Source organism: Bradyrhizobium diversitatis (assembly GCF_016031635.1).
GTDB classification, from domain to species: domain Bacteria; phylum Pseudomonadota; class Alphaproteobacteria; order Rhizobiales; family Xanthobacteraceae; genus Bradyrhizobium; species Bradyrhizobium diversitatis.
On sequence record NZ_JACEGD010000030.1, the window covers coordinates 57,672 to 170,130 of the forward strand.

Consider the following 112,459-nt stretch of genomic DNA (forward strand, 5'->3'; position numbering starts at 1 on the left):
GGCATGATCATGGCGGTGGCGGCGCTGCTGAACGAGAAGCCGAAGCCGACCGACGCCGACATCGACGAAGCCATCACCAACATCTGCCGCTGCGGCACCTTCCAGCAGGTGCGCGAGGCGATCCACACGATCGCAAGCGCGTAAGGAGCCGCCCCATGAACAAGCACCTCTCTCCCAAGATGAACCGTCGTGCCTTCGTCATCGGCAGCGCTGCCGTCGGCGCGGGGCTTGCAATCGGCCTCGACATTCCCTTCGGCGGCCCCGCCGTGGTGCGCGCCGCCGACGGCTCGCCCGAGATCGGCGCCTGGGTCGTGATCAGGCCCGACGACACCGTGGTGATCCGCATCGCCCGCTCCGAGATGGGCCAGGGCTCGCTCACCGGTCTCGCCCAGCTCGTCGCCGAGGAGCTCGAATGCGACTGGACCAAGGTCACGACCGAATATCCGACCCCGGGCCAGAGCGTCGCGCGCAAGCGCGTCTGGGGCGATTTCTCGACCGGCGGCAGCCGCGGCATCCGTTCTTCGCAGGACTATGTCCGCAAGGGTGGCGCCACCGCGCGCGTGATGCTGATCCAGGCGGCCGCCGATGCGTGGAAAGTGCCGGCCTCCGAGTGCACGGCCGCGAACAGCGTCATCACCCATACACGTTCGGGCCGGACCACGACCTACGGCAAGGTCGCCGAGGCTGCGGCGAAGCTGACGCCGCCAGCGGACGTCAAGCTGAAGGATCCGAAGGACTGGAAGCTGATCGGCAAGGGCGTAAAGCGGCTCGACACCGTCGACAAGACTACCGGCGCCATGATCTACGGCGTCGACGTCAAGCTGCCGGGCATGCTGAACGCCGCGATCAAGGACTGCCCCGTGTTCGGCGGCAAGCTGAAGAGCTTCGACGAAGCCAAGATCGCCGGCATGAAGGGCGTCAAGAAGGTGGTCAAGGTCGGCGATACCGCGGTCGCCGTCGTTGCCGACACCTGGTGGCACGCCAAGACCGCACTGGAGGCGCTGCCGATCGTCTGGGACGAGGGTGACAACGCCAAGGTTTCCAGCGCGTCGATTGCGAAATGGCTGGCCGAGGGACTCGACGACGCGCAGCCGGCCTATGTCGGCAACAAGAACGGTGATGCGAAGGCGGCGATTGCCAGCGCCGCCAAGAAGGTCGAGGCCGTCTACAGCTATCCCTACCAGAACCACGCCACGATGGAACCGATGAACGCCACCGCGATCTACACGGCGGACAAATGCGAGGTCTGGTGCGGCACGCAGAATGGCGAGGCGGCCTTCGCTGCCGTGCTGGAGGCTTCCGGCCTGCCGGCCGAGAAATGCGACGTGCACAAGGTGATGCCAGGCGGCGGCTTCGGCCGGCGCGGTCAGACCGACTATGTGCGCCAGGCGGTCATGATCGCCAGGCAGATGCCGGGCACACCGATCAAGCTGTTGTGGTCGCGCGAAGAGGACATGGCGCAGGGCAGGTATCACCCGATCACCCAGTGCAAGATGACCGGCGCGTTCGACGCCAACAACAATCTGATCGCGCTGCACTACCGCCTGTCCGGCCAGTCGATCCTGTTCTCGCTACGTCCCGAAGCGCTGCAGAACGGCATGGATCCCGTCGCGTTCCAGGGCGTCGCCCAGTCCGGAGACGCCGCGTTCGGCTATTCGGTGCCGAACCTGTTGATCGAGCATGCGATGCGCAACCCGCACGTTCCGCCGGGCTTCTGGCGCGGCGTCAACGTCAATCACAATGCGATCTACATGGAATGCTTCATGGATGAGCTGGCTCAGGCCGCAGGCCAGGACCCGCTCGAATTCCGTCGCAAGCTGATGGGCAATCATCCCAAGCACCTCGCGGTGCTCAATGCCGTGGCCGAGAAGATCGGCTGGGACACGCCGGCGCCACAGGGCGTCTATCGCGGCATCGCGCAGGTCATGGGCTACGGCAGCTATGTCGCCGGCGCCGCCGAGATTTCGGTGACCGACGGCAGCAAGATCAAGGTGCATCGCATCGTCGCCTCCACCGATCCCGGCTACATCGTCAATCCGGCGCAGGTGGAACGGCAGATCGCCGGCTCCTTTGTCTATGGCCTCTCCGCGCTGTTCTATGGCGGCTGCACCGTCAAGGACGGCAAGATCGAGCAGACCAACTTCGACACCTACAACTCGATGCGCATCAACGAGATGCCGAAGGTGGAATCGGTGATGGTGCCGAGCGGCGGGTTCTGGGGCGGCGTCGGCGAGCCGACCATCGGCGTCGCAGCGCCGGCCGTACTCAATGCGTACTTCGCCGCGACCGGCAAGCGCATCCGTTCGGTGCCGCTGCGGGACCAGAACATCACGTTCGCGTAAGGCATGATTCGGACCCGAAGGGCCGCGTTAGCGCAAAGTGCGAAGCGGTTTTCCGAAAAAGATCATGCTCAAACAACGACTCGCGGCGGCCATGCCGGCCGCCGCAGCATTTTCCGGACAAGCCTCATGAATGCGCCGGTGACACGGCGGAATGCCATCCTCGGCATCGCCGTCGCGGCCACATCGCTCGTCGCACCTTCGATGCTGCGCGCGCAATCGGCGGGCCGCGTCGTCGTGGTCGGCGGCGGCTTTGGCGGCACGGCTTGCGCCCGGGCGCTCAAGCGCGCCGACGCCAGATTGCAGGTCACCCTGATCGAGCCGAACAAGACCTACGTCTCCTGCCCCTTTAGTAACGAGGTGATCGCGGGCCTGCGCGAGATCGAGGCGCAGCAGTTCGGCTATGACAGGCTCGCCGCCGCCGGCATCACCGTCGTCGCCCAGGCCGCAACGGCCATCGACGCGCAAAAGCGTCGTGTGACCACGAGCGATGGCACCGCATTTGGCTATGACCGGCTCGTGCTCTCGCCCGGCATCGACTTCCATCCCGAAGCCCTGCCCGGCTACGACGAGGTCGCATCGGAGACGATGCCGCACGCCTGGAAGGCCGGTGCGCAAACGCTTTTGCTGCGCAGGCAACTCGAAGCGATGCCGGATGGCGGCACCGTCGCCATTGCAATCCCGGCCAATCCCTCTCGTTGCCCGCCCGCGCCTTACGAGCGCGCCGGCTTGATCGCGCATTACCTGAAGACGAAGAAGCCGCGCTCGAAAGTTCTGATCCTCGATGCCAAGGACACTTTCTCCCAGCAGCGGCTGTTCGAACAGGCATGGAAGGAGCTCTACGGCGACATGATCGAACGCGTCGCCCTCTCGCAAGGCGGCCGCGTCACCTCAATCGATGCCGCGACCAAGACCATCGTCACCGAATTCGGCAACTACACCCCTGATGTCGCCAACGTCATCCCACCGCAGCGCGCCGGCCGCATTGCCGGGGTCGCGGGCGTTGCTGATGCGACCGGCTGGTGCCCGATCGATCCTGTCACGTTCGAATCGAAACTCGTCCCGAACGTCCACGTCATCGGCGACGCCAGCCTTGGCGGCGGCATCCCAAAATCGGCCTCCGCTGCTAGCGCGCAGGGCAAGGCCGGCGCGGCCGCGATCGTCAACCTGCTCGCGGGTCGCACACCGGAGGCGCCACGACTCACAGGGGTCTGCTACAGCACCGTCGCGCCCGGCTACGGTTTCTCGCTCGCCGGCAACTACCAGCCCAGAGGCGACATCTTTGCCGAGGTCGAGGGCGGCGCGACCAGCCCAGTCGACGCGCCACGCGAATTGCGGGCGCGCGAGGCGACTGAAGCCGAGCGCTGGTTTCAGGCCATCACGGCGGATTGTTTTGGCTAGAGCAATGATGGAACGGGCCTGCCGCCACGACCCCAGTGTGCCCCCTCCCCCGCCTGCGGGGGAGGGTTGGGGAGAGGATGTCTCAACAGCGAAGACTCCCCCAGAGGAAAGAACCCTCACCCGGCGCTGCGCGCCGACCTCTCCCGCAAGCGGGAGAGGCAAGTGGAGGCCGCGGCTTGATCTCTCGTCTCACATTCCTTCGATTGTCGCTGCGGTGATCGCGCTAAGCCTTGCACTTGCCGCCGGCGCGAGAGCCGAAGAGCTCCTGTCCTACACAATCGTCAGCGACAGCATTCCCGCCTCGCTCACAGGTTTCCCCGGCGATGCCGCGCGCGGGCGCGCGCTGGTGCTGGCGCGCACGACGACCTGCATTCTCTGCCATTCCGGGCCATTTCCGGAAACCCGGTTCCAGGGCGATCTCGCGCCTGATCTCACCGGCGCCGGGAACCGGTGGTCGGTGAGCCAGTTGCGGCTTCGACTGGTCGATGCCTCGCGTTTCAACCCGCAGACCATCATGCCGTCCTACTATCGCGCCGACGGCCTCGTCCGCGTCGGACGCAACTTCGCCGGCAAGCCGATCTTGTCGGCTGCGGAGATCGAGGACATCGTGGCTTTTCTTGCAACGCTTCGGGACTAGGTTCATGCCAACCACGCGACGACAATTCCTGGGCCTCGCCGGCGGCGTGACGGTCGCCGGCACCATCCCGATCGTCACGCTGCGGCCGATCGAAGCAACGCCGGCAATGCTCAACACCGCGATCCGCAACGTCGTCGGCGAAGCCCAGATTCGCAACGGCAGGGTGAAGCTCGACATTCCGCCGCTGGTCGAGAACGGCAACACGGTGCCGATGACGGTGAGCGTTGCAAGCCCGATGACGGCCGATGACCACGTCAAGAGCATCCACGTCTTCAACGAAAAGAACCCGCAGCCGAACATCGGCAATTTCTATTTCGGCCCCTCCTCCGGCCGAGCCCAGGTCTCGACCCGGATCCGGCTCGCCGATACCCAGAAGGTCGTCGCGATCGCGCATCTCTCCGACGACACGTTCTGGCAGGTTGCCGCGGACGTCGTCGTGACGTTGGCCGCCTGCACCGAGGAGACGAACTGATGGCCGCCCTCATCAACGTTCCCTCGAAGGCCAAACGCGGCGACATCATCGAGATCCGCACGCTGACCTCGCACATCATGGAGACCGGCTTCCGCCACACCGCCGACGGCAAGCTGGTGCCGCGCGACATCATCACGAGCTTTGCATGTCGCTACAACGGCACGGAGATTTTTCGCGCCGATCTGTTTCCGGCGATCGCGGCGAACCCATATTTGTCGTTCTTCACGGTCGCGAAGGACAGCGGCAAATTCGAGTTCGAATGGATCGGAGATAACGGCTATTCGACAACCGCGTCGGCATCGATCACGGTCGAATGATCTCCTGGCGCGCGATAGCGGTGGCAACCTTGTTCACCGCAGCTCCTGCCCTGCTCGCCGGTGAAATCCCACCCGATGCACGCCGCTCCGGCTACACCTTCATGGGCCCAGACACGCGCGCCATGCAGGACGACGACACCACCAATCCCGGCATGCTGTTCGTGCTCGACGGCGAAGCGCTCTGGGCGAAGAAGACCGGCAGCGCCAGCAGAGCCTGCGCGGATTGTCATGGCGATGCGCGCAGCAGCATGAAGGGCGTCGCGGCGCGCTACCCCTCCTTCGACAAGTCCCTCGGCCGTCCCGTCGCGCTCGATCAGCGGATCAATCTTTGCCGCGCCGATCATCAGCAGGCGGCGCCGCTGCCCTACGAGAGCCGCGACCTGCTCGCATTATCCGCTTTCGTCGCCCACCAGTCGCGCGGCATCCCGATCACGGCCGGTGACGATCCGCAAGCCAAACCGTTTGTCGCGCAGGGCCGCGCGCTCTTCATGCAGCGCGAGGGCCAGCTCAACCTCGCTTGCACCAACTGCCATGACGACAATTTCGACAAGCGCCTTGCGGGCGCGCCGATCACGCAGGGACAGCCGACCGGCTATCCGCTCTACCGCCTGGAATGGCAGACCCTGGGATCGCTCGCGCGGCGGCTGCGCAGCTGCATGACGGGCGTCCGGGCCCAAGCCTATGACTACGGCTCGCCCGAGCTAGTCGCGCTCGAGCTCTATCTGATGTCGCGGGCGCGTGGCCTGGCGATGGAGACGCCGGCGGTGCGTCCCTGAAAGGAACCGGCCGGGACACCGCCCGGCCGTTCCGCGAGACTTGAGGCAACGCCTACTCCGCCGGCGCGGCCGACATCTCCGGATGCGCGGCGTAGGGCTCGCTGGCGCCGAGCTTGGCGGCGGCGAACAGGCCGGCGGCCATCACGGCGTAGGCCAGCGCGACCGCGGGCGTCACGCCAAAGCCGCCGCCGATGCCGACGGCCTCGCCGTGCATGAAGCCGAAATAAGTCAGCACTGCCCCGACCAGCGCAAAGGCGGACGCCTTCTCGAAGTCGCGCTCGATGATGAAGACACCGATGGCGCCGAGGATGAGGCCGCCGAGGATGGAGCCGCCGCCCATCACCTCAAGGCCGTGATAGAACACGCCCTGCTGCGGCAGCGCGGCAATCGCGGCGGCCTTGACCGCATCGGCTTTGTCGGCCGCCATTCCGCCGACGGTTGCCGCCGCGTTCATGGTGGAGCCGAGCATCGTATCGATCTGGAGCTTGGCCCAGGCGGCCAGATGCGGCGTCAGCGCCAGTACGATCGCGGGCGCGTGCTTGACCGGCGTGGTCTGGAACGCCTGCGCGCCGATCAGCATGCCGATATAGAGCAGGATCGGAGAGATCGCGACTACGGGCACCAGCGCCAGCAACACCGAGATGATGCCGAACCAGGCCAGCACCACGACCATGATGCCGGTCGCCGCGGAGTAGCCGATCCGGCCGCCCATCGCCTTCCAGCCGGGGTGGCCTATATAGACGGCGTTGATGAAGGGATTGCCCATCAGGCAGCCGATCAGGCTGACGACGCCGTCAGCGGTGAGCACGCGCGTGGTCGGATAGTCGTCGCCGGCCGCTTCCGCGCTCTCGACATTGTCCATAGCCTCGACGAGGTCGTAGATGCCGAACGGAATGGCGGTGACCAGGATGATGCCGAGGAATTCGAAGCCGGAGAAGACATAGCCTATTGCCGGGATCGGCACCGAGAAGCCGAAGTTGGCGAAGGCAGCGCCAACGCCTTTGAGGCTCAAGCCGCCAAGGCCGAGCCCGAACAGGTTCGAGCCCCAGGCGATGACCATACCGACGGCAATGGCGACGAGACCGGCGGGAATGCCGCGCCAATACTTCACACCGCCGAACCAGCTCACCAGGATGATGGCGAAGCAGACCAGACCAATCTGCGGCGTCATGTACATCTCCAGCGCCGGCCGCATCGAGATGAAGGTGACGGAGACCCCGGCAAGCGTGCCGAGCAGCGCTGCGCGCGGCGTGATCTTGCGGATGAACGGCGCAATGAAGCCGCCGATCATGAGAATGAAGCTCTGAAAGAACACCCAGACGAGGCCCGCCGACCAGCCCTTGAGCGGGTCGCCGGTCTTCAGCGTGATCGGCAGCATGATGACGAAGGTGACGATGAACATGTGCGGCACGCTGACGCCTGAGGGCAGCGCGCAGACGTCGTTGCGGCCGGTCCTCTGCGCCAGCCGGTACGCGAGATACGCATAATAGAAGGTGGACAGGCACATCATCAGCCCGAGCGCGGGCAGGATGCGGCCGAACACGAGACTGTCGGGCATCTTCAGCACGAAGCGCAACAGGCCCGTGAGCACCAGCATGTTGACGAGGATGTTGGTGCCGAAGCCGAAAAACGCGTTCCAGTCGCCCGATGTCCATAGCGCCGGCTTGAACTCGGACTTGTTCAGATCAGAACTGCCGGCCGACCCCGTCAATGTGCTCATGATAATACCCCTATGTGGTCGAAACCTTCATTGCCTCCAGAACTGCGGCTGAATCCGCGACCCAGCCGAAGATGCCGCCCTGGGCCTTGATCATCTTCAGGCCCATCTCGTGAAACTCGGGGAAGTAGGATGCGCAGCCGTCGGCGATGACGACGCAGCGATAGCCGCGATCATTGGCCTCGCGCACGGTGGTGTTGACGCACACTTCTGTCGTGACGCCGCACACCAGCAAATTCTCGATGCCGTATTTCCCAAGGACGTCGCCGAGCTCGGTCGCGTAGAACGCCCCCTTGCCGGGCTTGTCGATCACGATTTCGCTGTCGAGCGGATAGAGCTCGGGAATGATGTCGTGGCCGGCCTCGCCGCGAATGAGGATGCGCCCCATCGGACCGGGATCGCCGATGCGAAGGCTCGGCGCGCCGCGCTCGACCTTCGCCGGCGGGGCGTCGGAGAGATCAGGCAGATGTCCCTCGCGGGTGTGGATGACCAGCATGCCGGTGTCGCGCGCGGCCGTCAGCACCGTACCGATCGGCTTCACCGCGCGTGCAAGCTGGCTGACGTCGTTGCCCAGCGTTTCACCGAAGCCACCGGGCTCCATGAAGTCGCGCTGCATGTCGATGATGAGAAGCGCGGTGGCGGGCCAGTCGAGCGTGATCGGCTCGGGCTCGGCGCTGATGACGCCCTTTGTCGGCTTGGCTGAGTTCAACATGACGCAGGCCCCGCGAGAACTCTCTTGGCCAGGAGTTCTGCAAGCGCCGTGCCATTGTGTACAATTCCGATTGGAAGGAGAGCTTCGAGAAATTATCTGCTCTGTCAAAATGTTACGAGCTTAAGTGCGCGTGTGCTCATTCGCTGCGCGGCGCTTTTACGGCGTGCATTTGCTCAATGCTTAAGCGGTGGCGGGACTTTCACCAGCCGTCATTCCGGGGCGCGACGCAGTCGCGAGCCCGGAATCCATCGGGCCGCAGTACCTGAGGTGAAATGGATTCCGGGCTCGACGCTACGCGTCACCCCGGAATGACGACGCAGGTGTGTGGCGACGCCTTGCCCCTACCGCCCCGCCCCATACAGCTGCCGGTACTCGCTCTCATACGGCGCATACGAGTCCTTCAGTGTCGCCATGTTCAGCAGCATGGTCGCCACCATCGCGCCCGCACTGTCGAACACGCGCGTCTTTACCCAGGCGCTTTCGGTGCGGCGGCTGCCGGAGAGCGCGACCACCTCGCGCTCGACTTCGTACTCTTCGCCAACGAAGAGCGGGCCCTTCACGAGGCGGATCTCCTGGTCGGCGAACAGGCCGACAGCCGGGCCCCTGGCCGGCAACGGATCGTCCTTGGAGCGGTACTGAAACAGCACGCTCAGCATCTCCATCGGGATGATGGGCCTGCCCCAGGGACTATCCGCGCTCGAGTAGTAGGGCGAGTTCTCGGTGATGACGGCGAGCTTCCGTCGGAGTGAGAACGGATAGAGGTCGCCCATGTTCTGATCGAAAGCCATGCGCACAGGTTGCCGCTTGCCGGTCTGCGCCACCTTCACATCGCGCAGGATCACGGGATCGGTCAGCGGCTTGAGCTCGCCGAGGCGCGTCTCGAGCGCGGTCGCAACCGGCGCACCGCCGGCCGAGGCCGTACCGCGCAGCACCTCGGTGCCGTCGCGCTTGACCATCTGAATCTGGCACTGGCTCGTGCCGGGCAATGGCTTCGACAGGATCGCCTGCACCTCCTCACCTTCGTAGCAGACGCTGCGATAATGCGCGGACAGGCAGCCTGTCTCGAACCAGGCACGACCCCAGAGCCGTTCGCCGAGCGGTGCGAATTGGCTGAAATGCGTGGGGCCTTCGATGGTGCCGCCCTTGAAGCCCAGCTTCTGGGCGGTGGCATCGTCATGGATCGAGGCGTGCGCATCGTAGACCTGCGCCTGCAGCATCTGCCGCGGCCTGCGCCACGGGCCGATCAGCGCCTCCGTGGTCTCGGTGATCTCGGTCTCGAACGCGTTTGCAGTCATGGCTTTTCCTCCACAGGCAGCCATGACTAACAGGACCGCCACGGATGCGGCCAGCGATATTGACTTCGCTGTGACATGCTTTTGACTGTCACAATTCGCGACGCGCAGCCGCAATCCCTCCCGCAGCGCAAACCCCGAGAGCCAAGGACTTCCGAAATGACGCTGATGCAGGTCGAGCTGGACGACAAATACCGGCTCGAATCGAAGCGGATCTTTCTGTCCGGCACCCAGGCTCTGGTTCGACTGCCGATGTTGCAGCGCGAACGCGACCGGCTTCAGGGGCTCAACACCGGCGGCTTCATCTCGGGCTATCGCGGTTCCCCGCTCGGCATGTACGACCACGCGCTGTGGCGGGCGAAGTCGCACCTCCAGCAGCACGACATTGCCTTCGTCCCCGGACTGAACGAGGACCTGGCCGCGACCGCGGTCTGGGGCAGCCAGCAGGTCGGCCTGTTTCCCGGCGCCAAGGTCGATGGCGTGTTCGGCATCTGGTACGGCAAGGGCCCCGGCGTCGACCGCTCGGTCGATGCGCTCAAGCATGCCAATGCAGCGGGCACCTCGCTGAACGGCGGCGTGCTCGCGCTTGCCGGCGACGACCACGGCTGCCAGTCCTCGACGCTGGCGCATCAGAGCGAGCAGGTGTTCGCGGCGGCGCTGATCCCGGTGATCAACCCGGCGACGCTGCAGGACTATCTCGATCTCGGCCTCTACGGCTTCGCGCTGTCGCGCTTCTCCGGCTGCTGGGTCGGCTTCAAGGCGATCAGCGAGACCGTCGAGAGCTCCGCGTCGATCTACAGCGATCCCGAACGTATCCAGATCAGGCTGCCCGACGATTTCGAGATGCCGCCCGGCGGCCTCAACATCCGTTGGCCCGATCCGCCACTGGAAGCCGAGAAGCGGCTGTTCGGCCCGAAGATGGCCGCCGTGCAGGCCTTCGCCCGCGCCAACCAGCTCGACCGCATCGTGCTCGATTCAAAGCCGGCGCGGCTCGGCATCGTCGCGACCGGCAAGGCCTATCTCGACCTGCGCCAGGCGCTCGCCGATCTGGGCATTACGGACAAGGACGCGCAGGATCTGGGTTTGCGCATCTACAAGGTCGCGCTGACCTGGCCGCTCGAGGAAAGCGGCGCCAAACGTTTCGCCGAAGGTCTTCAGGACGTGCTGGTGGTCGAGGAGAAGCGCGGCTTCATCGAAGACCAGCTGATGCGCATCCTCTACAACATCGACGCGTCGAAGCGCCCGACCGTCACGGGCAAGCGCGACGAGCGCGGCGCACCGCTGCTGCCGAGCGAGGGCGAACTGACACCGACCATCGTCGCGGCCGCACTGGTGGCGCGTTTGCGCAAGCTCGGCCATCACAGCCCAGTGCTGGAACAGCGCCTCGCCCGACTCGAGGCCTTCGACAATCCCGTCACCACGAGCACGCAAATCAAGCTCGCGCGCACGCCGTTCTTCTGCTCGGGCTGCCCACACAACACCTCCACGCGCGTGCCGGAGGGCAGCCGCGCCATGGCCGGCATCGGCTGCCACGGCATGGCCCTGAGCATGCCGACCCGCCGCACGGATTTGATCTCGCATATGGGCGCCGAGGGCGTGAACTGGATCGGCCAGTCGCCCTTCACGACCGAGAATCACATCTTCCAGAATCTCGGCGACGGCACCTACACCCATTCCGGTCTTCTGGCGCTCCGCGCCGCGTCCGCCGCCGGCATCAACATCACCTACAAGATCCTCTACAACGATGCCGTCGCCATGACCGGCGGCCAGCCGGCCGAAGGTGCCTTCAACGTCGCCCAAATCGCGCATCAGGTCTGGGCCGAAGGCGTCAAGCGGCTTGCGATCGTCTCGGACGATCCCGCCAAGTACCCGCAAGGCAATTACTTCCCGCAAGGCGCGACGATCCATCACCGCCGCGAGCTCGATGCCGTGCAGCGCGAGCTGCGCGACATCAAGGGCCTCACCGTCATCGTCTACGACCAGACCTGTGCCGCCGAAAAGCGCCGCCGCCGCAAGCGCGGGCTGTATCCCGATCCCGCCAAGCGCGCCTTCATCAACGAGCTCGTCTGCGAAGGCTGCGGCGACTGCTCGCAGGCCTCCAATTGCGTCTCGGTGCAGCCGTTGGAGACCGAGTTCGGCCGCAAGCGTCAGATCGACCAGTCGAACTGCAACAAGGACTTTTCCTGTGTCGAGGGCTTTTGCCCGAGCTTTGTCACGGTGCACGGTGGCACGCTCAAGCGTATGAAGACCTCGGCGGTCGATTCCGGGCAATTGTTCGCCGATCTGCCGCTGCCGCCGGCGCGTGAGCTCGACGGTCCCTACAACATCCTCGTCACCGGCATCGGCGGCACGGGCGTCATCACCATCGGCGCCCTGCTCGGCATGGCCGCCCATGTCGACGGCCGCGGCTGCTCGGCACTGGATTTCACCGGCCTCTCGCAGAAGAACGGCGCGGTGATGAGCCATGTCCGCATCGCGCCGAAGCCGGAGGAGATCTCCGCGGTCCGCATCACCACCGGCGGTGCCGACGTCATCCTCGGCTGCGACATGATCGTTTCGGCCGGCCCGACCGCACTCAGCCGCGCCGAGCGCGGCGTGACCAAGGCCTACATCAACGCCGACCTGCAGCCGACCGCCAGCTTCGTGCAGAACCCCGATCTCGATTTCGAGATGGGAACGATGCGGACCGTGCTGCGCGACGCCGTCGGCGACAACAACCTCGACATCATCGACGCCACGGGCATTGCTTCGGCACTGATGGGCGATAGCATCGCGACCAATCCGTTCATGCTCGGCTTCGCCTTCCAGAAGGGCGCGATCCCGCTGTCGCTGGACGCCCTGCTGCGCGCCATCGAGATCAACGGCGCCGCGACCGAGATGAACAAGCTCGCCTTCACCTGGGGCCGCCTCGCCGCCCACGACATGTCGCGCGTGCGCAGCGTGCTCCAGTTCAAAGCGAGAGCGTCCGCGCCGGCGAAATCGCTCGACGACATCATCGCGACCCGCGCCGAATTCCTGACCTTCTATCAGGACAAGGCCTATGCCGACCGCTACCTCGCAGCCGTCGCCAAGGTGCGCAAGGCGGAGAGCGCGGCTTCGCCCGGGTCAACCGAGCTCACCGAAGCGGTCGCAAAGAACCTGTTCAAGCTGATGTCCTACAAGGACGAATATGAAGTCGCCCGTCTCTACACTGACGGCAGCTTTGCCAAGAAAGTGTCGGAGAAGTTCGACGGCGATTTCACGCTGAAGTATCACCTGGCACCGCCGATCTTCGCCAAGCGCGACAAGACGACCGGACATCTGCAGAAACAGGAGTTCGACAGCTGGATGATCCACGCCTTCCGCCTGCTCGCCAGGCTCAAGTTCCTGCGCGGCGGCCTGCTCGATCCGTTCGGCCGCACCGAGGAGCGCCGGACCGAGCGGAAGCTGATCGCCAATTATCTGGCGATGATCGATCAGCGGATCACAGGGCTGAAGCCGGAGCAGATCCCGCTGCTGGCAAGGCTTGCGCGCGTGCCGCAGACCATCCGCGGCTTCGGCCATGTCAAGGAAGCCAACATCAAGCTGGCGGCGGCCGAGACGGCGCGGCTGGAAGCAGAGCTCGAGAACAGCCGCTTTGCGGCAGCTGCGGAGTAGCGGTTAGAGCTCAAGCCCTCTCCACGCGTCATTGCGAGGAGCCCTTGCGACGAAGCAATCCAGACTGTCGCCGCGGAACGATTCTGGATTGCTTCGCTCCGCTCGCAATGACGAGATTGTGGAGACGTGTTCGCCACTGCTCCGCGCTAGCGCCCCGGCTTGCGCTCGATCGGATCGATGTCGATCGCCCGCAGGCGGCCGAGCCGCAGCACGTCCATGGCGAGCCGCCGGCCGATCCGGTCGCGGTCGAGCACGCGGATCAGATCATCGACGCCGTTGATCTCGACGCCGTCGAGCCTGATCACGACGTCGCCGGGCAACAGGCCCGCCTTGGCCGCGGGTCCATCCGGCTCGATCTGCATCAAGAGCGCGCCCATCTTGTTCTCGACGCCGGCCAGCACCGCATGCCGCCGCGGGACCGGTGCCGTCTGCCCGGCAACGCCTATATAGGCGCGACGGACGTAGCCGTGGCGAATGATCTCCGACAGCACGAATTGCGCGGTGTTGCTAGCGACCGCAAAACAGATCCCTTGCGCGCCGTTGATGATGGCGGTGTTGATGCCGATCACCTCGGCATTCGACGACACCAGCGGCCCGCCCGAATTGCCGGGATTGAGCGCGGCATCGGTCTGGATCACGTCCTCGATGGTGCGCCCGCTGACCGAGCGGATCGAGCGCCCGAGCGCCGAGACGACGCCGGCGGTCACGGTCGATTCGAAGCCGAGCGGATTGCCGATTGCGATCACGAGCTGGCCGCGGCGCAACGTCTTGGAATTTCCGAGCGCGGCATAAGGCAGATGGCGAACGCCGTTGGCGCGCAGCAGCGCAAGGTCCGTGTCGGGATCGACGCCGAGCACCTGGGCCTCGCCGACATGACCCTCGACGTCGCGCAGCCGTATCTCCTTCGACGTGCCGACCACATGGCTGTTGGTGAGGACGAGTCCATCCGGCGAGATCACGATGCCGGAGCCGAGCCCGCCGCGCTCGCGGCCGTTCGGCACCTTGGGACCGGTCTCGACACGCACGACCGCAGGGCCGACGCGGTCGGTCACATCGATCACGGCATTGGAATAGGCGTCCAGCAGGGCCCCGTCGCCGACAGGGGCAGACGTCGTCGTTCGCGATGACGGCGCGTCATCGGCGATATCTGAGGTGAAGTCCAACATGGCAAGAGTCCTTGAGGCTCACACAGATGGTGGCCTGTTTCCTGCCGCGCAAGATGCGCGCCTGGAGCGCAGGGCTGGACTGCCCAGATGGCTAGGGCGCTCGCCTCAGCGAGCCGCCTCTTGCCTTGACCGGGTCGAGCAGCGTCCAGTCGCCATCGGGAAGCACATGGCCCTTGGGGAACGGCGCGCGGAGCTCGAGCCCCAGCGAACCGAGCACGCGGTCGTCGCGGTAGTAGCATTGCAGCACCACGCGGACGAGCGTTGCGGCGGCGACGCCGCCGGAGATGCGGAACTGCTGGGCGACGCCGTCGCGCGCGGCGGGCTCGAGATCGGCCAGCGGCATGCCGGCGAGCCGAGCCAGGTGATCCAGCGCCGTCACGACCTGTTTGGTGTCGCGGCCGAGCGTTGCGATTATGTCGGCCTGAATGATGTCGTCATCGGCGCCCGGAACGCGATATTCCTCGCTCGGAGGAATGATCATCGCGGCGATGGCGCGCAAGTCCTGGCGCTGCCGCGGCGTGAGGGTCAGTTGCTCGGACATGGCAATCCTCTATTCGAACAAATTGGCCAGGCGCTGCTTCATCTGGTCGGCGATGTACAGCGCGAGGGCCTGGATGGTCGACGTCGGGTTCACGCCGCCCGAGGTGACGAAGATGCTGCCGTCGACGATGAAGAGGTTCTTCACGTCGTGCGCGCGGCCCCATTCGTTGACCACGGAGCGTTCAGGGTCGGTGCCCATCCGCGCGGTGCCGAGCAGATGCCAGCCGCCCCAGGGGATCGGATTGTTGATGCAGATGTCGGTCGCGCCGGCGGTCTCGAGAATCTCCCTGCCGCGCGCCAGCCCGTGCTCCATCATTTTCCGGCTGTTCTCGCTGATCATATAGTCAACCTTCGGCGCGGGGATGCCGTGACTGTCCTTCAGCACGGGATCGAGCGTGACGCGGTTGTGCTCCTCGGGCAGATCCTCGCAGATCGCCGACACCGCGAGCCGATGACCGTTGAGCTTGCGGAATACGCGATGATGGTCAGCGCCCCATGGCAGAATGCCCTTTTGCTCGCTCGCGACCGCCTCGAACACCGGCCCCGCGCCGCGGCCGAACTGGATGCCGTAGCCGCGCACGAAGCCGCGCGACAGGTCGGTGTCGTAAAACTCCTTGCTCCACAGGCAGGTCGGCGGCGCGCGATTGCTGTCGGTCGGCTCCTTCACAAATCCGTAGATTTGAGCATAGGGATGGAACATCAGGTTCTTGCCGACGAGGCCGGACGAATTGGCAAGCCCGTTCGGAAAGCGCCCCGAGGCCGAGTTCAAAAGCAGGCGCGGCGTGCCCACGCCGTTGCAGGCGATGATGACGACATGCGCGGGCTGAAACTGCTCGACGCCGTCCTTGTCGTAATAGACCACGCCCGAAGCCATGCCGTTCTCATCGGTGGTGATCTCCCGCACCCGGCAATGGGTGCGCAGCTCGACGCCGGCGCGGATCGCATGCGGCCAATAGGTGATGTCGGTGGATGACTTCGCGCCCTGCGCGCAGGCCGGCGTGCAATGGCCGAGATTGATGCAGCGTGCCCGGCCCTCATAGTCGATGGTCGCGACCGTCGTATCCGACGGCCACCAGTGCCAGCCGAGCTTGTTCATGGCCTTGCCGATGATGGCGCCGGACAGTCCGAGCGGCTGCTGCGGCATCGGCGGATGCGTCAGCGGCGAGCGTGGATCGCCTGACAGGCCGGACGTCCCCATCATCCGGTCGTTCTCCTCGAAGAACGGGGTCAGCGCGTCGTAATCGATCGGCCAGTCGTCGGCGACGCCGTCCAGCGTCTTCACCTTGAAATCGGAGGGGTGCAGCCGCGGCCAATGCGCGGTGTACATCACCGTCGAGCCGCCGACCGCATTGTAATTGACGACCTTGATCGGGGAGTTGTCGTCGTTGATCGGGTAGTCCTCGGGCCGGCCGCGGACGTTGGGGCTCGACGACCATTCGCCGTAGAATTTGGCCTCCCAATCCCGGCCGGTGCTGGGATATTCCGCCGGATTCATCCAGCCGCCCTGCTCCAGGCAGAGGATGTGCATCTTGGTCTCGGCCAGCGACCACGCCACCGCCGCGCCTGAAGCGCCGGCGCCGATGATCAGGACGTCCACGGGGTCTTTCATCGCAAGCTTTCCTCCCCCTCGCCGCTTCCCGGGCGATTCGGCCTATCGCGGCTAGCGAGGCCGGCGAACGATAAGGTCAGAGCGACGGCCGAGTAAAGCCGCGAGGCCGGAATGTCGCGCTTCGCGGGGTGCAGACCATTGGTATCGCCACATCCCGATGCTAGGAACGGGACGCACGAGCCCATCGATAGCGAGACCGTATGTCCTTCCGAAATTTCTTTGCCAGCGCCCGCGTTTTTGCGCTCATTTCGTTTTTCGCCTTGTCCGGATTTCTGGGCGCCCCCTCCCCTGCCTCGGCGCTGACCGGCGCCGCGACGGCCCGCGACGGCAACTCCATCCAGCTTGGCGACGTGACGTATCGGCTGGACGGCGTCGATGCGCCCGAGCTGGACCAGGTCTGCATCGACGATCACGCCGATGCCTGGACCTGCGGCATCGAGGCCCGCGATCAGCTCACGAAGCTGATCAAGGGACGCGTGGTGCGCTGCGACGACGTCGGGCCGGAAAAGAGCTTCGGCAAGCGACACCGGGCGATCTGCACGGCCGAGGGCGACAAGTCGACCTTGAACGAACAGCTGGTCAGGCTCGGCTTTGCCGTCGCCCGGGAGCCGATCAAGGCCAACGTCAAGCCCGCCGCGGCCGAAGCCAAGACAGCCGCCACCGGGATCTGGAAGGGCTGTTTTGTTGCACCGCAAGATTTTCGCGCCGGCAAGAAGGACGGCACACTCCTGGGCGCCGCCTGCCGGCCCGACCGCGACAAGGAGATTCGCGCCGTGCTGTTCCCAGAGGAACTGACGATGCCGCCCAGCTGCAGCATCAAGGGCAAGCTTGCGGTGCGCGCCCGCGTCACCGGCAATATCGGCATCTACCATCTGCGGGGATGCCCGAGCTATCCCGCGACCACCAGACCCGACCGCTGGTTCTGCTCGGAGGACGACGCCCAGGCTGCCGGCTTCCGCAAGGCCTATAATTGCCGCCGGCCAAAGTGAATGGGCGAGTTCCACACCTGTGAGTAGTATTCCGGCTCCGTATTGATCCGGGATTGAACTTCATCCGCAATTGCTGCATTTGTATGCGTACGCGAGCGCCTAGCGCGAGCGTTTCCTTGGCAACAATCCGGCTCCGGCCCGATTGTCTTTGCTCGGGCGTTTCCTCCCTAGACTTGGCCGCTTGTCACGAGCAAGCGGCCGTTCTTTTCTGTGCACCGCTGTGTAAGCCGAGGCGTGGTGCCCGGGACGAGCCATGACGCCGCGGCAACGTCAGCGCTCCGGATGCCCCGTGACGCCTTCTTGCGATCGTTGCGCGTGATCACTGCATCCGCATGATCTGGTCCATCGGCGGCATGTTCGCGTTGAGATGCGCCATGATCCAGACCGTCCCGCCCACCACCAGGAAGACGACAAGCAGCCCGAAGGCGAGCGCCAGCACGTTGTTGGTGTTGTCGGGCCCCGTGGTGATGTGCAGGAAAAACACGAGATGCACACCCATCTGTGCGATCGCAAGCACGATCAGCGCGACCGGAATCGAGGGCTGCCAGACCAGATCGGTGCCGGCGATGAAGAACGAGGTCGCCGTAAGCAGCAGCGCGAGCACGAGGCCGACCACGTATCCGACGACCCGCGTGCCGACACTATGCTGCTCTTCCTCACCCGGTGCGAGGTCGTGCTTGACCATTCCATGCGTCTGCTCACTCATGGCGCACCCCCGAGCAGGTAGACGACCGAGAACACTGCGACCCAGATGATGTCGAGCGCATGCCAGAACAGCGCAAAGCACATCATCCGGCGCAGAATGTCGGCGCGAAAGCCCTTTGCGAACACCTGGGCCATCATGGTGAGGAGCCACAGCACGCCGGCGGAGACATGCAGGCCGTGGCAGCCGACCAGGGAGAAGAACGCGGTCAGGAACGCACTGCGCGACGGACCGTACCCGCGCGCAATGAGATCGGCAAATTCGCGGAACTCGAGCACGAGGAATATGAGCCCGAGCACGCAGGTGACGGTCATGCCGAGATAGAACCAGAACCGGTTGCGCACGTCGGCGGCGATGCTGGCCATCCCGCAGGTGAAGCTCGAGAGCAGCAGGCAGACCGTCTCGATCGCGACATTCCTTTGATCGAAGATCTCCGCGCCCTTCGGGCCACCGGCAGTCTGGCCGGACAGCACCGCATAGGCCGCGAAGAAGCAGGAGAACATCACGATGTCGGAGAGCAGGAAGACCCAGAAGCCGTAGGCGGTCACGATCCGCTTCGGCGCGGGGCCGGGATGCTCGATGACGAGGCCGATGTGATGGGGATCGGCACGGGCGTGGTCGGCCGTCGTGGTCATCGCCATCAGACTGCTCCCGCCATGCTGACGAGGTTGCGTCGTTCCTGGATGTTGCTGCGGTCGATGCGGGCGACCTCCTCGGCCGGGATGACGTATTCGTCATGGTCGCGCCAAGCGAACACGACGAAGGTGGCGAAGGCGCCGAGGCCGCCCAGGATCACCATCCACCAGATGTGCCAGATCAGCGCGAACCCCATGATGGTGGCGAAGAAGGCGCAGACGAATCCGGTCGGGGAATTCCGAGGCATCTCGATATCCTGATATTCCGGCGGCTCATGCTCGAGCGATTGCTGCTTCGCGTGCGCCTTCATGTCCCAATAGGCGTCCTCGCCGCGCACATCGGGATTGAAGGCGAAGTTGAACACCGGCGGCGGCGACGAGGTCGCCCATTCCAGCGAGCGCCCGTCCCAGGGATCGCCGGTGCGATCGCGCAACGCCTCGCGATTGCGGATGCTGACCACGAGCTGCACGATCTGGCAGATCACGCCGATCGTCAGCACGGCCATGCCGAACGCCGCAACGATCATCCAGGGCCGCCAGGCCGCGACGTCGTAGTGCTGCAGGCGACGAGTCATGCCGAGCATGCCGGCGATGTAGAGCGGCATGAAGGTGACGTAGAAGCCGAGGAAGGTGAACCAGAACGCGGCCTTGCCCCAGCGCTCGTCGAGGCGGAAACCGAACGCCTTCGGAAACCAGTATTCCAGGCCGGCGAAGGCGCCAAACAGCACGCCACCGATGATGACGTTGTGGAAGTGCGCAACCAGGAACATGCTGTTGTGGAGCATGAAGTCGGCCGGCGGCACCGCGACGAGGACGCCCGTCAATCCGCCGATGATGAAGGTGACCATGAAGCCGACCGACCACAACATCGGCGTCGCAAAACGGATGCGGCCGCCATACATCGTGAACAGCCAGTTGTAGATCTTCACGCCGGTCGGTATCGCAATGATCATGCTGGCGATGCCGAAGATGGCATTGACGTCGGGCCCCGCCCCCATCGTGAAGAAGTGGTGCAGCCAGACCATGAACGAGACGACGCAGATTGCCATGGTCGCCAGCACCATGGAGCGATAGCCGAACAGCGCCTTGCCGGAGAAGGTCGACACCACCTCCGAGAAGATGCCGAAGGCTGGCAGCACCAGGATGTAGACCTCGGGATGGCCCCAGGCCCAGATCAGGTTCATGAACATCATGACGTTGCCGCCGGCCTCGTTGGTGAAGAAGTGGAAGCCGAGGTAGCGGTCGAGCAAGAGCATCGCGAGCGTGGCGGTGAGGATCGGGAGGGCCGCGACGATGAGAAGGTTCGAGGCCAGCGTGGTCCAGCAGAACATCGGCATGCGCAGATAGTTCATGCCCTTCGTGCGCAGCTTCAGCACGGTCGTGACGAGATTGATGCCGGCGACCAGCGTCCCGACGCCGGAGATCTGCAATGACCAGGCGTAATAGTCGACGCCGACACCGGGCGAGTAGACCAGCCCCGACAGCGGCGGAAAGGCGAGCCAGCCGGTGCGCGCGAACTCCCCGACCACGAGCGAGACGTTGACCAGCAGCGCCCCGGTCGCGGTCAGCCAGAAGCCGACCGAATTGAGCGTCGGAAACGCGACGTCGCGCACGCCGAGCTGGAGCGGCACGACGAGGTTCATCAGCCCGATCACGAAGGGCATCGCCACGAAGAAGATCATGATGGTGCCGTGCGCGGAGAAGATCTGGTTGTAGTGCTCCGGCGGCAGATAGCCCTGCGACTGATAGGCGATCGCCTGCTGGATCCGCATCATGATGGCGTCGCTGCCGCCGCGCAGCAGCATCACGGAGGCGAGCAGGATGTACATGACGCCGATGCGCTTGTGATCGACGCTGGTGATCCATTCGCTCCAGAGATAGGACAGATGTCCCTTCACCACGACCCACGCCAGGACGCCGAGGATGGCGACCAGCACCACCGCGCCGGCGACGAGCGGAATCGGCTGATCGAACGGAATGGCCGACCAATCGAGCTTACCGAGCATCATGGCCTCCACTGTGCGCCCGGCCTGCTTCGGATGCGAGCTCCGGCCCTGGTCCCGGCGGAATGTGCTGGGTCGCGATCAGGTCGAACAGCCGTGGATCGTCCAGGCGATAGACAGGTCGGCCCTTCTCGATGCCCTGCTGCATCAGCTTCTTGTAGCTGTCCGCATTCAACACCGCGTCCGTCTTCGCGGTATTCGCCACCCATTCCGGAAAGGCGAGCGGCGAGACGACGTTGACGTCGAACATCATGTCGGGAAACCCGTCGCCGGAGAAATGCGCGGACAGGCCCTGGAGCTTGCCTTCATTGTCGGCACGCAGGTTGAGCCTCGTCACCATGCCGTTCATGGTGTAGATCATGCTGCCAAGCTGCGGGATGAAGAACGTGTTCATGACGCTCGACGATGTCAGCTGGAAATTCAGCTCGGCGCCCGCAGGCACCGTCAACGTGTTGATGGTGGCGATGCGCTGGTCCGGATAGATGAACAGCCATTTCCAGTCGAGCGACACGGCCTGGATCCGCACCGGACTTCCGGTGCCCGGCACGGGCGCGGCCGGATCGAGCTGGTGCGAACCGATCCAGGCGACACCGCCGAGCAGGATGACCGTGAGTGCAGGGATTGACCACACCACCATTTCGACGCGGCCGGAATAGACGAAGCCAGGCTGGTAGCGCGCTCTCGGATTCGAGGCGCGAAACCAGAAAGCGAAGCCGAGGATCGTAAAAATGGTCGGCACCACGATCACGAGCATGATGAAGACGGAATCGACCAGGATGGTGCTGTTGCCCGCAGCCACGGGCCCTTGCGGATCGAGCAGATTCATCGGCAAGCCACTGGCGGTTGGGAGCCCCCGGGGCAGAGCCTAGCGCGGGAAAGGCTCCGGCAGCAAACGCTGCGGGCTCAGAACGGTTCCTGCACGGCACGGCTCAGTCATGCGCGACAGGCCGGCCGCAATATGCAATTCCATGTGATGTCAATGACATGCACGCAGGAGCCACGCCCTTCTCTCCGGTCGGGGCGATTGCTAATCTGCACGAAAATAATGGGGCGAATGGTGCCCGTGCCGGGGAGTGAACTGAGATGCGGTTGAAGGACAAGGTCGCGATCGTCGTCGGGGCCGGGCAAAGTCCCGGCGAAGGCATGGGCAACGGCCGCGCTACCGCGCTCACCTTCGCGCGCGAAGGCGCGAAGGTCTTATGCGTCGACCATCATCTGGGGTCGGCGCAGGAAACGGTGGCGATGATCGCCGCGAAGCTTGGCACCGCCGCGGCCTTCAAGGCCGACGTGATTAAGTCTGCCGACATCAAGGCGATGGTGGCCGACGCGCAATCGCGCTGGGGCCGGATCGACGTGCTGCATAACAATGTCGGCGTCAGCCTGTCCGGCGGCGACGCCGAGCTGCTCCAACTGACCGAAGAGGCGTTCGACCGCGTCGTCGCGATCAATCTGAAGAGCTGCATACTCGCCGCGAAGGAAGTGATCCCGATCATGCGCGCTCAACGCAGCGGCGCCGTCATCAACATCTCCTCGATGGCCGCGATCACAACGTATCCTTACGTCGCCTACAAGGCGACGAAATCGGCGATGATCGCCTTCACCGAACAGCTGGCGTATCAGAACGCCGAGTACGGCATCCGCGCCAACGTCATCCTGCCCGGCCTGATGAACACGCCGATGGCCGTCGACACCCGCGCCCGCGAATGGCACAAGACCCGCGCCGAGGTCGAAGCCGAGCGCGACAGCAAGGTGTCGCTGCGCAGGAAGATGGGCACCGGATGGGACGTCGCCAACGCCGCGCTGTTTCTGGCGTCCGACGAGGCGAACTTCATCACCGGCGTGACGCTGCCGGTGGACGGCGGCGCAAGCGTGCGGCGGGGGTAGGTCGTTCTTCTGCCTCTCCCCGCACGCGGCAGGGCTATCGCATATGAGATGTGGCTATGGGCACCGACTGTCTCCACATCGTCATGGCCGGGCTTGCCCCGGCCATCCACGCCTTGCCACGCAGCACAAAGAACGTGGATGCCCGGGACAAGCCCGGGCATGACGACCTCTGCAAAACTCACATGCGATTGCCCCTGCCCGCAAGCGGGAGAGGGAGCCCAGTCCCGACGCCGAAGCATCATTCACACCATATGCGATAGCCCTGCCGCACGCGGGGAGAGGCGAAGAGAAGTCGCTCACCGCGAATGCGTCACCCGCCAGATCGTGCCATTCCCATCCTCCGACACCAGCAGCGATCCATCCTTCGCCACGGCGACGCCGACCGGACGGCCCCACACCTCGGTGTCGCTCACGACAAACCCCGTAACGAAATCCTCGTATTCGCCGGTCGGCTTGCCGTCCTTCATCCGGATGCGGATCACCTTGTACCCGGTGCGCTTCGAGCGATTCCAGGAACCGTGCTCGGCGGCGAAGGCGTCGCCCTGGTATTCGGACGGAAACTGCGTGCCCTGGTAGAAGGTCATGCCGAGCGAGGCCGAATGTGGCTGGATGAGCACGTCGGGCACCGTCACCTTGTCCTTCAGGTCCGGCCGCGCGCCGGCATGGCGCGGGTCTTCATTGCTGCCGATGTAGAACCAGGGCCAGCCGTAGAACGCGCCCTCCTTCACGCTGGTCACGTAATCGGGGACGAGGTCGTCGCCCAGGCCGTCACGCTCGTTGGTCGAGCACCAGGGCAGACCGGTCTGCGGCTGGATTGCAAGGCCAACGCAGTTGCGGAGGCCGGTGGCGTAGATCTTCCGCTCCTTGCCGTCAGGATTGAAGGCCAGCACGGTGGCGCGCTCGGTCTCGCTCGCCCAGGCCGCGCCAAGCGGCTGCGCCCTCGACCACGCCTCCAATCCGCCCGGCGGCGTTCCCATGCCTTCGGCGACGTTGCTGAGCGAACCGACCGAGACCAGCATGCGCCTGTTATCAGGCGTGAAGGCGATGTCGCGCGTGGAATGGCCGCCGTCATGCGGCAGGCTTGCCACGATCGTCTCCGCCTTGCCGCGCGCCTTGAGATCGCCGGCCTGATAGGGGAAGCGGACGACGCCGTCGGTGTTGGCGACATAGACCCATTGCGGATTGTCGCCGTTCGGAAAGAAGGCGATGCCGAACGGCTGCCGCAGTCCGCTGGCGAACACCTCGTTGGTCGCGACCTTGCCGCCCTCCCCGGCGCGCAACACGCGGATGTTACCTGCCCGTGTCTCCGCGACGAAGATGTCGCCGTTCGGCGCCACGCGGATGATGCGCGGCGCGCGCAGGCCTTCGGCGAACAGCTCGATCTTGAAGCCTGCCGGCACCTGGGGCGAGGCTTCTTGCGGACGCGGCACGACGCGCGCGGAACTCGCAACCGAGCGCGTGGCGCCGGGCCTGACCAGATCCTGCGGCTGGATCAACCTGACGGTGCCGGGCTTGTCGGCCCGCCAGTCGCCATAGGCATCCTTGCCCTGCAACACCGGCTCGGCCTGCGCGCCGGCTGCAACTGCAGCCAGCAGCCCCGCGGATATCGCCGCGTACGGAGTCCTGTTCTTCACGTCGCCTTCTCCCCACCTGTACGTACAGGTCGTCAACGCCATTCTTCCGCAAACGTTCTGCGGCAAGTCAAACACCCGCCGCATTCGACGCCGGCTCATGCCCGCACGATGTGCATCAGGTGTACCATCGTACTGGAAAACATCGCAGATAGATGCGACACATTGTAAGGGTGCGGCTGCGGTCATCAAAGCTGCGACATCGCTGTCGCGACTGATGGGAAGATCATGTGGGGATCGGTCATATCGGAATGGGCGAGCCTGCTGCTGCGCTGGCTGCACGTGGTGGCGGCGATCGCCTGGATCGGCAGTTCCTTCTATTTCATCGCCCTCGATCTCAGCCTCAGGCCTGGACGCGACCTGCCTGATGGCGTGCAGGGCGAGGCCTGGCAGGTTCATGGCGGCGGCTTCTACCGGATCATGAAGTATCTGGTGGCCCCAAGCCGGATGCCGGACGAGCTGACCTGGTTCAAATGGGAGGCTTACACCACTTGGCTGTCGGGCTTCGCGCTGATGGTGGTGGTGTATTATCTCGAGGCCGACCTGTTCCTGGTCGACAAGGCGATTCTCGACATCACGCCATTCCAGGCCGGGCTGTTCAGCTTCTGCAGCCTCGCGCTGGCGTGGCTGCTTTATGAAGCCGCCTGTCGCAGCGGGCTTGCGCAGCACGAATTGCCCTTCGCCATCGGCGGCTATCTGTTCCTGGTCGCGCTGACTTACGCCTTCACCCACGTGCTGAGCGGCCGCGGCGCCTTCAACCAGATCGGGGCGATCATCGGCAGCATCATGGTCGCCAACGTCTTCGCGCTGATCATCCCGAACCAGAAGAAGATCGTGGCCAGCCTGATCGCAGGCGAGGCGCCCGATCCGAAGCTCGGCAAGGCCAGCAAGGAGCGTTCGGTCCACAACAATTATCTGACGCTTCCCGTCGTCGTGCTGATGATCAGCAACCACTATCCACTGCTCTACGCCACGCGCTTCAACTGGATCATCGTCGCGATCATCCTGGCGCTCGGCCCGGTGATCCGCCACTTCTTCAACGAGCGACACGCGGGACGCAAATCGCCGTGGTGGGCGTGGGGCGTGGCGGCAGTCGGTGTGGTCGCGATCTTGTTCCTCTCCGCGGCCGGCCCGCGCGATGTCAAGACCGGCGCGCTGCCGGCGCAGCCGACGCTCGCCAATGTCGAGGAGATCGTGATGTCCCGCTGCAGCATGTGCCACGCAGCCGAGCCGGTCTGGGCCGGCGTCGTGACCGCCCCGAAGGGCATCCTGCTCGACGCGCCCGAGCACATTCATCGCAACATCCGCCTGATCGGCCGTGTCGCGGCCTGGTCGAATGCCATGCCGCCGGGCAACATCACGGAGATGACCAGCGAGGAGCGCGCCGTCCTCGCGGCCTATCTCGCGCAGGCGCGCTGACGCGCCGTCTTGCGCGGCCAGACCATTCGGCGGAATGAATTTCCGCTTTGCCCTGCTGAATTGAAAATGACTTGACCGCCCAACCGGCGTAGACAGGAGCCGTGGCCGCCGGCGCGGCGCAGGATCAGTTTGCAATCGGGGAAAGAACAGTGGCCCTCAAGAACGTCATCGGTATCGACCACGCCGTGGTCATGGTGAAGGACCTCGACAAGGCCGCCGAGAACTACCGGCAGCTCGGCTTCACGGTGTCGCCGCGCGGCACCCACAGCGCGCATATGGGCACCGGCAACTACACCATCATGTTCGATCCCGACTACATGGAGCTGCTGGGCGTGCTCGCCGCGACCGAGCAGAACGCGCCGGCGCGCGCGTTCCTCGACAGGCAGGGAGAGGGCATCGAGCGCATCGCGTTCACTGCGGTCGATTCCGCCGCCGGCGCGGAGGAGATCCGCGCACGGGGCCTGGCGCCGATCGGCCCGACCGATTTCGAGCGGCCGGTCACGCTGCCTGACGGCGCGGTCTCGGCGGCGAAATTCCGCACCTTCATGTGGCCGACCGCGGAAGCGCCCGGCGGCGTGCGCATCTTCGCGTGCCAGCACAAGACGCGCGAGACCGTGTGGATTCCCGAACTGATGCAGCACGCCAATGCGGCGAGGCGGATCAAGCAGACGCTGATCGCAACGCCCGAGCCGGCGCAGGAAGCCGCGCATCTCGGCCGGCTCATCGACCGCGCGCCGAAAACCGAGGCGGACGGCGCGGTCACCGTACCTTCCGGCGGCGATCGCGCCGACTTCGTCTATCTGATGCTGGACCAGCTCGGCAAACGCTATCCCGGCGTGCCGCTGACCGGTCTCTCCGAGCGCGGCGGTGCCGCGCTGGTGCTGGTCAGCGGCGATCTGGCGGCAACCGGGAAGGCGCTGGGTTCAGCCGCCGTCCGCAGCGGCGATGCGATCTGTGTGCCGCCGGCCAAGGCCAACGGCACCCTGCTCGCCTTCGTTGCCGGCTGATTTGAACTAATTCTTTAACGGGTGCTTACCCCTGGCGGCTCTAGGATTCCCGGCGATCCAAGTCGCCGGGACCATACGCATGTTCAAAGAGGAATCGCCGATCGCCTATGACGCGCCGGCCGAATTGAAGAAGTGGCCGTCGCTGAAGGGCGAGAGGCTGAAGGACCGGGGCCCGCCCTATCTCGTCTACAACGGCACGCTCGCCGAATGCGTCCGCGAGCTCATGGGCAAGCCGATCAAAGGCATCTCGCTCTACGATATCATGACGAGGCCACAACCGGCCTTCGACCAGACCGTGCTGTCGCCCGGCGATGCCGCCGAGATCGCGATGCGCAAGGATTTCCCCAAAGACTAGTTCGAGGCACGTTTCGCCGCGGGCCCGCCCTGCTGCTTCGAGGAGGTATCCGTCGGCGCATCGAGGAAGACAACGGGCGCGCCGCGCTTGACGTTCTCGCCGAGCGCACGAGCGTCCCAATTGGTCAGCCTGACGCAGCCGTGAGACGCCGACTTGCCGACCTTGTCGGGCTCTGCCGTTCCATGGATGCCATAGCCCTGCGCCGACAAGCCGATCCAGTAAGCTCCGACGGGATTGTTCGGACCCGGCTCGATGTCGAACGGCCGTTTGGATTTGACGCTCTTGAACTTGTAGTCGGGATTGTAGCGATAGGTCGGATTCTCGTGTGCGCTGGTCACCTTGAGCGTGCCGCTCGGCGTCGGACGATCCGGACTGCCGACTGACGCCGGATAGAACGCCAGCAGAGCGCCGCTTGCGTCGAACGCCTTCAACGTCCCGCTCTTCTTGTCGACCTCGAGCCGGGCCAGGCGCGGCAGCTCTCTCCGTGCCGGAACGTTGGCGACGACGATCGTCTCTCCCACCTTGTCGAAGGCCTTGCCCGGGTTGAGCGCCCTGAGCAGATCCGCGCTCATGTGGAATTTCTCGGCAAGTCCTTCGAGAGGGCTGGTGTAGCTCAGCGCCTTCAGCGATTTCATGTCCTCGAGCTTGCCCGGCAGCTCCTTCAGGAACGGGCCTCTTACGTCGGCGTCGGCAATCCTGTAGTCGGCGACGATGGGACCCTCGCTCGCCGCTGTCAGCTTGTCCCAGAGCTCCGGCGCTATGGCCTTGTCGGATGCGATGCCGTTCTGCGCCGCGAATGCCTTGAGTGCCTTCTGCGCGTTTTCGCCGAGCTTGCCGTCAATCTCGCCGGGCGAGAACTGCGCACGATCGAGCAGGACCTGGAGCTTCACCACCGCTGGATTGAGCTTGTCGGTGGCCGGCGGTTTCGGAGGACGCGCAGCGTCATTCACCGCAGCCGGATCGAGATTGCCTGCGAGCGCCGGGCCGATGAGCCACAGCGAAATCACCGCGCCAAGCATCGCTCGTATCATCATCGCGCATCCTACTCGCAAGCGGCCCGCGAGGCCGCGGAGAGTTTCTCTTCGGGAACACCGTAGTAACACCGAAGGAACGACGAGATCGCAGCTTTGCCGCAATCGGACGGTTAAGAACTCCCTGTCGCCGGCGCATCACCGACCATTCATCCCGCAGTTCGAGGTTGTCTCCGCAAATGCGATTTGTCGTCGCGGCTTGCGCCGCATTCCTGATTCTGATGTGCGACCTCGATCCGTCGTCGTCCCGGCGAGCATCACCGTTCCACACCACCATTCCTCAGAACAATCATGCCTCGCGACTTGTTCCGATGGTCGAATTCTTCGTCGCCAGCGTGCAGGCCATCGAGCTCGCGAATGCGCACGCTGCCCATGAGCAGGTGATCGAGCAGGTGATCGAGCCGCCGCGCGCCGTCGAGCCGGCGGTACAGGCGCCGGATTCACCAACCGAGCAATTCTGTCACGCGCTTCGTGAAGCCGCCGAGTCCAGCGGCATTCCGGCGCCCTTCTTCGCCCGCCTGCTCTGGCAGGAGAGCCGCTTCAAGTCCAACGAGGTGAGCCATGCCGGCGCGCAGGGCGTCGCGCAGTTCATGCCGGAGACGGCCGCGGAGGTCGGACTCGACGATCCCTTCGATCCCATGAAGGCGCTGCCGGCGTCGGCAAAATTCCTGCGCAAGCTTCGCGACGATTTCGGCAATCTCGGCCTTGCTGCCGCCGCTTACAACGCAGGTCCCGGCCGCATCCAGAAATGGCTGGCCCGAGAGAGCGGGCTGCCGCGCGAGACGCGCGACTATGTCCGCATCATCACCGGCACCAAGGCCGAGGACTGGATCGAACGCTCCGAAGCACTCGCGATCCGGATCGACCTGCCGCGCGAAGCGCCGTGCGAAGGCATCGGCAGTCTCTCCAAGGCCAAGGACGTCGCCTGGGTTCCGGTCAACCTGACGCCCTCGGTCGCGAGCATCATTCGCAAGGCCGAGCAGATCGCCGCCCGGGCGACGACGAACCGCGCGCACAAGCGGTTTGCAGCCCAGCTGCGGAACAATGCCGCGGCCCACCGCAAGGGACGCAGCATGATCGCGGCACGCGCCGCCGGAAAGGGCGCAAAGGCGCGCGCCATTCGCTTCGCATCGCGCGAACGTCCGTCCGGCTAGTGTTCGCTGCTGGAATATGCGACTCCCCTTCTCCGGAGAGCCGGATCGCTGCTGCACGGAACCTGCCATGCCATCGAACAGTGCGGGGATCATCGCCTATCGGAAGCGCGAAGAGATCGAGGTTCTGCTCGTTCATCCCGGCGGTCCGTTCTGGCGCAGCAAGGATCTCGGTGCGTGGTCGATTCCGAAGGGCGAGTATGCGGACGCGGGAGATGCGGAAGCCGCCGCGCGACGGGAGTTTGCCGAGGAGCTCGGCGTCGAGGTGACGGTGCCGCTGACCGCGCTGGGTCAGGTCAAGCAACGCGGCGGAAAGGTCGTCACCGCGTTCGCGGCCAAGCTCGACATCGACACGGCCAGCATTCGCAGCAACACGTTCGAGATGGAATGGCCGCCGCGCAGCGGCAAGCGGCAGACGTTCCCGGAGGTCGACCGCGCCGCATGGTTCACGCTCGAAGCGGCGCAGGCGAGGATCAACTCAGGACAACGTCCGTTGCTTGACCGGCTGGCGCAGCTGATCAGTGGCGAGCGCCTCGCGCCTACTCCGCCTTGATGTTCGCGGCCGCGACGACCTCGGCGAGTTCCTTCGTCTCCTTCGCGATCTTCGCGGCGTAGTCGGCCGGGCCGAGCACGCTGACGACGCCCTGCGAGCCGAGCTTCTCCGCGACCGCGGGATCCTTGGCGGCAGTGACGATCTCCCGGTGCAGCGTCTCCAGGATCGGCGCGGGCGTCGCCTTCGGCATGAAGAAGCCGACCCAGAACGAGATGTCGAAGCCAGGATAGCCGGCTTCCGCGACGGTGGGCACGTCGGGCAGCGCTGGAAGCCGCTCGGCCGACGACACCGCCAGCGCGCGCAGCTTGCCGGCCTTCACCAGCGGCACGGCGGAGAGCGGATCGAACACCGCCAGCACCTCTTGCGCGAGGATGCCGACCTCGGCGGCCGAACCGCCGCGATAGGGCACGTGGATCATCTTGATGCCGGCCTTCTGGCCGAGCAGCTCCATGGCGAGATGGGCGAGATTGCCGTTGCCGCCCGAGCCGTAGGCAAGCGCCCCGGGCGCAGCCTTTGCCGCGGCGACGAGATCGGCGACGGTCTTGATGTCGGCCGTCTTGGGATTCTCGGGATTGACGACGAGCACGAGCGGCGCCGAGACGACGGTGGTCAGCGGCGCGAAGTCTCCCTGCGGGTCATAGCGGACGTCCTTGAACAGCGTCTTGTTGAGCGTGATCGTGGACGAGTTGCAAGCGAGCATGGTGTAGCCGTCCGCGTCCGCACGCGCGACGCCTTCGGCGGCGATCATGCCGTTGGCGCCGGCGCGGTTCTCGACCACGAAGGGTTGTCCGAGCTTGTTACTCAGGCGATCGCCGATGATGCGCGCGACTACATCGACCGGGCCGCCCGCGCTGAAGCCGACCATGACCTTGACCGGCCGCACCGGGTATTTCTGAGCGAGGGCCTGCGTCGACAGCGCAGAAGCGCACAATCCGGCGATGACTGCCAGCAGGCGGGCCGTTCGTTGCATTCGTCTTCTCCCCAGACCTCTTGGCGCCGCTTGTGCATGTTTGTTCGTGCGACGCATTCGAGGATCATGAATAGCGGCCACGCCGGATTCCGCAATCAGGTTCGGACGTTGGCATTCCGTCGCACGGCACGTACGCGCCGATTCCAAAACAAAAGCGCGAAAACAACCCCATGCACAGTAGGCGACCCCTTTCAGAACAAAGGCTTGCGCAGGGCCGTGGAAGTTTTTCGGATTTGCAAAATAAATTCTGTCGCGTCGGGCAAAACAGTGGCATAATGGCATCATCGCAACACGCGTGAGCATCACGGCCTGCCCATCGCAGCCGTCCCGACGCGGTTGCGCCCAAACCCTTCATCGACATCCCGAAATCCGCATTCGCGCGCAGCAGCGAAGACCGTTCGCGCCTGCCCGCTGGAAGGACCACAGCACATGACGAGAGCTCTCTCGCGTCCCATCACTTCGCCGCTCGCGGCATCCGATCGCAGCGCCCCCGCCGTGACCCCGCGCGTAAAACTCTACAAGCGGCGTATCGCGATCAGCCATCCCGACCCGCAGGCCGGCGAGCGGCTGCTGGCCGAGGCGCTCGGCGCCGCCGACCGCGATGCGATGCACGGCATCTTGAGGCAATTGGTCAAGGCCAGCGTGGTCGGGCAGAAGCCGGATGAGGCCAATCTCGCCTTCATGATCTCGACGATCAGGAGCATCGCGCCGAAGGATTCCATCGAGGCCCTGCTGGTGGCACAGATGGTGTCGGTGCACATGGCCGCGATGCGCTGCGCCTGCCGGCTCGCCTGCACCGACGATCTTGCGCAGCAGGAGGGCATCGCCCGCGCGTTGACCCGGCTCTCCCGCACCTTCGCCGCCCAGGTCGAGGCGCTGAACCGCCACCGCAACACCGACGAGCGCGCGATAACGGTGCAGAACCTGTCGGTGCAGGACGGCGGACGAGCGATCGTCGGCAACGTCACGCAGCATGCGAGCGTACTTGTCTCGGACGCAAACTCGGACGCAATGCAAGCAGCGAACCGATGACCGGCGACCACGCCCGCAACACGGCGTCGATGCAGTCAAGCCTTCGCTGCGGCGCGATGACCCGCAATGGGACTAGCTGCCGCGCACCGGCCATCAAGGGTAAGCAGCGATGTCGCATGCACGGCGGAGCGCGGCGATCGGGAGCGCCAGGAGGAAACCGGAACGCATGGAAGCACGGGCTGTTTACCAGGGATGCGATTCAGGAACGAAAACGTATCGATTCTCTGCTGGATGAGGCGCAGCAATTGCTGAAAGAGATGACCTGATCTCCGAAGTCGCGTCCTGCTGCGGCCGCGGCAGCACATCAAGTCCGGCCCGCCGCCCGGCAACACGGCAGCCCTCACCCGTCGCGCCGACCGGCAGCTCCCCCCAAGAATAATTTCCATGCCTTTTCGAAATACACCTTCCGCTCCCTGGGCGAGGCGAGCGGCTTGTATCCGAACATCGCCAGCGTGGTCGGGCCCACGATGATGCTGTTGATGAGAAAATTGGTCAGGAAATTGACATCGCCCGGAACGATGTGCCGATCCGCCTGGGCCTTCGCCACCGATGTTCGCAGCAGAGACATGATGGCATCCGGCTCCGGCTCGGCATGACTGCCGGCGGCAACCAGGCTTTCGCTGGCGGCGATCCTCTTGAAGGCAACCAGCTCCGCATCGAGATTGATGTCGAGGAGGAGGTTCGTCAACTCCTTGAGCTGCGCGAGGCTGTCCTGGCTCGACTGCCTCACCTGAAGGTCGCCGAGGCGCGCCATGATGCGCCGACGGCTTCGGTCGAGGACTGCATCGAAAATTGCGCGCTTCGACGGATAGCGCCGGTAGATGGTGTCCTTGCCGGCGCCGCACTCCGAGACGACTCGCTCCATGGATGTCGCGGCATAGCCATCCCGGGCGAATAGATCCGCGGCCACCGCAAGGATCCGGTCCTCGATCGCCTGCGCCTCTGCCTTGGTCGGTCGCCCGCCGCGACCTTCACCGATGCGCCTCTTCGTGCGCTTGCCGGACTTGACTGCCTGCTTCATGCCTTCCCCTGCGCGATCCGGAATCGCTTCTGGACTTTTAATAGTTCTAAATACTCGAAAAAGCCAACCTCATAACTGGACACTATCGTCCCGTTTTGTTTTAACCCTGCCCGCCGGATTTGGGGTGGGGTTTTGACGATGGGAATGACGGGGGGATCGCAGCGGGTTCTGCGAGGTGCGGCGCTGCTGCTTGGCTCGACTGCTTTTCTTGCGCCGGACGGGCCGACATTTGCGCAGAACACCGCGCTGCCGCCGGTGACGGTGGACGCGCCGCAGGCGCAGCGGTCGGCCCGCAACGTGACATCGCAGCGACAGCAGAGCGCGACACGGCGCAGCAACCGGTCGAGGACGAACTCCGACGCGCCGGCGAGGGCCACGCCCGCCGCGGCTGCATCGGCGACGGCCCGGCAAGACACGCGCGACCAGATGGTTGCAACCAACCAGTCGACGGCGACGAAGACGTCCACGCCCGTGCTGGAAACGCCGCAATCCGTCACCACGGTGACCCGCCGGCAGATCGACGCGCAAAACCCGCAGACCGTCGGCAATGCCCTGCAATACACGGCAGGCGTCCTCTCCGAACGCGACGCAACCACCCGCTATGACAGCGTGTTCCTGCGCGGCATCGGCGGCTTCGGCACCTCCACCAATTTCGTCAGCTTCCTGGACGGATTGAAGCTGCCGCGCGGCCAGGCTTTTGCGGTCACGTCGATCGACGCGTTCCTGCTCGATCGCATCGAGGTCATCAAGGGCCCCTCGGCCGTCCTGTACGGGCAGATCAGCCCCGGCGGTCTCGTCAATCTGGTCAGCCGCCAGCCGAGCGACATTTCCTACAACGAAGCGCGCATCGAAGGCGGCAGCCACGGCCGCGTCCAGGGCGGCATCACCAGCCAGGGCGCTTTGGATGCCGCGCATCAATGGCTCTACAGCATCAGCGCGATCGGCCGAATGTCCGGCACGCGTTACGACGACGTGGACGAACAGCGCTTCGGCGTAGCGCCGGCGATTACGTGGCGCCCGGATGCCGATACGCAGCTGACGGTGTCCGGCTTCTACCAGCGCGATCCGAAGGGCGGCTATTTCAACTCGCTCTATCCGCAGTCGCTGGCGCCGGCAGCGTACCGGCCGTATCTCAATCGCAACCTGAACATCGGAGATCCCGGCTTCGATCGTTTCGAGCGCGAGCAATCGGGCGTCGGATATGTGTTCGACCGCCGCCTGAACGACGTCGTGAGCTTCCACTCGGCCCTGCGATACTCCAAGGTCGACACCGATTTCCAGTCGCTGCAGATGGCGGGCGCGCTGACCGCCGCCGGCACGATTCCGCGCGCGGCGATCCGGTCGATCGAGAGCGCCGACGGCATCGCCGCCGACAACCGCCTGCGCTTCGACTTCCGGACATCGGCTGTCGAACACACCGTGCTCGCCGGCTGGGACCAGCAGAATTCGCACAGCTCGTGGCTCTACCAATTCGGCGGTGCGACGTCGCTCGATGTCGTGAACCCCGCCTACTATCAGCCGGTGGGAACGCTGTTCCCGTTCATCAACAACGACCAGTCGCTGTCGCAGACCGGACTCTACGTCCAGGACCAGATGAAGTTCGGCGGCTTCCGCCTGACGCTCGGCACAAGGCACGACTGGACCGAGCAGAGCAACGACAACCGTATCTCCGCGACGAAAACGTCGCAGGAGAGCGACAAGCAAACCTATCGCGCCGGCCTGCTCTATCTGTTCGACAACGGCCTTGCTCCCTATGTCAGTTATTCGACGTCGTTCGAGCCGACCATCGGCGTCGGTGCCGACGGCCTGCCCTTCGTTCCCACGACGGGGGAGCAGTATGAGGGCGGCCTGAAGTACAAGCCGGCCTTCGCCGACATGCTGTTCACGGCGGCAGTGTTCGACCTGCGCCAGCAGAACACGCTGACGCCGTCCGCCATACCGGGCTTCAGCGTGCAGCAGGGCGAGATCCGCTCGCGCGGTGTCGAGTTGGAGGCGCGCGGCAAGCTGACCGAGAACATCGAGATCATCGCGGCCTCGACCTTCCTCGACACCAAGGTGACGAAATCGACCGATCTCACAGCGATCGGCAAGCGACCGCAAGCCGTGCCGACGCATTTCGAATCGCTCTGGGCCAATTACAGCTTTCTCACCGGTGGCCTTGCCGGCCTGACCATCGGCGGCGGCGTGCGCTCGGTCGGTCCCAGCTATGGCGACGACATCAACAGCCTGGTGTCGCCGGGATACGTCGTGTTCGATGCCGCCGTGCGATACGATCTTGCCAATCTCGTGCGAGCCTGGAAGGGCGCGGAGGTCACGCTCAACGTCACCAACCTCTTCGACAAGAGCTACTACACCAGCTGCAGCTCCAATTTCTACTGCCAGTTCGGAAATGGCCGCCTCGTGCTGGCGGGCCTGCGCTACAGGTGGTGATCGCATGATGTTGTGCCGGCCATGACGGCGAGACAGCTGCGATGGTGGTCCTGGATTCACAAGTGGAGCAGCCTGATCTGCACCATCTTTGCGCTGCTGCTGTGTCTCACCGGGCTGCCCCTCATCTTTCACGAGGAGCTGGGACCGAATCCGGCGATCGACGAGGTCGCCGAACCCGGCGTCCGCGCGTCGGTCGACACGATGATCGCCGAGGCGCTCGCCGAGCGGCCGGGTGAGGTCGTGCCGTATCTATTCTACGACCGCGAGAAACCGATCGTGAAGATACCGACGGCCGCCAGCATGACGTCTGCTCCGGACACCTTCTTCTACAAGGTGTTCGACGTCAGGACCGGCAAGGCACTCAGCGCCGATCAGCCCAACGAGGGCTTCATCTATGTCATGCTGCGGCTCCATGCCGATTTGTTTGCCGGCATCAAGGGCACGCTGTTCCTCGGCAGCATGGGGCTGTTGCTGACCGTTTCGATCCTCTCGGGCATGGTGCTGTACGGGCCGTTCGCGCGGCGCCTCAAGTTCGGCGAGATACGCAAGCGGCACAGCAACCGGCTGCGCTGGCTCGACCTGCACAATCTGCTCGGCATCATCACGCTGGCCTGGTTCGGCATCGTCACGCTGACCGGCGTGATCAACACGCTGGCCGCGCCAATCGAGCTGATGTGGCAGTCGAACCAGTTGCTCGACATGGCCGCGCAAAACAGGGGACAGGCGCAAGGCGATCGCAAAGCTCCGGTTGACCTGGTGCTCGCCAATGTCCGCGCGGCCGTACCGGGAATGACTGTCACGACGCTCGCCTTTCCCGGCAGCCCGTTTTCAACGCCAACCCACTACGCGGCGTTCCTCACCGGCGATACGCCGCTGACGAGCCGCATTCTCAAGCCAGCCATCATCGATGCAGCCAGCGGCGAGGTCGTCGCGGTGCGCGACATGCCATGGTATGCGACCGCGTTGTTCGTGTCGCAGCCGCTGCATTTCGGCGATTACGGCGGGCTGCCGCTGAAAATCATCTGGGCCGTGCTCGATATCGTCACCATCGTCATCCTGGCCAGCGGCCTCTATCTCTGGCTCGCGAGATGGCGGACAAGCCGCACGGCCGCGGCCGACATGCGAGCGGCCGCGACGGAGTTTGCCCGATGACGTCGAGGCGAACACTGTGGCTGATCCCCGCGTTGCTGGCGCTCGTGACGCTGCTCGGCCTGCTGGCCGCCTTGATCGGCGAAAGCGGCATCTGGTGGCCGCTTTCGTGGGCGACGCTGGCTGTTCCCTGCGTCTGCAGTCTCTATTACCTCGTTCGGGGCTTGATGCCGCCGCCTCAATAGCCCTGACATCAGGTCAGGCGGCCCCCACGCTGACGCTACACCTTTCGCCATTGGCAGCCTCCCGCAAAATCGTGTAACCCGGCCAAAACCCTTGCCGGGACGAAACGCTCATGACCAAAGCCGCCAACGACGCGGGCACCGCCACCCGCGCGCTGATCTTCGCGCTGGTGGCGCTTGCCTGCGGCCACATGCTCTCGACCTTGCTGCGCACCATTCCGGCTATGAGCCTCGATCTGATGGCGGCGGATTTCCATATCGAGCCGCAGGCGCTGGCGAGCCTCACGTCGATCTATCCTTTCGCCTTTGCGGCGGCGCAGATTCCGGTCGGGGCGGCGATGGACCGCTTCGGCGTGCGGCCGGTGTCGCTGAGCCTGCTCGCGGGGACCGTGTTCGGCGCGGTCGCGTCAGGGTTTGCGACGGGGCCGGAAAGCTTTGCCGTCGGACAGCTGATGCTGGGCGTTGCCACCTCGGGCATGCTGATGTGCCCGATGACGCTGGCGGCCAAGCAATTGTCGGCGGCCCGCTTCGGGCTGTGGTCGGGCGCGATCCTCTCGATCGGCAATATCGGCATGCTGCTGTCGTCGAGCCCGCTCGCTTTCGTGGTGGACGCCTACGGCTGGCGCGCCGGATTCTGGATGTCGGCGATCGGCGGAATCGCGGTGGCGCTTGCGGTGTTCGCGCTGGTCCCACACCAGCCGGCCGAGCACAAGGACGAGTCCTCGCCGCTGACGCAGATGATCGAAGTGCTCAGGCTCGGCCTCTCGCGCCCGCTGCGCGGCCTGATCGCGCTGGCGCTGGTGTCGCTGGCGACTTCGCTGGTGCTGCGCGGCCTGTGGGGCGGGCCGTGGCTGATGGACATCAAGGGACTCTCGCGGGTCGAGGCCGGCAACCAGCTCGGCGCGTTCACGCTGGCGATGATCGCGGGTCCCCTGTGCATCGGCATGATCGACCGCAGGCTCGGTCGCCGCCGCGCGCTGGTGGCGGGCTCGCATATGGCCGGGGCGGTGCTGCTGGCGCTGATGGCGTTCGGCGCGCCGCATCATGCGGTCTCCACGCTGTTCGGCCTGCCCATGATGCCGCCGCAATACGACCTCGTGCTGTTCGTGCTGATCGGGCTTGCGACCTCCGCCCAGCCGCTGCTGTTCGGCATGTCCAGGCAGCTGGTCGACGCGCAAGTCGCGGGCAAGGCGCTCGCGGCCGTCAACCTCGCCTTCTTCCTCGGCGCTGCGTTGATGCAGTCGGTCACGGGCGCGGTGGCGGCGCTCGCGGGCTTGCCGGCGGTGCTGCTGTTCATGGCTGCCATGCTGGCGCTCGGTGTGTTGATCTTCTTGGCTTACACCTCGCCAAGCCCATAGGATGACGCGCCCAGCTCGCCAGAGGAATCACTCATGCCCGTCGACACCAAGGCCGCCACCGACCGCCTCATGCGCTTCCTCGCCGTCGAGGGCGTGACCGGACAGGAGGCGGCGATCGGGCGCGAGCTTGCCGCCGCGCTCAAGGAGGCCGGCGTGCCGGCGAAGGCGATCCGGCTCGACGATGCCAATACCCGCATTCCCGTGCCGACCGAGACCGGCAATCTCATCGTCGACCTGCCCGGCCGCGGCGCGCTGCACAATCAGCCGCGCATCATGTTCATGACCCACATGGACACCGTGCCGCTCTGCGCCGGTGCGAAGCCGAAGAAGTCGGGACGCAAGATCGTCAACGAAGCCAGGACCGCGCTCGGCGGCGACAACCGCTGCGGCTGCGGCGTGCTGGTGACGCTGGCCGCCGAGCTCGCCAGGCAGAAGCTCGATCACCCGCCGATCACGCTGCTGTTCTGCGTACGCGAGGAGAGCGGGCTCTATGGCGCGCGCCACGTCAAGCTGGACGAACTCGGCTCGCCCGTGATGGCGTTCAACTATGACGGCGGCGCCGCCTCGAACGTCGTCATCGGCGCGGTCGGCGCCGACCGCTGGAGCGTCGAGATCTTCGGCCGCGCTTCGCACGCCGGCGTCGCGCCGGAGCGCGGCATCTCCTCGACCATGATCATGGCGCTCGCGCTTGCGGATGTGAAGGCCGGCGGCTGGTTCGGCAAGGTGGTGAAGGGCAAGCGGCAGGGCACCAGCAATGTCGGCCCGGTCACCGGCGGCGAGGGCCGCCCGGCGGGCGATGCCACCAATGTCGTCACCGATTACGTGCATGTGCGCGGCGAAAGCCGCAGCCATGACGGCAAGTTCTTCAAGGAGATCACCAAGGCCTACAAGGCCGCGTTCGAGAAGGCGGCCAAGAAGGTCACGAATGCACAAGGCAAGTCCGGCAAGGTCAAGTTCAAGGCGGAGACCGACTATTATCCGTTCCGCATGAAGGACAGCCAGCCCGTGATCAAGCGCGCGGTCGAGGCCGTGTCCGCGGTCGGCGGCACGCCGAACGTCCGCACGGCCAATGGCGGCCTGGATGCCAACTGGATGGTCCGCCACGGCATTCCGACCGCGACCTTCGGTGCGGGGCAGAACGAGGCGCACACGGTCGACGAATGGATCAATCTCGACGAATATGACCGCGCCTGCGCACTGGCGGTGCAACTCGCGACGATGCGGTGAGTTGGGTTGTAGGGTGGGTTAGCGCTGGGCTGCGCAAAGCGCAGTCACGGGGCGTAACCCACCTCTTCTGCTTCCGCGGATATGAAGAATGGCGGGTTACGCCTTCGGCTAACCCACCCTACGAAACAAGAACAAAAGGGAGGCACCATGCCGCGCATCGCAAACATCGAGACCGGGCTCTACCGGATCCGCCTCCCCGTCACCCTCTCCGACTCCACACATGGCGAGATCGCGGCGTTCGAGCTGATCACCTGCCGGATTCGCGATGCAGACGGCGCCGAAGGCGTCGGCTACACCTACACGGTCGGGCGCAATGGCGGCGCGACCGCGGATATCCTCACACGCGAGATTGCGCCGCTGGTCGAGGGACGCGAGGCCGATGACGCCGAAGCGATCTGGCATCATGTCTGGTGGGCGCTGCATTATGGCGGCCGCGGCGGACCGGCCGTGCTGGCGCTCTCTGCGCTCGACATCGCGCTGTGGGATCTGAAGGCGCGGCGCGCCAAGCTGCCGCTGTTCCGCCTGCTCGGCGGCTTCGATGCGGGCGTGCCATGCTATGCCGGCGGCATCGACCTCGACCTCTCCGTCGATGCGCTGCTCGCGCAGACCGACGGCAATCTCGCCAAGGGCTTTCGCGCCATCAAGATGAAGGTCGGCCGGCCCGACCTGAAATCCGACGTCGCGAAGGTCTCCGCGATGCGGCAGCATCTCGGCGACGGTTTTCCGCTGATGGTGGACGCTAACATGAAATGGACGGTCGAGGAGGCGATCCGCGCCGCCCGCGCCTTCGTTCCCTATGACCTCACCTGGCTCGAGGAGCCGATCATTCCCGACGACGTCGCGGGACATTTGCGTATCATGCAGGCCGGCGGCGTGCCGATCGCGGCGGGCGAGAATCTGCGCTCACTGTGGGAGTTCAAGAACTACATCGCCTCAGGCGCGGTGTCCTATCCCGAGCCCGACGTCACCAATTGCGGCGGCGTCAGCACCTTCATGAAGATCGCGCGGCTGGCGGAAGCGTTCAACCTGCCCGTCACCAGCCACGGCGCGCACGACATCACCGTGCATCTGCTCGCGGCCTGTCCGAACCGGTCGTATCTGGAGGCGCATGGCTTCGGGCTCGACAAATATATCGAGCATCCGCTGGTGCTGCAGGACGGGCTGGCGCTCGCGCCTGATAGGCCGGGGCACGGCATCAACTTCGACTGGAAGGGGCTGGCGAAGCTGGCGCCTTAGGGCTCCGTCATGCCCGGGCTTGTCCCGGGCATCCACGTTCTTTTCAACTACGAAGCAAGACGTGGATGGCCGGGTCAAGCCCGGCCATGACGATGTGGCTGCACGCGAGGCATTCCAAGGCGCGGGGTGCATGACGGTGATAATCCTTTATGGTGACGGCAACCGACACCTTGCGAAAGATTCCCTGCCTTGCACCCCGAACTGCACCAGAAACTGACCACGTGGCGCCGGCACCTTCATGCGCACCCGGAGCTGTCGCTCCAGGAAAAAGCCACCTCCGCCTTCGTGCAGGACAGGCTCACCGAGCTCGGTATTCCGTTCGAGGCAGGGATCGGCGGGCACGGCATCGTCGCGACGTTGACGCGTGGCCACGCACGAAGCCGGGTCGGCCTGCGCGCCGACATGGATGCGCTGCCGATCACCGAGGACACCGGCCTGCCCTATGCTTCAAAGACTCCCGGCGTGATGCATGCCTGCGGCCATGACGGGCACACCGCCGCGCTGCTGGGCGCGGCCGCGCTGCTCGTCGCCGACACCGACTGGAGCGGCACGGTCGATTTCATCTTCCAGCCGGCGGAGGAGGGCTTTGGCGGCTCGCGCGCGATGGTCGCGGCCGGGCTGTTCGACCGCTTTCCGATGGAACGGATCTTCGGCTTCCACAACTGGCCGGGCCTTGCCGCCGGCACCATCGCGGTCCACGACGGCGTCGTCATGGCCTCCGGCGGGCGCATCACCATCACCATCGAGGGCCATGCCGGCCACGCCGGCATGCCGCATCTGACGCGCGATCCGGTGGTGGCGGCCGGCCATCTCATCGTCGCGCTGCAATCGATCGCCTCGCGCGGGGTCGATCCGCTCGACACTGCCGTGCTGTCGCTGTGCACGATCGAAGGCGGCACCGCGCCGAACCAGATCGCCGGGCGCGTCACCATCCGCGGCACGCTGCGCTACCATCGCGAGGCGGTCAAGGACGTCATCCTCGATGGTATCGAGCGCAGCTGCGCCGGCATTGCGACCAGCTTCGGCGTCAAGGTCACGCCCGAGATCGTCTGGGGCGTGGGTGTCGTGATCAACTCGCCTGATGAGGCCGACCTCGCGCGCATCGCTGCCGAGAAGCTGCACGCGCCGGTGCGGCGCGACCTCGCGCCGAGCATGGCCGGCGAAGATTTTGCCCATTACCTGCAGCAGCGGCCGGGCGCCTTCGTCTGGATCGGCAATGGCGCGTTGCGCGACGGCGCGGAGCTGCACGGCCCGCGCTATGATTTCAACGACGCGATCCTGCCCGTCGCGTCCGGCTGGATGGCCGAAGTGGCCAAGGCGGCGCTGGCCTCGAACTAACTCTGTTCCGGTCCTGCGTAGATCAATCCGACGAGCAACGTATCGGCGGCACGGGCGTTCCCTCCCGGCACATGGCAAGGGATGGCACGTAAGACATGGCGCGCGTTCTGATCGGAACTTCCGGCTGGCATTACGCCTCCTGGCGCGGCCCGTTCTTCCCGGAGGGCGTGACGCTGAAGCAGCAGCTCAGCTACTACGCCGGGCAGTTCGACACCACGGAGCTGAACGGGGTGTTCTACCGGACGCCGACGCCGGAGGCGGTGAAGGGCTGGCGCGAGCAGACCGGCCGCGACTTCGTGTTCGCCTGGAAGGCGTCCAAATTCATCACGCACTGGAAGCGGCTGTCGGACCGCTCCGTCAACAGCCTCGAGCTCCTGGAGGACCGCATCTCGCGGCTCGGCGGCAAGGCCGGCCCGGTCCTGTTCCAGCTGCCGCCGCAATTCGAGGCGGACGCGGACCGGCTGGCCTCGTTCTTCAAGCTGTTGTCGCGGAAGCACCGCTACAGCTTCGAATTCCGACATCCGAGCTGGTATCAGCCGCGCATCCTGCGGATGCTGACTGAAGAGAACATCTCGCTGTGCCTGTCCGATCATCACGATGCGCCGGCGCCGTGGAAGCGCACGGCGGATTTCGTCTATGTGCGCGGACACGGGCCAAGCGGGCGCTATCACGGGCATTATACGAAGGCCACGCTGACGCAATGGGCCAAGCGCATCAAGTCGTGGAAGCGGCAGGGCTGCGACGTCTACGTCTATTTCGACAACGACCAAAAGAGCGCGGCGCCGGCCGATGCCAAGGCATTGAAGCAGTTGCTGTGATGCTGAGCGGGATGCGTTTTGGCGCAGTCGAGGCTGCGGCTCGCTTCACCTCTCCCGCTTGCGGGAGAGGTCGGCGCGTTCGGGCGATGCAAAGCATCGTCCCGCGCGCCGGGTGAGGGCTTTCTCCTCTTGGAGATTGTCCCGTTGCGGAAACACCCTCTCCCCGACCCTCTCCCGCAAGCGGGAGAGGGTGTGCACCTCCGCCGCTGCTGCGATCGTGCCTCATAATGCGCTAGATGATGCCGCCTTGCCGGAGCGCTGCGATCGCCGCGGCATCATAGCCGAGTTCGGCGAGAACGAGATCGGTGTGCTCGCCGAGCGTCGGCGGGCGGCTCACGATTTCGCCCGGCGTTTCCGACAGCCGCACCGCGGCGCGGGCGACCGGTGCGTGCTTCGGCAGGCCCGGATAGTCGACGTCCTGCATGAAGCCGGCGGCGCGGATGTGCGGATGATCCAGCGCCTGTTGCGGTGAGAGCACGGGGCCGGTCGGAATCATCGCCTGGCCCAGCGCATCGACGGCCTCCTGCGTGGTGCGCTCGGCGCACCAGCGCGCCATCCGCTCGCTGATGATGCGGCCGTTGTTGCCGCGGCTGATGTCGTCGGCAAAGCGCGGATCGTTCAGCCAAACCTCCTCCTCGCCCATCAGCCGCGCCCAGCGCTTGAACAGCGGATGGCCGGTGACCTGGCACAGCACCCAGCCGTCCCTGGTGCGGTAGATGTCGGCGGGAGCCGCGGTCTGGCCGAGATTGCCCGTCGGCACGCGGTTGACGCCGATGACGGCCTGCTCGATCAGCGTCGCGTTGGTGAAGGATAGCGCGGTTGCAAGCAGCGCGCCCTCGACGATCTGCCCGCGTCCGGATTTGCCGCGCTCGATCAGGGCGGCGAGCGTGCCGAACGCGCAGTGCAAGGCGGTGCCGAAATCGACCCAGTTCACCGCGGCCCGGTACGGCGGATCGCCGGCACCCGTCATGTACACCGCGCCCGACATCACCTGCCCGACGCCGTCAAAGCCGACGCGGTCGGACCAGGGACCCGGCCCGCCGAACGCGGTGGCCGTGGTCAGGATGATGTCCGGCTTGATCGCCTTCAAGGATTCGTAGTCGAGCTTCATCGCACGCAGGGTCTGCGGCGGCAGATTGGCGACCACGACGTCCGCGGTCGCGACGCGCTTCTCGACCCGGATGACCTCGGCCCCGAACTCGGCCAGCAAGGTCGCGCAATAGGGCCCGGCGATATAGCGCCCGAAATCGAGCACGCGCACGCCCTCCAGAACTCCTCCCATCGGCTTCTTCCCCAGTGTTTTGCTCAGATTACAGGGAATGATTGCCGCGGCAAGATGGCGCCGGCGCTCAGGCCTCGCGGTAGTCCAGCAGGACGAGCCCGACCAGGATGAAGGCGACCGGCCATATCCACGCCGCGACGCCGCGGACGCGGCCGTCGAGCCGCAATTCGAGCCAGCGCGCCCAGCCCGCGGCGATCCCGCACAGCGCAAGCGGCGTGTGGCTCATCTCGATCAGGAGCTGGTCCTTGATGTTGGCGATGGCATGGGAATGCGTGAGCAGGAGCGCGCCGCCGAGCGCGGTCGTCAGGGGAAACACCAGGGCCGCGCGTCCGGCCTCGTCGCCGCGCAGCCGCACGCGCCATTCGAACAGTCCGAATACTGCGATCAGCAGCACGAAGATGCGGTGCTGCGCCACCTCGGGATCGCGCAGCGATTCGAAGAATCCGGCCGGCCCGAGCGGCCAGGCCTGCTCGTCGGCGCGGAGGAACAGGAAGGCCGCCATGCCGAGAAACAGCAGCGGCCAATGCCTCGCCCAGCGGCCCCAGCGAAACCGCTCGATCAAGGCGAGCAGGCCGATCAGCACCACGAAGACGCCGGCCCAGTGATGATTGTACTCGGACCAGGCGATGTCCTCGGCGTTGCGCGGCAGGATCGTGCCTTCGCCGGGAACGTAGGCGGCCGGTGCGCTGCTGCGCCCGGCATCGGCCAGGGTGATCCTGGCCTGGAGCTGCGCGATGGTCAGCTTGTCGTAGTCCGGGCTGGTCAGGCGCGGCGGCCATTGCGGCGTGGCGCGCTCGACGATCTCCTGCCAGCTCAGTCGGTCGCGCGACAGATCGACGCCGGGCGGCAGCGACGTCAGCGACGCAGCCGCGAGCAGAACGGTGAGACCGATGCCGACCTCGACCTCGGCGAAGCGCTTGAGGCGGAGGATCGGCGTTGCGGGATCGCGCCGCAGCCGTTCGACCAAGAGATAATTGCCCGCGCCAAGCGCGAGCAGCATCAACAGCAACCCGATCTTGGCGAGGATCATGACGCCATAGGCGGTGCCGTAGATCGCCTCGATCGAGCCGATGTAATCGATGGCCATGACGAGACCGCCGCCGACGATGGCCGCGACTGCGGCCATGGACATCAGCGAGTAGCGCCGGGCGATGAGGCGCCAGTCGGAGGGCACCTTGCAGCCGTTCAGCGCGATCAGGAAATAGGGGAGCCCGCCGATCCAGATCGCGGCGCCCAGCATGTGGCCGGCATCGGACAGGAGCAGCGGCCAGCTGAGGACCGGCCGGCTCGCCGCGTGGGTCAGCCGGGTCTGCATCGCGAGCGCGAGCAGCGCAAGCGCGAGGAGTGCCAGGGATCGCAGGCCCTGCGCGCGTCCATTTGCCAGCACGGCGAGGCCGAATGCGCTCGCCGCAATGACGAGGCCGGCCCGGGCGAAATCGGCACTGATCGCCTCGCGCCACGACACCTGAAGCGTCCCGACCAGCGCGGCGGCATTGAGACCCAGCGAAGCGATGGTGAGGAGCGCCCAGGCGAAGGCGCTGACCTTCAGCACCGTCAGGCATTTCTCCTCGATCGTGAGACCGAACACCGACAGCTGCGGCTGCAACGGCCACCACAACAGCATCTGAAAGGCAAGACCGCCGAGCGTGAAGGCTTGGGCGATCAGGATCAGGCCGCGCAGAACGACCGACAGATAGCCGAAGATGTCGAGAAACAGGTACAAGGCGAGGTCAATGAACGATGAACGGAATGTCGCCGCGCGTGATGTGTCCGTCGACGCTCAGCACCTGCCAGCGCAGGCGCCATGCGCCGCCGGAAAGCCGCGTCGCCTCGGCCTTGAGCTCGTCGGCCGGAGCATTGGCCGCGGGCGTCAGCGCCTGCGTGGCGCCGTTCGGCGCCAGCAGCGTCAGCTTGGAACGGGCGCGATCGATCCGGCTGTTGAAATGCAGGCTGATCGCGACGGCGTCCCCCGAGACGGTCGCACCGGCCGCCGGCGATGACGATACGATGATGGCGTGTGCCGAGGCTGCATTCGGGTCGGCAAGACACCAGATGGCGGATAGAAGGATCGCGATTCGAACGAATACGCGCATGGTTGGTCACTCGCTGTCGGCAGCCGCCACCGCACCGCCCCCCGGCGCGTGGTCCGTGCCTATGTTGGAACCGCGGCGCACTTCGCCAAGGGCGCGCGAGCGCCAGGCCGGTTACAATCGACGGAAAAGGATCGGCTGTTGCCGCCGCGACACACCGGCCGCGGCAAAATGCCGATGCGGAAGGCACGCGTCGAGCCAAGCACGGAGGCTTGAAGTCGACGCGACCAATTCTAAGTCAAACACAGCCGAACCCGCGGGTCCGGCGATATCAACACTGATGCTGAGGTTAGGAAAAGCCCGTCGCTTGCGCGGGCATATGTTCGAGGGAAGGCACATGAGAAAGCTTGCTCTTGCAATCGCCGCGGCAGCAACGCTCCTCATTGGAACGGTTGCGCCGGCCTCGGCCCACTGGCGGGGCCATCATCACTGGGGTGGTCCAGGGATAGGTCCGGCCGTGGCGCTCGGCCTGTTCACCGGAGCACTGGCGGCGGCGACCGCACCTCCGATCTACTATGCGCCGGTCTATGGTCCACCGGCATATTACTACGGACCCCGATACTATCGGACCGTCCGCTATTATCCGGCGGCATACCCCTATTGGTATCCCTGGTAAGCCGAGAATAAGGCCCGGCCTGCAGCCGGGCCTTATCGCTGCCTCACATCCCGATCGCCTGAACACGGCCCTTGCGAATGCGAGTGCCTCCAACCCGAGCCCGATGGTCTGCCCGGAACAGAAGGCAGCGGGAGAAGTTCTGTGGATAGGATGCAGGTCCGGACGCGTGCCGGGCCCGAACGGGCGCGCAACAATGCGCTTCGACGCAGCCCGGCCGCGTAACACGATCGGATCTGGTTCTCGCATGAACAAGAATGTCCGTTTCAATCTCGGATATGCTGTCGCGGCGATCTTCGCGGTCTTCTTGATTCAGTATCTGATCTCCGCGGCGCACCAAATCGCGGTGATCCCCTACAGTGAATACCAACAATTGTTGCGCCAGGGGAAAGTCGATACCGTCGGCATCTCCGACCGCACCCTGCAGGGCACACTGAAGGAGCCGCTGCCTGGCGGCCAGAAGCAATTCGTCACCACGCGCGTCGACCAGGACGTCGCGCAGGAACTGGAGAAATACAACGTCCGCTTCACCGGGCAGATCGAGAGCACGTTTCTGCGCGACCTGTTGTCGTGGGTCATGCCCGTGCTGCTGTTCTTCGGCATCTGGTGGTACATCGGCCGCCGCATGGCCGAGGGCGGCGGGATCGGCGGCGGGCTGATGGCGATCGGCAAGAGCAAGGCCAAGGTGTATGTCGAATCCGATACCGGCGTCACCTTTGCCGATGTCGCCGGGGTCGACGAAGCCAAGGACGAGCTTCGCGAGGTCGTCGATTTCCTGAAGAATCCGACCGATTATGGCCGGCTCGGCGGCCGTATGCCGAAAGGCGTGCTGCTGGTGGGACCTCCGGGCACAGGCAAAACCCTCCTTGCCAAGGCCGTCGCCGGCGAGGCCAGAGTGCCGTTCTTCTCGATCTCGGGCTCGGAGTTCGTCGAGATGTTCGTCGGCGTCGGCGCCGCGCGTGTGCGGGACCTGTTTCAGCAGGCCCACCAAAAGGCGCCGGCCATCATTTTCATCGATGAGCTCGATGCGCTTGGCCGCGCCCGCGGCATCGGCCCTTTCGCCGGCGGCCACGATGAGAAGGAGCAAACGCTCAACCAGCTGCTGGTCGAGCTCGACGGTTTCGATTCGCGCTCCGGGCTCGTCATCCTCGCCGCCACCAACCGGCCGGAAATCCTTGACCCTGCCCTGCTCCGTGCCGGCCGCTTCGACCGGCAGGTGCTGGTCGACCGACCCGACAAGAGGGGCCGCATCGAGATCCTCAAGGTGCACATGAAGAAGGTGCGGCTGGCGGACGGTGTCGATGCGGACGCCGTTGCCGCACTCACCCCGGGTTTTACCGGCGCGGATCTTGCCAATCTCGTCAACGAAGCGGCACTTCTGGCGACACGTCGCGCTGCCGAGGCGGTGAGCATGAGTGACTTCAACAATGCAGTCGAGCGCATGGTCGCGGGCCTCGAAAAGCGCAACCGCCTGCTCAACGCCAAGGAACGCGAGATCGTCGCCTATCACGAGATGGGGCACGCCCTCGTCGCGCTCTCACTGCCGGGGACCGATCCAGTGCACAAGGTCTCGATCATCCCGCGCGGCGTGGGCGCGCTCGGCTACACCATCCAGCGACCGATCGAAGACCGGTTCCTGATGACGAAGGAAGAGCTGGAGAACAAGATGGCGGTGCTGCTCGGCGGCCGCGCCGCGGAGCTGATCGTGTTCGGGCACTTGTCGACCGGCGCAGCCGACGATCTGCGCCGCGTGACCGACATCGCCCGCAGCATGGTGACGCGCTACGGCATGTCCGAGAGACTGGGCAGCGTCGCCTATGAGCGTGATCCCGGCAATTTCCTTGCCGGCGCCGACCGCCCCTATCCGGTTCGCGAGCGCGACTATGCGGAAGAGACTGCGGCCGCAGTCGACCGCGAGGTGAAAGCCATCGTCGACCAGGTCTTCCAGCGCACTCAGGGCATCCTGAGCACACGGCGGCCGATCCTGGACCGCGCCGCGAAGAAGCTCTTGGAGAGGGAGACACTCGAGCAGAGCGATATCGATGTGCTGATCCGCGAGATGCCCAAGGAAGCGCTGCGCGCCATCTAGGGTTCGCGCCGGCGTTCAACACGCGCCGTGGCACAAGGCGGCTTCACGCAGCGCGCTTCCGCCTGATCCCGGCCGGGAGCTCGATCATCCTCCGGTCTGGCGGCGAACCGTTCGAGATGAGCGGCGATGGCGTGCCTTCGCTCCTGGGCGCCACGATCCCTATGCCGGGATCGGCATGCCTGGCGCGCCATTCGAGCAAGATATGGCCGGCCACCAACATCAGGCCGGCACATAGCAGCGCAAGAGCCGCGCCGACAAGGTCACGATAGTCATTCATTCCAAAAGCCAAGCATGCGTGCAGCCAAATCGGAACGTGCGTGGACCAAATTGGAATGGAAGCTGCGCGTTTCAAGAGCCTGTCGGCAGCGGAGAAGAAGCTGGTAGTCTCCTTCGCCGCTGCGCGATGCTGGGGAGGGTCAGGCGGATCGTACAGAGCATGCGCCGGGTGAGCGCGGTGGACGGCGCCGCGACGGGGACGCGGAACGGCTGCTCCGGCGGGTGGAGTGATCGCGGTATCCCGGCGCATCGGAGCGCGGGCGCGCCTCTCACCGCGTCAAGCATGTGAGGGATCAGGCTGGGCGGCGAGACCGGCTGGAGCCGTAGTCGTTCGACGCCGGATGATTCCCTTCGCTCAACATCTTGCCAGTGGCGATGTTGACGAAGTGCAGCGAGCCGCAAGCGGGACATCGGACGGAGACGTGCGTGTCCGCGGCTCCCGACATTGGGCCGGGAAGCCAGTGCTGCACGTTCATGCCCGTGCGCGGGCACTTGAAGATGATGTTGCGCTCCATGTTGACGATATGCGCCCGCCGCTCCGGCATTGAAATTGCGGGCCAATACTTAGGCAACTGTCCTGAACGGATCCACGCGCGCACTGTCCGAGCTGCACAGCGGAGGCATTCTCGGCTTTTCCGGTGCCAGGCAGATCGTGCTGCGCAATCGTCAGCACCTCAGGGACATGAACGCCTGATCGCGCCTTTGAGCTGGATCAAGACATGTTGGCGACCCCGATTGTAGCGTCACGACGGCATCGGGATGCGCTTGCTGAGGTACCGTTGCCGAAGGAAGCGAAGTTCGGATTTTCAGGCCTTCCGGGCGGCGCTTTCATAGACAGGTGCAGAAAACCGCGAGCATGGAGCAGGCCGGAGCGCGGCTCCGCCGGAGAGTTCGATGGAACGAATGTCGGCAACGCGGGTTTGTTGGACGAGCTCGGACCCTGAATGGAAGAACCAAGCGAACAATCGGCCTCAGCGCTCCCATGGAGCCCGGGGCCGATTTTCGTCGAACCCTTGGGATCGTCTGGGCAAAGGAGTACGCTGATCAGGAGAGCCGACATGCTTACCGACACTCACACCGACGATCTCACCGCGGTCGTGCGCTACGCACTGGAGACGACCCGCGCGACGACAGTTTGTCCCTTCCACCGCGACGTGATCGTCCGCATCGGAGATGACGCTGCCGAGAGCCACGCCTTCGAACGCGTGAAGCGAATGGCCCGAAGTGACGGCACGAAATGGGAGAAGGAAACTCTCAGGATGGAGATTGGCCGCCAGCTCGGAGTAGCCGCCGACGGATGCTGCCCCAAATGCGATCCGACGGCCCCGGGGCGTTGAGCCCGGCCGAGTGGAAGGGATCGGGCGGATGGAACTGGTTCTTATCCTGAACGGAGCGCGCAGCTCTATCCAGAGGCCAGAAATCCCGTGAAACCAACAAAGCCCACCGCCTCCATCATCCGCGGGGGATCCCGGACGGATACTCCGTCAGCGGACGAAGGCGATGATCGTCGGCTTTCGCCATCGGCCGAGAGGCGCCAGGTCATCGACGAGTACGCCGACAATTTGAGGAAGATCATCCGCAGACTTCTTGGAAGGCTGAATTGATCCCGCTCGGGCGCTTCGCGCCGAGGCACCAAATTCGAATTGACCGTCCGCCGCTTCTCTCGCCCTGTTCGCCGCGCCTCTTCCTGACGAGATCCGGCGGCGGGAACGCGAAAGCTTGATTCAGCGCAAAGGCCTGGAACAGGAGCCTGATAGTAAAGGGCGAAACTGACAGGGAATGCTCGGATGACGCTAAGACATTGGGGTGTGATTCTCGCGATTTCGGCAGGTGCGGTCACATCCGCGATTGCTCAGTCCGACTTTCCGCCGTCCGCGAGCGCGAAACAGGAGGTGCCTCGTCTCGTCGAGGTCATGGGCATGGCGCAGCTCGAGCATCTCAAGCTGTGGTATGCAGGCAAGGCGAAGAACTGGGACCTGGCCGCGTATGAGCTCAGGCAGCTGACGAATAGCCTGGCCGAAGCAGCGGTCTTCTATCCGGCGTGCAGTTCGGTTGAGATCGTCATGCTGACAGAAGGAGCCGCCGAGATGCGGGGCAATGAACCTCGGCGGCCACTGGGGGACGTAACGTGGGGTCGCGTTACGCAAGTTAAATGATAACGCGCCCGCGGATCCCAGGCTTGATCCGGATCAAGCCCGTGCTGCCCCGACATGTCCTGCACGGCTCGGATCGCCCTTCAGGAGGATCACATACATTTTAAACGCTCATCCGTGCCGCAATCACGCGGCGACCGGCTTGCTCTCCTCGCTGCGCTGGCCGAGCAGCGGCGCGAACTGCTCGGACGTCACCGTTTCGTTGGCGATCAACAGCTCCACGCCGGCGTCCAGGTCACCACGCCGCCGCTGGAGGATATCCCTGGCGCGGCGGTCGCCCTCCGCGATCAGGTTGCGGACGGCGAGATCGATCTCGCGGCCCGTTGCCTCGGCAGCCCCGACGATCTTGTCCTGGGCCGCCCCGAGAAACGCCTGCGGCTTGGGCGCATAGGTGCGCTGCCCCACCGTCTCGTCCATGCCGTACTTGGTCACCATTTCGATCGCGACTTCGGTCGCACGCTGAAGATCGTCGGCGGCGCCGGTGGAGATCGCACCGTCGAAGATCAGACGCTCCGATGCGCGTCCCCCCATCAGCACCGCGATGCGGTTCTTGAGTTCCTCGATCGTCAGCAGGAACCTGTCCTCGGTCGGACGCTGGATGGTGTATCCCAGCGCGCCGATCCCGCGCGGAATGATCGAGACCTTCTGCACCGGGTCGACGCCGGGCAGGCTGGCCGCGACGAGGGCATGGCCCATCTCGTGATAGGCGACCCTGCGCCGTTCGTCCTTGCTGAGCACCCTGCTCTTCTTCTCGATGCCGGCCACGATCCGCTCGATCGCCGTGACGAAATCGTCGAACGTGACCTCCTCACCGCTCCGTCTGGTCGCGGCGATCGCGGCTTCGTTGATGAGGTTTGCGAGGTCGGCGCCGGTGAAGCCGGTCGTGAGTCCCGCCACCTTGTCGAGGTCGACGCCTTTGCCCATACGGATCTTGCGGACGTGGACCTTGAGGATGGCAACGCGCCCGTTCTTGTCCGGCCGGTCAACCAGAACCTGGCGGTCGAAGCGACCCGCGCGCAACAGTGCGGGGTCCAGGATCTCGGGGCGATTGGTGGCCGCCAGCAGGATGACGCCGGCGCTCGGGTCGAAGCCGTCAAGCTCGGACAGCAGCTGGTTGAGGGTCTGCTCCTTCTCGTCGTAGCCTCCGAACGACAGCGGCCCGCGGCTGCGTCCCAGCGCGTCGAGTTCGTCGACGAAGATAATGCACGGTGCCGCCTTTCGGGCCTGCTCGAACAGATCCCGGACGCGGGCTGCGCCGACACCGACGAACATCTCAACGAACTCCGAGCCCGAGATCGAGAAGAACGGAACGCCGGCCTCTCCCGCCACGGCGCGGGCCAGCAGCGTCTTTCCCGTTCCCGGCGGTCCGACCAGCAATATTCCCTTGGGTACATGCGCCCCCAATCGGCCATAGCTCGCGGGGTCCTTGAGGAATGAAACGACCTCCTGGAGCTCGAACTTCGCCTCGTCCACTCCGGCTACATCCGCGAAGGTGACCTTGATGTCCTTTTCGACGTAGACCTTTGCACGGGACTTGCCGATCGCCATCAACCCGCCCAGGCCCTGTCCGCCGCCCATGCGGCGGCCGATCCAGAACCAGATCACGAAGAAGGCGATGACCGGAAAGATCCAGGACAGCAAGCTCTGCAGCAGACCGCCACTGGGAACGCCGGTCACATTCACGCCTTTTGCCGCGAGCTTTTCGGCCAAAGCCATATCGACCCGCGCCGTGATGAATGCGGCCTTTCCACTCGGAAGCGGTTCTTTCAATTTCCCCTGAATCATGTCCGAGCCGACGGACACCTCGGCGATCTTGTCCTGCGCCAGCAGCTGCTCGAATTGGCTGTAGGGAATGGTTTCGATTGAACTGTACGTCGCGAGCCCGAACTGCAGCATGACGAGCAGCAGGCCGCCTGCCAAGACAGCGGCCATGACCATGCTCTGCTTCCGTGAACCTTGATCGGACTCCACTCTGCTTCTCCCATCGCCGTCGGCTGCGCCGTGAATGGTAATGAGGGAACGGCGACCTCTGCTTGATTCAGGTCAACAGCGCGGTCCCACACGACCGGGCCGATGAACTCAACAGGGCTGACAGCACATGACGCTCGCGCCGGAGTCCCTGCGTTCAATGCTGCGCAATCCGGCCGTCGACCACCTCGATGATGCGGTCGCAGCGGCGCGCGAGGTCCAGATTATGGGTGACGAGCAGGAAGCTCGTGCCGCTCTCCCGATTGACCCGTCGCATCAGTTCGAAGACGGCATCGGCCGACTTCGAATCGAGATTTCCGGTCGGCTCGTCCGCCAGTACGAGATCCGGATTCATCGCGAGTGCCCTGGCCACCGCCACCCGCTGCTGCTGGCCGCCCGACATGTTGTTGGCGAGATTGTTTCCGAATCTCCCGAGACCGACCTCGGCGAGGAGATGATCGGCCCGGGCCGCGATCTCCGCGCTCGGAAATCCGCGATCCGCGAGCATCGGCATCATGATGTTTTCGCGCGCGGTGAAGGCGGAGATCAGCAAATGATGCTGAAACACGAAGCCGATGGTGTGACCTCTGAGATGCGTGAGCTCGTTGTCGTGCAGCAGCCCGGTGTCGCGCCCCTTGATGAGGAGCCGGCCGGACGTCGGCCGATCGAGCAGACCGACGATGTTGAGCAGCGTGCTCTTGCCGGAGCCTGAAGGACCCATCAAAGCCAGAAACTCGCCATGGTCGAGCTCGAGATCGATGTCGTGCAGTACCTCGGCCTCCGATGGCAGGCCCACATTGTAGGTCTTGCAGACGCGCTCGAGCCTCAGGATTTCCTCAGCCACGGATCGCTACCACCGGATCGAGTTTCGCCGCGCGCACCGCCGGCGCTGTCGCAGCCAACAGGCCGGTAACCGTGGCGAGCAGCGCCGTATAGATGAAGAGGTTTCGCTCCAGGATCAACGGAAAGAACTCGCTTCCATCCGCCTGGCGGGCGACAGCGTGCCAATAGATCAGCGCAAGGGCGCCCATCGTCGCGCCGAACAGCGAGCCGACAAAGCCGAGCAGACCACCCTGGAGCAGGAACACCCGCAGAATCTGGCCGCGCGAGGTGCCCATTGCCCTTAGGATGCCGATCTCCTTGGAGCGCTGGATCACCGAGACGATGAGCACCGCGGCAATGCCAAAGGCCACAGACAGGCCCACGAACACACGGATCAAGGTGTTCGTGTAGATCTGCGCCTGGACGGCGGTGTAGAACTGCGCGTTGGTGGCGATCCAGCTATCGGCTTCGACGGCCGTCGCGGCCTGGATCCGCTTGGCGATGGTTTCCGCCGCGTAGATGTCCTTGATCGTCATGTCGATGGTGGTGACGCCGCCGATCATGCCGAGCAGAGACTGTCCCGTCCGCAGCGCGATGAAGGCCACCCGCTGATTGGCGCCCTTGTTGCCGAAATCGACCAGGCCGGAGATCGTCAGCACCCGGTTGGCGGAGCTTGCCGCCTGGAGGTTCAGCTTGTCGCCCACGCTGGCGCCGAGATTCTTGGCGAGCTCGGTGCCGATGATGATGTCTTCGCTGGTCAGGCGCGCGCTGCCGGCGACGATGTAGTCCGGCACCTTGACGATGTTGAAATAGGTGTCCGGCTCGATTCCGGTCAGCGTCACCGCCCGGCTGGCGTCGCCGCGGATCGCCAGCGCGGATCCTGTGATGGTGGGCGAGACTGCGGTGACTTCGGGCATCGCCAGCATCTGGGCCCTGATCTTCGGCCACTGGTCGATCGAGATCACCCGCTGGCTCGGCCGCTGCACCACCGCGTCCTCGATCTCGCCGGCGGCGTTGCGCAGGGGACGCGCGACCTGATCAGGCGTGAGGAGCTGGATCTGCGGCTGCGACGTCAGCACGCGCCTGATGAAATTTGCCTCCATGCCCGCGAGCATCGCCGACATGAAGACAATGACGCCAACGCCGATCGAAATGCCGCCGATGATGAAGATGGTCTGCAATTTCCCTTCGCGCAGGAAGCGCACGGCAGCGATCCACTCGAATGGGAGCCAGCGATTCATCGCAGGACGGGCCGCACGCGCTGCCCGGTCACGACGCCGGAGCTCTGTGGAATCGCGACATCACCGGCTTCGAGCCCCTCGACGACCTCGATGTTGCTGCTGCCGCGCAGGCCGAGCTTCACCGGACGCTTGACCGCACGACCGCCCTCGACGGTCAGGACCCAGGGCTGTCCGGAGAGGATGTCATGGACCGAGCGGACGGGGAGTACCTTCGCATTGTCTTTCGCGGCAACCTCGATGTCGACCGAGACGGTCATGTCCTGGCGCAGGTCGTCGGATGGCTCCGCCACCGTCAGCTTCACCTGGACGGTCGCGCGGGAAATGTCGATGCCCGGATTGATGTAGGAGACCTTGGCGGCGAAACGCCGGTCCGGGTAGGCATCTGCGGAGGCCAGCGCGCTCTGTCCGAGCGCGAGCTTGCCGAGATTGCGCTCGTCGATCTGCAAGACCAGCTGCAGGTCACCTGACGGCGCCAGCACCAGGAGCGCTTTCCCCGCCTGCACCACGGTGCCTCGCTCGACGTTCCGGGTGATGAGAACGCCGTCGCGAGGGGCCACGATCGTGGCATAGCCCAGGCGGGAGTCCGCCGTGTCCAGATTGGCGCGTGCCTGGTTGAGCTGCGTCTGCGCCATGACATAGTCGCTGCCGCCCGGGCTTGCGGTATAGACCTGGAACTCCGCCGCGCGCTTCACGGCGCGCGCGACGTCGAGCGTCTTCTGCGCGTCATCCAAGGCCGCCCTGGTCGCGTAGCCATTGCGTTCGAGCTGCGCCGTGCGGTCATAGGTCTGCTGGGCGTTCAGAAGCGTCGCTTGCGCTTGCGTCAGAGCCTCCTTCGCGGATGGCAGCGTCAGCTCTTCGAGCTGCCTGATCCGGGCTTCGGCCTGGGCTACCGCCCCCTGCGCCTGGATCACGCTCGCTTTGAGTTCCCGTGCCTCCAGCGAGATCAGCGGCTGCCCTTTGCTGACCTTCTCGCCTTCCTGCACCAGCACGTCCGCAACCGTGCCGGTGATCTGGCTGCCGATCTCGACGCGGTACGGTGTCTCGACATGTCCGCTCGCCACCACGGTCTCGATCAATCGCCCGCGCGCGACCTGGTCGACCACGACGGCAGGTCCGAACAGGATGCGGACGCCCTGCCAGGCACCAAGGGCGAGCAGAACGAGGACCGCGAGCACGAACCATTTGTGGACGAGGACTCCCGACCACGCCGACGCGGCGGAGAGCCGGGTCATGTGCTCCTGCTTCGAAACCGATAGTGTTTGCTCGACCATGACTCTGCGCTGATGCGAATTCCGCCAAACTGAATACCGCATCACCCCTGTTCCAGATTGCGCCAAGTCAACGCGCTGCCCGCAAAATGCGCGCTGTCTCAAAATATTGTCGAGTTTGCATCGATCGACGGCCTGTCGAGAACTCCTGGGGCTTCGACGCCGGCATGCTCACGTTGACGAAGATCAATCCGGCTGCAGCTCACTCGTCCAAACTGACCCGCAAATCGCCTCGGCCATGAAGCAAGATGGAGGACGTGAAAAATGGCGCACAAGCAGGTCCTGTTTCACTCGGCGGCTCGTGAAAAAGTCTTGCGCGGCGCGTCCCTTCTCGCCGATGCCGTGCGCGTCACGCTCGGGCCGAAGTCGAAATCCGTCCTGATCCAGAAATCCTGGGGCGCACCCATCGTGTGCAACGACGGGGTCACCATTGCCAAGGAATTCGATCTCAAGGACGCAGAAGAGAACCTGGGCGCCCAGGTGCTGCGGCAGGCCGCCGAGAAGACCGGCGATGTCGTCGGCGACGGCACCAGCACATCGACCATCCTGGCCCATGCCATCCTTGCGGACGGCGTCCGGAACGTCGTCGCCGGCGCGAGCGCGATCGACCTCAAACGCGGCCTCGATCGCGGGACACAGGCCGCCATCGCCGCCCTGCATGCCATGGCGAAACCGGTGAAGACCAGGGCGGAAAAGGTCCAGGTCGCTACGATCTCGGCGCACAATGACATCTCCATCGGCGAACTGGTGGCGGATGCGATCGAGAAGGTCGGCGGTGACGGCGTGATCTCGGTGGAGGAGTCCAGGACCACCGAGACCCTGCTGGACGTCGTGGAAGGCATGAAGTTCGACCGCGGTTTCCTGTCGCCCTACTTCGTCACGGATGCGGACCGCATGGAAGCCGTGCTGCAGGATCCCTACGTGCTGCTTTGTGATCACAAGATCGGCGCCCTGCGCGATCTGGTTCCCCTGCTCGAGCAGGTCGCCAAGAGCGGCCGTCCGCTTCTGATCGTCGCCGAGGACATCGAAGGCGAAGCGCTGGCGACGCTCATCGTCAATCAGCTTCGCGGCGTGCTCAAGGCTTGCGCGGTCAAGGCACCCGGCTTCGGCGACCGGCGCAAGGCCATGCTGGAAGATATTGCCATCCTCACCGGCGCGCAGGTGATCTCGGAGGAGATCGGGCTCAAGCTCGAAAGTGCCTCCCTCCAGCAACTCGGTCGCGCCGCACGGGTGGTCGCCGACAAAGAGAATACCACCCTGATCGGGAGTGGCGGCGATCGCGCCCGTATCGACGCGCGGCTTGCGCAAATCCGCGTCGAGATCGAGAAGACGACCAGCGACTACGACCGCGAGAAGCTCGAGGAGCGCCTCGCCAAGCTCTCGGGTGGCGTCGCCGTCATTCGGGTGGGAGCACCGACCGAAGCCGAGATGAAGGCGAAGAAGGAGGCGCTCGATGATGCGATCAGCTCGACCAAAGCTGCGGTGGCCGAGGGCATCGTGCCGGGCGGCGGGCTTGCCCTGCTCCGCACGATCGCAGCGGTGGCCAAGGAGGAGGCCACCTGCGAGGGCGACGAAAGAACGGGCGTGCAGATCCTGAAGCGCGCGCTCGAAGCTCCCGCGCGCCAGATCGCCGAAAATTCCGCAACCGATGGCGGCGTCGTCGTTGCCAGGATGCTGGCCAGCGAAGGCAATTCCGGCTTTGACGCCGCCCGGAAGGTCTATGTCGACCTCGTGGAGGCCGGCATCGTCGATCCCGTGAAGGTCGTACGGATCGCGCTCGAAAATGCGGTGTCCGTCGCAAGCGTGCTTCTTCTGACGGAGGCGACGATGACGGAGATTCCGGAGCCGAAGCGCGAGCGGCTGCCCGAGTCCGACATGGCGATGTAGCAGCCGCAGGCCTTGCGGCGAACGCAAAGGCATTGGCCGTCGGCGCAAGGCGGGCGAAGATTCCGTACAGGATGCAACGATGCCCTATCGCTCGAACAAGGACCTTCCCCCTGGCGTGCGGCACCATCTGCCGCCTCATGCCCTGGACATCTACCGGGAGGCATTCAACCATTCCTTTGCCTCGCATGCCGGGGACCTCCGGCAGGAAGAGATCGCTCACCGCACGGCCTGGGCTGCGGTGAAGCGCTCCTACGTGAAACTCGGTGACCAATGGTTGCCAAAGCGACCGGATTCATGAGGGCCCATCGCTCTCGACTGCCCGGCCATCGAGAAACGTCGATGTATCCACCCGTATTGCGGGACGTCGGATGTGGAACGACGAGTTCCACACCCGCATTGGGCATGATCATCCCATGACCTGCCGACACCGCCTGATCTCGCATGCGATGCTCTCGAGTTTGAGCGAAATCAACCGGTGCACGAGGGCCATGGCTATTCTTTTCGATGACCGGAATGGTCAAGCTCGAAGGAGACAATGATCATGGCAACCGAAACCAAACTTCCTGTCACCAAACCGTCCGCCGCGCCTGCAGCCGCCGGCGAGGCATGGCAACCGTTCCAGGCGCTGAGAAACGAAATCGACCAGATCTTCGACGATTTCGGCAACGGCTTCTGGAAACGGCCGCTCCGCTCGCTTGCCCGGCTGGAGCGCGACCTGTCCAAGAACTTCAATGCGCCGGCCGTCGACGTCGCCGAAAGCGACAAGGCCTACGAGATCACGGCTGAGCTTCCCGGCCTCGACGAGAAGAACATCGACGTCAAGCTCGTCAACGGAGGTCTCACCATCAGGGGCGAGAAGAAGGAAGAGACCGAAGAGAAGAAGAAGGATTACTACGTCTCCGAGCGCCGCTACGGCTCGTTCGAGCGCTACTTCGCGCTCCCGGACGGCGTCAACGCCGACAAGATCGAGGCGACGTTCAAGAACGGCGTGCTCAAGGTCGTCCTTCCCAAGACCGAAGAAGCCCAGAAGCCGGCCAAGACCATCAGCGTGAAGGCCGCCTGACGGCCGCCGACGCGAGGCTGTGACAGCCGCAGCCTCGCCTCACCCAGGACATTCGCCAGCGAACTCGAGGACACACCATGCGCGCGCATCATATCATGACGAAGGACCTCGTTGCCGTAACGCCGCACACGACGATCGAGGAGGCGGCCAGGATCATGCTCCGAATGCACATCAGCGGTCTGCCCGTCATCGACGATGCCGGTAACCTCGTCGGCGTGGTCTCGGAAAGCGACTTCCTCCGCCGTAGCGAGATCGGAACCGGTCGCAGGCACGCCGCCTGGCTGAAGTTCTTCATGGGACCAGGACGCGCGGCTGCCGAATTCGTTCACGAGCGCGGCCGCAAGGTGGAGGACGTGATGACGAAGCAGGTCGTCTCGGTGCAGGAGGACACGGATCTGGCCGAGCTGGTCGACCTGATGGAGAAGAACGACATCAAGCGCGTCCCCGTATTGCAGGGCAAGGCGCCCGTCGGGATCGTCACGAGGTCGAACCTGCTGCAGGCCGTGGCGAGCCTCCTGCACGAAATTCCGGATCCGACTGCCGATGACGAGCACATTCGCGAGCGCATCACGCGCGCGGTCAACGCCACGGACTGGCGTCCGATCGGCTTCGAGGTGAATGTCCGCAAAGGCATCGTGCATTTGCACGGCCTCGTCACCACCGACGAGGCGCGTCGGGCCGCGATCGTTGCCGCCGAGAGCACCGCTGGCGTCAAGGACGTTCACGACCATCTCTGCTTCGTCGACACCTATAGCGGGTTCTACGTGGAAGCGCCCGAAGACATGAGGGCCGCCGGCTGAACTCCCCGCGGATCGAGGTCACCATGCTCGGATGGTTCGTTCGGATTCTCTTCGCCATAGCAGCGCCGATCACGGCGCTGTTCGTGGCACGTGACGCACTGAACTTCGGCTTGATCCAGACCATCGTGACCATGTTGCTCGTGACTGTCCTGGTCGGGCTGATTGCCGCCTATACCGGGCGGGACCGACAGGCCCCGCGCTAACTGCCGACGCGACACGGTGGCCGGCGCCTGCCGCCGACCGGCTCGCCCGCTCCTGCCGAACCGGTGCGCGAAGCCGCCCGATGGCATCGACAAGGCACAGCAAAGGTATGGCGGTGAGCCGGTACTCCAGGAGTGCAGGTGTTCGCCGTGTGGCTCCGGACATCACCTTAGGTGAAGCTCCCAAATTTCGGACGGGCAATTTATCCGCTAGTATGGGTTTGTCAGCACGCACCGGCGAGGCGCCTGCAAATGAACCACTCGATCTACACTGCAGACAGGACAACGCATCTGAAAGTGGCCGTTACCGGATTGCTGGCTGGCATCGCCGTCGTAGCGACCACGCTGACCGTGCACTTGGCGCAGCCTGAATTGAGCTTGCAGAAGGCGAAGACTCTGGCCGTTCACCAGGCACGTCCGATGCACGCACTGACCGAAATGGCCCAACGCTAATCGAGATCGGGCTGTTGGAGGATATTCAGATGACCAACGAAGCAATCAAGGCGCTAATGATATTCGCGATGTACGGCATCCTCGAACTCGCGCTCTATTTTTCGTCGATCGCCAGATCTGCCAAGCAATCGGTGCGTTCGACACCCGGCCAGACTGCGAATCCCGATTTCACCCGTCCCGTGGCGGAGGACTAGGTCGATCGGCGCGGTCGCCCGTCGCGAGACCGCGGCGTCAGGGACGATCGTTACAATGGTTCGTCATCGAGGATGGTTCTGCCTGCAGCGAGACGAAGTCACCGCCGCCGTAATCGAACAGGGGCTTGATCGAGATCAACCGCCCGGCCGCGATCGAGGGCCCCGCGCTAGATCCCCGCTCGCCTCCCCTCGCCCGTTGCTTGCCTGGCGGTTGATCTCGGTCAAACGTCGATCGGCAAAGAGCAGCATTGTGTACCGAACATGATCTGAACTGCGCCATCTCAAGGCAGGCACATGACAACGACAGACGGAGCCGCTCCCTCACCTCAAACGCGCGTGCCGGCACCAGAACCATTTCTGTGGGGCGTCTCGACCTCGAGCTTCCAGATCGAGGGCGCGTCCCATGTGGATGGGCGCGGCGACAGCATATGGGACAGCTATTGCCGGCAGAAGGGCCGCATCAAGAATGGCGATACCGGCGATATCGCCTGCGATCACTATCATCGCTACCGTGAAGACATCGCGACGATGCGCGATATCGGCGTCGGCGCCTACCGCTTCTCGATCTCGTGGCCGCGCATCCTGCCTCGCGGTCGCGGGGCCGCGAACGAGGCGGGCCTCGATTTCTACGACAGGCTCGTCGATGCACTCCTGGCTGCCGGCATAGAACCCTGGGTCTGTCTCTATCACTGGGATCTGCCGCAGGCGCTGCAGGACCTCGGCGGCTGGCAGAACCGGGACATCGCGGGATGGTTCGCCGATTATGCCGCGCTGGCGGCCCACCGCTTCGGCGACCGCGTCAAGCGGTTCGCCACCTTCAACGAGCCATGCGTATTCACGCTATTCGGATACGGTCTCGGCTGGAACGCGCCCGGCATTGCCGACAGGAGCGCTGTGCACCGGGCCATTCACCACGTGAACCTCAGTCATGGCCGCGCCATCGACGTGCTCCGGCAATCGGTGACGGATGCATCGCTCGGTGCCATTCACAACCGCCAGCCCTGTTATCCCGTTACCACGCGGGAGGAGGATGTTGCGGCGACGCGGCGCTTTGCGCCGTACTGGAATGACGCATTCCCGTATCCGCAGCACTTTGCCCACTATCCCCTCGAGCTTGCCGAGGCCATCGAGCCTTACGTCAAGCCCGGCGACATAGCGCAGATCGCGCGGCCGGTCGACTGGTTCGGGCTCAACCATTATTCGCCGCACTACGTCAAGGCCGACAGCAATCCGATCGGCGCCGGCTTCGGTGCACCGCCGGATGGCGTGCACCGGACTGTTATCGGCTGGCCCATCATTCCCGACGCGTTCCGCGATACGCTGCTCGACATCCACCGGCGCTTCCGGTTGCCGATCTACGTGCTGGAGAACGGAACCGCCGCGGACGACAAGCCGGACGATACAGGCCGCGTTCAGGACACCGCACGAATTGCCTATCTCGACGCCTATACAAGGGCAATGCAGGAAGCGATGCGAGCCGGAGCCGACGTCAAGGGCTATTTCGTGTGGTCGCTGCTCGACAATTTCGAGTGGGCATCGGGCTACTCGCAGCGCTTCGGTCTCGCTCATGTCGATTTTGCCACGCAGAAGCGAACCCCGAAAGCGTCGGCGAACTGGTATTCCGATCTCATCCGGTCGGCACGACGGTCGCAGATTGCCGCAGACCGTGCGGGGCTCGACAACGTGACGGCAATGCCCGGCGCGATGGCCGCCTCCACGGTCTCCAGCTAGGCCGATGAGCGCGATCCTCACGATCACGCCCAATCCGGCGGTCGACGTGTCGACAACAGTGGACAGGATCGTTCCTGTCGCCAAGCTGCGCGGCATCGGGCAGCGCCGCGATCCCGGCGGCGGCGGCATCAACGTTGCGCGCGTGGTCAAGCGCCTCGGCGGCAATGCCACCGCGCTCTATCCAGTGGGCGGCCTCACGGGAGACCTGCTGCGTCAATTGCTGGACAAGGAGGGCGTCGAAAGCCTGACCTTTCCGATCGCGGGCGAGACCCGACAAGACTTCTTCGTCCGCGAGATCGGCACGGGCCAGCCCTATCGATTCATCCTACCAGGGCCGCCTCTTGCAGAGCACGAATGGCAGAGATGCCTTGCCCTGCTGTCGGCGCTGCAGCCGTTTCCCAGCTTCGTGGTTGCCAGCGGAAGCCTGCCGGCAGGCGTGCCCGACGACTTCTATGCAAGGGTCGCAAGGATCGTCAAGCAGCGCGGCGCCAAGATGATCCCTGATCTCCGGTCAGGCCCTTGTTGCTGCGGTGGCGGAAGGAGTCGAACTGGTCAAGCCGAACCTGCGGGAGATGCGCGAGCTGGTCGGCCACGAGCCGTCCGATTCCGCCGAATGGGAAGCCGCCGCCGGAACGCTGGTACGCAGCGGCAAAGCGGCGATGGTCGCCCTCACGATGGGACATCTCGGCGCCGCGCTGGTGACGAGCGACCGCGTGTGGCGCGCCAAACCTCTGGCGATCGTGCCCGTCGGCGGCGTCGGCGCAGGTGACAGTTTTCTCGGCGCGCTGGTTTACGGTTTGGCATCCGGAGCCAGCCTCGAACACTGCTTTCGACAGGCGGTCGCTGCCGGCGCCGCCGCCCTGCTCAATCCCGGCACAGAACTCAGCCGGCCCGACGACGTCAAACGCCTCGCCGAGCAGGTCATTCTCTCTACGGCAATCTGACCGAGCCGGTCGGAAGCGCCGGGGGCTCTGCCTGCTGCGGCGGCGTTTCCCGGTTGAGGCGGTCGAGCGACAGCAGAAGACCGCCGACCCGTTCCAGCGACGACCTCCAATCGGCGATACGCGCGTAATTGTCGACAACCCAGTTGAACGAGGCCTGCACCAGAGTGAAGGCCGCGGCGGCTTGCGTGAGCTCGCCCAGCGTCATGGCTCCGGAAAGAAATTTCGGCGCGCAAAGCACCAGGCCGATGATCGGCGCCAGAAGCGTGTTTCCATGTGACACGATCGTCGTCCGCATCAGTTGCCAGCACAGGCGGCGCCATTGATCGATGGTGGCCCCGAGCGCACCGCGAACGTCACGGCAGACTTCCGACCGTCGGTCTCGCGGCGCGGCACCCTCCCCGATATCGCGGAGCTCATGAGCCGCCGTGATCAACTCCGCCTCGGCCTGGTTCTTGATCTGAACCAGCCGGGTCAGGGGCGCCCCGACCAGCGTCATCGCGGTCGTCACGATGCCGGAATAGAGCGCGACACCGATGACCAGGTAGCCCGGGATCCGGATGGAATGACTTCCCACAGGGAGCGCGATGTCGCCACCGACGGTCCAGAGAATCTGGATGAAAATGACCGCGCTGAGCAGCGCGGATACGAGCCCGAGCGCAAGGTCGATTGGAGCATCCGTAGCGATCCTGACGTCCTCGGCGATCCGGTATTCGGGAATCTGCTGCTCGCTCTGCACCGCCGCGAGGCGGGCATAACGGTCATCCTCGACCCAATAGTCGATCACTTTCCCGGTCAGCCATTCCCGCCACTTTCTTTGCACGGTCATGCGGCCCCAGACCGACGTGACGGCGAGCGTGACGCTGCCGAGGCACAGAGGGACGAGCAGGAACGCCTGCCCTCTCAGCCGCGCAGGATCGCGGCTCTCCAGCGCATCGAAGAAGTCGCGATTCCAGTAGTTGAAGCGAAATTGCACGTAGAGCTGAAGGACGACGACGGTCACCAACAGCACGCATAGCATCCATACGCGCCAGGCCGATGCTCCCCGCCAGAAGCCGGAGGCGCTCTGCCAAAATCGCGACTTCGCCCGCGAAGAGCCGTTCTGGGCCGGTTCGATCATCATCGACGTTCACAGCTAAAGCGGGCATGAGCTGCGCACTTGATCTTTCGCAAACCGACGGCGCGGAGATGCGCCAAAGTCGTCGCCATTCAGACCCATTTTGCAGCGCGGGAGAATGCGCGATGGACGCATCGAGCTACATTCGCTGGTTCGGGGACATATGTCTCGCCGACGTGCCGCTGGTCGGAGGCAAGACCGCATCCCTGGGCGAATTGTATTCGGCGCTGACGCCCGAGGGCGTCAAAGTCCCGAACGGCTTTGCGCTGACCGCGGCCGCATATCGGGACGCCCTGACCGAGGCGGGCGCATGGGACAAGCTCGGCCGGCTCCTCGCCGGCGTCGACAAGCGGCGGATCGCCGATCTTGCCCGCCGCGCCGCCGCCGCGCGCGCGATCGTCTACGCGGCGACCGACCGGGAGGATCTGCGCGATCAGGTCAGGCAGGCGTATCGTCAGCTGGAGCAGGAATACGGACGCAACGTCGCGGTCGCGGTCCGCAGTTCGGCCACGGCCGAGGACCTTCCGACCGCAAGCTTTGCCGGTCAGCACGACAGCTTTCTCAACATCCGGGGCGCGGACGGACTGATGGAGGCCTGCCGCCGCTGCTTTGCTTCACTGTTCACGGACCGTGCGATCTCCTATCGGATCGACAATGGCTTCGATCACTTCAAGTCGCGCTGTCGGTTGCCGTGATGAAGATGGTCCGCTCGGATCTTGCGGCAAGCGGCGTCACCTTCACGCTCGATACCGAGACCGGCTTTCGCGACGTCGTATTCGTGACCGGGGTCTACGGGCTCGGCGAGAATATCGTGCAGGGCGTCGTCGACCCCGATGAATTCTACGTTCACAAGCCGACCTTCAACGCCGGCTTCCGCGCGGTTCTGTCGCGCCGCCTGGGATCCAAGGCAAAGCGGATGGTCTACGGCCGCGGGCACAACACGACCCGGAACGAGGCAACGCCGGCAAATGCGCGCCGGCAATTCTGCATCAATGACGACGAAGTCCTGACGCTGGCCGAATGCGCGATGCTCGTCGAGAAGCATTACTCGCAAAAGTCAGGCAAGCCGACCCCGATGGACGTGGAATGGGCCAAGGACGGCAAGGACGGCGCGCTCTACATCATCCAGGCCCGGCCCGAGACGGTCGCCTCGCGGCGGAAGCCGGAGGCACTCGAGAGCTATGTCCTGAAATCGTCCGGGACGGCGCTGGCCGAAGGCCGTGCCGTCGGGGAAAAGATCGCGGCCGGGCGCATCCGACTGATCAGGAACGAGCGGGATCTCCAAAAATTCCGTCCGGGCGAGGTGCTTGTCGCGACGGCCACGCGCCCGGACTGGGAGCCCGTCATGAAGCTCGCCGCCGCGATCGTGACCGATCATGGCGGCCGCACCTGCCATGCCGCCATCATCGCACGCGAACTCGGGGTGCCCGCGGTGGTCGGAACGGGCGGTTTCAGCAAGAGGGCGAAGACCGGCACGGCTGTGACGGTGTCCTGCGCGGAAGGTGACATCGGTCACGTCTTCGAGGGCACCCTGCCCTACGACGTCGAACGGACCGCGACCGAAAGCGTGCAGAAGCCGCGCACCGAAATCATGGTGAACCTCGGCAATCCCGAGGTCGCGTTCAAGACCGCATCCCTGCCGAGCGATGGCGTTGGCCTCGCCCGGATGGAATTCATCATCAACCAGCATATCGGAATCCATCCGATGGCGCTCGCCTGCCCCGACAAGGTGACCTCAGGGCGGGACCGGCGCAAGATCAAGCTGCTGACCGCACGCCACAAGCAGCCGTCGGAGTTCTTTGTCGAGCGGCTTTCGGAGGGCGTCGGCACCATCGCTGCGGCGTTCTATCCCCGGCCGGTGATCGTGCGCCTGTCCGATTTCAAGACCAATGAATATGCGAACCTTCTCGGCGGCGCCGATTTCGAGCCTCGCGAGGAGAACCCGATGCTCGGCTTTCGGGGCGCAGCGCGCTACGCGCACCCCGCCTATGCGCAAGGATTTGCGCTGGAATGCGCTGCATTGAAGCGGGTGCGCGAGGCGATGGGCCTCACCAATCTCAAAATCATGGTTCCGTTCTGCCGGCGTGTCGAGGAAGCGCGCAAGGTCATTGCAGCCATGGCAACTCATGGCCTCAAGCGGGGTGAGAACGGCCTGGAGATATTCATGATGTGCGAGATCCCGAACAACGTCATCCTGATCGACCAGTTCGCGCAATTATTCGACGGTTTCTCCATCGGCTCCAATGATCTCACCCAGCTGACGCTCGGCGTCGACCGCGACTCCGAGATCGTCGCCTTCGACTTCGACGAGCGCGATCCCGGCATGCTGCAAATGCTGTCGATGGCCGTGCTTGGCGCCAAGCGTAACCGGCGCCACGTCGGCATCTGCGACGAGGCTCCCGCCAACTATCCGGAGATCGCGAAATACCTGGCTGAGCTCGGGATCGATTCGATCAGCGTGAATCCGTCGAGTGTGTTGCGGACCATCAAGATCGTCCGCACTGCGGAGCGCGACAGTGGGGAAGGCCGGCGGGCTGCGGGCTAGAGTGCGATGAGTTTAGGACGAGCCGTCACTCCTGCGATGTACGCCAAGCGCCTGACGCACCTCATCGTCCTCGAGGGCATCCCTGATCGCGCGGTCGGCCGGCCTGGTCTCCAGGACCGGTGCGTCGCGCTCAGGTGCGGGCACCTCCGCCTTTCGCTTCGCCCCGCTCTTCTGGCCATCCTTGTCCATTGCACACTCTCCTGGGACGTGGACGTCAGAGCCTTTTCCGTTCCGATGGAATCGGAACGGGGCTCTAGACTCTTGTTTTGACGCGTTTTCCTGACGCGAACCGGTATCCACTTCGCTCGAAAACGCTCTAGTGCGACATCAGCAGGCAGACCGGAGCGTGCCGCAGAAGGCTCTGCGTCATGCCGCCGAAGACCCACTCGCCCAACCGGCTGTGCCCGTAGCCTCCGGTCACGATGAGGTCGGCGCCGACGTCGGCGGCCAGCCGAACGAGGTAGCCCGCGTCAGGCTCCGCCGTATGCACGCGCACCTCGTGCTGGCAGCTCACGCCGTGACGCTGAAGATATCTGGTCACGTCCCGCACCCGGTCTCGCGCCGCATCCTGTTCGCTCGACGTGCAGATTTCGGCGACCGTGACCTGCGAAGCGCGGGTCAGAAACGGCAGCGCGTCCCGAACGGCCAGGCGCGACTCCCGGGCATCCTTCCAGCCGACCACGATCCGATCGCCCGAAAATCGGGTGACGCCGTCCGGCACCGACAGGATCGGACGGCCCAGCCGCAACATCGCTCCCGCCGCATCGAGGTGGCGGGAGTAATTCGGCTTCAGCTGGCTGCGCCGCACCACGACGACGTCCGCCGCCCTGGACTGCTCGACCAGGAACTCGGTCGGAAAGCCGATCGTCCAGCGCCATTCCACCTTTTCATTCGGCAGGCGAACGATGCGCCTGAACCACGCCTCCTTGTCCGACAGCGTTGCGCGTATGCGCTCGAGATCCTCCGCACTCGTCTGTTCGATGATCACGCCTTCGGCTACGAACGGTGGATCGATTGCGATGGCCGAGACGCCGAGCAAGGCGGCTTCAAAGCCGTTCGCGACCGCCTCGGCGACGGCGATCTGGCCTTCGTCCTGCTGCTCGGAATCGACGTAGACCATGACGCTGGCAAGAGAGCTGGCAAGAGACATGTCATTGCTCCATTACTCGAATGGGACTCTTATCTCGCGTTTCCCGATCGTCCCGTTGACGCAAATCAAGCGGTTCGGTCGCGCTCCTTGATCCCGAACAATCCCGCTGGCCCGGCGGCAAGATGCCGAGAACCGGCTCCCGCTCGAGGAGCGTCAGATCAAGCGTGTGCCGATCATCGCGTGCTCCGGCTCCGCGGCGACCCTTGATGGCGATCAAGAGGCGCGCACCCGCCACAGCGTCGCGGCAAGCAGGAGATAGGCGGCGCAAGTCCATATCGCCTGCCAGTTCGCCGGCCCTTCGTTGAATCCTACGTAGACCGCCGCTCCGACAAACACGCCCGCAAACAACGTCTCCGCCACAGGACGGCTTCCCTTCCCGGGCGGATTGAGCAGCGTCACGGCCGCGAGAGGTAGCGCCGCCATGGTGAGAGCCGCAAAAGGAAAGTCGATAAAGCGCGGGTCGAACACAAGCCCGAGCGCAGTGGCCGTACCGATCACGGCCGTTCCGATCAGGGCCAACCCGTGCATGGTCACGAGCATCGACTCCGTCCGATAGCCTTTGGGGCCGAGCAATTCCTGACAACTGGGCAGTGGACGCCCCGATATCAGGGCGTTGGCGCCGAGCACCGGCGAAACCGTGGCGGCCACCAGCAGAGAGCTCCACAGGAGCCAGCCACCCATTCCGATACTTTCAAAGAACACCTTCTGGGCGGCCACGCCAAACAGGATTCCGGCTGTCGTCGCCGATATTGCGACCCCAAACCATGAAGCCAGGCCAGCGCGCCCGGGCTTGCGACGCGAGGTCAACCACGCCGCGCCGAAGACCAGCGTCGCCAGCGCAATTCCACTGCACATTTGCAGCTTCCAGAGCGGAAAGTTGCTGACGGGGATGCCGGCAGGATATTTGAGCACGCGCTCCTCGCCTCCGAACAGTCCCCATGATCCGCCGACCGTGCCCTCGATCTCCCGCTTCCAGGATTCGTCATAGGCCTCGAACAGGTTGACGCGGAAATGCTCGCGTCGGGCAAGGTCGAGGACCTCCGAGACCACCCGAGCCTGATTGACAGGGGACGGCAACGCCGATTCCCGCATCCGTCCCTGGCTCGGCCAACCTATCTCTCCGATCAGGATTTCCTTGCCCGGAAAAGCCGCCGCGACCTGTCGGCGTATTGCGTCGGCGTGCGCAACAGCGGATTCCGCCGGGATCGGCACGTTCTCCCAATAGGGCAGGATATGAATCGTGACGAAATCGACGACGTCATAGAGCTCACGATTGCTCAGCCAGAATTCCCAGACGTCGGCATAGGTCACGGGGACACTGACCTGCGCCTTGACCGAGCGGATCGTGTCGGCGAGATCGGATACAGTTATGTCCTTGCGCAGCAGCGTCTCGTTTCCGACCACGAGCGCGATCACGGTCTCGGGATATTCCCTGGCGAGGCGTATCGCCGTCGAAATCTGCGTTTGGTTCTTCTGCTTGTCCTTGTCGAGGAAAATGCCCTGGATGACCTTCAGCCCCGCTCTGGCCGCAAGTTCGGGGATCTGGTCGAGACCAAGATCGTTCGCATAGGTACGGATGCAGTCGGTTATCTCCGCCAGCTGAGCAAGATCCTCCGCGATCTGCTCACGCGATACCTGCGTCGCAGGCGAAAGCGACGTCTGATGGTTGCGGAATGGAGCGTATGAGATGCACTGGACCTTGTCGTTCGGATCGATGGGCGCGCGCACCAGATGGACTGGAGTCCCCAACCACCACCACACGACGGCGATGGCGCCCAGCGATATCAGGAAGAGCGCGAGCGAAACGCGCACAGCATCCCGCGGTCTTCCGGCAGGCGCGACGTGACTGGCTTCCCCGCTTGGCGAGAGCAACAGCCTGGAGAACCAGCTTGCTTTTCGAGGATAGACCAACTGATCACACGTGCAGTGCCGCTTTTCACCTGCCGCGATGTCGCGGACGCGCCACATTGTTTCAGTTGCGCGCCTGCAATCGCGACTGCATGAGAAGCAAGGGGATCATGCAATTGAACTTGTTCGACGGTCGCTTCTGAAGGAATTATAGGATCGCTCGCGTTTCCACAAGCCGGTTGGTTCAGGCCAATTCCGGTGCGGCGAGCGTACGGCCTGTAATGGATGGGCCCGTACGGTGCATGGTAAGGTCCCGCAGGATAGAAGACCGGGGCCGGATAATATGGATATGGGCCCCAATAAGGCGCGCCCGTCATCTCAGCGAGATCGTGATGTGGCTGAGATTGGCGGCGAATTCCACCCCAGCCTTGGGTCCCTGCAGCACCATCGTGACGCCCTTGTCGTTCCGGAGATGGACGCCATTGACGCCGCCGACCAGAGCGGCGCCGCCACCGACAGAACTGTAAGTGCCGGCGAAGTCGCCGATGTGGCGAATTCCTGACGCCCGGCCATCGAGCCGACCGACCGTCGCGCCAGCGGTGATGCCCAGGCTGACGCCAGTGATGCGGAACGGATAGTTGCGGCCACGATAGGTCAGAACGCCGCTGCCGGCACCACCCCCGACCAGCAGGCCCGCTTTCACGATCTTGACCCGCACCTCGCCGGATGCCTGGGCAAGCGACGGCGTCACCGGCACTGCAACTGCCAGCAGCGCCAGCGCCGCCAGGCGAATGACGAACGCCTGCCGTGCAGGACGCATGTGGTCAAGGCTTGGCAGCATCGACTTTCTTCCAGGTCTGGTCGGGATCGAACAGCGTGGTGCGCTGCGCGACGAACTCCGTCCGCCTGCCGAGGTCCTTCTGGTAGACGGCGCCGGCGTGATTGACCAGGAAGGTCATGACGCCGGAATTTCCATACTCCGCGGGCCAGGCGATCAACGCGAAGCCACCGATCATCTTGCCCTTGACCACGTAGTTGAGCGCGCCGCCCGGCGCATCAGATCCCTGCCCTTTGAGGATACGGAAGTAATAGCCGTGATACGGAGCTGGCCTGTCACCAGCCTTGTAGCCTTCGGCCGAGGCCTGTGCCGCCAGCGCGCCGAGCGGGCTTGGGTCGCTGTCGTCCCACCAGAACAAACCATCCTTCTTGCCGGCCGTGGAGACAATGCGTTGCGCGTAGATGCCTGCGCCCTCGCCGCGATCCTTGTCGGCATATTCGTTCTGGGCATCGACATAGGCGAGACAAGTCTGGATCGCATCGAGCTCGTTGCGGCCGATACGGCGACGAAGCACCTCGATGCGCCCCTCGTCGGTGTCGAACTCCCAGCCCGTTCTGGTGTTGACGAGCGGAATCGGGAACGGGAAGTCCTCGGATCCGAGCATCAGCGTGGCCTTCTTGTTGCCCTCCGCCTTGATCGCATGCTTGGAGTCATACATGGAGACGAAGCGTGCACGGATATCGGCATCGGCGACCTCGTCTCCGGACGAGACGATGTCGGCCGCCGATCTGCCGAGGACGTTCAGGATCTCACGCGGTCCGCTCTTGACCGCGGCAGCGAGCGCGGACCCCGCCTCCTCAGGCGTCCGGTAGGACTGCTGTGCCAGGCTCGCGGTGCACATCAGCGCGAGCGCCATGACGCTCGGCAAAGCGGCGCGACGACATGATTTCAGACCGATCATGGCGTCACCTCCGCCGGGATCGTCGCGCCGGCGGCGAGCCAGTCGCGGTAGGTGCGGAATTTCAGGCCGAGCCTCTTGTAATGGACCCGCAGATACCCGTCGCTGCCGCGCATGACGGCGTTCGGCATGATTTGCGCGACCTCCTGCGCCATGACGCCGACATAGGCCTTGTCGCTGCCGATATAGCTGAAGCGATAGTAGCCGAGCCCATTGCCGAGATGGCCGAGCAGGACGACATCATGCTTCAGCGCGACATCGGAGCGCCGGCCGCCGCCACCGCGGCCTCCGCCTCCGCCGCGGAAGCCGCCGCCACCTCCCATCGACATTCCGCCGCCACCGCGGCCGGCCATGCTCGGTCCGCCTCCGCCGCGTGGCATGCTCGCCATGCTGGATCGACCGCGCGCCGACGCCGCGGCCGCCGATCGCCCGGACGAGACGTTCATCGCGCCGCCACGATTGCCACCACCGCCGCGGCTTGCCGCACCGCCACCGGCGCGGTTCGCCGCCTTGGCGCGATCGCCGCCACCCTTGGCACGATCGCCGGCACCTTTGGCACGATCGCTTGCGCCCACGCGATCGCCGCCGCCCGGACGATCGCGCGTACCGGCCCCCGCGCGATCCCCTGCTCCCTGACGATCGCCGCGATCGCCCGCACGGTCACCCGCGCGATCTCCAGCACCCTGACTGGGACGCAGCACCTGATTGCCATCGCGGCCGCGGAAATCCATCCGGTCCGACGCGCCGGCCTTGATATTGTTGTTGCCAAAACGCTGCGACACGTTGGCATTGTTGTAGCGCACGCCCTGACGATGTGTCGGATTGTGCTGCCAGCCGGCGTTGATGTTGGTGGCCCGGTGATTGACGTAGACGTTGCGGTTGCCCCAATTGCAGCCGCCGCCCCAATAATTGCCCCAGCGTCCGATCGCCCAGGCCGTACCGAACGCGAGACCCGTGGCGATCACGCCGGCGCCGATATACGACGGATATCCGAAGTAATAGGGAGGATATTCTGCGTAAGGCCACGATCCGTAGACCGTTGCCGGATCATAATAGGGAACATAGATCGCTTCCGGATCCGCCGACTGAATCACGACGACCTGCTTGTTGTCCTGGGTCTGAACGCTGACCTTCTGCTGCTTCGTCGTAACAAGCTTCTTGTTGTCATAGGCCTTGGTGCGCAGGCGCTGGATCGCGTCCATCACGTCCGGCTGCTGGGCAAGAAACGCATCGCCCAGATTCTTGGTCCAATCGATCTTGTCGCTCATCATGGCGAGAACATCCGCCGTACTCGCGAGCGCCTTGACACTGTCGTCCCAGGACTGCTTGTCGACCTCAATCTTCAATGCATCGCCCTTCAGTGACTTGCGCTCCTTGAGCCATCGGTCTGCCTGCACCACCTCCAGTGGGTAGGTGGAGGCGGCCAGCACGTTTGCGAGCAGATCGTCCGGGTAAAGAGCGATCGGTGCCACGAGCGCCTCGAGCTGCTCAGGCTTCAGCAGTTCCGCAGACGGCGCGGCCGGGCTCGCCGGCTGCATCGCCGGGGCCGCTGGCTTGTCGGACGTCTGCGCGAACGTTGCGACGGGTGTCGCCATGAACAGCATGAGCGCAATCAGGGTCTTGCCGCTACGAAACATCGCATCCTCCATCGTCGAGGCAAGTGTCAGCATCGGTGCGCCAAGCCGACCTTCGTTGACAAAGATCAAAGAAACCTCGCGCATGCGATTTGCTGCGATGCGCCCGTCGACAGTTCAGCGACAGACGGTCAATGCGCGATGGGCAGCAGGATCGTGAACAGCGCACCGCGCGATGGCTGGTTCTCGGCAGCGATCTTGCCGCCGTGGGCTTCAACGATGGTCCTGACGATGGCAAGGCCCATGCCCATGCCTTGCGGCTTGGTGCTGAAGAACGGGTTGAAGATATCCTTCACGTCTGCGGGAGCAATTCCCGGCCCGCTGTCGCTGATCCGGATCTCCGCAAACGCATCGGACTGGGCCGTTGCCACATTGATCTCCCGCTCCGTCGCACCGGCCTGCGAGATCGCGTCGATCGCGTTGATGATCAGGTTGAGAATGACCTGCTGAAGCTGAATGGGATCGCCCTTGACCCGCAGCACGCTAGTGGATGGCGCAAATTTCAGGGCAATTCGGCGCCCATCGCTGACAGCGGACAACAGCCTGATTGCCTCCCCCACCGTGTCGTTGAGGTCGATATTGGCGATCTCGAATGGCGTCTTCTTCAGGATGCTGCGCAGCCTGCGGATCACCTCGCTGGCCCGCTGGTCGTCGCGCCGGATATCGGCGAGAATTTCTCCGATTTCCACCAGATTGGGCGACTCGCTCTTCAGCATCAGCTCCGCCGTCTCGGTGTTCGTCAGGATCGACCCCAACGGCTGATTCAGCTCGTGGGCAATCGACGTGGTCAGCTCGCCTGCCGCCGCGTACCGGTTGACGTGGGCCAGCTCCGCAAGACGCTGCCGGGACTCAACCTCGGCCACGAGCCGCCGGCGCCGCTCGTAAAGCAGGCCGCCGATCAGGCCCGCCTGGATCAGGATGACGGCGGCGAGCATTGCGATCTGCCAGCGGTACGTCTCCCAAAGGCCCGCCTGCCGAAACAGAACTTCGCTTCCGACGGGCAGATCGCTCTCGTTGATGCCCCAGCGCTGCATCTCACGCCAATCATACTTCGGAGGTCCAAACTGGAGGGGCTCGAACCTCATCGTGCTGGGTCTCTCGCCGGCCAGGATGCGAATCACAGCTTCGACCGTCTTCTTGCTCGTGTCCCCGATCGAATGCATCGGGCCGCCGACCGTATAGCCGTTGAAGAACGGCTCCTGGTAGGAAAATATCGGAGCATTGGCGACGGCGCGAAGACTGCGCAGGGCAAGATCGCTTTCATGGACAATGCCGGCCCCGTCGACCGACATCAAGCCCCAGAACAGAACCGTGTGCGGCGGAAGCACCGATGCTCTCTTCAGAATCTCGTCGAACGACAGTTCATTGTACCAGACGAAGGCCAGGCGCCCCTCGAAGGGGGCCGTCTCGCGCTTGATCTCGTCGAGCCAGAACTTTTCCAGGCGAGAGGCGCCGATCACGACAGCGATCGTCTTCGTCTCCGGCAGGACCTTGAGGATACCGTAGAAGGCAGCCGTGAAGTTGTTCTGGACGGAGACCACGGTGTCGTTGTCGGTCAAGTCCGCGCGGTTCACCAGCCGCTCTTCGACCACGGTCAGGACCATCGGCGTATCGGGAAAAAGCTGATCGCGATATTTCTGGGCAAACCGTGCGGCCGGCGCCCCGATGCTAACAACGACATCAGGGGGTACGCCCGCGTAGAGGGAGCGGAGATAGTTGACGAACGGCTCTTCCGGCCCGGGATTGTTGAACCGTGCCGTCAGCAGGGTATGCTCCTGGACGTCGAGCGGCCACTGCGCCTGCTGCTCCAGCACGGCCTTGATGCTCAGCGCATACTCGCTCCATGGGCGAAAGTCTCGCCCGAAGGAATGCAGCAACAAGATCCGTTTGGGCGCGCTGCGATCGGCACCCATCGCCGGCGCGGCGACGACGACCAGAAAGGCGACCAGGCAAGCGGCAAGACACGCGGCCCGGCCGGACGAGGCGCCTGCAGCACTGGGGACACGTCCGCTCATGCTCTCTTTCGGCGGCCACAATGATCGAACGGCTCTCATCAAAGCACAATCCGAGCACGGCCGCACGGAAGAAGCGTCTCGCCCTGGCGGGTCTTGTCAGCAGCGCGTCACGACCCGGCCATAGGCATCGACGACCTGCACGCAGGATGAGCCGTAGTAGGCACCGGCAGCTCCCGCCGCTCCTACGGCGACCGCGCGGCGTGTGGTTCTCCGGGCAACTCCGGCATAGCTCATGGGAGTCAAGGGGCGTCCGACCCTCGCCTGGGCCTCGGCAAAGAACCTTCCTTCGATGAGGCCATTTGTTTCATTCGAGGACAAGCCGATGCTGAAGGCGGTTACCCCTGCGGCAAACAGGATGACTTTTCGAAACGCGATCATTTCTTTGCTCCTGTCGGCGTACCAGGGGGAAGCTCGTCGAACTCTGCGATTGCGGCACCCTCAAGATCGACCTTGGTGGCGCCCGCCGGCGCAACGAAAGCGAAGACATCGGCGTTCAGAGCGTCAGTCTTCCAATCCTTGATCCGGAGCGTGTATTGCGGCGCCCCGGCGAGTGTTTTGCTCGTGATGACGTATTTGTGCGGCACGGGCTTGGCGCCGGCCTCGATCCAGATCTGCCAGTCCGTGTCCGGCGTGCGGAACGCAAGATGCTCGCACTCGACGCCATCGACGACACCCTGCCCGATATGCTTGCCCTCGATGACGGTGGCCATCAATTCGTCGAACGCATTGGAGAGCAGCAGGTCGGCGCCCGGCATCCCGGTGCCGGAACGCGCCTGAAGCGCGTCGATCATCTTGTCGATGGTCCCGGGCGCGTCCGCCTGGACATAGCTCTTGGCATTGTTGCCATAGATCGAAATCAGCTTGCCGTCATAGACCAGCTCAACATCGGCATAGCCGCCGGTGCGTCTGACCCGGAGCTTGTCCGGGCGACTCATCTTGATCTCGCCGGAGCTCGCGAACTGGATCTTCTGCAGTTCGGGCGTGATGATCTCGATGTCGCTATCGAAGGACGCGGACATTGTCTTCTGGCCGGCCAGATAGTCCGTCATCGATTTCAGGATCTTGGCTGGATCATCGGCATGCGCGGACGAGGTCGCCGCCAGCAGCAGAGCCGTGCCCATGCCAGGCAATATCTTACGAAGGGTTGTTGATCTCATCGCGTATCCTCCTCGGATGAAGGCCATTGAGATGCGCCGCCCGCTTGCTTGCTTGACATGAGTCAATGCTCCCGAAACTTGTCGTCAGGGCGCCGGGCACCTGTGATAGCGGATCTCCATGTCCTCAATACCCGGGAACAGCCGGATGAGGCTGTTTGCATCCAGCTCCTTCAGGCTGAACTGGACGCTGGAGAGCATCATGTCGGTCGCGCAGGCCGCAACCAGATTGACGGTGGGACCTGCGTCTTTCCTCGCCCTGATCCGGCAGCGCGCGAATTTTCCGATGATCTGATCTCCGTCGATGATGAAGCCGCCGCCATAGACGTCAGACATGTCGGTGAAACCGAGCTGGGCCCCCTTGCGCACGAACACCTTGTCGCAATTGTCGGCATCGCTGACCCAGGCGCCGTTGAGATCGAGCGCGTTGGCGCCGACGGCCGTAACGACAAGCGAAATCAGTGCCGCACCTGGCCCGACCATTCTCCGCAAACCCATCTGCTCCCTCCTCCTCTGTCGTTCAATGCCCGCCACTCAGCACGAGCGTCTGGATCGGCAGCAACAGCGCCTGGATCCGCAGCAGCAGCGCATGCACGAGGCCGACGCCATCCACGACATGCAGCGCGATCTTCCGGCTGGTCGGGGTGTCCTTGGCCGAGATCTCTTCGTGGTTGCTGGTGTAGGCGTTGACGATGCAGCTCGAGCCCGGTGTGACACCGTCGAGGCCCCCCTTGTAGAGCGGCTCCAGGTACACCAGGATCGTGCCGGGGCGGACGGCATTCTGCGGATCGATGAGCTGCTCGCCGGAGCGAAACTGTCCGGCGGCGATATAGTCCTGCACCGTCGTGATCACCATCGGAATGATCACCCATGGCTTGGATATGCAGGTCGCTTCCGCGACCATGCCCTCCTTCATGACCTGCGCCTCGATCTGGCCGAAACCGGCCTGGAGCGCCTTGCGGCCCGCACCCTCCGGAACGAGAACGCCGGCCGGACGCATCAGCTGGTTGACGACGTCGCCGGGGCGAACCAGGAACTGCTCGACGCGCCCGTCGACGCCGGCGCGTACGAGGGTCTTGTCGAGATCGACCTGAGCCTGGTCGAGCGCGGCTTCGGCGCTGGCCTTTTGGGCCGGCAGCAGAGCCGAGACCTGCAAGGACGCCGACTGCTTCGCCGCGGTCGCGGCGTCGATGCCGGACTGTCGCTGATCGACCAGCACCTGGAGCTTGTCGATGTCACGCTGCGGAACGATGCCGGGATTGCGGCGCTGGAGCTCGGTCTTGACCTCGAGCTCGTCCTTGGCCTGCTGATAGTTGGCTCTCGCCTCGCCGATCTGCGCCTCGGCCTTGACCACATCGGCCTGCGCCGTCTGCATGGCGGCATCGACCTCTGCCACCTTCCGCCTGGCGGTCTCGACCGCTGCTTTCTGCTTCGAGCTGTCGAGGGTGAACAGCACATCGCCCTTCCTCACGGGCGCGCTGAAGCCGACGTTCACTTCGGCAACACGGCCCGAGCCTTCGGGCAGAATCGGCACGGTGCGGAAGTACAGCGCCGCCGACGACGTCGCCGGATGGAAATAGAAGATCATGGTGATCAGCGACACCGTCAGCATCAGGCAGGCGGTGATGCCCCAGCGCAGCTCGTACCAGACCGAGAAGAAGGTGATTTCCTTGCCGAAGCGCTTGCCCTGGGCGTAGCGCCGGTAGAGATAGTCCGGCAGGATCGTCACGAGCGAGCAGATCAGCAGCTCAAGCATGGCTGTGCTCCTTCTCCTTGGCGGGTCCCTGCCTGTCCGCCGGAGGCGGCGCGACGGCCGGCTCGGCCTGAACTTCCCCCGCATCAGAGGCCGGCGTCGCGTCGGCGATCTTCTCGACGGACCCTGCAATGCTGCGCAGCGGCGTGCCGAAATCCGGAAGATCGACCATCGCGAGGAGCAGGCCGGCGATCCAGAAGATGTGCATGTGCGTGAACAGGGAGATCAGGCCGAGCACCGCAACGAACTCGAACTGCAGTTTTTGCGATTTGTGCGCCATCCGCTCGGGCAGGCTGTGCAGTTTCCAATAGAGCGTACCGACCCAGAGCACGACCCCGATCAGGAACACGCCCATCACCACCATCAGCGTGTCGGTACCGCTGCCCGGCGCCAGATAGAACGGCAGATGATGCGGTGCCATCGGATGAAGCTGATCGCTCAAACGTCTCTCCCGGTCAAAAACTTGCAGGTGCGGTACTGTGTTCGGGTACGCCCTCGTTTGCTTGATTTGAATCAAGGGAACGCTTTCCGTCCGCCCTAGCGTTTCCGGCATGCTGATTGGACAACCATCAGGAGCCGCCAGCCATGCCCGGCCTAGACGACCTCATCCCCAACGCCGCCCAAATTCGAAAGGAAGCCGCCCTCAAGGAGGCTGAAAAGGCAGAGGAATATGTCCGCCTCGCCGCAGCCGCCGAGGCCGAGAAGCGCGCGCTGATCGAGCGCTTGAGCAAACCCTCCGGCAAGAGCGAGGAGGAGAAGATCAAGCTCGCCTCGACCGTCATCCAGCGTGCGGTGCGAAACGGCCTCACCGAAGTGCAGGTCTACCGCTTTCCCAACACGCTGTGCACGGACAAGGGACGCGCCATCAACCAGATGGAAAAAGGGTGGGAGAACACCCTGACCGGAATCCCCAAGGAGATCTTCCAGCTCTGGACCGATTATCTGAAGCCGCGCGGCTACCGCATCTCCTATCAGATCATCGATTTTCCCGGCGGCATGCCCGGCGACATCGGCGTGACCATTTCCTGGGACGATTAGCAACGGGACGGATGGGCATGGCCAAGGACGCAGCTGCGGAGCGGATGAAGCGGAAGGATTACGAGAAGGAGCTCGAAAAGCTCCAGGTCGAGCTGTGCCACCTCCAGGACTATGTGCGGGAAAACAAGCTCCGTGTCATCATCCTGTTCGAGGGCCGGGACGCCGCCGGCAAGGGCGGCACGATCAAGGCCATGACCGAGAAGGTCAGCCCGCGCGTGTTCCGGGTCGTCGCCCTGCCCGCGCCATCCGACCGCGAGAAGACGCAGCTGTTCTTCCAGCGCTACATGGAGCGGTTTCCGGCCGGCGGCGAGATCGTGATCTTCGACCGGAGCTGGTACAACCGCGCCGGCGTCGAATACGTCATGGGCTTCTGCACTCCCGCGGATCACCAGCGCTTCCTCACGCTATGCCCCCAGATGGAGAAGTACGTCATCGACGGCGGCATCATCCTGGTCAAGATCTGGCTCGAGGTCGGCATGGACGAGCAGGAGCGGCGCTTCAAGGCCCGCATCGACGACCCGGTCCGGCAATGGAAGCTCAGTCCGATGGATCTGGAATCCTTTCGGCGGTGGTACGACTATTCGCGGGCGCGGGACCTGATGCTGAACAAGACCAGCACGAAGGAGGCGCCCTGGTACATCGTCCGCTCCGACGACAAACGTAGGGCGCGGTTGAACTGCATCGCCCACATTCTTGGCGCCATCCCCCACAAACGCATCAAGAAGGACAAGATCAAGCTGCCGAAGCGCACCGACAAGGGACGCTACAACGACCAGGCCAGCCTGAAGGGAATGAATTTCGTCGCCGAACGATATTGAAGGCGAGCGGGCTGCGGTGACGCAGCCCGTCGCCTGTTCCGATCACTTCAGACGGATCGTGACCCCGCCAACGGCAGCCGACACTTCCGCGCCGACCCTGGGGCCGCTGAGCTGAAGGATCACGCCATTGGCGTTCTGCAACTGCACGGCGCCGGCTCCTGCAGCAATGGCGCCGCCCGCTCCGCCGACTGCGTAGGAGCCTTCGATGGACGCCGGCCCCTTCAGATTGAGCGCCCGGCCGGTGAACTTCGTGGTCGATGCCCCGATGGTGAGGCCCACGCTCATGCCCGACACCGTGAATGGATATTTCTTGCCCCGGTAGAGCAGAACGCCCTCGCCGCCACCGGCGCCTACGATGAAGCCACCCTTGGTGAAGACGACCGCAACCTGGCCGGTATCGGCACGCGCCGACGTGCTGAATCCGACGATACCGGTGAGGGAGAGGGACGCGATCAGGGCCGCATAGACAACAGGCTTTCTCATGGTTTTCGTTTCCTCTTGGAGTTTGACGCCGGACTATTGGGCGAGCAGCATCGCGAAGTAGCCGGGCCCGCGCGTCGTATGCGCACCGAAGGTCGGTGGGACCAGCTCGGGCGCATCGCCGTCGCCCTCGTCCTTCGCATTCCAGTCGCCAGAATGCTGGCGGAAGGATCGCGTCGCCAGGGTGATCCGTGTCGCAAGGGCAAGCGATGTTGCCCCGTCGCCGGCCGCCGCTGCTTCGCGTAGCGCCCCCATCAGTTGCAGGCCGGGATAGCCGTGAAACTCCTCCGTGACCGAGAGATCGGCCAGCGCCGCATCGCATTTCGCGCGGTCGCCGCCGCGGGCCCACGCCTTTGCAGCATCCACCAGATCACGCCAATCGTCAGCTCCCGAAAAGAACTGATCGATGCGCTGCTGCGTGGGCTTGGCGTCCTTCGACATATGTATCTCTCGATTCTTATCGGCTCGCGTGGAAGGTGATGATGGACCGTGGACGGCGGGGGGCCCGCTCCTTTGATCCAAGTCAACGGTCGCGAGATATCGGAGACGCACTGGTGACTTCTTGCTCCGACGCTTCGCGCTGCAGCAGAGGCTATTTGACTTGCGAGTCACCGAGGACGCTGTCGAGCGATCGCAGCCACTGCGAGCTGTCGGTCTTCTCCGCAAGCCCCTCCGCCTGCAGCAGGTCGCGCAATTGCGCATGAGCGCCAACAATGCAGAAGGCGATGCGACGAGAGGCGAGCTCGTCATGGAGATCTCGCAGCATACGCGCGCCAGCCAGATCGATGTAGGGCGATGCGGAGAGGTCGCAGGCCACCAGCCTGATGTCGGACGACTTCCGCAGCGCTTCGAGGACCACCGCCAGGATGGTTTCGGCATTGATGTAGAGGAGCGAGGCCTCAGGACGGAACGCAATGACGCCAACGAGCGGCTCGACGCCGTCGTGCCTGGCGTTGTCGGAATAGCGGCCGGTTCCCGGGAGCCGGCCAAGGAATGCAATGTTCGGCTGCGATGCGCGGGCCAGCAGGAGGAAGATCGATGCAATCGACGCAAGCAGGACACCCTGCAGGATGCCGAGCAGCAGCACGGCCACGAGCGCAATCGCCGCAGCATAGAAGTCGAGCCTGCTGACCTTCCACATCCGCAGCAGGGCCTGAACGTCCACCAGCCGATACACTGCGGCAAAGACGATGGCGGCCAGGACGGCCTTCGGCAGATTCTTCAGAAGTCCGGTGAAGAACAGCAGGCACAGCGCCAGCGCGATCGAGCAGATCAGCAGCGCCAGTGGCGTGCGCGCGCCCGCACTGTCGTTCACAGCGGATTGCGACAGCCCGCCCGCGACGGGATAGCCGTGACCACAAGCCGCAGCGAGATTCGCGGCCCCTAACCCCAGGAATTCCTGCCGCACGTCCAGTGCGTAGCCATGTTTGGCCGCGAAGCTGCGCGCAGCGGAGACGCCCTCGATGTAGGCTAGGAGCACGCAGCCTGCGGCGAGCGGAAATAGATCGTCAAACTGCAGGAGACCAAACGTCGGCAGAGCCAGTGTCGGCAATCCCTCGGGGATCTTTCCGGTAACCGGTACGCCGGCGGCCGGAAGGGAGAGCAGCGTGGCAGCGAGGATCGACAGCGCGACGATCGTGATGCCGACCGGCTTTCCCGGCAAGAGCCGTTCGCCGAGCAGCAAAAGCGCGAGCGCCACCGCGCCGATCGTCACGATGAGAAGGTTGATGTCGCCGATCTGCGCTACGAGTCGCAACGCGCGATCGAAGAAATTATGCCCACCGCCCGCGACGCCGAACAGGCTCGGCAATTGGCTCATGATGATGGTGAGCCCGGCGCCGGCCTTGAAGCCAACCAGTATGCTGTCGCTGACCAGGCGGACGAGGACGCTGAGCTTGAACAGCCAGCAGACGAAGCACAGGACCGCGACCGCAAAAGCCGCAAGGCTGGCGATCTGCGCGTATCGCACCGCGTCCCCGCCCGCGAGCACCCCGACCGTGGAGGCAATCATCAGTGAAATCGCCGAAGTCGGACCGATTGCGAGCTGCCGCGACGACCCGAGCAGCGCATAGCCGATACCGCCGAGCATGTAGCCATAGATGCCGACCTGCGGCGCGAGGCCGGCGAGCGTCGCATAGGCCAGCGATACGGGAATCGCGTAGGCGGCCAGCGTTATTCCGGCCACTGCGTCCGATGCCAGCCATTCGCCACGATAGGCGACAAGCCAGCCGGAGACTGGGAAGAGTCGCGACCATCCCAGGGGTCGGTCGGACGGCGAGTTCATGCGGGCACCTCGCTCCGTTCGGTTTCGCAGCGCAACAGGATGATCAGCAGAGCGGTCACGGGAATGCCAAGCGTGAGATCGGGAATGCCTTTGGTCGCAAAGGCCCCGACGGCCGCGCCCACGCCGAACGCGACGCAAAGCGCGGCAAATATGCCGGAGCGTCGCAGCGGCCCGGGCGGACCGCCACCTGACAGGGCCTTGAGAACGCCTTCAATGGCCTGACGCATGTTGCCGGTGATCATCACCGAGCTGTAGGTTACGCCCTCGACCTTGGTAAAAGCGGCCGTCTGCATCGCAGCAACGAACGAGATTCCGAGCGTGCCGGCGAGATCCGGCAGGCGGTTGTGCAGGACGCCGATCGTCACCAGGAGCAGCATCTCGAGGAGTGAGCTGATGGCGCTGATGCGCTGTCCGATGACGCCGCGAAGCCAGGACACCAGCAGAATGCCGACTGCAAATGCGAGAATTGGCGGCACGAAATGAAGCGCATCGTCCCAATTCCCGGCCGAACCATGGACCCATAGCAGAACGAGGTTTGCCGTTTGGGCATTCGCCATCACGCCATGGGTGATCCAGGTGTAGGCGTCGAGATAGCCGCCAACGAAAGCCAGCAGCAGCGCGATCGACACCGTCTCGTCGCGGCGCAGCGAAAGACTGGCGGTGTTCATCAGGCTCATGTTCGTGACGTGGTTCGTCGCGGGTGCATTGGACCATCAAGAGTGGTCCCGCCCGCGAAAGGGTTGACTTGGATCAACCGTCCCGGCCGCTTGCGAGCCCAGCTTGACCTGCCACGGGGCACCGGGATCCACGACGATGAACGCAGTCAGGGGAATCATTTCAACTGCGCCGGAGATCTTTCTGCTGCTGTCGATGGCGCTCGGGACCGTTCTCGGCCGGATCAAGATCCATGGATTCTCTCTCGGCACGACCGCGTGCACGCTGATCGTGGCGGTGCTGATCGGTCAGCTCGGGGGCACCGGCCTGATCGCCGTGCTCATCTTCGCCTTCTTCGGCCTCGATCCCGGCACGGCGTCGGGACTTGCCGCAGGCGCATTGACGCAATCCTCGGTGATCGGCACGGCCTCGGGTGCGCTGGCCCAGCTCGGACTTCCCGAGGACGTGCTGGAGCATCAGGAGGCGAACATCGCTGCCGGCCATGCCGTCACCTATGTGCTGGGCTATATTCTCACGCTGATATACGTCCCGCTGCTCGCACCGAAGATGATGCGGATCGACCTGAAGGTCGAGGCGAAGAAGCTCGAGGCTCGAAGATAGCCGAATTGCCATGTTTGGAGACACGGCCATGATCACCGCGCGTTACTGCCTGTCGGCCTGGCTGACTGCAACCATCGTCACGACAGCGCCGGTTGTGGAGGCGGTCGCGCGCGAAAAGCCGCGGGCGGCCAAGCCTGCCGAGGTCGCGCCCCGGGGTCAGCGCGAGGCAAAGGACATCACGTACGGAATTTGGCGCAAGCTGTGCTTCAAGGCAGGTGGTGCTCGGACGCTGTGCCGGACTTCGATGACCGGCACCTTTCCGACCGGCCAAACAGCCGTCCGTGTGGACTTGATCGAGCGCGACGGCGACCGCAACGAGCGCCTGCAAGTGTTCGTACCCGTCGGCATGTACTTGCAGCACCCTGTCAAGCTCACGGTCGACCAAGGCAATTCCTATCATGTGCCCTACAGCTGGTGCCTCAGCAACGCCTGCATCGCGGCTGACGTCGCAGACCCAGGGATCATCAGAGACATGGAAGCGGGAAAGGCACTCCTGTTGGAAGTGGTCGATTCCAATCTGCTGTCGCTGACGACTTCGCTGCCGCTGGCGCAGTTCGGCTCAGTCCACAAGGGCGCTCCGGCGCAGATGCTCGAGCAGGACATCAACGAATGAAACGGCGAACCCACGGAACATCGTCCCTGTACCGTCAGGCATCGAGCTGCGCCAGTCCTTCGCGATCCAGAAGCACGAGCTGGCGCTGCGTCTGCCCGTCAAACCGCAGCATGTTGTCATCACGCAGGGTCGAGAGAGCACGCGAGACCGTCTCGAGCGTCAATCCAAGATAGTCGGCGATGTCGCGGCGGCTCATCGGCAAGCTCATCACGTCTGGATGATCCTGTCGCCGGTCCATTTCCAGAAGGAATGCGGCCACTTTCTCGACGGACGTCTTCCGGCCCAGGAGAAGCATGTGGTTCTCCGCGTGCTGAAGATTGCGCGTGACGAGGGTGAGCAGGCTTGCCTGGCCCGCCTCCTGGTGCTCGATCCTGTCGAGCAAGTGTCGACGGCTCGTGATGCGAACCTTGGTCTGAATGACTGCTTCTGCGGTAAAACGATGAACCGCGCCGTTCTCCAGCCCGAACAGATCGCCCGGAAGGTGGAACGAGTTGATCTGTCGGCGACCATCGCAGAGCAGTTTGTAGGTCCGGATCGCACCAGACACGATCTGGTAGACGTACTCGGCCTCCTCGCCCTCTCCAAAGACTTCCGTTCCTCTCCGATAAGTGAATTCGCTGCAAAAGACCCGTTCGCCGACGAGGGCCTCCAATTGCCCGTCATCGGCAGGACGGCTCACTGTCCTGGTCCTGATCAACATTGCAGAACTCCCTACAAATTGAATTGGCAGTAAATTCGGGAATTTTAGGCAATAGCATACGAGAGCATTTGATTTTGCTCAACTCAAAGCGGTGGCTACGTCATTGCCGGGCGAGCGAGGACGGGCACCAGGAGGTTCGAAAGGCTACGTGCTCCTCTGCGCCAACATGGCGGGAAGTTTGTGCAATTTGGGCCCTAAGCCCTTTTTGTATAAGTCAGCGGTCGCGCCATGTCGGTCGGCATCAAGCCGCCCAGGGCCTTGTCGACGGGTTTGGCTCATTTCGCCCTGCGACGTGACGGCGCAGGCGGCGGCACATAGCGCTGCCAGATGGTCCCGTTGTCGAACTGGATCGTCATGCCGCCGGGCGTATAGACAGCGCTTATGTCGTAAGCATCGATCCAGATGCGGCTCGCTGGCGAGAACCAGTCCGGCCATGCGCGCGACGGCACGCCGGCCTCGGTGGTGAGATTGAGCTCGGGTCCGTTCTGCGTAACGTGGGCCGGCAAGTTACCACGGCACATCTGGACGCACGTGTAAGTGCCGGTAAGGTCAACCGATTGAGCGAGCGCCGCGCCGGACGACAGCGCAGCAGCCATGCCAGTGACCATCAATAGCCGTTTCATACCTCATCTCCCTGCATACGATTGCTCCCGATGAGAAGCAGACTTCAATATCCAGCGCCATGGGTGATGTGGTTGATCCGCGTCAACGGTTACCCCCAACACGGGATGACGAGGCAAACCGCTGGCCGCTAGTTTGCCGTCGACCAGGCGCGATGGATGGGGTCGATCAACGCCTTTGCCGCGAACGGCTTGGTCAGATAGGCAATACATCCGGACTCGATTGCGGCCGTGCGATTCAAATGGCTGTCGTTGCCGGTGATATAGATGACCGGTGCCGCAACGCCATGCTCAGCAAGCCTGCGACGCAACTCAATTCCAGAGGCATCGTCCAGATTGATGTCGATGATGATGCATGCTGCCTCGCCGCAGTCGCCATGGTCGAGCAGCGCATGTGCCGAGTCGAACAGCAGCGCAGTGAAGCCGTGCGCGCGCAGAAGGCGCTTGATGCTCATGCGCATCGACGCGTCGTCGTCGACGACAAGAACAGGTTTGCACGAGGACAAGTTCGGCGGTCCTTCCAAGTATTGGCTGGCGTCAGTTTGCCGGACGATTTGGATCAGTCGGACAACAAGCCCGACTACAGCCCGCGCATCCGGACTACAGCATACCCTTGCCGAGCTTTGAAATAGTCCTTGTGTGCAGGTTGCTTGACGGAGACCCGCCGGAACCACAGGCGTCGTCAGCCGGGCCGTTTGGCTTCGGGATCCAGTACGCCTAGCCGCTCCGCCATCGACACAAGTTCCGCGAGAGACTGCACCTGCATTTTCTCCATCACCTGATGGCGATGGGCCTTTACGGTGCGTTCAGCGGTGCCGAGTTCGTGGGCAATCTGCTTGTTGATCTTGCCGCGCACGATCAATTCGAACACCTGGCGTTCGCGCGGCGTCAGTGACTTCAGCCGCATCTGGAGCAAACCGAGCTTTGTGCGCTGGATGTGGTCGGCCTGCTGGCTGATCAAGGCACGCGCGAGCGCATCGAGCAGCTGTTCCGACGAGACGGGCTTGGTGAGAAAATCTTCGGCTCCGGCCTTGATGGCGCGCACGGTCGTCGCCGTATCTGCGTAGCCTGTCACGAACACGATCGGGAGCGTGGACCCGAGCCCGGCGAGGTGGCTCTGTAGCTGAGGACCGGAGAACCCGGGTATCTGCACGTCGAGCAAGATGCATCCGGGGCCATCACCGCCCGGCAGCCGCTCGAGCAGATCCTGGGCCGATGAATAGGTGGCGACCTCATAACCAGCGAGCTTCAGCCGGCGCTCGACGGCCGTGCGGAAGGAGGCGTCGTCGTCCACCACGTGAACCAAGCCGGGCATTTGACCTCCTGGAGGGTCCCGCAACCTTCAAATGCGCAACAAAAGCAACCAAAGAAAAAACGCGCCTGAGGCGATTCACGTCGAGCAAGGTATTCGGCCCTGCCCCTTGGTACAATGACCTGAGAGGCAATGGCTTATAACACGGCCTTCATCGTACACCAATCGCCCGGGAAACAGCGAGGCGCTCCCGGCAGCGAAATAATCTCAGCGACGAACCAGCTCAGCGTCCAGAGGAGGCGGTCCATGTTTGTGCGCATCGCAACAGAACGGTCCCCGCGCCCCAATTCCCTCCGTGACTTCGGAATGACCTGCAGTTCGAACACGATCGTCAGTCTAAGCGAATTCACTTACAAGAAGGGCACTGAAGTCTACGGGGAGAAAGAGCCGGCAGAGTACGTCTATCAGGTCAAGGTTGGTGCAGTGCGAAGTTACAAGCTGCTGACCGACGGCCGGCGTCAGATCGGCGCGTTTCATCTCCCGGGCGACATTTTCGGCCTCGAGAATGACGGAGCTCATCGCTTCACGGCGGAAGCCATCATCGACACCACCGTTCACCTCATCAAGCGGCAAAGTCTCGAAATGGTGGCGAAGAGCGACGTCATGGTCGCCAAGAACCTGTTTCGCATGACCACCGCCAATCTCCATCATGCCGAGGACCACATGCTGCTCCTGGGCCGCAAGACATCGCTTGAGCGGGTTGCAGCCTTCTTGCTCGAGATGGACAAGCGCCTGACCGCCGCGGGCGTCATCGCGCTGCCGATGTCGCGGCGCGACATCGCCGATTACCTCGGCCTGACGCTGGAGACGGTGTCGCGTGCTTTGTCGCGGCTGCACGAATTGGGCGTTCTCGGCTTCGTCGGCAATACCCAACGGCAGATCGTGCTGCAAGACCGGGCGAAGCTTGCCAGCCTCGACCTCCAGAGCTGAAGCCGCGAGTCGCTAATCGCAACCTACGCCGTGATCATGCAGCCAACTGTACCTGGCGATTGATTTCAATCAACGAAAGACGACGGTTTCACCGTCCAGGTCGCAAGGTCGGAGTGCTTCGAGCGCGGAGTACGACATTTCAGGGAGGGATTCATGCGGTCGCGCAACTCATGTTCGGCCTCGTTCACGTTGGCCTCCTTGGCCATCGGGACAACGGTGGCATTTTCAAGCTTGATGGCGACGACCCGGCCGGCCGGAGCCGTCGTTTACTGCCAGTACGTGGATTATCCGCCGAGCTGCGTCGCGAGAGTCGGGGTCGTCCTACGGCCGCGCCCGATCGTCCGCGAAGCCGTGCGACCTGGAACCCCGGCGAACCGCGGGGGACCCGTCAATCGAGCTGGCCGTCGCTAAAGCCGACCAGTCGTCCTCATTCGCTCGCATCAGGAGCTAGGAACAGATCAGCCGCGAGCCTCGATCGCCGCCAGGTGCTCGACGGTCTTGCGCAGCACCTCGAACAATACCGCGGTCGACCAGCCGAACAGCAGGATGCCGTTCATCGCAGTCATTGGGCCCAGCAGGCGGCGCGCCTCGACCGGCGTGATGTCGCCATAGCCGAGCGTGGTGTAGTTGACGAAGGCAAAATAGACCAAGTCACTGCCGGCAGGCGCTACGCCGGCCATCAGGTAAGCCGCCGACCAGACGACGCTTTCCAAAGTGTGCGCCACCATCAGAACGGCGGCGGTAGCGACCATCACGGCCATCAGGTGCAGTCTCGGCCATACCGTATGTCGCAGCCCGGCCGAACGGGCGATCCCAATCGCGCCGACCATGACCAGCGCGTGGATCATGATGTTCATCAGGCTGACAATGGTGCCAAGCAGGAATTGAAGCACCATTGTCCCTCCTCCCCGCGTGCCCGTTCGCCAGGCTTGCCCGCCCGATGGCGTGAGCGCACTTCAACCTCGCTTGCCTGGCGTCCGGTCGAGGCGCAGCCGTTGAGTTCTCATGCGCCTGATCTCTTCTTGAAGCGCCTCGGTCTTTTCATCCTGCCGCTCAGTCCTTGACTTCGTCTGCTCTTCGCCGCGCATCTTGTCGAGCGCCTTCTCGACGGAAAGCTTTTTGGTTTCAGCCATGCGCATACTCCGTTGAACAATTGCTAATGCGCCAATCCTCCGAACCAGGCGCCGAAATAGCCGGCATAAAGCGCCGGCAGCTCCAGATTCATGGAATGACCCATCCGGGGTACGGTCACGAGCCGGCAGTCCGGCATCGCCGCCGCCATGGTCTCAAGGTCCGCCAGCGCTATCCACCCGTCCTGCTCGCCCCAGAGCACAAGATGCGGATGCTGGATTTCCGGCATGCGGCGCTCCAGCTCCCGGCTTTCCTTTTCCCGAGTGAGGTTGACCGGCGTGCCGATCCAGATGCCCTCGGAGACGCCAAAAGTCTGCTCAATGATGCGATCGAACAGCGCCGGGATCTCGCCGAGGCCCTCGCGGAATCGCGGGATCGCGTTCGGCACAAGGCTCTCTGGCACGAACAGCGAGGACGCCGCACTGGCCATCACCGTCCGCGTCAGCTGCTTGTTCGTCATCATCGCCTGGAAAAGGCCGATCTGATCGGCATTGAAGGACATTCCAAGCGGCGTGACCGGGTCGAGCGCAAACACCCGCCCGAACCGCTGCGGCTGCATCAGCAGCATCCGTGCAGCGATGATGCCGCCGGTCGAGTGGGTCGCGAGATGGCAGAACCCGATGCCCAGCGTATCCAGTGCTGCCAGCATGTCATGCGCATGCTGCTGCATCGAGTAGTTGATATAGTCGGCCGCAGGTTTCGGCCGATCACTGTCGCCGCAGCCGCGCCAGTCAATTCCGATCACGCGCAGTCCGCTCGGAAACATTGGTGCAGCGAGCTCGATCCAGTCCTTGCTGGCGAGATTGCCGTGGATGAAGACGACGGTGACGTCGCCTTGGCCCCACTCTCGCCAGCCCAACCGGACCTCACCTGCCTCAACCGTTGACATGATCCAGCCTACTTGTTCAGGCCGGCGGTCGGTGCAGCGCCGGGTGGCGTCGGCGCCACCGGCAAGGCCGAGACCGCCGAACCTTTGATCATCCGATCCGTGCTGAGCGGCGACGACGTATCGACCGTTCCCTTGATCACGAAATCCACCACGTCGACCGGGAATTCCACCGGATTGTCGGTGTGGATGAAGTGACCGGTCTCCGGATAGATCTTGAGGATCGGCCGGTTGCCTGCACTGGTCATGCGCGACATGAACGGCGTGATGACGTCGCGTCCGAGGTCCGTCAAGCCGTTGAACGCCGGCGTCGGGATGAACGGCTCCTTGTCGCCGAAGGAGATGAAGATCGGCGCCTTGATCTGGGCCACCCGCTGGTAGAGGTTCTTCGGGTCATCCTGCTGGAGCTCGGACCCTATCGAATAGATGTCGTAGATGAAGACGTTGGCCCATTGCTCGAGCTCCTTCGGGTTGCCCTTGATGAGCCCGACGCGCTGCTCGGTGTGGAAGCGGGCATATTCGCTATCGTTGTAGAAATAGCCGCTCTTCGCCGCCGACACGGCGTTGGTCTCCGGATCACGTTTCTTGAAATAGAAGAAGTCGCGGACGCTCTGCTCCGGGCGTCCGATCTCCGCGGCAAGGATGCCGGTCGGCCCCCAGGTTTCCTTCCACTTGTCGAAATCATGATCGAACACCTGATCGAACAGGCGCGCCTTCTTGTCCTTGGCGATCGTGATGTCGCGCGGATACTCTTCGAGGCCCGAAGGAGCTTCGAGCGCAAGGCCCAGGACGGCGTCCGGCCACGTGAGCGCATAGCCCATGACGACCTGGCCGCCAAGCGAATGACCGAGGTAATAGGCCTTCTTGACGCCGAGCTGATTGACCACGAGATCGTACACGGCCTCGCGCATGTCCTGCATCGTCCGCGCCGGGCTCTTGTCGAGATTGCCGGGACCGGACATGCCGTAGTGCGGCAGGTCCGGCACGATCACGCGCAGGCCGCTACGCAGCGCATACTGCATGACGTTACCGTAGTGCCCGCCGAACGCGCCTTTGCCATGAATGATGACGAGCACCTTTGGATCCTTCTCGGTGCCGGCGTACTCGTCCATGTAGCCGATCTGCCAGGACGTGCCCCGCTTGTCTTTCGTGGTCGCGTATTTGACCGGATAAGGGTAGGTCACAAAATCCTTCCAGAACGACTTGCCCGGGTCGATGCTCGCGGCCACGCCGGGCACGCGATAATTCCTGTCGACGTATTTCTGCGCGCGGTCGAGGCTCGCCACGTCCTCCATGAAGGCGACGAACTTCGGATCGTGCTTGCGGTGGTTGATGATCGAGAACACGCCGTAATGGGCGACCGGGCTCTCCTCGGAGATCAGCTGGGCGCCCGGCACGCGATCGACGGCGCGCTCGGCAAGCTTGAAGTTCAGCCAGCCATCGTTGGTGATGTGCATCACCATCGTGCGCGCCTGAATGCGGCCCAGATAGGGGTTGACGTTGTGAATCTCACCCACCCTGTTGCGCCAGACGAGATCGACCGCGTCGTAGAGCTTGGCGCGCGTGATCACGCTGCTGGCGGCCTTCTCGTTCGGCGGATTCCAGTAGAATACTTCCGGCTGCACGGCCGCAAAGCTCTGCGTCGTGCGGAAAGCGAAGTCGTAGCCGGTCAGGCCGAGCACCGACCAGCCGAAGGCTATGCCGGGAATCGGGTGCTTCTCTTTCGGCAGCTTGTAGTAATCGCCTTTGGTCTGCTGCCACACCGGATCGGCCTCGATCGCGGCGGTCATGAGTTGGAAGGTCCAGTTGCCGACGGGGTCCTCGGAATCCGACTGGGTGGTGCCACCGATCGGCATCAAGCCGCCCATGAACTCTGGATGCATGACGCCCCAGACATAGGTCTGCGTGCCTCCCATCGAGACGCCGGTGACCAAGGCAGCGCGGGCGATCTTCAAGCCGTCCCGCAGCATGCGGTAGTTCGCCTGGACCATGTCGTAGTAGCTGTATTGCGGAAACTTGATGCCGAGACCATCGGACGGTTTGCTCGCGCCCCAGGTGCCGAGCGGATCGACCATGACGACATAGTAGCGATTGGTGTCGATCGGCCGGCCCGGCCCGATGATCGGCACGCCACCCGACAAGGCAGCACCCTTGACCCACTGCTCGTACATGTCCGTCGAGTCGCCGGAATAGTACGAGTTGACGATCACGGCATTGGTGATCTCCCCGGCGGCATTGCGCCGCGGCGTGCCGACGGCGATATAGGCCGAGTGCAGCTTGCCCGCCCCGAGCGACTCCAGCGTCACGCCGCCTTCGCCGCCATTCTCCCATTTCGACGGATCGGACAGATCGTACTTGCCCCCAAGGCGAAAGTTCGGGATCTCGACCGTCTTCTTAAGCTCATCATGCTGCATCTGCGACGAACGGCGGCTGTAGGGCTGCGCGACCGCCAACGCGGTCCCCACCAACAGCAACAGCAGACTCACACAGCAATGCCGAATGAAATTCCTTCCGGCCATGACGGCGTCCTCCTGGCAATTTTGTCAAAAGGCTAGGTACGCGATCGCGGCCGACCCTTGATCTAACTCAATGGATCGCTGTCTTCGTGGACGAGCATTGTGGTTGCCATCCATCTGGTCCGGACCTCGCAATGCCCTTTCTCAGTCACGGCTCGTATCGCATCCGTTATGAGCTTGACGGGCCAGCGAACGCTCCGGCCTATGTGCTGGTCAACGGGCTTACACAATATGCCGAGCTCTGGTCCGCGTATCGTGACGCCCTGGTTGCGCGGCAATTCCGCCTCGCGACGTTCGACCTGCTCGGCCAGGGGGAGTCCGACAAGCCCGCGCTCTTCATCAGCCAGGATGATCAGGTGGCAGCGCTTCATCTCCTGGTCGACGAACTCGGCGACGGACCCATTTTTCTCGCCGGTATCAGCTTCGGCGGCCTGATCGCGCTACGCTATGCGATCGAGCACGGCGAGCGGCTGGCCGGGCTGGCGCCGATGAGCTGCTTCGCGGAGCTTCCGCCGCAACTGTTCCTGCTTGGCAACGCGCTCCGCACCGCGCTGATCCTGGGCGGCACCAGCTACCTCCAGGATCTGTTGCTGCCGATGAACGTCTCCGATCAATGGCTAGGACCGGTATTGGACAAGCTCGACAGCGTGAAGCGGCAGGGCTGGCTGGTCAACGACGCCTTCGCGCTGCAAAACCTGATGGAGTCTTTTCTCGACTTCCGGCCGCTGACGTCGCAACTGTCGTCGATCACCCTGCCGACCATGATCCTGAACGGCGAGTTCGACTTCCTGACGCCCCGTGCAGTCCATGAGACCCTGCGCGCCGAGATTCCGAACAGCGCGCTCGTGATCATCCAGCGCGCCTATCACGCCTTCACATTGGAGAAGCCGGCGCTGACCGCGGATTTGCTCGCCCGCTTCGCCGAGGACGTGCTGGCCGGGAGATGGCAAGGCAACAAGGCTGTCTGGATCGCGCCGGAAGAGGCCGGTGGCGAGCTCATTGCATTTCCTGCCGGCTACGATCATCTGCGTGCCATCCCCGTGCAGGGGCCGGCCACATGAGCGGATTCTTTGGACCGCTCGACCCGCAAGGCCGTGTGCCGCCGCACCAGCAGACTCGCGTCGCCGCGTTCTTGACCTCCGCCCATGGCGCGTTGGCGCGGCAGTTCGCGTTCGCGCTGCCCGCAAAGCTCGTGTCCGCCTGGCAGACCGAATTGAACGCTCAGGTCTACCATGAGGCAGAGATCGTCTCCCTGCTGCTTCGGGCGACGTCCTGGGTCCCGGACCTTGCGCTGGGATACCTGTCGATGTCCTGGGAGACGGCATGGTTTCCGCAACCAGCCGAGGGCATTCCGGACCAGCCGCTGGCGCGGGCTGTCAGCCTGGCAACACTTGCGCATGCCGTTCATGCCGGCATAAGGCCGGCAGCTTTGCTCCCGAGGGAAGCCAATGCCGACGATCCCTTCGTCATGGCCTTGCGGCGCATCGAACTGGAGAGCGGCCGGTTGCTGCAGGCACAAATCCTGTTCCTGAAAGGACCGGAGCTTTTGGCCCATCGCGACGCTGTCAGCGCTGCGCTCGAACATCGCCACGTCGAGACTCGCAAGCTATGGACCAGCGCGCTCGAAGGCGTCGGCATCGTGGTCCACAAATCATGAGAAGCCTTGACGCAGATCAAGGGACCAGGATGAACGCAAAGCGAGCATCCCACGGTCGCTTCCTTGATCTCTGTCGACTGGAGCTGGGACCATGAGGGCCGTTTCCATCGAAGAAGCCGTCGCGATGATCCCGGCAGGCGCAAGCATCATGGTCGGGGGCTTCATGGGGGTCGGCACGCCGTGGCGTCTGCTCGACGAGCTCGTCCGACAACGAAAGGCAGGGCTCTCCATCATCAGCAACGACGCTGCGTTGCCCGGCAAGGGTGTCGGGAAGCTGTTCGACGCGGAACTGGTCTCGCGTCTCACCGCGACCCATATCGGCCTCAATCCGAAGGCGCAGCAACAGATGCTGGCCAAGCAAATCGCAGTCGATTTGATTCCACAAGGAACCTTCGTCGAGCGCATTCGCGCAGGCGGGTGCGGTCTCGGCGGCGTCCTCACGCCGACCGGCGTTGGCACGCTGGTCGCGGAGGGCAAGCGCCAGATCGAGGTCGACGGAAAGCCGTTCCTGCTCGAGACCGCATTGCGGGCGCAGTTCGCGCTCGTGCACGCTTTTCTCGCCGATTACCTCGGCAACCTCTCCTATGCGCTGACCGCGCGCAACTTCAATCCGGTCATGGCGATGGCGGCGGACACCGTGATCGTGACGGCGGAACACATCGTACCTGTTGGCGTCATCGCGCCCGACCACGTCGTGACGCCGGCGCCCCTGGTCGACTATCTCATTACCAACCCAAGCGGGTGAAGACATGGATGCACAGGAGATCATCGCCCGACGCGTCGCCAGGGAGCTCAGAAACGGCGACCTCGTCAATCTCGGCATCGGCATTCCGACGCTCGTCGCCAACTACGTCCCGGCGGGGCTGAGCGTGTTCTTTCAGTCGGAGAATGGATTGATCGGCACGGGCCCGATTCCGGAGCAAGGGTTGGAGCACCCTCTCCTGACGGACGCCGGCGGCCGCCCGATCAGCGCGCTGCCGGGGGCCAGCACCTTCGACAGCGCGATGTCGTTCGGACTGATCCGCGGCGGCCATGTCGATGTCACCGTGCTCGGCGGGCTCCAAGTCGATGCCCACGGACTTCTCGCCAACTGGATGATCCCCGGCAAGATGGTTCCGGGCATGGGCGGCGCGATGGACCTCGTCAGCGGCGCCAAGCGGGTCATCGTCGCCATGCAGCATGCCGCGAAGGGCAAGTCCAAGATCGTCGCCAAATGCACGCTGCCGTTGACGTCGGTCCGGCCGGTGCAGCTGGTCGTGACCGACATGGCGGTGATCGGCTTTCCTGACGGCAAGGCCACATTGCTGGAGATTGCTCCCGGCCTCAGCGTGGGCGAGGTCATGGCGGTGACGGACGCCGAGCTGGCCGTGTCCGACGACATCCCGCAAATGAAGATCTGAGCAGGCCACCATCATGCGCATATTCAGCAACTTCGACGAGATCAAATCCGCGGTCGGTACCGAGATCGGTGTCAGCGACTGGATCGAGGTGACGCAGGATCGCATCAACCAGTTTGCCCAGGCGACTTGCGACGAGCAGTGGATCCACGTCGATCAGGAGCGCGCCAGGAGGGAAGCGCCAGGCGGCACCACCATCGCGCACGGCCTGCTGTCCCTGTCGCTTGCGCCTCTTTTCATTCGTTCGGTGATGGGCCTGAAGGGCCTGCGCAACACCCTGAACTACGGCGCCGATCGAATTCGATATCTTGCCCCCGTCCCCGCCGGATCGAGGCTGCGCGGGCGGATCACGGTCGCCGAAGCCGAGGACGTGCCGCCGGACGGCCTGCGCGTCAACTATCACCTCGTCATCGAGATCGAGGGCGGCAAGAAGCCGGCCTGCGTCGCCGAGCTGATCGCGCTGCATTATCGCTAGCTAGGTGTGCTGCCAACGGCTAGCCGCGGCGACATGGAGGACGCCGTCAATAGGCTCGTGGATATCGCGGGTATCTCCCACGGGGGAAAGCCTGAGCGAAGTACGGGTTTATCACGCATGTGGCGGCGCGACCGAATGCCGAAGCCTGACACTGCGGCAGCGATGTGTAGCTGCAATCGATCCATTCGCCTCCGCCAAAGGACCCTTCATAGACCTTCATGCATTTCGCATAGCGAGGATCGTAGGTTTGCGCCTGCGCCGGCACGAAATGGATCGCGAGCAGAAACAGGCTCAACCCAAGCGCACGCACCAGAACCTCCTCCGTCAGTCAGTCGATGATGTGATAGCCGCCGTCGATATAGAGAACGCCGCCGGTGATCAGCTTGGCCCCGTCGAGCGCCAGGAACGCCGTGGCATTGCCGACGTCCTCGATGCTGACGAGGCTGCGGGTCGGCGCGGTGGACTGCGCCTTGTCCATGAGATCATCGAATTCGGGGATGCCCGATGCCGCGCGCGTGGCGAGCGGGCCTGGTGAGATCGCGTGAACACGGATGCCCTTCGGACCGAGTTCGGCCGCAATGTAGCGGACGGCTGCTTCAAGCGCGGCCTTGGCCACCCCCATCACATTGTAGTTCTTCACGACCATCTGGCTGCCGTAATAGGTCATGGTGAACATCGTGCCCCCGTTCTTCATCAGCGGCTCGGCGAGATGCGCCATCCGCATGAACGACCAGCAGGAGACATCCATCGTCTTCAGGAAGCCGTCGCGGCCGACATCCACCACGCGACCGTGCAGCGCCTCCTTCGGCGAAAACGCGATCGAATGCAGCAGGAAATCGAGTTGCCCCCACTCGCTTGCAATCCGCTCGAACACTTGTTCGGTCTGGCCTTCCACCATGACGTCCAGCGGCATGAAGATCGGCGCTTCCAGCGCCTGCGCCAGCGGTTCGACATGCTTCTTGGCACGGTCATTGAGGTAGGTGACGGCGAGTTCCGCCCCGAGGGCGCGAAACGCCCTTGCGCAGCCCCAGGCGATGGATTGGTCGTTGGCGATGCCGACGACGAGGCCCTTCTTACCCTTCAAGGCAACCTTGGTATCCGGGAACACGGGGATCATGACGCCCTCTCTTGTCTGGAGTTGCTCGATGGCTGCTTCATCAGCAGCGACAGCGTGTGTTGCGCGATCATCAGTTCCTCGTCGGTCGGTACGACATAGACGGGGATACGACTCTCGGCACGCGATATCAGCCGCGAATTGCGAGAATTGCCGGCGTGGTCGAGGCTGACACCGAGCCATCCGAGCTGCTCGACCACACGGGCGCGAATCGTCGCGGAATTCTCGCCAATGCCGGCAGTGAAGACGAAGGCGTCCAAACCTTGCAATGCGGCCGCGAGCATGCCGGCATTGAGGCAGATCCGATACACGAAATAGTCGATCGCCAGCTTGGCCCTGACGTCGTCGCTGGCCTCGAGCTCCCGCATGTCGTTGCTGACGCCCGAGAGTCCCTTCAGTCCGCAATCGCGATAGAGAAAGTCCTGGACGTTCGCCGCGGACATGCCCTTCTCGGAGATGAGATAGAGCACGACACCGGGGTCGAGCTGGCCGGGCCGCGTGCCCATCGGCAGCCCGTCCAACGCCGTGAAGCCCATGGTGCTTTCGACGCTTCGTCCCTCGTTGAGCGCACACATCGAGGCACCGCTCCCCAGATGAGCCACGATGACCCGCCGGTTCGCGATGTCGGGCGCAATCTGCGGCAGGGCCTTCGCGACATATTCGTAAGACAGCCCGTGGAAACCATAGCGGCGTACCCCCTCGGCATGGAGGTGATGCGGGATCGCGTAGTGATCGGCGACCGCGCTGTGCGTGCGATGAAAGGCGGTATCGAAGCACGCCACTTGCGGCAAGCTCGGGAAGCCGGCAAGGATCGACCGGATCGGCGCCAGATTGTGCGGCTGGTGCAGTGGTGCGAGATCGACGAAGCGTTCCAGGCGGGCGACAACGCCGTGATCGATCGACACCGGCCGGTCGAAGTCCGGGCCGCCATGCACGACGCGGTGTCCTACCGCGATCGGATGGATGCGAAGCTCTTCACGCAACCAGCTCCCGGCGATCCCCATCGCCGCCGGAACGTCCGCGACTGCCTCGATCGGATATGCTCGCTCGGCCAGCGTCTCACCGTTCGCGCCACTCGCCCGCAACCGTGGTCGGCTGGCAATGCCGTCGATCTGGCCCTTGATCTGCCGGCGAAGGATACCCTCTCCCTCGACAGAAAATATCTGGAACTTGACGCTCGAGGAGCCTGCGTTGACGACGAGGATCGTATCCATCGCGGTCACGCAGCGACTGTCGGCGCATGTTGGCGCCGGGCGTTGGCATAGAGCGATGCCACCGCGCAGGACGCCATGCGCGCACGGGGCGTGTCCGCCCGGGACGTCAGCACGACCGGCACCCGGGCACCGAGCACGATGCCGGCGCCGTCGGCCTTGGCGAAGTAGGCGAGATTCTTCGCCAGCATGTTGCCGGCTTCGAGATCGGGAACGACGAGGATCTGGGCTCGCCCGGCAACTTCGGACTTGATGCCCTTGATCCGTGCCGCCTCGGGATCGATGGCGTTGTCGAAGGCCAGGGGCCCGTCGAGCACGCCGCCGCTGATCTGGCCGCGGTCGGCCATCTTGCACAGGGCGGCCGCCTCGATCGTCGATGGGATCTTTGAGGTCACGGTTTCCACGGCCGACAGGATCGCCACGCGCGGCGATTTTCCAAAACCGGCCTGGTTGTACAGATCAATGGCGTTCTGGATGATGTCCCGCTTGGCATCGAGATCGGGAAAGATGTTGATGGCGGCGTCGGTGACGAGCAGCGTGTCGGCATAGGCCGGAACATCCATCACGAAGACGTGGCTGATACGGCGATCGGTGCGCAGGCCGCCCGTTTTCGCCGTGATGGCGCGCATGAGTTCGTCGGTATGCAGGCTGCCCTTCATCAGCATCTCGCCCCTGGCAGCATGGATCAGCTCGACGCTCCTGGATGCGGCTTCCTCGCTATGCGCGGCATCGACGATCTCGAAGCCGGAGATATCGAGATCGTGCCTGCCCGCCGTCTCCCTGATCTTTCTCTCGGGTCCGACCAGGATCGGTCGAATGATCCCGGCTTGCGCGCTATCGACGGCTCCGCGTAACGAGGTTTCATCGCAAGGATGCACCACCACGGTCGGCACCGGTGGCACGGCCTTCGCTGCCGCAATCAAACGATCGTACTTGCTGGGAGACTGCGCTGGCCTCGTATCGGCTGACATGATCTCGCTCCCGCCTCTTCCATGAACGCCTAGGATGCTTTCGCCTTTGGGTCGAAAGGAGTAATGTTCGACGTCCCCTCTCCCGCCTCGACACCGAACAGCGCGGCGATACGCCGCAAGCGGCTTGCACGCTCGCCGGTGATTTCGCCGCTCGCGGAAAGGACCTCGCGGATCATTGCGACTGCCGCGAGTCGTTGCGCGACATCTTCTGGGAGCATCTTCGGAATCGCAGCCAGGGCGCCTTGCTGGTCGAGCAACAGCATGAAGAACTGCTCGCGCACCAGCATCTTGAACTCGGGCAGCGTCAAACGCGAGCCGCCGGCATCGCGGCGAATCCGACGCAGCGCCTCGATGCTCCGCTCGTCGACCATTCCGCGGGCCGAGCCGATATAGAGCAGGCCACGAATGGCGGCTTCACGAAGACCGCCCTCCCCCACCCTGGACTTCAGCTCGGCGATACGCTTCTCGAGCATTGTCCGGTGCTCTGCCGACATCTCGCGCTTGCGCGAAGACTCCCAGTTCGGATCGATCCCGACCGCCGCCTGAAGTGCAGGCGAGCCATAGACATTGAGGAAGATCGTCTCGCTCAGGGCTTCCTGGGCGTCGCGCCAGCTATCCAGCACATGAACGATCTGCTTGGACATCTGCTCCTGGAAGGCCAGGAACGGATTGTCCTCTGCCACAGGCTTGCGTTTCTCCTCGATCTCATCGGCGGCCGTCTTCACGGCGCCCATCCAGGGATTCTGGCTGCTGAGGACCTCGTACTGCAATCGCAGCGGATGCAGGTTGCGCATGGTCTCCGCCATCTGTGGCGTGACCATCTTCTTGATCCAGGGCTGCACGAACTTCCGGTACGCCGCGAGATTCATCTCGGAGACGCGTTTTGCGGCTGCGAAGCGCCGCTCGTCCTCGGGCGAATTGCCGCCCATGGCGCGGATATCGTCGAGCGTTCGCGCCTCGCAGCGCATCACCCACTGCCCGACGACGAGATCGGAACTCGTGGTCTCCTCACCCTTGGCTTCGAACGTCGCTTCATAAAGTCCAGGCGGCAGGATGTCGATCAGGTCGATATTGCTGGAGAATTCCGCATGCTCCTTCTTCGCGACGCCGCCGGAGACGAAGATGCCGAGGTGCCCGATGCTTTCGTGAACGGTGTAGACGATGGTCTGCCCATATGCCCTGATCTCGTTGACGTCTGCATAGCAATCGAGAATCCAGTCCAGTGCCTGCTGCGGCGGCGTGACGTTGTCGCCCTTGGAGCAGAACACCACGATCGGCGACCTGATATTGCGCAGATCGACCTTCTGCCCGTCCGACATCTCGATCTTGCCGGCCGCGAGATTGTTGCCGATGAAGAGCTCATCGACGATGAACTGGATCTCCTCGGCGTTCAGGTTGACATGCCCGCCCCACCAGCGCTCGAAGTCCAGGTAGCGATCGGCCTCGGTATCGACCTTGGAATAGACGTTGTACTGCTTGGTCCAGAGCGTGTTGGATGGATTCTGGTTCTCGAAGTTCTGCACCAGCCAGGCGCCATCGAACTTGCCGGCGCCGAGATCGCTGGCCAATGCAGTCAGCCAGCTCCCTCCCAACAGGCCGCCGGAATAACGCATCGGATATTTGCCGTGCACGCCGGCCCAGTAAGCGAGCGGCGCGCCGGCGATGATCAATGGCCCGAATAATTCAGGCCGCAGCGACGCCAGGATCATGACGGCCCAGCCGGCCTGGCAATTGCCGATCACGCAGGGCTTGCCGTCGGCTTTCGGATGCAGGCTGATGACCTTCTCGATGAACAGCGCCTCGGCGCGCGCGATGCGCTCGATGGTCTGCCCCGGCATCGGCTCCGGCAGGAAGCCGATGAAGTAGCAGGGATGCCCCGCTTTCATGGCAACGCCGATCTCGCTGTCCGCCTTGAAGCCGCCGATTCCCGGACCGTGTCCCGCGCGCGGATCGACCACGATGAACGGCCGCCGTTCGAGATCGATCTCGACCCCCTTGGGTGGAATGATGCGCACCAGCGCATAGTTGACGGGCTCGTCGAGCTTGCGCCCGTCGATGATCAGTTCAGCAGCATATTGCAGGACATGCGGCGCCGTCTGCGCGACGTGCTCGCGATACTGGTCGCCGCGCTGGCGCATAATGTCCAGAAACAACACGCTCCGCTGCCCTGCATCGACCATGTATTCGACGGCCGCGGCGACGACCCCGGACAGGGGACCACCCGGCAGATTCAAGTTTTCCATCGTCATGTCCCGATCTCGCTGTCGTAGGCATTCAGAAGGCGCTTCCGGAAGCCGCCACCGTTGATTTAAGTCAACGTTCGACGACGGCCGGCAGCGGGGCGGCGTCCGTCTTGATCCAGGCGACTGCAAGCTCCCAGGCGACCGACAGGATGATGGGGCCGATGAAGAGACCGATGATTCCATGCCCCAGCGTTCCGCCGATCACGCCGATCAGGATGACGAGTGTCGGCGTGGTCAAACCGCGCCCCATCACCAGGGGCTTCAGGACGTTGTCGAGGATGCTGACGATTCCGAGGAAGAAGGTCAGCAGCAATGCGGTAGTGACGTCCTTGTCGGTCCAGATCCAGACGATCACGGGAATCATGACGAGGGCTGCGCCGATCTGCACGATCGAGAGCAGCAGGACCAGAACCGCCAGGAGGCCGGCGATCGGGATGCCCGCGAGCTTGAAACCGATACCGGCCAGCAGCGCCTGGACCACCGCGATACCGATCACGCCTTGGGATACCGCTCGAATGGTCGCTCCCGCCAAATCCAGGAAATGCTCGCTCTGCTCGGGCACGATCCGCGCGAGAAAGCCTCGGCCCGCGGCCACGAGCTGCGGGCCATAGGGAAGGATGACGCCAGCGACGACGACCGAGAGCAGGAACTTGACTGCTCCCACGCCAGCATCGCCCACAAGACCGAGCAGCGTGCCGGCGAACGGCTTCAGATAAGGCGCGACCTGATACAGGGCCGGGCGAAGATTCGTTGAGGCCTGCTCCCACAGCTCGTAAAGCTGCGCTCCGATCAGCGGCCAGGTCTTGAGGGCCTGCGGCGGCAATGGAATTGTCAGTTCGCCCGCGGCCAGTTCGGCGGCGAAGTCTTTGATGCCATCCGCCGCACCCATGCCGAGCCAGGCCGCAGGGCCGATGAAGACGGCTAGATTGATTGCGGTGAAGATGGCCGCCGCCAGCTTTGGGCGGCCGCCCAAAGCGTTGGCGAGCAGGACGAAGGCGGGATGGAGCGCGACGGCAAGCACGAGGGCCCAGACCAGAATGGTCACGAACGGACGGACCAGGTAGAATGTCCAGAAGATCAACAGAGCGAGCAATCCAAGCCGCATCAACAGCTGGATCGCGTCCTCGCCGGTGAGACGTTGAAGGAGTGTTCTCATGGCCGCCCCTCTCCGCCGTCTCGTCGGAGACAGATGCCGATGCTCGCCAGGAGCCCCCGGAACGGAAGGACGACACCGCTCCAGTCAATGTAGGAATTCCGGAGGGGAAGAACCGCGGCGATGTCAAATCCGCCGCAGACGAGCCACCCCGGCGTGAGACCGGTGCAGGCTGCTGCAGCGACGCGTGGCGCCCGCAACCTCACGCGCCTCAATCCGGCGGAGCCGGTGCTCATGATGCCACCCGCCCCCGTCCCGCGCGTCTGATCGGGTCGCTCTCGTCCTCGCGATGAGACAGGCCGAGGCCCTGTCGATCCTCGATGCGGGCCGCGGCGCGATCCTCCGGATCGAATCCGGATCGTTCGATTCCGGAAGCGACGGCCGAGAGGTACGCCTGGGCAGATGATGTCGAGAGATCAAGACCAGACGCCATGAACCTGGCTTCCAGCCGCGACACCAACAAGCCTGCCACGATACTTGCAGCGGCATAGAGGGATGGTATCAGCCAGAGCTGCATTCCGCGTCGTCTCCATGGCTCAGCGCCAGGAGGGCTTGTCGCCCCTGTTGGCCACGCTCAGCATCGGCGCGGATACCTCCGGTTCGTTGATCTCGATCAATGGTCGGGATGCAGTCGGCAGATCGATGGAATGGGACATCACGCAGGCGGTGCGCCGTTGAACAAACAACCTCTCGATTCAATTGGTGCCGCGGGGTGCCGAAGGAATCGCCGAGGATGACGTCGATCCCGGCCTGGCGAAGAGACCGGGCGCAGACGCTCGCCATTTCGGCTCACCGGAGAGAGCAACGAGACCGTTTCGCTCCGCTCGGTGCGCCGAGGCAACCCCTCGCTGGAATTCGCGCAGCACGTCCTCGGCGGAGCCGTACGTGAGTTGATAGGATCCGGATCCGGGATTTTGCGAAGGCGCATCCCGATGTGAGCGTCGAGCTCGCAGGGCCAGGCAGCAGCTCCCCACGAGTGATGTCAGGCGGGCGGGCGATCTGGTTGGGGCGGGAGGGATCGAACCTCCGAATGGCGGAATCAAAATCAGTTTGATTACGTAGGGATTTCAATCCGCGTTTGGAAAAGAAGCTCGAACAGCCCTCAAGAAATCTGAATAGGTTGGCAGCCGTTTCCAAATGAAGAGCGGACCTCCTGGGTAGCTCAGCGCCTAATTGACGGTGGTCGTACCACTGTCGTTCTTGAGAATGGACGCGAGTTTCTTCAACAACGCCGCCCGATACGTCCGAGGGGCGCAGCTCAACGCGGTATCCGCCGGATGAAACCGCCGAATACAATCATCTTGAACTCCCTCAAGGCAGCGTCGTTCTTGTCAGCGCGCATTCGCAGGAGCGCACCCTCCCAGCTATTCAACAGAAAATCGGCAAGCGAAGTGGCTGAAAATTCGGGTGAGATCTCGCCAATTTTCTGGCCATCCGAAATGCATTGCTCAAACACGGCACTCCAGGATTTGAAGTGCTTCGCCAATTGTTGACGGATCATCGCACTGTGGTCGGCAGCCTCCGCGCTGAAATTGCCGAGCAGGCAGCCGCGCACGAAGTTGGACTTCCGAAACGCCGCGATGCGGTCGTCGAAAAACGCTTCGAGACGAGCCACCGGGGTCATTTCGGCATTGCAGAGGAAGGCGCGCAGCCTTGCCAGGCCGCGTTCGGAATATGCATCGATAATTTCAGCCCCGAATGCCTCTTTGCTGGCGAAGTATGTGTAAAACGAACCCTTGGGGACATCTGCTTGCTCAACGATGCTTTGGATTCCGGAGGCGGAATATCCGTCGGCGTGGATCGACCTGAGGCCGGCTTGGATCAGGTTCTCCCGTGTGCCGAGCTTCGGTTTCGGACCGCGGCGGGCCTGGCGAGTTTCCATTTCCATGCCTCTTGACTAATTACAGACGACCGGTCATTTGTCACTTATGAGACACGCAGGGGCGGCTGTCAAGCCGCCGCTTCTGCCTGCGCACGGCGCTTCAATGCGGCACAGCGCCGCCGACCGCGGCTGCCGGCCCAAGGGACTAGATATGGTTTCGAAAATTGACGTGCGCATTCCCGCCGAAGGGGGGATTGAGCTTGGCGCCTGGTTATTTCTCCCCCACCGCGACGGCGCTGGTCCGGCCATCACCATGGCGCACGGCTTCGCGGGAGTTAAAGAGCATGGCATCGAACTCTTCGCCAAAGCCTTTGCCGCTGCTGGCTTCATCGTGCTTGTGCATGACCACCGGAATTTCGGTGTGAGCGGAGGTCAGGCGCGCGGCGACATCGATCCCTGGCAACAGATTGCGGACTGGCGGCGGGCAATTTCCTATCTAGAGGCGCGGCCCGAGGTCGATCCCGATCGCATTGGCCTCTGGGGGACAAGCTACGCAGGTGGCCACGCCATCGTTCTTGGCGCGACAGACAGGCGGCTGCGCTGCGTCGTGGCGCAAGTGCCGACGATCAGCGGCTACGAACAGGGTCTGCGACGGGTCGCTCCTGATGCAGCACCGGCGCTGGAACGGGCCTTCAGCGCTGACGAACGCGCACAACTGCGTGGAGCGCCGCCCGACCGGGAGGCCGTGGTCAGTCCCGACCCGACTGTGCCCGCAGCCTATCGGTCGCGCGATGCGATCGATTTTTATCTGCAGCCGATTCCACCAGGACTTTGGGACAACGAGATCACACTCCGCTCGACGCGTCGGGCGCGCATGTATGAGCCCGGCGCCTGGATCGCCCGCGTGTCGCCGACGCCGTTGCTATTAGTTGTTGCGAAGGACGACAGCGTGACCGTCGCGGATCTCGCGCTTGCCGCCTACGAACGTGCGCTGGAGCCGAAGCGGCTCGCGCTGCTGCCGGGCGGGCATTTCGATCCCTATCTCGGTCAGTTTGCGAGAGCCGAGGCCGCGGCGACGACCTGGTTTCGTGAGCATCTCATGCCGACCGGCAGCTCCTGATCCACTCGGACACTCCAACGGAGCGTCGAGCCCTTGCAGCGGAGTCTATCGATGACGACAACAAGCAGCCTGAAATGGAACGTGCTGACGATCAAGCGTCCCGGCCTCAGCCGCGACCTGCCGCCGGGCAAGGAGGAACTCACATGGGTCGCAAACTCCTCAACCCTTATTTATGGCGAGAAAGATGCCGTCCTCGTCGACACCTTCCTGACCATCGAACAATCGCAAAAGCTCGTTGATTGGGTGGCCGCGAGCAGCAAGAACCTCAAAGCGATCTACGTCACCCATGGGCATGGCGACCATTTCTTCGGTCTCGCGCCCCTGCTGACTCGTTTTCCGGAAGCCAAGGCCGTAGCGACGCCCGAGATCGTCAAATCGATGAGGGAGCATCTCTCGCCGGCCTGGATCGACAATTTCTGGCGGCGGCTTTTTCCGGGCGAGATTCCCGATCGCCTGCTCGTCGCCGAACCTTTGGGAGACGACGGCCTGGAATTGGAAGGGCATCGGCTGGTCCCGGTCAATGCAGGACATACCGATACGGAACGATCGACTTGTCTCCATGTGCCGTCAGTCGACCTGCTGGTTGGCGGCGACGCAGTCTATAACGGCATCCATCCCTATCTCGGCGAGACCGATCGACATAGCCGGCTCGAATGGATCACTAAGCTCGACCGGCTCGAGGCGCTGCAGCCGAGAGCGGTGATCGCGGGCCATAAAGTGCCGGAGAATGGCGACGACCCGCACATCATCGGCGAAACCCGGCAATATCTGCGCGACTTCAACCGGCTGGACGAAACAACGGCCACCGCGCGCCAGCTCTACGATGCGATGTTGGCGCTCTATCCGGATCGCGCCAATCCAGGCTCGCTCTGGGGCGCCGCGAACACGGCCAAGAAACAGCCCTGACACTGGCACCATCACTCCACACAGAGGTTCTCGCACATGAAAAAATCCGTATTTGCCGCTCTTGCCATGATGACTGTCGCGCTGAACGGACATGCATATGCCCAACCGATTGAAGCCGAGGCACAAGCTCTATTCACGCGCTTCGTCGCGGCGCAGAATACGCATGACGCGAGCCAGGTGAAATCCATGTTGTGGAATTCACCTCAAATGCTCTTCTTTTCGCGAGGCATCGAATCCAGAGGGGCGGAGGCGGCGGCCGACCGCTTCAAGGAGTATTACCAAGGCACTTGGCATCTCGAACCCGAGATGTCGAAATTTCATGTGGCCGCGATCACGAATGATGTCGTGCAGATTTTGGTCCCTATCAAGTTCACGCGAGCGCTTCCAGGCGCCCAGCCGCAAAGCGATACGTTCCTGATCAGCCAAACCTTCGTGCGGGACGCGCAGGGCTGGCAGATCGCTTCGATCCTGCCGATCGCAAATACGCAGCTAAAACAATAGTGGCGCGCGCCGGTGTCCAGGATCAACCGTCTCTCAGAAGGTTCGAACCAACGGCGCCAAGCCAATCAAGATCATCAAAACTAGTTGGGCGGAAAGTTCGCCCAGCGCGTGATCACAGGAACACGCAAACCGCAGGCGACACTCAGCGCGCTCAGGATCGGGACGATATCCCGGTCGCGATCGCCGGCAAGCCGAACCGATCTGACATCAACCGAGGCCGCCGTCGCGGCCTTTCTACCTTCGAAGAGCGGCAATGACCGAAAAATCGATCGCGCTCGTCACGGGCGCCAACAAAGGGCTCGGAAACGAGGTCGCACGGCAGCTCGGCAGGCGCGGACTGCACATCTACCTTGGAAGTCGCGATCTGGCGCGCGGAGAAAAGGCCGCCAGCGAGCTCGTTGCCGAGGGCCTGAACGTAGTCCCTGTCCAGTTGGACGTCACCATCGACGAAAGCGTTGCGGCGCTAGCCAAGGAGCTCGATCGTCGACATGGCCAGCTCGACGTGCTGGTCAACAACGCGGGGATCCTGGTTAGCCGCCCGGCTTTCGAGATCACTTCGGCGGACATGAGGGAAACTTACGACACCAACGTTTTTGGTGTGGTGCGCATGATCCACGCGATGCTGCCGCTGCTTCAGCGATCCAAGCACCCTCGCATCGTCAACATCGCTAGTACAACGGCCTCGCTGAGGCTCGCCAACGATGCGACCACCCTGTTCGGCCAGACGGATACGATCGTTGCCTACGCGTCGTCAAAAACGGCCGTCGTGATGCTGACGGTGCAATATGCCAACGCCTTCCATCGAAGCGCCGCCCACGCGCACATCAAGATCAACACCGCAACGCCCGGCTATGTCGCGACAGATCTCAACAACCACACCGGCAACCGCACCGTCGAGGAAGGGGCAGAGATCGTCGTCGAGCTCGCGACACTTCCCGATGATGGACCCAGCGGCGGCTTCTTCAACGATGCTGGCGTCGTCCCCTGGTGATCCAGCTTCCCTTTCTTCGCGTCGGCGATAATGCGACGAGAGTTGCCGGGAACCCACATACGATAAAATCGTAGGTAACCCTCGAAGAACTGCAACGCCGAAGCTTAGGACTCAATATGTCCAAACGCGCCGAAGAACCCGCCCGGCACCAGAGCTGTTTATCTCGTAAATTCAGCGATCTGGCTGGGGCGGGAGGGTACTCAGCCAAATTGTCGCACTCAGGCGCCTGAAATCGCTACAGAAATCGGAGCAACACGGTGGTGCGTGTCGCAGACTTGTGCCGCACCTCGCAACTCAATCTGGATGGGTGATCCAATCAGACAAGCATGCCTCAGTGCACCCCAACACCGAGCAGGCGCTCGACCATCTTGGGGTCGTCCCGTAGCTGCGAGCATTCCCCACTCCAGACCGCCTTGCCGCGTTCAACCACCATGACATGATCGGCAAAGCGCAGCGCTCGTTCGATCTGCTGCTCGACCAAAACGATGGTCATCTCACCGGAACTCGCCAGCGCGGTGATGATTTCCATGATCTGATCGCAGATCACTGGCGCGAGCCCCTCGAGCGGTTCATCCAAGAGGAGAACTGAAGGCCTTCCCAGCAGCGTCCTGGCGAGCGAGAGCATCTGCTGCTCGCCGCCCGATAATTGCGTCCCGAAATGGCGTCGACGTTCGGCCAACCTCGGAAACATCACGTAGACCTCTTCAAGCGCCTCTCGACCTCGATCTTTGAGACCTGCGACCAGGTTTTCTTCCACCGTCAGCGACCGAAAAATGTCGCGCGTCTGCGGTACGTAGCCGAAACCTCGCTGAGCACGTGTAGATGCCTTGGACTCCGTGAGATCTGCTTCCCCCAGGAATACTTTCCCGCCATGATGGGTTGTCAGACCCATGAGCGATGCGAGCAAGGTCGTCTTGCCGACTCCGTTTCGACCAAGGACGCTGAGACGACCTCCGGGCAGAACCTCGAAAGACATGTCATCGATAACGCGGGTGGGGCCATACCCGGCACTGAGACCTTTGACTTCAAGACGCGTGGCGGGCATCTGCGTAGCTACCTAGATAAGCTCGACGGACTTCCTGATGGTGCGTGACTTCTGCCGGATCGCCCTGGAAGATCAGCTTTCCGTTGGCGAGAACGAGCACACGGCGGGCAAATCTGAAGACCAGGTCCATGTCATGCTCGATCATCAAAACCGCGATATCAGACGGCAATCTGTCGATCGCCTCGATGATCTTGGAAGACTCCTCTGACGGCACCCCTGCCGCAGGCTCGTCCAGGAGCAGGACCTTCGGCTCGAGAGCAAGCCCGATTGCCAGGTCAAGAAGGCGCTGCTGACCGTACGCCAGTTGCGAGACCTGCCTGTCGGCCAGATGTGCGATACCAAGCGTTCCAAGGGCCCGCTCCCACTCCCGACGAACGTCCGGCCGATCCATCGGGGAGGAAAATATATTCCTCGTGAGTCCCTTTCGTTGCATCACGGCGAGCGCGACGTTCTGTGCGACCGTCAGGCTCTTGAAGAGCCTCGTAATCTGAAATGTTCGGATCAAGCCGGCATCGACGCGATCGGAAATCGGTAGCGCGGTCACATCAACCCCGGCGAGGTGTACGGCCCCTTGTGAAGGGGTCAAGTCACCGGAGATGACGTTGACGAGCGTGGTTTTGCCCGCGCCGTTCGGGCCGATCAACGCGACCCTTTCTCCCTTCCCGATACTGAAGGATATATCATCGTTGACCCTCATCCCGCCGAAGGACATCGACACGTTTCGCAGTTCGAGCAGCGACTGGCTCACGGGCGCCTCCTCAGCACCGAGGCGGTGCGACCAGCAAGCAAGCCTCCCAGGGATACCAGGCCCTTCGGGGCGAACAAAACGACCGCGATCAGCAACGCACCGACCATGGTCATCCAATGGAATGGATTCGCAGCCGAGACATAGTGCTCGAACACTTGGAAAACGATGGATCCGATCAGCGCGCCCCAGAGACTGCCTGCGCCACCCAGGACCAGCATGACGAGAGCTTCAGCCGACCGCTCAAATCCGACGCTATCCAGTCCCACGACGCCCGTATTGATGGCATTGAGAGCACCACCAATTCCGCCAACAACCCCCGACACGCCATACATCAGCACGAGCCGGGGATACACGCGGGCCCCGATCATCCGAGCTCGAAGGCTGTCATCCTTGATTGCCTGACAAAGCAGGCCGAAGGGAGAGTGCACGATTCGAAGCAGCACCACGAACACGACCATGAGCACCGCAACGGAGAACACGTAGCCGGTGCGACCGTACATGTCGAACGCATAGACCCCGAAGATTCGTCCAGGCGAAATGCCGGACAATCCGTCGCTTCCGCCCGTCAGGCTGGACAGTTTGTTGGCTAGCGCCGCGATGAGCTGTCCGACGGCAATGGACAGCACGAGTTGGGGGAGACCCTTGAACCTCGTGACAAGGAGCCCTGAGACCAGCCCCATCACGGCACCAGCCACTGCGCCCACGAGCAACAACAGCAGGGGGTCGGAATGTCCGGCAAGGCAGGCGTTGCCCACGACGTAGGCGCTCACACCGTAGATCGCCGCATGCCCCAGGGTGGCGACACCGCAATACCCCGTGACCAGATCGAGCGACAGCACCAGAAGCGTGATGCTGATCAGTCGCGTCAGAAACGCGAGGTCGTCCGGAAAAAGAGTGTAGCCGAGCGCTCCGAGCGCCAGCGTGATTGCGACAGCGCGCAGCTCGAGCGGCACGAAAAAACGAGGCGGGCTCATGCCATCGACCATGGCTCGATCGGTCACGTCAGTGCCTCCTGCCCAAAAGGCCGTTCGGGAACAGAAACACGACCAGGATGACCGCAAGATAGAAGAAGAACTCACCATATTCGGGTGCAAGGTACTTGCCGGTCGTGTCTGCAAGGCCAAGCAATATCGATGCCGCCACGGCGCCTGGGATCGATCCCGCCCCGCCGACCGAGACGACGACAAGGAAAGTCACCATATATCTGAGCGCGTAAAAGGGTTCGACGGGCAACAATTCGGCGCCCACCACGCCCCCGAACGCCGCCAGGCCGACCGCAAGCGCGAAGGTCGCGGAAAAAAGGATCTGCGTCTTGATTCCGAGCGACTCGGCCATATCACCGTTGTCGACCGCGGCACGCAGCCGGATCCCGAACTCGGTGCGGTCGATCAGTAGCCAGAGCAAGCCCGCGGTGCACACTCCGCAAATCATCACGAAAATCCGATGAGCTGGGATCATTCGGAAGCCGAGATCGACGGGACCGCTCAGCAGCGGAGGCAGCGGAATGGATTTGGTCGTCGGGCCAAGAATGTAGTTGGCAACGCCGATGATGACAAACGCAATGCCGATCGTGAGCAAAATCTGGGTCAGCTCATCGGACTTGCGATAGATCCGGCGGTAGAGAAGAAACTCAAGCGGAAAAGCGATCGCGATGGTGCCGAGAACCGCCAGGACAATCGCGAGCGGATATCCAACTCCTGCGCTCTTGAGCGCAAAAGACGCGAGATATCCCCCGATCATCGC

The 112,459-nt window shown here is 63.9% G+C and carries 110 protein-coding genes and 4 pseudogenes (2 of these 114 only partly in view); 54 read left to right on the forward strand and 60 right to left on the reverse strand.

All coding sequences use genetic code 11. The features are described from left to right. The 7 genes from H1B27_RS28505 to soxA form a co-directional block, all read left to right on the forward strand. Positions 1-144, forward strand: partial view of a (2Fe-2S)-binding protein gene (locus tag H1B27_RS28505; RefSeq protein WP_197968361.1) — the end only. The gene continues 306 nt to the left of window position 1, outside the view; only the last 144 of its 450 coding nucleotides appear in the window; the start codon falls outside the window, past its left edge; the stop codon is at positions 142-144. Between the two features lie 11 nt (positions 145-155). Then, entirely contained in the window at positions 156-2,342 is a 2,187-nt protein-coding gene (locus H1B27_RS28510) for a xanthine dehydrogenase family protein molybdopterin-binding subunit (protein ID WP_197968362.1), read from the forward strand. A gap of 126 nt (positions 2,343-2,468) precedes the next feature. Next, positions 2,469-3,740 carry an NAD(P)/FAD-dependent oxidoreductase gene (locus H1B27_RS28515; protein WP_197968363.1) on the forward strand — a complete coding sequence of 424 codons (1,272 nt, stop codon included), beginning with the start codon at positions 2,469-2,471 and terminating at the stop codon, positions 3,738-3,740. Between the two features lie 214 nt (positions 3,741-3,954). Then, positions 3,955-4,377 (forward strand): sulfur oxidation c-type cytochrome SoxX, encoded by a 423-nt coding sequence (gene soxX, locus H1B27_RS28520; RefSeq protein ID WP_311977077.1) that lies wholly within the window; start codon positions 3,955-3,957, stop codon positions 4,375-4,377. Positions 4,378-4,381: 4 nt separating this feature from the next. After that, a complete protein-coding gene (locus tag H1B27_RS28525; RefSeq protein ID WP_197968364.1) occupies positions 4,382-4,849 on the forward strand; it encodes a SoxY-related AACIE arm protein in 468 nt (155 codons plus the stop codon). Then, a complete protein-coding gene (gene soxZ, locus H1B27_RS28530) occupies positions 4,849-5,166 on the forward strand; it encodes a thiosulfate oxidation carrier complex protein SoxZ (protein WP_061878297.1) in 318 nt (105 codons plus the stop codon). The genes H1B27_RS28525 and soxZ overlap by 1 nt, the downstream gene beginning before the upstream one ends. Continuing rightward, on the forward strand, positions 5,163-5,942 hold the full coding sequence (soxA, locus tag H1B27_RS28535; protein ID WP_197968365.1) for a sulfur oxidation c-type cytochrome SoxA: 780 nt from the start codon (positions 5,163-5,165) through the stop codon (positions 5,940-5,942). Before soxZ ends, soxA begins: the two co-directional genes overlap by 4 nt. Before the next feature lie 52 nt (positions 5,943-5,994). On the opposite strand, the gene H1B27_RS28540 is transcribed toward soxA, so the two are convergent. From H1B27_RS28540 to H1B27_RS28550, 3 genes are all read right to left on the reverse strand, one after another. Further along, complete coding sequence (locus H1B27_RS28540) at positions 5,995-7,662, reverse strand: regulator (protein WP_197968366.1); 1,668 nt, start codon at positions 7,660-7,662, stop codon at positions 5,995-5,997. 10 nt (positions 7,663-7,672) lie between these two features. Next, complete coding sequence (locus tag H1B27_RS28545; protein ID WP_197968367.1) at positions 7,673-8,371, reverse strand: cysteine hydrolase family protein; 699 nt, start codon at positions 8,369-8,371, stop codon at positions 7,673-7,675. 341 nt (positions 8,372-8,712) lie between these two features. Then, complete coding sequence (locus H1B27_RS28550; protein WP_197968368.1) at positions 8,713-9,666, reverse strand: hypothetical protein; 954 nt, start codon at positions 9,664-9,666, stop codon at positions 8,713-8,715. A 156-nt stretch (positions 9,667-9,822) separates the two neighbouring features. On the opposite strand from H1B27_RS28550, the gene H1B27_RS28555 reads away from it, so the two are divergent. Continuing rightward, on the forward strand, positions 9,823-13,299 hold the full coding sequence (locus H1B27_RS28555) for an indolepyruvate ferredoxin oxidoreductase family protein (RefSeq protein ID WP_197968369.1): 3,477 nt from the start codon (positions 9,823-9,825) through the stop codon (positions 13,297-13,299). Positions 13,300-13,445: 146 nt separating this feature from the next. Here the strand turns inward: H1B27_RS28555 and H1B27_RS28560 are convergent, their stop codons facing one another. From H1B27_RS28560 to H1B27_RS28570, 3 genes are all read right to left on the reverse strand, one after another. Continuing rightward, positions 13,446-14,465 (reverse strand): S1C family serine protease, encoded by a 1,020-nt coding sequence (locus tag H1B27_RS28560; protein ID WP_061878303.1) that lies wholly within the window; start codon positions 14,463-14,465, stop codon positions 13,446-13,448. 91 nt (positions 14,466-14,556) lie between these two features. Then, positions 14,557-15,006, reverse strand: a complete 450-nt coding sequence (locus H1B27_RS28565) for a hypothetical protein (RefSeq protein WP_061878304.1) — start codon at positions 15,004-15,006, stop codon at positions 14,557-14,559. A gap of 9 nt (positions 15,007-15,015) precedes the next feature. Next, the gene (locus H1B27_RS28570; protein ID WP_197968370.1) at positions 15,016-16,614 is read right to left on the reverse strand and encodes a GMC family oxidoreductase; all 1,599 of its coding nucleotides are present in this window, start codon (positions 16,612-16,614) and stop codon (positions 15,016-15,018) included. 200 nt (positions 16,615-16,814) lie between these two features. On the opposite strand from H1B27_RS28570, the gene H1B27_RS28575 reads away from it, so the two are divergent. Further along, positions 16,815-17,603, forward strand: a complete 789-nt coding sequence (locus H1B27_RS28575) for a thermonuclease family protein (protein WP_197968371.1) — start codon at positions 16,815-16,817, stop codon at positions 17,601-17,603. 319 nt (positions 17,604-17,922) lie between these two features. On the opposite strand, the gene cyoD is transcribed toward H1B27_RS28575, so the two are convergent. The 4 genes from cyoD to H1B27_RS28595 are packed head-to-tail and all read right to left on the reverse strand — an operon-like array spanning position 17,923 to position 21,770. Further along, entirely contained in the window at positions 17,923-18,309 is a 387-nt protein-coding gene (cyoD, locus tag H1B27_RS28580) for a cytochrome o ubiquinol oxidase subunit IV (protein WP_028177683.1), read from the reverse strand. Further along, positions 18,306-18,947, reverse strand: a complete 642-nt coding sequence (locus H1B27_RS28585; RefSeq protein ID WP_197968372.1) for a cytochrome (ubi)quinol oxidase subunit III — start codon at positions 18,945-18,947, stop codon at positions 18,306-18,308. The genes cyoD and H1B27_RS28585 overlap by 4 nt, the downstream gene beginning before the upstream one ends. Then, positions 18,947-20,947: a cytochrome o ubiquinol oxidase subunit I gene (gene cyoB / locus H1B27_RS28590; RefSeq protein ID WP_197968435.1), complete on the reverse strand. Its 2,001-nt coding sequence runs from the start codon at positions 20,945-20,947 to the stop codon at positions 18,947-18,949. The genes H1B27_RS28585 and cyoB overlap by 1 nt, the downstream gene beginning before the upstream one ends. Then, entirely contained in the window at positions 20,937-21,770 is an 834-nt protein-coding gene (locus tag H1B27_RS28595; RefSeq protein ID WP_197968373.1) for a cytochrome ubiquinol oxidase subunit II family protein, read from the reverse strand. The genes cyoB and H1B27_RS28595 overlap by 11 nt, the downstream gene beginning before the upstream one ends. Before the next feature lie 257 nt (positions 21,771-22,027). Here H1B27_RS28595 and H1B27_RS28600 point away from each other — a divergent pair, with 257 nt between their 5' ends. Further along, a complete protein-coding gene (locus H1B27_RS28600) occupies positions 22,028-22,828 on the forward strand; it encodes an SDR family NAD(P)-dependent oxidoreductase (RefSeq protein WP_197968374.1) in 801 nt (266 codons plus the stop codon). Positions 22,829-23,124: 296 nt separating this feature from the next. On the opposite strand, the gene H1B27_RS28605 is transcribed toward H1B27_RS28600, so the two are convergent. Further along, positions 23,125-24,462, reverse strand: a complete 1,338-nt coding sequence (locus H1B27_RS28605) for a PQQ-dependent sugar dehydrogenase (protein ID WP_061878310.1) — start codon at positions 24,460-24,462, stop codon at positions 23,125-23,127. Positions 24,463-24,687: 225 nt separating this feature from the next. Between H1B27_RS28605 and H1B27_RS28610 the strand changes: the two genes are divergently transcribed. From H1B27_RS28610 to H1B27_RS28620, 3 genes are all read left to right on the forward strand, one after another. After that, positions 24,688-25,878 (forward strand): urate hydroxylase PuuD, encoded by a 1,191-nt coding sequence (locus tag H1B27_RS28610; protein ID WP_197968375.1) that lies wholly within the window; start codon positions 24,688-24,690, stop codon positions 25,876-25,878. A 149-nt stretch (positions 25,879-26,027) separates the two neighbouring features. Continuing rightward, positions 26,028-26,885 carry a VOC family protein gene (locus H1B27_RS28615; RefSeq protein ID WP_197968376.1) on the forward strand — a complete coding sequence of 286 codons (858 nt, stop codon included), beginning with the start codon at positions 26,028-26,030 and terminating at the stop codon, positions 26,883-26,885. 79 nt (positions 26,886-26,964) lie between these two features. Next, positions 26,965-27,240 (forward strand): hypothetical protein, encoded by a 276-nt coding sequence (locus H1B27_RS28620; protein ID WP_197968377.1) that lies wholly within the window; start codon positions 26,965-26,967, stop codon positions 27,238-27,240. Here H1B27_RS28620 and H1B27_RS28625 read toward each other — a convergent pair. Next, a complete protein-coding gene (locus H1B27_RS28625; RefSeq protein ID WP_197968436.1) occupies positions 27,237-28,271 on the reverse strand; it encodes a L,D-transpeptidase family protein in 1,035 nt (344 codons plus the stop codon). The two genes, H1B27_RS28620 and H1B27_RS28625, sit on opposite strands and share 4 nt — an antisense overlap. 179 nt (positions 28,272-28,450) lie before the next feature. Here H1B27_RS28625 and H1B27_RS28630 point away from each other — a divergent pair, with 179 nt between their 5' ends. Both H1B27_RS28630 and H1B27_RS28635 read left to right on the forward strand, forming a co-directional pair. Continuing rightward, positions 28,451-29,425 (forward strand): lytic transglycosylase domain-containing protein, encoded by a 975-nt coding sequence (locus H1B27_RS28630; RefSeq protein ID WP_197968378.1) that lies wholly within the window; start codon positions 28,451-28,453, stop codon positions 29,423-29,425. A gap of 67 nt (positions 29,426-29,492) precedes the next feature. Then, positions 29,493-29,975 carry an NUDIX hydrolase gene (locus tag H1B27_RS28635; RefSeq protein ID WP_197968379.1) on the forward strand — a complete coding sequence of 161 codons (483 nt, stop codon included), beginning with the start codon at positions 29,493-29,495 and terminating at the stop codon, positions 29,973-29,975. On the opposite strand, the gene H1B27_RS28640 is transcribed toward H1B27_RS28635, so the two are convergent. Then, the gene (locus H1B27_RS28640; protein WP_197968380.1) at positions 29,962-30,945 is read right to left on the reverse strand and encodes a Bug family tripartite tricarboxylate transporter substrate binding protein; all 984 of its coding nucleotides are present in this window, start codon (positions 30,943-30,945) and stop codon (positions 29,962-29,964) included. The genes H1B27_RS28635 and H1B27_RS28640 overlap by 14 nt on opposite strands. 429 nt (positions 30,946-31,374) lie before the next feature. Here H1B27_RS28640 and H1B27_RS28645 point away from each other — a divergent pair, with 429 nt between their 5' ends. Together H1B27_RS28645 and H1B27_RS28650 are read left to right on the forward strand one after the other, a co-directional pair. After that, complete coding sequence (locus H1B27_RS28645; protein WP_197968381.1) at positions 31,375-31,977, forward strand: hypothetical protein; 603 nt, start codon at positions 31,375-31,377, stop codon at positions 31,975-31,977. After that, complete coding sequence (locus H1B27_RS28650) at positions 31,974-32,243, forward strand: HGGxSTG domain-containing protein (protein ID WP_082821971.1); 270 nt, start codon at positions 31,974-31,976, stop codon at positions 32,241-32,243. The genes H1B27_RS28645 and H1B27_RS28650 overlap by 4 nt, the downstream gene beginning before the upstream one ends. Positions 32,244-32,317: 74 nt before the next feature. Here H1B27_RS28650 and H1B27_RS28655 read toward each other — a convergent pair whose 3' ends face one another. Beyond that, positions 32,318-32,998, reverse strand: coding sequence for a TetR/AcrR family transcriptional regulator (locus H1B27_RS28655; protein ID WP_197968382.1), 681 nt, complete (start codon positions 32,996-32,998; stop codon positions 32,318-32,320). Further along, complete coding sequence (locus H1B27_RS39830) at positions 32,995-33,465, reverse strand: hypothetical protein (RefSeq protein ID WP_210343527.1); 471 nt, start codon at positions 33,463-33,465, stop codon at positions 32,995-32,997. Before H1B27_RS39830 ends, H1B27_RS28655 begins: the two co-directional genes overlap by 4 nt. Here H1B27_RS39830 and H1B27_RS28660 point away from each other — a divergent pair. The 8 genes from H1B27_RS28660 to H1B27_RS28695 all read left to right on the forward strand — a co-directional run bounded on the left by H1B27_RS28660 (position 33,425) and on the right by H1B27_RS28695 (position 42,736). Next, the gene (locus H1B27_RS28660; RefSeq protein WP_197968437.1) at positions 33,425-35,428 is read left to right on the forward strand and encodes a TonB-dependent siderophore receptor; all 2,004 of its coding nucleotides are present in this window, start codon (positions 33,425-33,427) and stop codon (positions 35,426-35,428) included. The two genes, H1B27_RS39830 and H1B27_RS28660, sit on opposite strands and share 41 nt — an antisense overlap. Before the next feature lie 21 nt (positions 35,429-35,449). Then, positions 35,450-36,580: a PepSY-associated TM helix domain-containing protein gene (locus H1B27_RS28665; RefSeq protein ID WP_061878318.1), complete on the forward strand. Its 1,131-nt coding sequence runs from the start codon at positions 35,450-35,452 to the stop codon at positions 36,578-36,580. After that, the gene (locus H1B27_RS28670; RefSeq protein WP_197968383.1) at positions 36,577-36,762 is read left to right on the forward strand and encodes a hypothetical protein; all 186 of its coding nucleotides are present in this window, start codon (positions 36,577-36,579) and stop codon (positions 36,760-36,762) included. Before H1B27_RS28665 ends, H1B27_RS28670 begins: the two co-directional genes overlap by 4 nt. Positions 36,763-36,872: 110 nt before the next feature. Then, positions 36,873-38,117 carry an MFS transporter gene (locus H1B27_RS28675; RefSeq protein ID WP_197968384.1) on the forward strand — a complete coding sequence of 415 codons (1,245 nt, stop codon included), beginning with the start codon at positions 36,873-36,875 and terminating at the stop codon, positions 38,115-38,117. Positions 38,118-38,150: 33 nt separating this feature from the next. Continuing rightward, positions 38,151-39,344, forward strand: a complete 1,194-nt coding sequence (locus tag H1B27_RS28680; RefSeq protein WP_197968385.1) for a M20/M25/M40 family metallo-hydrolase — start codon at positions 38,151-38,153, stop codon at positions 39,342-39,344. Between the two features lie 147 nt (positions 39,345-39,491). Further along, entirely contained in the window at positions 39,492-40,580 is a 1,089-nt protein-coding gene (locus H1B27_RS28685) for a mandelate racemase/muconate lactonizing enzyme family protein (protein WP_197968386.1), read from the forward strand. Positions 40,581-40,769: 189 nt separating this feature from the next. Further along, entirely contained in the window at positions 40,770-41,918 is a 1,149-nt protein-coding gene (locus H1B27_RS28690; RefSeq protein WP_197968387.1) for an amidohydrolase, read from the forward strand. Positions 41,919-42,013: 95 nt separating this feature from the next. Further along, a complete protein-coding gene (locus H1B27_RS28695) occupies positions 42,014-42,736 on the forward strand; it encodes a DUF72 domain-containing protein (protein ID WP_197968388.1) in 723 nt (240 codons plus the stop codon). Positions 42,737-42,968: 232 nt separating this feature from the next. On the opposite strand, the gene H1B27_RS28700 is transcribed toward H1B27_RS28695, so the two are convergent. The 3 genes from H1B27_RS28700 to H1B27_RS28710 all read right to left on the reverse strand — a co-directional run bounded on the left by H1B27_RS28700 (position 42,969) and on the right by H1B27_RS28710 (position 46,111). Beyond that, on the reverse strand, positions 42,969-44,018 hold the full coding sequence (locus tag H1B27_RS28700) for a CaiB/BaiF CoA transferase family protein (RefSeq protein ID WP_197968389.1): 1,050 nt from the start codon (positions 44,016-44,018) through the stop codon (positions 42,969-42,971). A gap of 67 nt (positions 44,019-44,085) precedes the next feature. Next, positions 44,086-45,741, reverse strand: a complete 1,656-nt coding sequence (locus H1B27_RS28705) for a CopD family protein (RefSeq protein WP_197968390.1) — start codon at positions 45,739-45,741, stop codon at positions 44,086-44,088. A 7-nt stretch (positions 45,742-45,748) separates the two neighbouring features. Beyond that, positions 45,749-46,111 carry a copper resistance CopC family protein gene (locus H1B27_RS28710; protein WP_061878327.1) on the reverse strand — a complete coding sequence of 121 codons (363 nt, stop codon included), beginning with the start codon at positions 46,109-46,111 and terminating at the stop codon, positions 45,749-45,751. 334 nt (positions 46,112-46,445) lie between these two features. Between H1B27_RS28710 and H1B27_RS28715 the strand changes: the two genes are divergently transcribed. Together H1B27_RS28715 and ftsH (H1B27_RS28720) are read left to right on the forward strand one after the other, a co-directional pair. After that, complete coding sequence (locus H1B27_RS28715) at positions 46,446-46,724, forward strand: hypothetical protein (protein WP_082821986.1); 279 nt, start codon at positions 46,446-46,448, stop codon at positions 46,722-46,724. A 244-nt stretch (positions 46,725-46,968) separates the two neighbouring features. Then, positions 46,969-48,810 (forward strand): ATP-dependent zinc metalloprotease FtsH, encoded by a 1,842-nt coding sequence (gene ftsH / locus H1B27_RS28720; protein ID WP_197968391.1) that lies wholly within the window; start codon positions 46,969-46,971, stop codon positions 48,808-48,810. Positions 48,811-48,853: 43 nt separating this feature from the next. Here the strand turns inward: ftsH (H1B27_RS28720) and H1B27_RS28725 are convergent, their stop codons facing one another. Next, a complete protein-coding gene (locus H1B27_RS28725; protein WP_131866686.1) occupies positions 48,854-49,087 on the reverse strand; it encodes a hypothetical protein in 234 nt (77 codons plus the stop codon). A gap of 588 nt (positions 49,088-49,675) precedes the next feature. Here H1B27_RS28725 and fixK point away from each other — a divergent pair. The 3 genes and pseudogenes from fixK to H1B27_RS28735 all read left to right on the forward strand — a co-directional run. Next, positions 49,676-49,780: pseudogene (gene fixK / locus H1B27_RS40360) on the forward strand (nitrogen fixation protein FixK); the annotation flags it as partial. Between the two features lie 364 nt (positions 49,781-50,144). Beyond that, entirely contained in the window at positions 50,145-50,423 is a 279-nt protein-coding gene (locus H1B27_RS28730; RefSeq protein WP_197968392.1) for a hypothetical protein, read from the forward strand. Positions 50,424-50,894: 471 nt separating this feature from the next. After that, on the forward strand, positions 50,895-51,242 hold the full coding sequence (locus tag H1B27_RS28735; protein WP_197968393.1) for a hypothetical protein: 348 nt from the start codon (positions 50,895-50,897) through the stop codon (positions 51,240-51,242). A 123-nt stretch (positions 51,243-51,365) separates the two neighbouring features. Here H1B27_RS28735 and ftsH (H1B27_RS28740) read toward each other — a convergent pair whose 3' ends face one another. The 4 genes from ftsH (H1B27_RS28740) to H1B27_RS28755 all read right to left on the reverse strand — a co-directional run bounded on the left by ftsH (H1B27_RS28740) (position 51,366) and on the right by H1B27_RS28755 (position 56,502). Continuing rightward, the gene (ftsH, locus tag H1B27_RS28740) at positions 51,366-53,210 is read right to left on the reverse strand and encodes an ATP-dependent zinc metalloprotease FtsH (RefSeq protein ID WP_197968394.1); all 1,845 of its coding nucleotides are present in this window, start codon (positions 53,208-53,210) and stop codon (positions 51,366-51,368) included. 154 nt (positions 53,211-53,364) lie between these two features. Then, positions 53,365-54,051: an ABC transporter ATP-binding protein gene (locus H1B27_RS28745; protein WP_197968395.1), complete on the reverse strand. Its 687-nt coding sequence runs from the start codon at positions 54,049-54,051 to the stop codon at positions 53,365-53,367. Next, complete coding sequence (locus H1B27_RS28750; RefSeq protein WP_197968396.1) at positions 54,044-55,270, reverse strand: ABC transporter permease; 1,227 nt, start codon at positions 55,268-55,270, stop codon at positions 54,044-54,046. The genes H1B27_RS28745 and H1B27_RS28750 overlap by 8 nt, the downstream gene beginning before the upstream one ends. Then, entirely contained in the window at positions 55,267-56,502 is a 1,236-nt protein-coding gene (locus H1B27_RS28755; protein ID WP_246515773.1) for an efflux RND transporter periplasmic adaptor subunit, read from the reverse strand. Before H1B27_RS28755 ends, H1B27_RS28750 begins: the two co-directional genes overlap by 4 nt. A gap of 300 nt (positions 56,503-56,802) precedes the next feature. Here H1B27_RS28755 and groL point away from each other — a divergent pair, with 300 nt between their 5' ends. From groL to H1B27_RS28800, 9 genes and pseudogenes are all read left to right on the forward strand, one after another. Continuing rightward, the gene (gene groL / locus H1B27_RS28760) at positions 56,803-58,425 is read left to right on the forward strand and encodes a chaperonin GroEL (RefSeq protein ID WP_197968398.1); all 1,623 of its coding nucleotides are present in this window, start codon (positions 56,803-56,805) and stop codon (positions 58,423-58,425) included. A gap of 79 nt (positions 58,426-58,504) precedes the next feature. Beyond that, a complete protein-coding gene (locus H1B27_RS28765) occupies positions 58,505-58,723 on the forward strand; it encodes a ChaB family protein (protein ID WP_194389022.1) in 219 nt (72 codons plus the stop codon). 243 nt (positions 58,724-58,966) lie between these two features. After that, positions 58,967-59,488, forward strand: coding sequence for an Hsp20/alpha crystallin family protein (locus tag H1B27_RS28770; RefSeq protein ID WP_197968399.1), 522 nt, complete (start codon positions 58,967-58,969; stop codon positions 59,486-59,488). A gap of 77 nt (positions 59,489-59,565) precedes the next feature. Further along, positions 59,566-60,288, forward strand: coding sequence for a CBS domain-containing protein (locus H1B27_RS28775; RefSeq protein WP_197968400.1), 723 nt, complete (start codon positions 59,566-59,568; stop codon positions 60,286-60,288). Between the two features lie 23 nt (positions 60,289-60,311). Continuing rightward, positions 60,312-60,491, forward strand: coding sequence for a hypothetical protein (locus tag H1B27_RS28780; protein WP_061878337.1), 180 nt, complete (start codon positions 60,312-60,314; stop codon positions 60,489-60,491). 249 nt (positions 60,492-60,740) lie between these two features. Then, the gene (locus tag H1B27_RS28785; protein WP_197968401.1) at positions 60,741-60,941 is read left to right on the forward strand and encodes a hypothetical protein; all 201 of its coding nucleotides are present in this window, start codon (positions 60,741-60,743) and stop codon (positions 60,939-60,941) included. Between the two features lie 29 nt (positions 60,942-60,970). Continuing rightward, on the forward strand, positions 60,971-61,135 hold the full coding sequence (locus tag H1B27_RS28790) for a hypothetical protein (RefSeq protein ID WP_156504872.1): 165 nt from the start codon (positions 60,971-60,973) through the stop codon (positions 61,133-61,135). A 294-nt stretch (positions 61,136-61,429) separates the two neighbouring features. Continuing rightward, entirely contained in the window at positions 61,430-62,866 is a 1,437-nt protein-coding gene (locus H1B27_RS28795; protein ID WP_197968402.1) for a GH1 family beta-glucosidase, read from the forward strand. Positions 62,867-62,870: 4 nt separating this feature from the next. Beyond that, positions 62,871-63,810 (forward strand): annotated as a pseudogene (locus tag H1B27_RS28800) (1-phosphofructokinase family hexose kinase). Here the strand turns inward: H1B27_RS28800 and H1B27_RS28805 are convergent. Continuing rightward, positions 63,797-64,927, reverse strand: a complete 1,131-nt coding sequence (locus H1B27_RS28805; RefSeq protein ID WP_197968438.1) for an SbmA/BacA-like family transporter — start codon at positions 64,925-64,927, stop codon at positions 63,797-63,799. The pseudogene H1B27_RS28800 and the gene H1B27_RS28805 overlap by 14 nt on opposite strands. A 122-nt stretch (positions 64,928-65,049) precedes the next feature. Here H1B27_RS28805 and ppsA point away from each other — a divergent pair. After that, a pseudogene (ppsA, locus tag H1B27_RS28810) lies at positions 65,050-67,469 on the forward strand (phosphoenolpyruvate synthase). Between the two features lie 12 nt (positions 67,470-67,481). Here the strand turns inward: ppsA and H1B27_RS28815 are convergent. From H1B27_RS28815 to H1B27_RS28870, 12 genes are all read right to left on the reverse strand, one after another. Continuing rightward, a complete protein-coding gene (locus H1B27_RS28815) occupies positions 67,482-67,658 on the reverse strand; it encodes a hypothetical protein (RefSeq protein ID WP_197968403.1) in 177 nt (58 codons plus the stop codon). A gap of 127 nt (positions 67,659-67,785) precedes the next feature. Continuing rightward, complete coding sequence (locus H1B27_RS28820; protein WP_197968404.1) at positions 67,786-68,619, reverse strand: universal stress protein; 834 nt, start codon at positions 68,617-68,619, stop codon at positions 67,786-67,788. Between the two features lie 213 nt (positions 68,620-68,832). Continuing rightward, the gene (locus tag H1B27_RS28825) at positions 68,833-70,431 is read right to left on the reverse strand and encodes a glycoside hydrolase family 17 protein (RefSeq protein ID WP_311977097.1); all 1,599 of its coding nucleotides are present in this window, start codon (positions 70,429-70,431) and stop codon (positions 68,833-68,835) included. A 409-nt stretch (positions 70,432-70,840) separates the two neighbouring features. Continuing rightward, positions 70,841-71,308, reverse strand: a complete 468-nt coding sequence (locus H1B27_RS28830; protein WP_246515775.1) for a hypothetical protein — start codon at positions 71,306-71,308, stop codon at positions 70,841-70,843. Then, positions 71,292-72,206: a DUF2950 domain-containing protein gene (locus tag H1B27_RS28835; RefSeq protein WP_197968405.1), complete on the reverse strand. Its 915-nt coding sequence runs from the start codon at positions 72,204-72,206 to the stop codon at positions 71,292-71,294. The genes H1B27_RS28830 and H1B27_RS28835 overlap by 17 nt, the downstream gene beginning before the upstream one ends. Next, a complete protein-coding gene (locus H1B27_RS28840) occupies positions 72,203-73,840 on the reverse strand; it encodes a DUF3300 domain-containing protein (RefSeq protein ID WP_197968440.1) in 1,638 nt (545 codons plus the stop codon). The genes H1B27_RS28835 and H1B27_RS28840 overlap by 4 nt, the downstream gene beginning before the upstream one ends. 128 nt (positions 73,841-73,968) lie before the next feature. Next, positions 73,969-75,852, reverse strand: coding sequence for a sensor histidine kinase (locus H1B27_RS28845; protein ID WP_197968406.1), 1,884 nt, complete (start codon positions 75,850-75,852; stop codon positions 73,969-73,971). Positions 75,853-75,948: 96 nt separating this feature from the next. Further along, on the reverse strand, positions 75,949-76,230 hold the full coding sequence (locus tag H1B27_RS28850; protein ID WP_197968407.1) for a hypothetical protein: 282 nt from the start codon (positions 76,228-76,230) through the stop codon (positions 75,949-75,951). After that, positions 76,227-76,973, reverse strand: coding sequence for a DUF2092 domain-containing protein (locus H1B27_RS28855; RefSeq protein ID WP_245311966.1), 747 nt, complete (start codon positions 76,971-76,973; stop codon positions 76,227-76,229). Before H1B27_RS28855 ends, H1B27_RS28850 begins: the two co-directional genes overlap by 4 nt. A gap of 120 nt (positions 76,974-77,093) precedes the next feature. Beyond that, positions 77,094-77,504 (reverse strand): hypothetical protein, encoded by a 411-nt coding sequence (locus H1B27_RS28860; RefSeq protein ID WP_061878347.1) that lies wholly within the window; start codon positions 77,502-77,504, stop codon positions 77,094-77,096. 22 nt (positions 77,505-77,526) lie between these two features. Then, the gene (locus tag H1B27_RS28865) at positions 77,527-78,762 is read right to left on the reverse strand and encodes an HlyD family secretion protein (RefSeq protein ID WP_061878348.1); all 1,236 of its coding nucleotides are present in this window, start codon (positions 78,760-78,762) and stop codon (positions 77,527-77,529) included. Beyond that, positions 78,755-79,180 carry a hypothetical protein gene (locus H1B27_RS28870; protein WP_061878689.1) on the reverse strand — a complete coding sequence of 142 codons (426 nt, stop codon included), beginning with the start codon at positions 79,178-79,180 and terminating at the stop codon, positions 78,755-78,757. Before H1B27_RS28870 ends, H1B27_RS28865 begins: the two co-directional genes overlap by 8 nt. 164 nt (positions 79,181-79,344) lie before the next feature. On the opposite strand from H1B27_RS28870, the gene H1B27_RS28875 reads away from it, so the two are divergent. Continuing rightward, entirely contained in the window at positions 79,345-79,797 is a 453-nt protein-coding gene (locus H1B27_RS28875) for a hypothetical protein (protein WP_061878349.1), read from the forward strand. A gap of 17 nt (positions 79,798-79,814) precedes the next feature. Beyond that, positions 79,815-80,615, forward strand: a complete 801-nt coding sequence (ppk2, locus tag H1B27_RS28880) for a polyphosphate kinase 2 (protein ID WP_197968408.1) — start codon at positions 79,815-79,817, stop codon at positions 80,613-80,615. Between the two features lie 42 nt (positions 80,616-80,657). On the opposite strand, the gene H1B27_RS28885 is transcribed toward ppk2, so the two are convergent. The 4 genes from H1B27_RS28885 to H1B27_RS28900 all read right to left on the reverse strand — a co-directional run bounded on the left by H1B27_RS28885 (position 80,658) and on the right by H1B27_RS28900 (position 84,056). Further along, entirely contained in the window at positions 80,658-81,098 is a 441-nt protein-coding gene (locus H1B27_RS28885; protein ID WP_197968409.1) for a hypothetical protein, read from the reverse strand. Between the two features lie 33 nt (positions 81,099-81,131). Next, on the reverse strand, positions 81,132-81,536 hold the full coding sequence (locus tag H1B27_RS28890; RefSeq protein WP_246515777.1) for a hypothetical protein: 405 nt from the start codon (positions 81,534-81,536) through the stop codon (positions 81,132-81,134). 151 nt (positions 81,537-81,687) lie between these two features. After that, a complete protein-coding gene (locus H1B27_RS28895) occupies positions 81,688-83,379 on the reverse strand; it encodes a SulP family inorganic anion transporter (protein ID WP_197968410.1) in 1,692 nt (563 codons plus the stop codon). After that, positions 83,376-84,056 carry a YoaK family protein gene (locus H1B27_RS28900; RefSeq protein WP_197968411.1) on the reverse strand — a complete coding sequence of 227 codons (681 nt, stop codon included), beginning with the start codon at positions 84,054-84,056 and terminating at the stop codon, positions 83,376-83,378. The genes H1B27_RS28895 and H1B27_RS28900 overlap by 4 nt, the downstream gene beginning before the upstream one ends. A 136-nt stretch (positions 84,057-84,192) precedes the next feature. Here H1B27_RS28900 and H1B27_RS28905 point away from each other — a divergent pair. Together H1B27_RS28905 and H1B27_RS28910 are read left to right on the forward strand one after the other, a co-directional pair. Then, positions 84,193-84,645, forward strand: a pseudogene (locus H1B27_RS28905) (aspartate-alanine antiporter-like transporter); the annotation flags it as partial. A gap of 37 nt (positions 84,646-84,682) precedes the next feature. Then, positions 84,683-85,267, forward strand: coding sequence for an invasion associated locus B family protein (locus H1B27_RS28910; RefSeq protein ID WP_197968412.1), 585 nt, complete (start codon positions 84,683-84,685; stop codon positions 85,265-85,267). Positions 85,268-85,301: 34 nt separating this feature from the next. On the opposite strand, the gene H1B27_RS28915 is transcribed toward H1B27_RS28910, so the two are convergent. The 4 genes from H1B27_RS28915 to H1B27_RS28930 form a co-directional block, all read right to left on the reverse strand. Continuing rightward, positions 85,302-85,967 (reverse strand): helix-turn-helix domain-containing protein, encoded by a 666-nt coding sequence (locus H1B27_RS28915; protein WP_061878355.1) that lies wholly within the window; start codon positions 85,965-85,967, stop codon positions 85,302-85,304. Between the two features lie 275 nt (positions 85,968-86,242). Further along, positions 86,243-86,590 (reverse strand): hypothetical protein, encoded by a 348-nt coding sequence (locus tag H1B27_RS28920; RefSeq protein ID WP_061878356.1) that lies wholly within the window; start codon positions 86,588-86,590, stop codon positions 86,243-86,245. 128 nt (positions 86,591-86,718) lie between these two features. Next, positions 86,719-87,111 (reverse strand): response regulator transcription factor, encoded by a 393-nt coding sequence (locus tag H1B27_RS28925; RefSeq protein ID WP_311977103.1) that lies wholly within the window; start codon positions 87,109-87,111, stop codon positions 86,719-86,721. A 158-nt stretch (positions 87,112-87,269) separates the two neighbouring features. Next, entirely contained in the window at positions 87,270-87,902 is a 633-nt protein-coding gene (locus tag H1B27_RS28930) for a response regulator transcription factor (protein ID WP_197968413.1), read from the reverse strand. Positions 87,903-88,145: 243 nt separating this feature from the next. On the opposite strand from H1B27_RS28930, the gene H1B27_RS28935 reads away from it, so the two are divergent. After that, positions 88,146-88,829, forward strand: a complete 684-nt coding sequence (locus tag H1B27_RS28935; protein ID WP_061878358.1) for a helix-turn-helix domain-containing protein — start codon at positions 88,146-88,148, stop codon at positions 88,827-88,829. 458 nt (positions 88,830-89,287) lie between these two features. Here H1B27_RS28935 and H1B27_RS28940 read toward each other — a convergent pair whose 3' ends face one another. Genes H1B27_RS28940 through H1B27_RS28955 form a run of 4 tightly spaced genes read right to left on the reverse strand, consistent with a single transcriptional unit; the run spans position 89,288 to position 93,365 of the window. Next, positions 89,288-89,725 carry a potassium channel family protein gene (locus tag H1B27_RS28940; RefSeq protein ID WP_197968414.1) on the reverse strand — a complete coding sequence of 146 codons (438 nt, stop codon included), beginning with the start codon at positions 89,723-89,725 and terminating at the stop codon, positions 89,288-89,290. A gap of 60 nt (positions 89,726-89,785) precedes the next feature. Continuing rightward, on the reverse strand, positions 89,786-89,962 hold the full coding sequence (locus H1B27_RS28945) for a hypothetical protein (RefSeq protein ID WP_197968415.1): 177 nt from the start codon (positions 89,960-89,962) through the stop codon (positions 89,786-89,788). 23 nt (positions 89,963-89,985) lie between these two features. After that, on the reverse strand, positions 89,986-90,849 hold the full coding sequence (locus H1B27_RS28950) for an alpha/beta fold hydrolase (protein WP_197968416.1): 864 nt from the start codon (positions 90,847-90,849) through the stop codon (positions 89,986-89,988). A gap of 8 nt (positions 90,850-90,857) precedes the next feature. Continuing rightward, on the reverse strand, positions 90,858-93,365 hold the full coding sequence (locus H1B27_RS28955) for an alpha/beta hydrolase (protein WP_197968417.1): 2,508 nt from the start codon (positions 93,363-93,365) through the stop codon (positions 90,858-90,860). A 131-nt stretch (positions 93,366-93,496) separates the two neighbouring features. Between H1B27_RS28955 and H1B27_RS28960 the strand changes: the two genes are divergently transcribed. The 5 genes from H1B27_RS28960 to H1B27_RS28980 all read left to right on the forward strand — a co-directional run bounded on the left by H1B27_RS28960 (position 93,497) and on the right by H1B27_RS28980 (position 96,891). After that, on the forward strand, positions 93,497-94,423 hold the full coding sequence (locus tag H1B27_RS28960) for an alpha/beta fold hydrolase (RefSeq protein ID WP_197968418.1): 927 nt from the start codon (positions 93,497-93,499) through the stop codon (positions 94,421-94,423). Beyond that, positions 94,420-95,019, forward strand: a complete 600-nt coding sequence (locus H1B27_RS28965; RefSeq protein ID WP_061878364.1) for a hypothetical protein — start codon at positions 94,420-94,422, stop codon at positions 95,017-95,019. Before H1B27_RS28960 ends, H1B27_RS28965 begins: the two co-directional genes overlap by 4 nt. 91 nt (positions 95,020-95,110) lie before the next feature. After that, on the forward strand, positions 95,111-95,764 hold the full coding sequence (locus H1B27_RS28970) for a CoA transferase subunit A (protein WP_061878365.1): 654 nt from the start codon (positions 95,111-95,113) through the stop codon (positions 95,762-95,764). A gap of 4 nt (positions 95,765-95,768) precedes the next feature. Then, positions 95,769-96,419, forward strand: a complete 651-nt coding sequence (locus H1B27_RS28975) for a 3-oxoacid CoA-transferase subunit B (protein ID WP_061878366.1) — start codon at positions 95,769-95,771, stop codon at positions 96,417-96,419. Positions 96,420-96,432: 13 nt separating this feature from the next. Then, positions 96,433-96,891: a MaoC family dehydratase gene (locus tag H1B27_RS28980; RefSeq protein ID WP_035672683.1), complete on the forward strand. Its 459-nt coding sequence runs from the start codon at positions 96,433-96,435 to the stop codon at positions 96,889-96,891. Between the two features lie 46 nt (positions 96,892-96,937). On the opposite strand, the gene H1B27_RS28985 is transcribed toward H1B27_RS28980, so the two are convergent. The 8 genes from H1B27_RS28985 to H1B27_RS29020 form a co-directional block, all read right to left on the reverse strand. Beyond that, positions 96,938-97,201 (reverse strand): DUF3551 domain-containing protein, encoded by a 264-nt coding sequence (locus H1B27_RS28985; protein WP_197968419.1) that lies wholly within the window; start codon positions 97,199-97,201, stop codon positions 96,938-96,940. A gap of 18 nt (positions 97,202-97,219) precedes the next feature. Next, entirely contained in the window at positions 97,220-98,008 is a 789-nt protein-coding gene (gene fabI / locus H1B27_RS28990) for an enoyl-ACP reductase FabI (protein ID WP_061878367.1), read from the reverse strand. Next, positions 98,005-99,219: an acetate/propionate family kinase gene (locus tag H1B27_RS28995; protein ID WP_197968420.1), complete on the reverse strand. Its 1,215-nt coding sequence runs from the start codon at positions 99,217-99,219 to the stop codon at positions 98,005-98,007. The genes fabI and H1B27_RS28995 overlap by 4 nt, the downstream gene beginning before the upstream one ends. A 5-nt stretch (positions 99,220-99,224) precedes the next feature. Further along, a complete protein-coding gene (locus H1B27_RS29000; protein ID WP_061878368.1) occupies positions 99,225-100,187 on the reverse strand; it encodes a phosphate acetyltransferase in 963 nt (320 codons plus the stop codon). 29 nt (positions 100,188-100,216) lie between these two features. After that, positions 100,217-102,436: a DUF3141 domain-containing protein gene (locus H1B27_RS29005; protein WP_197968421.1), complete on the reverse strand. Its 2,220-nt coding sequence runs from the start codon at positions 102,434-102,436 to the stop codon at positions 100,217-100,219. A 64-nt stretch (positions 102,437-102,500) separates the two neighbouring features. Continuing rightward, positions 102,501-103,586 carry an AI-2E family transporter gene (locus H1B27_RS29010; protein ID WP_061878370.1) on the reverse strand — a complete coding sequence of 362 codons (1,086 nt, stop codon included), beginning with the start codon at positions 103,584-103,586 and terminating at the stop codon, positions 102,501-102,503. Positions 103,587-103,815: 229 nt separating this feature from the next. Continuing rightward, on the reverse strand, positions 103,816-104,100 hold the full coding sequence (locus H1B27_RS29015) for a hypothetical protein (RefSeq protein ID WP_197968422.1): 285 nt from the start codon (positions 104,098-104,100) through the stop codon (positions 103,816-103,818). A 741-nt stretch (positions 104,101-104,841) separates the two neighbouring features. Next, positions 104,842-105,465, reverse strand: a complete 624-nt coding sequence (locus H1B27_RS29020) for a TetR/AcrR family transcriptional regulator (protein WP_197968423.1) — start codon at positions 105,463-105,465, stop codon at positions 104,842-104,844. Positions 105,466-105,616: 151 nt separating this feature from the next. On the opposite strand from H1B27_RS29020, the gene H1B27_RS29025 reads away from it, so the two are divergent. From H1B27_RS29025 to H1B27_RS29040, 4 genes are all read left to right on the forward strand, one after another. After that, positions 105,617-106,525: an alpha/beta hydrolase gene (locus tag H1B27_RS29025; RefSeq protein WP_197968424.1), complete on the forward strand. Its 909-nt coding sequence runs from the start codon at positions 105,617-105,619 to the stop codon at positions 106,523-106,525. Positions 106,526-106,606: 81 nt separating this feature from the next. Beyond that, entirely contained in the window at positions 106,607-107,431 is an 825-nt protein-coding gene (locus H1B27_RS29030; protein ID WP_311977108.1) for an MBL fold metallo-hydrolase, read from the forward strand. Positions 107,432-107,467: 36 nt separating this feature from the next. Next, entirely contained in the window at positions 107,468-107,932 is a 465-nt protein-coding gene (locus tag H1B27_RS29035) for a DUF4440 domain-containing protein (RefSeq protein WP_197968426.1), read from the forward strand. A gap of 253 nt (positions 107,933-108,185) precedes the next feature. Further along, positions 108,186-108,923, forward strand: coding sequence for an SDR family oxidoreductase (locus tag H1B27_RS29040; RefSeq protein WP_197968427.1), 738 nt, complete (start codon positions 108,186-108,188; stop codon positions 108,921-108,923). Between the two features lie 331 nt (positions 108,924-109,254). Here H1B27_RS29040 and H1B27_RS29045 read toward each other — a convergent pair whose 3' ends face one another. The 4 genes in view from H1B27_RS29045 to H1B27_RS29060 are tightly spaced (at most 32 nt apart) and all read right to left on the reverse strand, a layout consistent with a single transcriptional unit that may run on beyond the window. Next, the gene (locus H1B27_RS29045; protein ID WP_197968428.1) at positions 109,255-109,968 is read right to left on the reverse strand and encodes an ABC transporter ATP-binding protein; all 714 of its coding nucleotides are present in this window, start codon (positions 109,966-109,968) and stop codon (positions 109,255-109,257) included. After that, positions 109,949-110,680: an ABC transporter ATP-binding protein gene (locus H1B27_RS29050; protein ID WP_061878693.1), complete on the reverse strand. Its 732-nt coding sequence runs from the start codon at positions 110,678-110,680 to the stop codon at positions 109,949-109,951. The genes H1B27_RS29045 and H1B27_RS29050 overlap by 20 nt, the downstream gene beginning before the upstream one ends. Positions 110,681-110,712: 32 nt before the next feature. After that, positions 110,713-111,690 carry a branched-chain amino acid ABC transporter permease gene (locus tag H1B27_RS29055; RefSeq protein WP_245311987.1) on the reverse strand — a complete coding sequence of 326 codons (978 nt, stop codon included), beginning with the start codon at positions 111,688-111,690 and terminating at the stop codon, positions 110,713-110,715. A gap of 28 nt (positions 111,691-111,718) precedes the next feature. Then, positions 111,719-112,459, reverse strand: partial view of a branched-chain amino acid ABC transporter permease gene (locus tag H1B27_RS29060; protein WP_061878373.1) — the 3' portion only. 129 nt of this gene lie beyond the right edge of the window; 741 of the gene's 870 nt are visible here — the last part of the coding sequence; its start codon lies off the right edge, out of view — the gene reads right to left on this strand; it ends in the stop codon at positions 111,719-111,721.

Coding starts and splice junctions, on each gene's coding strand:
- H1B27_RS28510 (WP_197968362.1), top strand. CDS start 156: ATGAACAAGCACCTCTCTCCCAAGATGAACCGTCGTGCCTTCGTCATC.
- H1B27_RS28515 (WP_197968363.1), top strand. CDS start 2,469: ATGAATGCGCCGGTGACACGGCGGAATGCCATCCTCGGCATCGCCGTC.
- H1B27_RS28525 (WP_197968364.1), top strand. CDS start 4,382: ATGCCAACCACGCGACGACAATTCCTGGGCCTCGCCGGCGGCGTGACG.
- soxZ (WP_061878297.1), top strand. CDS start 4,849: ATGGCCGCCCTCATCAACGTTCCCTCGAAGGCCAAACGCGGCGACATC.
- soxA (WP_197968365.1), top strand. CDS start 5,163: ATGATCTCCTGGCGCGCGATAGCGGTGGCAACCTTGTTCACCGCAGCT.
- H1B27_RS28540 (WP_197968366.1), bottom strand. CDS start 7,662: ATGAGCACATTGACGGGGTCGGCCGGCAGTTCTGATCTGAACAAGTCC.
- H1B27_RS28545 (WP_197968367.1), bottom strand. CDS start 8,371: ATGTTGAACTCAGCCAAGCCGACAAAGGGCGTCATCAGCGCCGAGCCC.
- H1B27_RS28550 (WP_197968368.1), bottom strand. CDS start 9,666: ATGACTGCAAACGCGTTCGAGACCGAGATCACCGAGACCACGGAGGCG.
- H1B27_RS28555 (WP_197968369.1), top strand. CDS start 9,823: ATGACGCTGATGCAGGTCGAGCTGGACGACAAATACCGGCTCGAATCG.
- H1B27_RS28560 (WP_061878303.1), bottom strand. CDS start 14,465: ATGTTGGACTTCACCTCAGATATCGCCGATGACGCGCCGTCATCGCGA.
- H1B27_RS28565 (WP_061878304.1), bottom strand. CDS start 15,006: ATGTCCGAGCAACTGACCCTCACGCCGCGGCAGCGCCAGGACTTGCGC.
- H1B27_RS28570 (WP_197968370.1), bottom strand. CDS start 16,614: ATGAAAGACCCCGTGGACGTCCTGATCATCGGCGCCGGCGCTTCAGGC.
- H1B27_RS28575 (WP_197968371.1), top strand. CDS start 16,815: ATGTCCTTCCGAAATTTCTTTGCCAGCGCCCGCGTTTTTGCGCTCATT.
- cyoD (WP_028177683.1), bottom strand. CDS start 18,309: ATGAGTGAGCAGACGCATGGAATGGTCAAGCACGACCTCGCACCGGGT.
- H1B27_RS28585 (WP_197968372.1), bottom strand. CDS start 18,947: ATGGCGATGACCACGACGGCCGACCACGCCCGTGCCGATCCCCATCAC.
- cyoB (WP_197968435.1), bottom strand. CDS start 20,947: ATGCTCGGTAAGCTCGATTGGTCGGCCATTCCGTTCGATCAGCCGATT.
- H1B27_RS28595 (WP_197968373.1), bottom strand. CDS start 21,770: ATGAATCTGCTCGATCCGCAAGGGCCCGTGGCTGCGGGCAACAGCACC.
- H1B27_RS28600 (WP_197968374.1), top strand. CDS start 22,028: ATGCGGTTGAAGGACAAGGTCGCGATCGTCGTCGGGGCCGGGCAAAGT.
- H1B27_RS28610 (WP_197968375.1), top strand. CDS start 24,688: ATGTGGGGATCGGTCATATCGGAATGGGCGAGCCTGCTGCTGCGCTGG.
- H1B27_RS28620 (WP_197968377.1), top strand. CDS start 26,965: ATGTTCAAAGAGGAATCGCCGATCGCCTATGACGCGCCGGCCGAATTG.
- H1B27_RS28625 (WP_197968436.1), bottom strand. CDS start 28,271: ATGATACGAGCGATGCTTGGCGCGGTGATTTCGCTGTGGCTCATCGGC.
- H1B27_RS28630 (WP_197968378.1), top strand. CDS start 28,451: ATGCGATTTGTCGTCGCGGCTTGCGCCGCATTCCTGATTCTGATGTGC.
- H1B27_RS28635 (WP_197968379.1), top strand. CDS start 29,493: ATGCCATCGAACAGTGCGGGGATCATCGCCTATCGGAAGCGCGAAGAG.
- H1B27_RS28640 (WP_197968380.1), bottom strand. CDS start 30,945: ATGCAACGAACGGCCCGCCTGCTGGCAGTCATCGCCGGATTGTGCGCT.
- H1B27_RS28645 (WP_197968381.1), top strand. CDS start 31,375: ATGACGAGAGCTCTCTCGCGTCCCATCACTTCGCCGCTCGCGGCATCC.
- H1B27_RS28650 (WP_082821971.1), top strand. CDS start 31,974: ATGACCGGCGACCACGCCCGCAACACGGCGTCGATGCAGTCAAGCCTT.
- H1B27_RS28655 (WP_197968382.1), bottom strand. CDS start 32,998: ATGAAGCAGGCAGTCAAGTCCGGCAAGCGCACGAAGAGGCGCATCGGT.
- H1B27_RS28660 (WP_197968437.1), top strand. CDS start 33,425: ATGGTTGCAACCAACCAGTCGACGGCGACGAAGACGTCCACGCCCGTG.
- H1B27_RS28665 (WP_061878318.1), top strand. CDS start 35,450: ATGACGGCGAGACAGCTGCGATGGTGGTCCTGGATTCACAAGTGGAGC.
- H1B27_RS28670 (WP_197968383.1), top strand. CDS start 36,577: ATGACGTCGAGGCGAACACTGTGGCTGATCCCCGCGTTGCTGGCGCTC.
- H1B27_RS28675 (WP_197968384.1), top strand. CDS start 36,873: ATGACCAAAGCCGCCAACGACGCGGGCACCGCCACCCGCGCGCTGATC.
- H1B27_RS28680 (WP_197968385.1), top strand. CDS start 38,151: ATGCCCGTCGACACCAAGGCCGCCACCGACCGCCTCATGCGCTTCCTC.
- H1B27_RS28685 (WP_197968386.1), top strand. CDS start 39,492: ATGCCGCGCATCGCAAACATCGAGACCGGGCTCTACCGGATCCGCCTC.
- H1B27_RS28695 (WP_197968388.1), top strand. CDS start 42,014: ATGGCGCGCGTTCTGATCGGAACTTCCGGCTGGCATTACGCCTCCTGG.
- H1B27_RS28700 (WP_197968389.1), bottom strand. CDS start 44,018: ATGGGAGGAGTTCTGGAGGGCGTGCGCGTGCTCGATTTCGGGCGCTAT.
- H1B27_RS28710 (WP_061878327.1), bottom strand. CDS start 46,111: ATGCGCGTATTCGTTCGAATCGCGATCCTTCTATCCGCCATCTGGTGT.
- H1B27_RS28715 (WP_082821986.1), top strand. CDS start 46,446: ATGAGAAAGCTTGCTCTTGCAATCGCCGCGGCAGCAACGCTCCTCATT.
- ftsH (WP_197968391.1), top strand. CDS start 46,969: ATGAACAAGAATGTCCGTTTCAATCTCGGATATGCTGTCGCGGCGATC.
- H1B27_RS28725 (WP_131866686.1), bottom strand. CDS start 49,087: ATGAATGACTATCGTGACCTTGTCGGCGCGGCTCTTGCGCTGCTATGT.
- H1B27_RS28730 (WP_197968392.1), top strand. CDS start 50,145: ATGCTTACCGACACTCACACCGACGATCTCACCGCGGTCGTGCGCTAC.
- H1B27_RS28750 (WP_197968396.1), bottom strand. CDS start 55,270: ATGAATCGCTGGCTCCCATTCGAGTGGATCGCTGCCGTGCGCTTCCTG.
- H1B27_RS28755 (WP_246515773.1), bottom strand. CDS start 56,502: ATGACCCGGCTCTCCGCCGCGTCGGCGTGGTCGGGAGTCCTCGTCCAC.
- groL (WP_197968398.1), top strand. CDS start 56,803: ATGGCGCACAAGCAGGTCCTGTTTCACTCGGCGGCTCGTGAAAAAGTC.
- H1B27_RS28765 (WP_194389022.1), top strand. CDS start 58,505: ATGCCCTATCGCTCGAACAAGGACCTTCCCCCTGGCGTGCGGCACCAT.
- H1B27_RS28770 (WP_197968399.1), top strand. CDS start 58,967: ATGGCAACCGAAACCAAACTTCCTGTCACCAAACCGTCCGCCGCGCCT.
- H1B27_RS28775 (WP_197968400.1), top strand. CDS start 59,566: ATGCGCGCGCATCATATCATGACGAAGGACCTCGTTGCCGTAACGCCG.
- H1B27_RS28780 (WP_061878337.1), top strand. CDS start 60,312: ATGCTCGGATGGTTCGTTCGGATTCTCTTCGCCATAGCAGCGCCGATC.
- H1B27_RS28785 (WP_197968401.1), top strand. CDS start 60,741: ATGAACCACTCGATCTACACTGCAGACAGGACAACGCATCTGAAAGTG.
- H1B27_RS28790 (WP_156504872.1), top strand. CDS start 60,971: ATGACCAACGAAGCAATCAAGGCGCTAATGATATTCGCGATGTACGGC.
- H1B27_RS28795 (WP_197968402.1), top strand. CDS start 61,430: ATGACAACGACAGACGGAGCCGCTCCCTCACCTCAAACGCGCGTGCCG.
- H1B27_RS28805 (WP_197968438.1), bottom strand. CDS start 64,927: ATGATCGAACCGGCCCAGAACGGCTCTTCGCGGGCGAAGTCGCGATTT.
- H1B27_RS28815 (WP_197968403.1), bottom strand. CDS start 67,658: ATGGACAAGGATGGCCAGAAGAGCGGGGCGAAGCGAAAGGCGGAGGTG.
- H1B27_RS28820 (WP_197968404.1), bottom strand. CDS start 68,619: ATGTCTCTTGCCAGCTCTCTTGCCAGCGTCATGGTCTACGTCGATTCC.
- H1B27_RS28830 (WP_246515775.1), bottom strand. CDS start 71,308: ATGCTGCCAAGCCTTGACCACATGCGTCCTGCACGGCAGGCGTTCGTC.
- H1B27_RS28835 (WP_197968405.1), bottom strand. CDS start 72,206: ATGATCGGTCTGAAATCATGTCGTCGCGCCGCTTTGCCGAGCGTCATG.
- H1B27_RS28840 (WP_197968440.1), bottom strand. CDS start 73,840: ATGTTTCGTAGCGGCAAGACCCTGATTGCGCTCATGCTGTTCATGGCG.
- H1B27_RS28845 (WP_197968406.1), bottom strand. CDS start 75,852: ATGAGCGGACGTGTCCCCAGTGCTGCAGGCGCCTCGTCCGGCCGGGCC.
- H1B27_RS28850 (WP_197968407.1), bottom strand. CDS start 76,230: ATGATCGCGTTTCGAAAAGTCATCCTGTTTGCCGCAGGGGTAACCGCC.
- H1B27_RS28855 (WP_245311966.1), bottom strand. CDS start 76,973: ATGGGCACGGCTCTGCTGCTGGCGGCGACCTCGTCCGCGCATGCCGAT.
- H1B27_RS28860 (WP_061878347.1), bottom strand. CDS start 77,504: ATGGGTTTGCGGAGAATGGTCGGGCCAGGTGCGGCACTGATTTCGCTT.
- H1B27_RS28865 (WP_061878348.1), bottom strand. CDS start 78,762: ATGCTTGAGCTGCTGATCTGCTCGCTCGTGACGATCCTGCCGGACTAT.
- H1B27_RS28870 (WP_061878689.1), bottom strand. CDS start 79,180: ATGGCACCGCATCATCTGCCGTTCTATCTGGCGCCGGGCAGCGGTACC.
- H1B27_RS28875 (WP_061878349.1), top strand. CDS start 79,345: ATGCCCGGCCTAGACGACCTCATCCCCAACGCCGCCCAAATTCGAAAG.
- ppk2 (WP_197968408.1), top strand. CDS start 79,815: ATGGCCAAGGACGCAGCTGCGGAGCGGATGAAGCGGAAGGATTACGAG.
- H1B27_RS28885 (WP_197968409.1), bottom strand. CDS start 81,098: ATGAGAAAGCCTGTTGTCTATGCGGCCCTGATCGCGTCCCTCTCCCTC.
- H1B27_RS28890 (WP_246515777.1), bottom strand. CDS start 81,536: ATGTCGAAGGACGCCAAGCCCACGCAGCAGCGCATCGATCAGTTCTTT.
- H1B27_RS28895 (WP_197968410.1), bottom strand. CDS start 83,379: ATGAACTCGCCGTCCGACCGACCCCTGGGATGGTCGCGACTCTTCCCA.
- H1B27_RS28900 (WP_197968411.1), bottom strand. CDS start 84,056: ATGAGCCTGATGAACACCGCCAGTCTTTCGCTGCGCCGCGACGAGACG.
- H1B27_RS28910 (WP_197968412.1), top strand. CDS start 84,683: ATGATCACCGCGCGTTACTGCCTGTCGGCCTGGCTGACTGCAACCATC.
- H1B27_RS28915 (WP_061878355.1), bottom strand. CDS start 85,967: ATGTTGATCAGGACCAGGACAGTGAGCCGTCCTGCCGATGACGGGCAA.
- H1B27_RS28920 (WP_061878356.1), bottom strand. CDS start 86,590: ATGAAACGGCTATTGATGGTCACTGGCATGGCTGCTGCGCTGTCGTCC.
- H1B27_RS28930 (WP_197968413.1), bottom strand. CDS start 87,902: ATGCCCGGCTTGGTTCACGTGGTGGACGACGACGCCTCCTTCCGCACG.
- H1B27_RS28935 (WP_061878358.1), top strand. CDS start 88,146: ATGTTTGTGCGCATCGCAACAGAACGGTCCCCGCGCCCCAATTCCCTC.
- H1B27_RS28940 (WP_197968414.1), bottom strand. CDS start 89,725: ATGGTGCTTCAATTCCTGCTTGGCACCATTGTCAGCCTGATGAACATC.
- H1B27_RS28945 (WP_197968415.1), bottom strand. CDS start 89,962: ATGGCTGAAACCAAAAAGCTTTCCGTCGAGAAGGCGCTCGACAAGATG.
- H1B27_RS28950 (WP_197968416.1), bottom strand. CDS start 90,849: ATGTCAACGGTTGAGGCAGGTGAGGTCCGGTTGGGCTGGCGAGAGTGG.
- H1B27_RS28955 (WP_197968417.1), bottom strand. CDS start 93,365: ATGGCCGGAAGGAATTTCATTCGGCATTGCTGTGTGAGTCTGCTGTTG.
- H1B27_RS28960 (WP_197968418.1), top strand. CDS start 93,497: ATGCCCTTTCTCAGTCACGGCTCGTATCGCATCCGTTATGAGCTTGAC.
- H1B27_RS28965 (WP_061878364.1), top strand. CDS start 94,420: ATGAGCGGATTCTTTGGACCGCTCGACCCGCAAGGCCGTGTGCCGCCG.
- H1B27_RS28970 (WP_061878365.1), top strand. CDS start 95,111: ATGAGGGCCGTTTCCATCGAAGAAGCCGTCGCGATGATCCCGGCAGGC.
- H1B27_RS28975 (WP_061878366.1), top strand. CDS start 95,769: ATGGATGCACAGGAGATCATCGCCCGACGCGTCGCCAGGGAGCTCAGA.
- H1B27_RS28980 (WP_035672683.1), top strand. CDS start 96,433: ATGCGCATATTCAGCAACTTCGACGAGATCAAATCCGCGGTCGGTACC.
- fabI (WP_061878367.1), bottom strand. CDS start 98,008: ATGATCCCCGTGTTCCCGGATACCAAGGTTGCCTTGAAGGGTAAGAAG.
- H1B27_RS28995 (WP_197968420.1), bottom strand. CDS start 99,219: ATGGATACGATCCTCGTCGTCAACGCAGGCTCCTCGAGCGTCAAGTTC.
- H1B27_RS29000 (WP_061878368.1), bottom strand. CDS start 100,187: ATGTCAGCCGATACGAGGCCAGCGCAGTCTCCCAGCAAGTACGATCGT.
- H1B27_RS29005 (WP_197968421.1), bottom strand. CDS start 102,436: ATGACGATGGAAAACTTGAATCTGCCGGGTGGTCCCCTGTCCGGGGTC.
- H1B27_RS29010 (WP_061878370.1), bottom strand. CDS start 103,586: ATGAGAACACTCCTTCAACGTCTCACCGGCGAGGACGCGATCCAGCTG.
- H1B27_RS29015 (WP_197968422.1), bottom strand. CDS start 104,100: ATGCAGCTCTGGCTGATACCATCCCTCTATGCCGCTGCAAGTATCGTG.
- H1B27_RS29020 (WP_197968423.1), bottom strand. CDS start 105,465: ATGGAAACTCGCCAGGCCCGCCGCGGTCCGAAACCGAAGCTCGGCACA.
- H1B27_RS29025 (WP_197968424.1), top strand. CDS start 105,617: ATGGTTTCGAAAATTGACGTGCGCATTCCCGCCGAAGGGGGGATTGAG.
- H1B27_RS29035 (WP_197968426.1), top strand. CDS start 107,468: ATGAAAAAATCCGTATTTGCCGCTCTTGCCATGATGACTGTCGCGCTG.
- H1B27_RS29040 (WP_197968427.1), top strand. CDS start 108,186: ATGACCGAAAAATCGATCGCGCTCGTCACGGGCGCCAACAAAGGGCTC.
- H1B27_RS29045 (WP_197968428.1), bottom strand. CDS start 109,968: ATGCCCGCCACGCGTCTTGAAGTCAAAGGTCTCAGTGCCGGGTATGGC.
- H1B27_RS29050 (WP_061878693.1), bottom strand. CDS start 110,680: ATGTCCTTCGGCGGGATGAGGGTCAACGATGATATATCCTTCAGTATC.
- H1B27_RS29055 (WP_245311987.1), bottom strand. CDS start 111,690: ATGAGCCCGCCTCGTTTTTTCGTGCCGCTCGAGCTGCGCGCTGTCGCA.